General features: G+C 67.0%; 102 protein-coding genes, 1 tRNA gene and 1 pseudogene (2 of these 104 running past the window's edge). 62 read left to right on the top strand and 42 right to left on the bottom strand.

Annotation, left to right across the window (positions count from 1 at the left end; all coding sequences use genetic code 11):
- From HZA32_21335 to HZA32_21270, 14 genes and pseudogenes are all read left to right on the top strand, one after another.
- Window positions 1-361 carry the final stretch of an aldo/keto reductase gene (locus tag HZA32_21335; GenBank protein ID MBI5426627.1) on the top strand. It extends 686 nt beyond the left edge of the window, so only the last 361 of its 1047 coding nucleotides appear in the window; the start codon falls outside the window, past its left edge; it ends in the stop codon at window positions 359-361.
- A gap of 6 nt (window positions 362-367) precedes the next feature.
- Window positions 368-1387, top strand: coding sequence for a zinc-binding alcohol dehydrogenase family protein (locus HZA32_21330; protein MBI5426626.1), 1020 nt, complete (start codon window positions 368-370; stop codon window positions 1385-1387).
- 44 nt (window positions 1388-1431) lie between these two features.
- Window positions 1432-1821, top strand: coding sequence for a D-ribose pyranase (rbsD, locus tag HZA32_21325; protein MBI5426625.1), 390 nt, complete (start codon window positions 1432-1434; stop codon window positions 1819-1821).
- A 23-nt stretch (window positions 1822-1844) separates the two neighbouring features.
- Window positions 1845-3188, top strand: a complete 1344-nt coding sequence (locus tag HZA32_21320; protein MBI5426624.1) for a sugar MFS transporter — start codon at window positions 1845-1847, stop codon at window positions 3186-3188.
- A gap of 64 nt (window positions 3189-3252) precedes the next feature.
- Window positions 3253-3335: transfer RNA gene (locus HZA32_21315), tRNA-Leu, on the top strand.
- 67 nt (window positions 3336-3402) lie between these two features.
- A pseudogene (gene nadD / locus HZA32_21310) lies at window positions 3403-3970 on the top strand (nicotinate (nicotinamide) nucleotide adenylyltransferase).
- Window positions 3971-3988: 18 nt separating this feature from the next.
- On the top strand, window positions 3989-4456 hold the full coding sequence (gene rsfS / locus HZA32_21305) for a ribosome silencing factor (protein ID MBI5426623.1): 468 nt from the start codon (window positions 3989-3991) through the stop codon (window positions 4454-4456).
- Between the two features lie 110 nt (window positions 4457-4566).
- Window positions 4567-4926: a prepilin-type N-terminal cleavage/methylation domain-containing protein gene (locus tag HZA32_21300; protein MBI5426622.1), complete on the top strand. Its 360-nt coding sequence runs from the start codon at window positions 4567-4569 to the stop codon at window positions 4924-4926.
- A 167-nt stretch (window positions 4927-5093) separates the two neighbouring features.
- Window positions 5094-5453: a prepilin-type N-terminal cleavage/methylation domain-containing protein gene (locus HZA32_21295; protein ID MBI5426621.1), complete on the top strand. Its 360-nt coding sequence runs from the start codon at window positions 5094-5096 to the stop codon at window positions 5451-5453.
- A 58-nt stretch (window positions 5454-5511) separates the two neighbouring features.
- Complete coding sequence (locus tag HZA32_21290) at window positions 5512-7392, top strand: glycosyltransferase family 39 protein (protein ID MBI5426620.1); 1881 nt, start codon at window positions 5512-5514, stop codon at window positions 7390-7392.
- Complete coding sequence (locus HZA32_21285) at window positions 7371-9227, top strand: glycosyltransferase family 39 protein (protein ID MBI5426619.1); 1857 nt, start codon at window positions 7371-7373, stop codon at window positions 9225-9227. Before HZA32_21290 ends, HZA32_21285 begins: the two co-directional genes overlap by 22 nt.
- Complete coding sequence (locus HZA32_21280; protein ID MBI5426618.1) at window positions 9224-10693, top strand: glycosyltransferase; 1470 nt, start codon at window positions 9224-9226, stop codon at window positions 10691-10693. Before HZA32_21285 ends, HZA32_21280 begins: the two co-directional genes overlap by 4 nt.
- A 50-nt stretch (window positions 10694-10743) precedes the next feature.
- Window positions 10744-11934 (top strand): DUF2029 domain-containing protein, encoded by a 1191-nt coding sequence (locus tag HZA32_21275; GenBank protein ID MBI5426617.1) that lies wholly within the window; start codon window positions 10744-10746, stop codon window positions 11932-11934.
- Complete coding sequence (locus tag HZA32_21270; GenBank protein MBI5426616.1) at window positions 11906-14248, top strand: hypothetical protein; 2343 nt, start codon at window positions 11906-11908, stop codon at window positions 14246-14248. The genes HZA32_21275 and HZA32_21270 overlap by 29 nt, the downstream gene beginning before the upstream one ends.
- Here HZA32_21270 and HZA32_21265 read toward each other — a convergent pair.
- Window positions 14193-16247, bottom strand: coding sequence for a glycosyltransferase family 39 protein (locus HZA32_21265; protein ID MBI5426615.1), 2055 nt, complete (start codon window positions 16245-16247; stop codon window positions 14193-14195). The two genes, HZA32_21270 and HZA32_21265, sit on opposite strands and share 56 nt — an antisense overlap.
- A gap of 47 nt (window positions 16248-16294) precedes the next feature.
- Between HZA32_21265 and HZA32_21260 the strand changes: the two genes are divergently transcribed.
- Entirely contained in the window at window positions 16295-17035 is a 741-nt protein-coding gene (locus HZA32_21260; protein ID MBI5426614.1) for a class I SAM-dependent methyltransferase, read from the top strand.
- A 40-nt stretch (window positions 17036-17075) separates the two neighbouring features.
- On the opposite strand, the gene HZA32_21255 is transcribed toward HZA32_21260, so the two are convergent.
- The 4 genes from HZA32_21255 to HZA32_21240 all read right to left on the bottom strand — a co-directional run bounded on the left by HZA32_21255 (window position 17076) and on the right by HZA32_21240 (window position 22945).
- A complete protein-coding gene (locus HZA32_21255) occupies window positions 17076-19256 on the bottom strand; it encodes a glycosyltransferase family 39 protein (GenBank protein ID MBI5426613.1) in 2181 nt (726 codons plus the stop codon).
- Window positions 19253-20200 carry a glycosyltransferase family 2 protein gene (locus HZA32_21250; GenBank protein MBI5426612.1) on the bottom strand — a complete coding sequence of 316 codons (948 nt, stop codon included), beginning with the start codon at window positions 20198-20200 and terminating at the stop codon, window positions 19253-19255. The genes HZA32_21255 and HZA32_21250 overlap by 4 nt, the downstream gene beginning before the upstream one ends.
- A 101-nt stretch (window positions 20201-20301) precedes the next feature.
- Entirely contained in the window at window positions 20302-22182 is a 1881-nt protein-coding gene (locus tag HZA32_21245) for a glycosyltransferase family 39 protein (GenBank protein MBI5426611.1), read from the bottom strand.
- 70 nt (window positions 22183-22252) lie between these two features.
- Window positions 22253-22945, bottom strand: a complete 693-nt coding sequence (locus HZA32_21240) for a glycosyltransferase family 2 protein (GenBank protein ID MBI5426610.1) — start codon at window positions 22943-22945, stop codon at window positions 22253-22255.
- A 97-nt stretch (window positions 22946-23042) separates the two neighbouring features.
- On the opposite strand from HZA32_21240, the gene HZA32_21235 reads away from it, so the two are divergent.
- The 3 genes from HZA32_21235 to msrB all read left to right on the top strand — a co-directional run bounded on the left by HZA32_21235 (window position 23043) and on the right by msrB (window position 25722).
- Window positions 23043-23726, top strand: a complete 684-nt coding sequence (locus tag HZA32_21235) for a TVP38/TMEM64 family protein (GenBank protein MBI5426609.1) — start codon at window positions 23043-23045, stop codon at window positions 23724-23726.
- Window positions 23723-25006, top strand: a complete 1284-nt coding sequence (xseA, locus tag HZA32_21230; GenBank protein MBI5426608.1) for an exodeoxyribonuclease VII large subunit — start codon at window positions 23723-23725, stop codon at window positions 25004-25006. The genes HZA32_21235 and xseA overlap by 4 nt, the downstream gene beginning before the upstream one ends.
- A gap of 164 nt (window positions 25007-25170) precedes the next feature.
- Window positions 25171-25722, top strand: a complete 552-nt coding sequence (msrB, locus tag HZA32_21225) for a peptide-methionine (R)-S-oxide reductase MsrB (GenBank protein ID MBI5426607.1) — start codon at window positions 25171-25173, stop codon at window positions 25720-25722.
- Between the two features lie 200 nt (window positions 25723-25922).
- Here msrB and HZA32_21220 read toward each other — a convergent pair whose 3' ends face one another.
- The 3 genes from HZA32_21220 to HZA32_21210 all read right to left on the bottom strand — a co-directional run bounded on the left by HZA32_21220 (window position 25923) and on the right by HZA32_21210 (window position 29488).
- A complete protein-coding gene (locus HZA32_21220; protein ID MBI5426606.1) occupies window positions 25923-27212 on the bottom strand; it encodes a M48 family metallopeptidase in 1290 nt (429 codons plus the stop codon).
- Between the two features lie 48 nt (window positions 27213-27260).
- The gene (locus tag HZA32_21215; protein MBI5426605.1) at window positions 27261-28214 is read right to left on the bottom strand and encodes a hypothetical protein; all 954 of its coding nucleotides are present in this window, start codon (window positions 28212-28214) and stop codon (window positions 27261-27263) included.
- Window positions 28215-28294: 80 nt separating this feature from the next.
- On the bottom strand, window positions 28295-29488 hold the full coding sequence (locus HZA32_21210) for a DUF1343 domain-containing protein (GenBank protein ID MBI5426604.1): 1194 nt from the start codon (window positions 29486-29488) through the stop codon (window positions 28295-28297).
- A 441-nt stretch (window positions 29489-29929) separates the two neighbouring features.
- Between HZA32_21210 and HZA32_21205 the strand changes: the two genes are divergently transcribed.
- Window positions 29930-30370, top strand: coding sequence for a hypothetical protein (locus HZA32_21205; GenBank protein MBI5426603.1), 441 nt, complete (start codon window positions 29930-29932; stop codon window positions 30368-30370).
- Between the two features lie 43 nt (window positions 30371-30413).
- Here the strand turns inward: HZA32_21205 and HZA32_21200 are convergent, their stop codons facing one another.
- Window positions 30414-31478, bottom strand: a complete 1065-nt coding sequence (locus tag HZA32_21200; protein MBI5426602.1) for a 3-deoxy-7-phosphoheptulonate synthase — start codon at window positions 31476-31478, stop codon at window positions 30414-30416.
- Between the two features lie 80 nt (window positions 31479-31558).
- Here HZA32_21200 and HZA32_21195 point away from each other — a divergent pair, with 80 nt between their 5' ends.
- Entirely contained in the window at window positions 31559-32584 is a 1026-nt protein-coding gene (locus tag HZA32_21195; GenBank protein ID MBI5426601.1) for an rRNA methyltransferase, read from the top strand.
- On the opposite strand, the gene HZA32_21190 is transcribed toward HZA32_21195, so the two are convergent.
- The gene (locus tag HZA32_21190; protein ID MBI5426600.1) at window positions 32581-32868 is read right to left on the bottom strand and encodes a PEP-CTERM sorting domain-containing protein; all 288 of its coding nucleotides are present in this window, start codon (window positions 32866-32868) and stop codon (window positions 32581-32583) included. The genes HZA32_21195 and HZA32_21190 overlap by 4 nt on opposite strands.
- Before the next feature lie 790 nt (window positions 32869-33658).
- Here HZA32_21190 and HZA32_21185 point away from each other — a divergent pair.
- Window positions 33659-34621, top strand: a complete 963-nt coding sequence (locus HZA32_21185) for a hypothetical protein (protein ID MBI5426599.1) — start codon at window positions 33659-33661, stop codon at window positions 34619-34621.
- 111 nt (window positions 34622-34732) lie between these two features.
- Here HZA32_21185 and HZA32_21180 read toward each other — a convergent pair whose 3' ends face one another.
- From HZA32_21180 to HZA32_21140, 9 genes are all read right to left on the bottom strand, one after another.
- Window positions 34733-36181, bottom strand: a complete 1449-nt coding sequence (locus HZA32_21180; protein MBI5426598.1) for a hypothetical protein — start codon at window positions 36179-36181, stop codon at window positions 34733-34735.
- Between the two features lie 29 nt (window positions 36182-36210).
- Window positions 36211-38079, bottom strand: coding sequence for a hypothetical protein (locus HZA32_21175; GenBank protein MBI5426597.1), 1869 nt, complete (start codon window positions 38077-38079; stop codon window positions 36211-36213).
- Window positions 38080-38229: 150 nt separating this feature from the next.
- Window positions 38230-38508 (bottom strand): immunity protein 31, encoded by a 279-nt coding sequence (locus HZA32_21170; protein MBI5426596.1) that lies wholly within the window; start codon window positions 38506-38508, stop codon window positions 38230-38232.
- On the bottom strand, window positions 38505-39257 hold the full coding sequence (locus HZA32_21165; GenBank protein MBI5426595.1) for a hypothetical protein: 753 nt from the start codon (window positions 39255-39257) through the stop codon (window positions 38505-38507). Before HZA32_21165 ends, HZA32_21170 begins: the two co-directional genes overlap by 4 nt.
- Before the next feature lie 98 nt (window positions 39258-39355).
- Window positions 39356-40774 (bottom strand): hypothetical protein, encoded by a 1419-nt coding sequence (locus HZA32_21160; protein ID MBI5426594.1) that lies wholly within the window; start codon window positions 40772-40774, stop codon window positions 39356-39358.
- A gap of 63 nt (window positions 40775-40837) precedes the next feature.
- Complete coding sequence (locus tag HZA32_21155) at window positions 40838-43738, bottom strand: hypothetical protein (protein ID MBI5426593.1); 2901 nt, start codon at window positions 43736-43738, stop codon at window positions 40838-40840.
- Window positions 43739-43750: 12 nt separating this feature from the next.
- Window positions 43751-44395: a hypothetical protein gene (locus tag HZA32_21150; protein ID MBI5426592.1), complete on the bottom strand. Its 645-nt coding sequence runs from the start codon at window positions 44393-44395 to the stop codon at window positions 43751-43753.
- Window positions 44396-44423: 28 nt separating this feature from the next.
- Window positions 44424-44774 carry a hypothetical protein gene (locus HZA32_21145; GenBank protein ID MBI5426591.1) on the bottom strand — a complete coding sequence of 117 codons (351 nt, stop codon included), beginning with the start codon at window positions 44772-44774 and terminating at the stop codon, window positions 44424-44426.
- Window positions 44775-44790: 16 nt separating this feature from the next.
- Window positions 44791-45348, bottom strand: coding sequence for a hypothetical protein (locus HZA32_21140; GenBank protein ID MBI5426590.1), 558 nt, complete (start codon window positions 45346-45348; stop codon window positions 44791-44793).
- A gap of 95 nt (window positions 45349-45443) precedes the next feature.
- On the opposite strand from HZA32_21140, the gene HZA32_21135 reads away from it, so the two are divergent.
- Window positions 45444-46244, top strand: a complete 801-nt coding sequence (locus tag HZA32_21135) for an RNA methyltransferase (protein MBI5426589.1) — start codon at window positions 45444-45446, stop codon at window positions 46242-46244.
- A 42-nt stretch (window positions 46245-46286) separates the two neighbouring features.
- Here HZA32_21135 and HZA32_21130 read toward each other — a convergent pair whose 3' ends face one another.
- Both HZA32_21130 and kynU read right to left on the bottom strand, forming a co-directional pair.
- A complete protein-coding gene (locus HZA32_21130) occupies window positions 46287-46907 on the bottom strand; it encodes a cyclase family protein (protein MBI5426588.1) in 621 nt (206 codons plus the stop codon).
- A complete protein-coding gene (kynU, locus tag HZA32_21125) occupies window positions 46904-48184 on the bottom strand; it encodes a kynureninase (GenBank protein ID MBI5426587.1) in 1281 nt (426 codons plus the stop codon). The genes HZA32_21130 and kynU overlap by 4 nt, the downstream gene beginning before the upstream one ends.
- Window positions 48185-48312: 128 nt before the next feature.
- Between kynU and HZA32_21120 the strand changes: the two genes are divergently transcribed.
- From HZA32_21120 to HZA32_21090, 7 genes are all read left to right on the top strand, one after another.
- The gene (locus tag HZA32_21120; GenBank protein MBI5426586.1) at window positions 48313-48627 is read left to right on the top strand and encodes a hypothetical protein; all 315 of its coding nucleotides are present in this window, start codon (window positions 48313-48315) and stop codon (window positions 48625-48627) included.
- A gap of 64 nt (window positions 48628-48691) precedes the next feature.
- Window positions 48692-49825, top strand: a complete 1134-nt coding sequence (locus HZA32_21115; GenBank protein ID MBI5426585.1) for an FAD-binding oxidoreductase — start codon at window positions 48692-48694, stop codon at window positions 49823-49825.
- A 127-nt stretch (window positions 49826-49952) separates the two neighbouring features.
- Window positions 49953-51425 (top strand): glycogen synthase GlgA, encoded by a 1473-nt coding sequence (glgA, locus tag HZA32_21110; protein MBI5426584.1) that lies wholly within the window; start codon window positions 49953-49955, stop codon window positions 51423-51425.
- Window positions 51426-51431: 6 nt separating this feature from the next.
- Complete coding sequence (locus tag HZA32_21105) at window positions 51432-51842, top strand: hypothetical protein (GenBank protein ID MBI5426583.1); 411 nt, start codon at window positions 51432-51434, stop codon at window positions 51840-51842.
- Window positions 51843-52107: 265 nt separating this feature from the next.
- Entirely contained in the window at window positions 52108-53160 is a 1053-nt protein-coding gene (locus tag HZA32_21100) for a 3-deoxy-D-arabino-heptulosonate 7-phosphate synthase (GenBank protein ID MBI5426582.1), read from the top strand.
- Window positions 53157-54239, top strand: coding sequence for a prephenate dehydratase (gene pheA, locus HZA32_21095; protein ID MBI5426581.1), 1083 nt, complete (start codon window positions 53157-53159; stop codon window positions 54237-54239). The genes HZA32_21100 and pheA overlap by 4 nt, the downstream gene beginning before the upstream one ends.
- Before the next feature lie 8 nt (window positions 54240-54247).
- Window positions 54248-54901 (top strand): hypothetical protein, encoded by a 654-nt coding sequence (locus tag HZA32_21090; GenBank protein ID MBI5426580.1) that lies wholly within the window; start codon window positions 54248-54250, stop codon window positions 54899-54901.
- Between the two features lie 36 nt (window positions 54902-54937).
- On the opposite strand, the gene HZA32_21085 is transcribed toward HZA32_21090, so the two are convergent.
- Complete coding sequence (locus HZA32_21085; GenBank protein ID MBI5426579.1) at window positions 54938-55321, bottom strand: hypothetical protein; 384 nt, start codon at window positions 55319-55321, stop codon at window positions 54938-54940.
- Window positions 55322-55487: 166 nt separating this feature from the next.
- Between HZA32_21085 and gltB the strand changes: the two genes are divergently transcribed.
- The 15 genes from gltB (at window position 55488) to HZA32_21010 (ending at window position 73170) form a co-directional block, all read left to right on the top strand.
- Complete coding sequence (gltB, locus tag HZA32_21080) at window positions 55488-60095, top strand: glutamate synthase large subunit (GenBank protein MBI5426578.1); 4608 nt, start codon at window positions 55488-55490, stop codon at window positions 60093-60095.
- 213 nt (window positions 60096-60308) lie between these two features.
- Complete coding sequence (locus HZA32_21075) at window positions 60309-61040, top strand: hypothetical protein (protein ID MBI5426577.1); 732 nt, start codon at window positions 60309-60311, stop codon at window positions 61038-61040.
- A 219-nt stretch (window positions 61041-61259) separates the two neighbouring features.
- Window positions 61260-62486 carry a pyrophosphate--fructose-6-phosphate 1-phosphotransferase gene (locus HZA32_21070; protein MBI5426576.1) on the top strand — a complete coding sequence of 409 codons (1227 nt, stop codon included), beginning with the start codon at window positions 61260-61262 and terminating at the stop codon, window positions 62484-62486.
- A gap of 137 nt (window positions 62487-62623) precedes the next feature.
- On the top strand, window positions 62624-63613 hold the full coding sequence (locus HZA32_21065; protein ID MBI5426575.1) for a DUF481 domain-containing protein: 990 nt from the start codon (window positions 62624-62626) through the stop codon (window positions 63611-63613).
- A 228-nt stretch (window positions 63614-63841) separates the two neighbouring features.
- A complete protein-coding gene (locus HZA32_21060; protein ID MBI5426574.1) occupies window positions 63842-64408 on the top strand; it encodes a hypothetical protein in 567 nt (188 codons plus the stop codon).
- 7 nt (window positions 64409-64415) lie between these two features.
- Complete coding sequence (gene gspG, locus HZA32_21055) at window positions 64416-64844, top strand: type II secretion system major pseudopilin GspG (GenBank protein MBI5426573.1); 429 nt, start codon at window positions 64416-64418, stop codon at window positions 64842-64844.
- Between the two features lie 47 nt (window positions 64845-64891).
- Window positions 64892-65392, top strand: a complete 501-nt coding sequence (locus HZA32_21050; protein MBI5426572.1) for a prepilin-type N-terminal cleavage/methylation domain-containing protein — start codon at window positions 64892-64894, stop codon at window positions 65390-65392.
- A 1-nt stretch (window position 65393) separates the two neighbouring features.
- Window positions 65394-65843 carry a prepilin-type N-terminal cleavage/methylation domain-containing protein gene (locus HZA32_21045; GenBank protein ID MBI5426571.1) on the top strand — a complete coding sequence of 150 codons (450 nt, stop codon included), beginning with the start codon at window positions 65394-65396 and terminating at the stop codon, window positions 65841-65843.
- Window positions 65840-66568 (top strand): hypothetical protein, encoded by a 729-nt coding sequence (locus HZA32_21040; protein ID MBI5426570.1) that lies wholly within the window; start codon window positions 65840-65842, stop codon window positions 66566-66568. The genes HZA32_21045 and HZA32_21040 overlap by 4 nt, the downstream gene beginning before the upstream one ends.
- A gap of 94 nt (window positions 66569-66662) precedes the next feature.
- Window positions 66663-67748, top strand: a complete 1086-nt coding sequence (locus HZA32_21035) for a general secretion pathway protein GspK (protein MBI5426569.1) — start codon at window positions 66663-66665, stop codon at window positions 67746-67748.
- 1 nt (window position 67749) lies between these two features.
- Window positions 67750-68892 carry a hypothetical protein gene (locus HZA32_21030; GenBank protein ID MBI5426568.1) on the top strand — a complete coding sequence of 381 codons (1143 nt, stop codon included), beginning with the start codon at window positions 67750-67752 and terminating at the stop codon, window positions 68890-68892.
- Window positions 68889-69410 (top strand): general secretion pathway protein GspM, encoded by a 522-nt coding sequence (locus HZA32_21025; protein ID MBI5426567.1) that lies wholly within the window; start codon window positions 68889-68891, stop codon window positions 69408-69410. The genes HZA32_21030 and HZA32_21025 overlap by 4 nt, the downstream gene beginning before the upstream one ends.
- A gap of 90 nt (window positions 69411-69500) precedes the next feature.
- Window positions 69501-71183 (top strand): DUF1800 domain-containing protein, encoded by a 1683-nt coding sequence (locus HZA32_21020; protein ID MBI5426566.1) that lies wholly within the window; start codon window positions 69501-69503, stop codon window positions 71181-71183.
- Window positions 71180-72796 (top strand): DUF1501 domain-containing protein, encoded by a 1617-nt coding sequence (locus tag HZA32_21015; protein ID MBI5426565.1) that lies wholly within the window; start codon window positions 71180-71182, stop codon window positions 72794-72796. Before HZA32_21020 ends, HZA32_21015 begins: the two co-directional genes overlap by 4 nt.
- Before the next feature lie 107 nt (window positions 72797-72903).
- Window positions 72904-73170, top strand: coding sequence for a PLDc N-terminal domain-containing protein (locus HZA32_21010; protein ID MBI5426564.1), 267 nt, complete (start codon window positions 72904-72906; stop codon window positions 73168-73170).
- Window positions 73171-73222: 52 nt separating this feature from the next.
- Here the strand turns inward: HZA32_21010 and HZA32_21005 are convergent, their stop codons facing one another.
- The 5 genes from HZA32_21005 to HZA32_20985 form a co-directional block, all read right to left on the bottom strand.
- Window positions 73223-73654, bottom strand: a complete 432-nt coding sequence (locus HZA32_21005; GenBank protein MBI5426563.1) for a hypothetical protein — start codon at window positions 73652-73654, stop codon at window positions 73223-73225.
- Window positions 73655-73792: 138 nt separating this feature from the next.
- On the bottom strand, window positions 73793-74269 hold the full coding sequence (locus HZA32_21000; protein MBI5426562.1) for a VOC family protein: 477 nt from the start codon (window positions 74267-74269) through the stop codon (window positions 73793-73795).
- A 71-nt stretch (window positions 74270-74340) separates the two neighbouring features.
- The gene (locus HZA32_20995) at window positions 74341-75600 is read right to left on the bottom strand and encodes a type II secretion system F family protein (GenBank protein MBI5426561.1); all 1260 of its coding nucleotides are present in this window, start codon (window positions 75598-75600) and stop codon (window positions 74341-74343) included.
- 110 nt (window positions 75601-75710) lie between these two features.
- The gene (locus HZA32_20990; protein ID MBI5426560.1) at window positions 75711-77408 is read right to left on the bottom strand and encodes a type II/IV secretion system protein; all 1698 of its coding nucleotides are present in this window, start codon (window positions 77406-77408) and stop codon (window positions 75711-75713) included.
- 121 nt (window positions 77409-77529) lie between these two features.
- The gene (locus tag HZA32_20985) at window positions 77530-79548 is read right to left on the bottom strand and encodes a type II secretory pathway, component PulD (protein MBI5426559.1); all 2019 of its coding nucleotides are present in this window, start codon (window positions 79546-79548) and stop codon (window positions 77530-77532) included.
- A gap of 312 nt (window positions 79549-79860) precedes the next feature.
- Here HZA32_20985 and HZA32_20980 point away from each other — a divergent pair, with 312 nt between their 5' ends.
- The 4 genes from HZA32_20980 to rrtA all read left to right on the top strand — a co-directional run bounded on the left by HZA32_20980 (window position 79861) and on the right by rrtA (window position 83350).
- Complete coding sequence (locus tag HZA32_20980; protein MBI5426558.1) at window positions 79861-80484, top strand: hypothetical protein; 624 nt, start codon at window positions 79861-79863, stop codon at window positions 80482-80484.
- Entirely contained in the window at window positions 80474-82213 is a 1740-nt protein-coding gene (locus tag HZA32_20975; protein ID MBI5426557.1) for an immunoglobulin domain-containing protein, read from the top strand. The genes HZA32_20980 and HZA32_20975 overlap by 11 nt, the downstream gene beginning before the upstream one ends.
- Before the next feature lie 78 nt (window positions 82214-82291).
- The gene (locus tag HZA32_20970; protein MBI5426556.1) at window positions 82292-82708 is read left to right on the top strand and encodes a hypothetical protein; all 417 of its coding nucleotides are present in this window, start codon (window positions 82292-82294) and stop codon (window positions 82706-82708) included.
- Window positions 82709-82747: 39 nt separating this feature from the next.
- Window positions 82748-83350, top strand: a complete 603-nt coding sequence (rrtA, locus tag HZA32_20965; protein ID MBI5426555.1) for a rhombosortase — start codon at window positions 82748-82750, stop codon at window positions 83348-83350.
- A 404-nt stretch (window positions 83351-83754) separates the two neighbouring features.
- Here the strand turns inward: rrtA and HZA32_20960 are convergent, their stop codons facing one another.
- Window positions 83755-84657, bottom strand: a complete 903-nt coding sequence (locus HZA32_20960) for a LysR family transcriptional regulator (protein MBI5426554.1) — start codon at window positions 84655-84657, stop codon at window positions 83755-83757.
- Here HZA32_20960 and HZA32_20955 point away from each other — a divergent pair.
- On the top strand, window positions 84596-86221 hold the full coding sequence (locus HZA32_20955; GenBank protein MBI5426553.1) for an MFS transporter: 1626 nt from the start codon (window positions 84596-84598) through the stop codon (window positions 86219-86221). The genes HZA32_20960 and HZA32_20955 overlap by 62 nt on opposite strands.
- Before the next feature lie 74 nt (window positions 86222-86295).
- Window positions 86296-87384 carry an alpha/beta hydrolase gene (locus HZA32_20950; GenBank protein MBI5426552.1) on the top strand — a complete coding sequence of 363 codons (1089 nt, stop codon included), beginning with the start codon at window positions 86296-86298 and terminating at the stop codon, window positions 87382-87384.
- A 133-nt stretch (window positions 87385-87517) separates the two neighbouring features.
- Here HZA32_20950 and HZA32_20945 read toward each other — a convergent pair whose 3' ends face one another.
- The 4 genes from HZA32_20945 to HZA32_20930 all read right to left on the bottom strand — a co-directional run bounded on the left by HZA32_20945 (window position 87518) and on the right by HZA32_20930 (window position 92743).
- The gene (locus tag HZA32_20945) at window positions 87518-89251 is read right to left on the bottom strand and encodes an Rne/Rng family ribonuclease (GenBank protein MBI5426551.1); all 1734 of its coding nucleotides are present in this window, start codon (window positions 89249-89251) and stop codon (window positions 87518-87520) included.
- A 129-nt stretch (window positions 89252-89380) separates the two neighbouring features.
- Window positions 89381-90532, bottom strand: coding sequence for a rod shape-determining protein RodA (locus HZA32_20940; GenBank protein MBI5426550.1), 1152 nt, complete (start codon window positions 90530-90532; stop codon window positions 89381-89383).
- A 154-nt stretch (window positions 90533-90686) separates the two neighbouring features.
- Window positions 90687-91253 (bottom strand): methyltransferase domain-containing protein, encoded by a 567-nt coding sequence (locus tag HZA32_20935; GenBank protein ID MBI5426549.1) that lies wholly within the window; start codon window positions 91251-91253, stop codon window positions 90687-90689.
- A 62-nt stretch (window positions 91254-91315) separates the two neighbouring features.
- Window positions 91316-92743: an O-antigen ligase family protein gene (locus HZA32_20930; protein MBI5426548.1), complete on the bottom strand. Its 1428-nt coding sequence runs from the start codon at window positions 92741-92743 to the stop codon at window positions 91316-91318.
- A 116-nt stretch (window positions 92744-92859) separates the two neighbouring features.
- On the opposite strand from HZA32_20930, the gene HZA32_20925 reads away from it, so the two are divergent.
- The gene (locus HZA32_20925) at window positions 92860-93834 is read left to right on the top strand and encodes a glycosyltransferase (protein ID MBI5426547.1); all 975 of its coding nucleotides are present in this window, start codon (window positions 92860-92862) and stop codon (window positions 93832-93834) included.
- On the opposite strand, the gene HZA32_20920 is transcribed toward HZA32_20925, so the two are convergent.
- Window positions 93794-95053: a hypothetical protein gene (locus HZA32_20920; GenBank protein MBI5426546.1), complete on the bottom strand. Its 1260-nt coding sequence runs from the start codon at window positions 95051-95053 to the stop codon at window positions 93794-93796. The genes HZA32_20925 and HZA32_20920 overlap by 41 nt on opposite strands.
- A 65-nt stretch (window positions 95054-95118) precedes the next feature.
- On the opposite strand from HZA32_20920, the gene HZA32_20915 reads away from it, so the two are divergent.
- Window positions 95119-96180 (top strand): glycosyltransferase family 4 protein, encoded by a 1062-nt coding sequence (locus tag HZA32_20915; protein MBI5426545.1) that lies wholly within the window; start codon window positions 95119-95121, stop codon window positions 96178-96180.
- On the opposite strand, the gene HZA32_20910 is transcribed toward HZA32_20915, so the two are convergent.
- The gene (locus tag HZA32_20910; GenBank protein ID MBI5426544.1) at window positions 96172-97224 is read right to left on the bottom strand and encodes a glycosyltransferase family 4 protein; all 1053 of its coding nucleotides are present in this window, start codon (window positions 97222-97224) and stop codon (window positions 96172-96174) included. The genes HZA32_20915 and HZA32_20910 overlap by 9 nt on opposite strands.
- 76 nt (window positions 97225-97300) lie before the next feature.
- Between HZA32_20910 and HZA32_20905 the strand changes: the two genes are divergently transcribed.
- Window positions 97301-98923, top strand: a complete 1623-nt coding sequence (locus HZA32_20905) for an exosortase/archaeosortase family protein (GenBank protein ID MBI5426543.1) — start codon at window positions 97301-97303, stop codon at window positions 98921-98923.
- A gap of 37 nt (window positions 98924-98960) precedes the next feature.
- Window positions 98961-99323 carry an NADPH-dependent 7-cyano-7-deazaguanine reductase QueF gene (gene queF, locus HZA32_20900; protein ID MBI5426542.1) on the top strand — a complete coding sequence of 121 codons (363 nt, stop codon included), beginning with the start codon at window positions 98961-98963 and terminating at the stop codon, window positions 99321-99323.
- A gap of 167 nt (window positions 99324-99490) precedes the next feature.
- Here queF and HZA32_20895 read toward each other — a convergent pair whose 3' ends face one another.
- Both HZA32_20895 and HZA32_20890 read right to left on the bottom strand, forming a co-directional pair.
- Window positions 99491-100171 (bottom strand): response regulator transcription factor, encoded by a 681-nt coding sequence (locus tag HZA32_20895; protein MBI5426541.1) that lies wholly within the window; start codon window positions 100169-100171, stop codon window positions 99491-99493.
- A gap of 12 nt (window positions 100172-100183) precedes the next feature.
- Complete coding sequence (locus HZA32_20890) at window positions 100184-101557, bottom strand: HAMP domain-containing histidine kinase (protein MBI5426540.1); 1374 nt, start codon at window positions 101555-101557, stop codon at window positions 100184-100186.
- A 196-nt stretch (window positions 101558-101753) separates the two neighbouring features.
- Between HZA32_20890 and HZA32_20885 the strand changes: the two genes are divergently transcribed.
- Together HZA32_20885 and HZA32_20880 are read left to right on the top strand one after the other, a co-directional pair.
- Complete coding sequence (locus HZA32_20885) at window positions 101754-102332, top strand: response regulator transcription factor (protein MBI5426539.1); 579 nt, start codon at window positions 101754-101756, stop codon at window positions 102330-102332.
- Window positions 102333-102423: 91 nt separating this feature from the next.
- The gene (locus tag HZA32_20880; protein ID MBI5426538.1) at window positions 102424-103194 is read left to right on the top strand and encodes a LamG domain-containing protein; all 771 of its coding nucleotides are present in this window, start codon (window positions 102424-102426) and stop codon (window positions 103192-103194) included.
- A 58-nt stretch (window positions 103195-103252) separates the two neighbouring features.
- Here the strand turns inward: HZA32_20880 and hisN are convergent, their stop codons facing one another.
- Complete coding sequence (gene hisN / locus HZA32_20875; protein MBI5426537.1) at window positions 103253-104020, bottom strand: histidinol-phosphatase; 768 nt, start codon at window positions 104018-104020, stop codon at window positions 103253-103255.
- 99 nt (window positions 104021-104119) lie between these two features.
- Here hisN and HZA32_20870 point away from each other — a divergent pair, with 99 nt between their 5' ends.
- Window positions 104120-104785: a 3'-5' exonuclease gene (locus HZA32_20870; protein MBI5426536.1), complete on the top strand. Its 666-nt coding sequence runs from the start codon at window positions 104120-104122 to the stop codon at window positions 104783-104785.
- On the opposite strand, the gene HZA32_20865 is transcribed toward HZA32_20870, so the two are convergent.
- The 4 genes from HZA32_20865 to corA all read right to left on the bottom strand — a co-directional run bounded on the left by HZA32_20865 (window position 104782) and on the right by corA (window position 109490).
- The gene (locus HZA32_20865) at window positions 104782-105564 is read right to left on the bottom strand and encodes a WecB/TagA/CpsF family glycosyltransferase (protein MBI5426535.1); all 783 of its coding nucleotides are present in this window, start codon (window positions 105562-105564) and stop codon (window positions 104782-104784) included. The genes HZA32_20870 and HZA32_20865 overlap by 4 nt on opposite strands.
- Before the next feature lie 48 nt (window positions 105565-105612).
- Complete coding sequence (locus HZA32_20860) at window positions 105613-106845, bottom strand: MFS transporter (GenBank protein ID MBI5426534.1); 1233 nt, start codon at window positions 106843-106845, stop codon at window positions 105613-105615.
- A gap of 134 nt (window positions 106846-106979) precedes the next feature.
- Window positions 106980-108380 (bottom strand): M20/M25/M40 family metallo-hydrolase, encoded by a 1401-nt coding sequence (locus tag HZA32_20855; GenBank protein MBI5426533.1) that lies wholly within the window; start codon window positions 108378-108380, stop codon window positions 106980-106982.
- 138 nt (window positions 108381-108518) lie between these two features.
- A complete protein-coding gene (corA, locus tag HZA32_20850) occupies window positions 108519-109490 on the bottom strand; it encodes a magnesium/cobalt transporter CorA (protein MBI5426532.1) in 972 nt (323 codons plus the stop codon).
- A gap of 148 nt (window positions 109491-109638) precedes the next feature.
- On the opposite strand from corA, the gene HZA32_20845 reads away from it, so the two are divergent.
- From HZA32_20845 to HZA32_20830, 4 genes are all read left to right on the top strand, one after another.
- On the top strand, window positions 109639-111708 hold the full coding sequence (locus tag HZA32_20845; protein ID MBI5426531.1) for a S46 family peptidase: 2070 nt from the start codon (window positions 109639-109641) through the stop codon (window positions 111706-111708).
- 175 nt (window positions 111709-111883) lie between these two features.
- A complete protein-coding gene (locus HZA32_20840) occupies window positions 111884-112324 on the top strand; it encodes a DUF2846 domain-containing protein (protein MBI5426530.1) in 441 nt (146 codons plus the stop codon).
- A 154-nt stretch (window positions 112325-112478) separates the two neighbouring features.
- A complete protein-coding gene (locus HZA32_20835; GenBank protein MBI5426529.1) occupies window positions 112479-113027 on the top strand; it encodes a PEGA domain-containing protein in 549 nt (182 codons plus the stop codon).
- A 116-nt stretch (window positions 113028-113143) separates the two neighbouring features.
- Complete coding sequence (locus tag HZA32_20830) at window positions 113144-114469, top strand: PDZ domain-containing protein (GenBank protein ID MBI5426528.1); 1326 nt, start codon at window positions 113144-113146, stop codon at window positions 114467-114469.
- A gap of 232 nt (window positions 114470-114701) precedes the next feature.
- Here HZA32_20830 and HZA32_20825 read toward each other — a convergent pair whose 3' ends face one another.
- Window positions 114702-115181, bottom strand: coding sequence for a PTS sugar transporter subunit IIA (locus HZA32_20825; GenBank protein ID MBI5426527.1), 480 nt, complete (start codon window positions 115179-115181; stop codon window positions 114702-114704).
- Window positions 115182-115305: 124 nt separating this feature from the next.
- On the opposite strand from HZA32_20825, the gene HZA32_20820 reads away from it, so the two are divergent.
- Window positions 115306-115343 carry the 5' portion of a hypothetical protein gene (locus tag HZA32_20820; GenBank protein MBI5426526.1) on the top strand. It continues 610 nt past the right edge of the window, so only the first 38 of its 648 coding nucleotides appear in the window; the start codon lies at window positions 115306-115308; the stop codon falls past the right edge of the window.

Genomic DNA, 115343 nt, shown 5'->3' with positions numbered 1-115343 from the left:
GATCGCGCAGCTGCATGCGCGTGGCGTCGGCATGGTGAACTCGGCGGTGTTTCACGCCGGCTTCCTCACGGGCGGACAGTGGTTCGACTACCGGCGCGTCGATCCGCAGCGCGACGCGGAGTTGTTCGCGTGGCGCGCGAAGTTCCAGGCGATTTGCCAGCGGTTCGGCGCGCGGCCGGCGGATGTGTGCGTGCAGTTCGGGCTGGCGGTGCCGGGCATCGCGGCGGTGGCGCTGAACACGGAGAAACCGGAACGCATCGCGGCGAACGTCGCGAGCGGCACGACGCCGATCCCGGCGGAGCTGTGGCGGGCGCTGAAGGCGGAGCGGTTGATTGCGCCGCATTTTCCCCTCGGAGACTGACGATTTATGAAAGCCTGGGTGATCACGGAAGCGGGCCGCATGGCCGTCACGGAAAAGCCGATGCCGCGGCCGGCGCGCGGCGAAGTGCTGCTGCAGGTGAAGCGCATCGGCTATTGCGGCAGCGACCTGAACACGTTCCGCGGCTACAATCCGCTCGTGACCTATCCGCGCGTGCCGGGACACGAGATCGCGGCGGTGATTGCCGAGGTGGCGGACGATGTGCCGGCGCAATTCAACGTCGGGCTCGAGACGACGGTGGTGCCTTACACGACGTGCGGCGTGTGTCCGTCGTGCCGGCGCGGGCGGGTGAACGCGTGCCGCAGCAACCAGACGCTCGGCGTGCAGCGCGACGGCGCGCTCGCGGAGTTCATCGCGGTGCCGTGGCAGAAGCTCGTGCGCTCGGAAAAACTCTCGTTGCGCGACCACGCGCTGGTGGAGCCGCTGAGCGTGGGCTTTCACGCGGTGCGGCGCGGTGAAGTCGCGGCGGGCGACACGGTGCTGGTGTTCGGCTGCGGCATGATCGGGCTCGGCGCGATCAGCGGCGCGGCGTTGCTGCGCGGAGCGCGCGTGATCGCGGTGGACGTCGACGACACGAAGCTCGCGTTGGCCCGGAAGGCCGGCGCGGCGGAGACGATCAATTCGCGCACGGAAAACCTGCACGAGCGCCTGCAAGCGCTCACCAACGGCGACGGGCCGGACGTGGCGATCGAGGCGGTCGGTTTGCCGGCGACGTTCCGCGCGGCGGTGGACGAAGTGGCGTTCGCCGGGCGCGTGGTCTACATCGGCTATGCGAAGGAAGCGGTGAGCTACGAGACGAAGTTTTTCGTGATGAAGGAGCTCGATATTCGCGGCTCGCGCAACGCGACGGCGGAGGATTTCGCCGACGTGGTGCGCGTGCTGGAGTCGGAACGTTATCCGGTGGCGGAGACGATCACGCAGACAGTGCCCTTCGCGCAGGCGGGCGACGCGCTCGGTGCGTGGTCGGCCGACCCGTCGCGCGTGACCAAGATTCACGTCGAACTCTGACGCGCGCGCCGTTTCTCTCCCGTCGTCTTCATCGCGTTTACCCCATGCTGAAAACCGGAATCCTCAATCCCGCGCTCAACTCGCTGCTGAGTCGCGTGCGGCACACGAACACGTTGGTCATCGCGGATCGCGGCTTTCCGTTTTGGCCGATGATCGAGACGGTCGACCTCGCGCTGGTCGACGACTTGCCGACGGTGTTGCAGGTGCTCGCGGCGCTGCGGCCGAATTTTCAGATCGGGCGGGCGTGGATGGCACGCGAGTTTGCTCAGCACAACAGCCTGGCGACGCGCGCGAAGTTCGAGCGCGCGCTGGCGGGCGTCGAGCTGCGGCACGAACCGCATGTGGCGTTCAAGCGCCGCGTGCCGCGTGCGATCGGTCTGATCCGCACCGGCGACACGACGCAGTATGCGAACGTGATTCTCGAGAGCGCGTGAGGCGCGCACCCCCCTTTCCCCAAATGACAAACCCCGTCACCCCCACCGCTGCTTCCCCGAAGAAGCCCGGTCTCTTCGTCATGCCGGACGGCCGCAATCGCGCCGTCACGTTCGCGTTGGTCAGCTCGCTGTTCCTGTTGTGGGGCTTCTGCAACGGGATGATCGACGTCATGGACAAGCATTTCCAGGAGGAGCTGCACCTGACGCTCGCGCAGTCGGCTTGGGTGCAGTTCGCGCACTACCTCGGCTACTTTCTCATGGCGCTGCCGGCGGGCTGGATCGCGACGCGGCTCGGCTACAAGGGCGGCATCATCTTCGGCCTGCTGCTCGTGGCGCTCGGCGGCTTTTGGTTCATCCCGGCGACGAAGATCGCGATGTTCTGGGCGTTCCTGCTCGGCGTTTGCTTGATCGCGGCGGGCCTGACGTTCCTCGAGACGGTGGCGAATCCCTACACGACGGTGCTCGGGCCGCCGGAGTTCGCCGCAGCGCGCATCAATCTCGCGCAGTCGTGCAACGGCATCGGTTGGATCCTCGGGCCGATCGCGGGGGGCATGTTTTTCTACGGCACGGACGCGGCGGGGAAGAGCACCGGTTCGCAAACGCTGTGGATTCCTTACGTGGCGGTGGCGGTGCTCGTGCTGGTGCTCGTTGCGGTGTTCAAGGCGGCGGATCTGCCGGACGTGCAATCGGAGGACGTCTATCACTTGGATGACGGTCGCGGGGAAGGGAAGGCGTCGATCTGGACGCACCCGCACTTCGTTTTCGCGGTGGTGGCGCAGTTCGCCTACGTCGCGGCGCAGTCGGGCATCTTCAGCTTTTTCATCAACTACATGACGTCCCAGACGCCGGCGATTCCGGCGGATTGGCAGACTGGCGTGATGGCGAAGTGGATTCAGGTCGGCGCGGATGGACGGGCGATCCTGAGCAATCAGGGCGCGGCGTTCCTGGCCTCCGTGGGCTTCTTTTGCTTCCTCGCTGGACGTTTCAGCGGTGCGGCGATCCTGAAGAAATTCTCCGCACCGACCGTCCTCGGACTCTACGGACTGATCAACGTCGTGGCGTGCGGCCTCGTGGCGTTGAAGCTCGGCTGGCTCTCGGTGGTGTGCGTGTTCGCGAGCTATTTCTTCATGTCGATCATGTTCCCGACGATCTTCGCGCTCGGCATTCACGGGCTCGGGTCGCGGGCGAAGCAGGCCTCGGCGTTCATCGTCATGGCGATCATGGGTGGCGCGATCGTCCCGAAGCTCATGGGCGCGGTCGGTGATCACTACGGGATGTCGATCGCGTTTCTCGTCCCGTTGGCGTGCTTCGCGGTCGTCATGGCCTACGGCTTCGGCTGGAAACGCCTCAGCCGGCAAACGGCCTGAGCGCGCGGCGGGCCAGAAGAGGCTCGCCGCCGCCCCGGCGCTTTGCCACGAAAGCCGCTGCTGCGCCCGGGTGGCGGAATGGTAGACGCAGGGGACTTAAAATCCCCTTTCCGCAAGGAAGTGCGGGTTCGAGTCCCGCCCCGGGCACTCTGTTTTCGCGCCGGGAAAGGCCTTGCGCCCTGCGTTGGGCGTCGGCACACGTGGCATCCCACGAATGAAAATCGGCTTCCTCGGTGGCTCCTTCGACCCCGTCCATTTCGGCCACTTGATCGCCGCGCAGGACGTGTTGGAGCAATTTCATCTCGACCGGCTGCTGCTCGTCCCGGCGGCGCAGGCGCCGTTGAAGCCGAGCGACGTGCAGTCCACTGCCGACGACCGCCTGGAGATGCTGCGGGCCGCGACGGAGTGGGATCATCGCGTGGAGATTTCCGACTACGAACTGCGCAAGGGCGGCATCAGCTACACGATCGACTCGGTGCGGCACTTCCGGGCGATGTTCCCCAACGACCAGCTCTACTGGATCATCGGCGGCGACCAGCTGCCGTTGCTGCACAAGTGGAAGGACATCGGCGAACTGGCCAAGATGATCGAATTCATCTTCCTCGAGCGCCCGAAGCATCCGGCGAAGCCGCACCCGGAGATTCCCGGCCTGGTCTTGCACCGCTGCGACGGCCACTTGATCGAGATCAGCTCGAGCGAGCTGCGGGCGCGGGTTTCGCGCGGACTGTCGCTGCACTATTTTTGCCCACAAAAAGTCATCGCCTACATCGAGGCGAACCGGCTTTATCGCTGACGCCGCAATGACCACCCGCAAGCCGACGAAGAAAAAAACCGCCGCCAAGAAACCGGCGGCCCCGCGCAAACCGAAGACGAAGAGCCCCACGCCGCGCGCGCCCAAAGCCGCCGCGCCGAAGCCGGCTTCCTACCCGCGCCTCCTGTCGCTCGTGGTCCAGGCGCTCGACGCCAAGAAGACCGAGAACCTGCAGGTCCTGCACGTGGGCGAACTTTCCAGCATCACCGACTACCTCGTCGTCGGCACCGCGACCTCCGATCCGCACCTGCGCGCCCTGCGCGTCGAGCTCGAGAAGGTCATCGACGGCGAAGGCGCGAAGATCCTCGGCATCGACACGGGCCGCGGCAGCGGCTGGACGGTCGTCGACGCGTTCGACGTGATGGTGCACCTTTTCACGCCCGAGAATCGCGAGAAGTATCGCCTCGAGCTGTTGTGGCGCGACGCGCAACCGGTGCCGGTGGAAGCGCTGCTTTAACGCGCGCGGAAGTTTACAGTTCCATTGCAGGGTTTGCCCTTGAGAGCCCTGTGTGCGGGCAGTTTGCTCGGCGGCCTCGCAAGAGCCGCTAATCATAGCCCCACACAACAATGAAAACCCCGAATCGCTCGAACCAGGGTTTCACCCTCGTCGAAATCATGATCGTCGTCGTCATCATCGGCCTTCTGGCTGCGATGGCGATCCCGGCGTTCCAGAAAGTCCGCGCTTCGTCCCAGGACAAGGCCGTCACGAACAATCTCCGCCAGCTCTCGGCCGCGGCTGATCAATACTTCCTCGAGAAGGGCTACAGCACGGTTCTGTCCGACGACCTCGTCGGCACGAACAGCACCCAATACATCAAGGCGGTCGCCCCGGCGGCCAACGAAAGCTACCCGGGTGGGCTCACGCAGGGCGTGGCGCTCACCGCGACGGGTATCGCCGGGCAGCGCACCGTCACCTACAGCAACTGAGCACGCCGCTCGTTCACTCCCTACCAGACCGCTCCTTTCCGGGGCGGTCTTTTTTACGTCCGCGTTATAACCCTCATTAGGTTTGCCCTTGTTTCAGGGGCTGCTTTTCGGCCTAATCGCGGCGTCTCTCGCTCTGCGGGAGGCGAATAATAATCCAAACCATACCCATGAATACCCAGAATCGCTCCACCAAGGGCTTCACCCTCGTCGAAATCATGATCGTCGTCGTCATCATCGGCCTCCTGGCCGCGATGGCCATCCCGGCGTTCCAGAAGGTCCGCGCTTCGTCCCAAGACAAGGCCGTGACGAACAATCTCCGCCAGCTCTCCGCGGCGGCCGACCAATACTTCCTGGAAAAGGGCTATAGCACCGTCTCGTCGGCTGACCTCGTCGGCACGAACAGCACGCAATACATCAAGAACATCGCTGCGGCGGCCAACGAAACCTATCCGACCGGTGTCACGCAGGGCGTGGCGCTCACCGCGACGGGCATCGCCGGCCAGCGCACGGTCACCTACAGCAACTAAACCGCTGTTTTAAGGTTCCTGAATTGCAAGCCGTCCATTTTTCGTGGACGGCTTTTTCATGCCCGTGCTAAAGCTCGCGTTGCGCAACAAGCTCGTCTGGCTGCTGCTCGGTTTGGGTGTCGCCGCGCTCGTCGTCGGGCGCTTCGCGCTCACGGAGCTGCAGGCCATCACCCTCGTCGCCAAGGGCGGCTACTGGGTGATGCTCGCCGCGTTCCTGCTGTTCGCCGCGGCGGTCTGGCGCCTTGTTCGCCGCGGCTGGGCCGATTGGCGGCCGGGCCGCGCCGACGCCGGCGCCCTCGCGCTCGTGCTCGGTTGCAGCGTGCTTTGGTCGGCGCACGAAAAACACGGCTTCAAGATCCTTGCCGACGAGGTGCTGCTCCTCGGCACGTCGATGGGCATCCACTACGACCGCGAGATCGGCTATCCCGCCCGCGCCAGCGACGCGACCGGTCCGCTGCTGCTCAGCCTCAAGGTCGTCGACAAACGCCCGTTCTTCTTCCCGTTCGTCGTCGCGCTCGTCCACGACTTGACCGGTTACCGGCCGACGAATCCGTTCTGGGTCAACACCGTGCTCGGCGCGGTTTTCCTCGGACTCGTCTACGTGCTCGGCTGGCAACTCGCGCGCACGCGTTGGGCGGGCGCGTTGCTCGTGCTCCTGTTCGCCGGCCTGCCGTTGGCCGCGCAACAATCCGCCGGCGGCGGCTTCGAGCTGCTCAATCTCGTGATGATCGCCACCGTGCTGCTCGCCGCGCGACGTTACGCGCGCGAGCCTGACACGGACTCGCTGGAACTGCTCTGCCTTTCCGCCGTGCTGCTCGCGCTCACGCGCTACGAGTCGGTGATCTTCATTTTTCCCGTCGCCGCACTCGTGCTCTGGGGTTGGTGGCGCGCCGGACGCGTGATCCTCAGCTGGCCCGTCGTCGCCACACCGGTCTTCCTGCTGCCCTACGTGCTCCAGAACCGCGTGTTCGCCGCGAATCCGGCCACGTGGGAACTCGGCAGCATCAAGGGCGCCGACGCCGTCTTCGCGCTCCACTACGTGCCGGACAATCTCGGCCACGCGCTCGCTTTCTTCTTCGATCGCTCCGGCTATCAGGCCAACTCGATCACCTTCGCGGCGCTCGGCCTCGTCGCGCTGCCGTTCCTGCTGCTGCTCGTCGCCCGCACGCTGCGCCAATCGCCCGATGCCGCGACCGACGCGGCGGATGTCGGCAGCGCGTTCGTCGTGCTCGGCTTGTTCGGGATCACGGCGCTGTTGATGACTTATTTCTGGGGTCAGTTCGATCATCCGGTCATCCGCCGCCTGAGCTTGCCCGTGCACCTCCTGTTCGGGATCGCCATCGTCGTGGTCGGGGCGAGCTTCCTGCGTTCGGTTCGAGGCTGGCAACTCGCGGTCGCGGGCGCCGTCGCCGCGCTCGTCCTGCAGGGCCTGCCGATGATGGCGCAACGCGCCTACGAATGGGACTACACGCCGGGCATCGAGATGGCGTGGCGCGAGGAGTTCCTCAAAAAATTCCCGGCGCGCGACTACCTGTTCATCGATCAGGACTCCACTTTCTGGATCACGCAGCGCATGCCCTCCACGCCCATCAAGCAGGCCGGTGAGCGCAAGGAGGGCCTCGCGTTCCATCTCCACAATCACAGCTTCTCCGCGATGTATGTGTTCCAGCGCTTCACGGTGAATGCGGACACCGGCGCGCTCACGATCGACGCGGCCGACGACCTCGGCCCCGACTTCGAACTCGAGCCGGTCGTCGAGAAGCGCATCGCCACGCTCCACCTTGCGCGCATCAGCCGCATCGTCGCGATCAGGGACAAGGGCGCCGTCGTCGCCCGCGCCGGCCTCGCGCCCGTCGCGCCGGGTCCCGCGCGCACCGCCGAGGAACTCGAAAAGGCCAAGGCGCAATACCTCGAAAAGTGGATCAAGCAACTGCCGTGAACCCCGCGCGCGCGTCCGGCTGGCGTGAACGCTTGCCGCGCCTCGGCGGCGACGAGGGCGGCCGCTTGCCGGTGCGCCTGCTGTTGTTCGGCGCCGTGGCGGTCGCGGCGGTCTACGTCGGCTTCGTCGCTCCGAGCGTCGCCGAGGCCGGCCGACTCGTGCAGCGCTATGGCTACTACACGATGGCGGCGACGTTCGCGTGGGCCGTGCTCGCGTGGGCGCGCGTCGTGCCGGCGTGGTGGACCTCCCGCCCGCAGCTCACGCGCCGGGAATTGCTCACGCTGGTCGGCGCGATCGCTGGGCTGACGCTGATCGCCGCCCTCACGACGCCCTACACCTACAAGGTCCTCTACGACGAGTTCGTGCTCCAAGCCACCGCGCGCAACCTCCACGAGATCCGCGAAGTCGGCGCGATCACGCGCGGCTACGAGATCGAGGGCGTGTTTCGCGGCGTCAGCTCCTACCTCGATAAGCGTCCGATCTTCTTCACGTTCCTCGTCTCGCTGCTGCACGACCTCACCGGCTACCGCGAGGGCAACGCCTTCGCCCTGAACACCGCGTTGATGCCGGCGATCCTCGCGCTGGTTTATCTCCTGGCCCGCCGCTTCGTCGCGCATGCGGCGGCGTGCGTCGCGGTCGTGAGCTTCGGGGCGTTCTCGCTGCTCGCCTACAACGCGACCGGCGCCGGCATGGAGATGGTCAACCTTGCGATGCTGCTCCTCGCCGTGTTGCTCGGCGCGCTCTATCTCGACGCGCCCGACGAGCCGCGGCTCGCTGCGCTGCTCCTCAGCGTGATCCTGCTCGCGCAATCGCGCTACGAGTCCGCGCTCTACATCGCGCCGACCGCGCTGATCGTGCTCGAAGGCTGGCGCCGTGCCGGGCGTCTCATCCTGCCGCCCGCGGCCATCCTCGCGCCGGCCCTGCTCGTGCCCTACGCGCTGCACAACGTTTTCCTCTCCGGCACGCCGTCGCTGTGGGAATTGCGTGAAGGCGAGGAGCACCGCTTCGCGCTGCACTACGCGAAGAACAATTTCCCGCACGCGTTCGGTTTCCTGTTCAACTTCTCCGGCTTGATGCTGAATTCCTGGTGGCTCGCCGTGGCTGGAATTCCGGCGCTGCTGTGGGCAGCGTTCCGTCTGGTGCGCGGGTGGCGTGGCTGGGCGGTCGCGCCGGCGCCGACGGTTTCCCTCGTGATTTTCGGCGGCGCCATCTGCGGCGGGCTCACGCTGCTCATGTTCTATTACTGGGGCGAGCTGGACGATCCGATCGTCTCGCGCCTCAGCCTGCCGTTCTGCGCGCTGCTCGCGCTGGCGCTCGCTTGGGCCGCCGGCAACCTGCCCGTGCGTTGGCGCGGTGTCGGCGTCACGGTCGGCGTGCTTGGCGCGCTCGTGGCGTATGCGGGCACCGGATTGCGCGCGAACGCGATGCACTGGCAGCTCAATGTGCTGATGCGCGAGATCGAATGGGAGGCGGAGACGATCGACGCGCTGCCGCCCGCGCGCCGCCTCATCATCACCAACAAGTCATCGCTCCTCTGGGTCGCGCGCGAGACGGCGGCGGTGCAGATCCCGCGTGCGCGCTGGCGCGACGCGCAGGTGAAATTCCACCTCGATCACCACACCTTCGACGAAGTGATCGTCTGCCAGGGCTTCCGGGCGGTCGGGCCCGACGGCGGTTTCCAGATCGATCCGCTGGATCGCCTGCCGGAGTCCTTCGTGCTCGAACCGGTCGTCGAGCGCCGCTGGGGCGGGCGTATCGCGCGGCTGAGCCGCGTCGTGCAAATTCGGCTCGCACCACCCGCGCCGCGCCTTGAGATGGGGCCCGTTTTGCCATGACGCCATCCGCTCCCTCCACCGGTTCGCTGCAGTCGCATTTCGACTGGGTTGCCACCCACGACGCGACGGCGCGTTCCGTGCAAAGCGGTTTCCACGCGCAACTTCGCGGCCATTTCCAGCACCACATAGCCGAGGGTGAGAGCGTGCTCGAACTCGGCTGCGGCGCGGGCGACCTGCTCGCGGCTCTGCGCCCGGCGCGGGGTCTCGGTGTGGATTTCAGCGCCGCGATGATCGAAAAGGCCAAGGCCCGGCATGGCGATCAACCGGGTCTCGAATTTCGCGTGCTGGATGTCAGTGCGGCGGAGTGGACGGAGAAATTCGACCACATCGTGCTCGATTACCTCACGGGCTATCTTCCGGATATCCAGCAGGTGCTCGAAAAGCTCCGCGCCGCCGCGCACGCGCGCACGCGCCTGCACCTCACCTCGCTGAATACCCCGTGGCTGGCGCCCCTCCGGGTCGCCACCGCCGTGGGCACGGTCATGCCGCAGCCGCCCAGCGCCTGGCTCGCGCACGGCGACCTCATCAACCTGCTCGAACTCGCCGGGTGGGAAGTCGTCCGCTTCGAACGGCTGCAACTGCTCCCGTTCAACGTCCCGTTGCTCTCCGGTTTCTTCAACCGCACGGTCGTGCGCCTGCCGTTCTTCCGGCATTTCGGCATCACGCTCGCGCTCACGGCGCGGCCGCGCGTCGCCCCGCGGATCGAGGGCGAGATTTCCTGTTCCGTCATCGTGCCGGCGCGCAACGAGTCGGGCAACATTCGCGCGGCGCTCGAGCGCATCCCGACGCTCGGCGCACGCACGGAGGTCATCTTCGTCGAGGGCCATAGCAAGGAGGGCACCTGGGCCGCGATCCAACGCGAGTGCGCCGCCTACCGCGGCCCGCACGCGGTCCGCTTCATCCAGCAACCGGGCAAGGGCAAGTGGGACGCGGTGCACGCGGGTTTCGCGATCGCGCGGGGCGACGTGCTCGTGATCCAGGACGCCGATCTGACGGCGCCGCCGGAGGAGTTGCCGAAGTTCTACGCCGCCATCGCAAGCGGCGCCGCGGAGTTCGCGAATGGCAGCCGACTGGTGTATCCGATGGAGGACCACGCGATGCGTTTTCTGAATTTCCTCGGCAACAAATTCTTCGCCCTGTCGCTCTCGTTCGTGCTCGGTCAGCCGGTGAAGGACAGCCTGTGCGGCACCAAGATGCTGCTCCGTTCCGACTACGAGCGCGTGTTGCGCCGCATCGCGCCGTTCGGCGATTTCGATCCGTTCGGTGATTTCAATCTCCTGTTCGGCTCGTCGCTGCTCGACTTGCGCATTCGCGACGTGCCGGTGCGCTACAAGGACCGCACCTACGGCGAGACGAACATCTCGCGTTTCCGCCACGGCGCGCTGCTGTTCCGCATGACGTGGTTCGGGCTGTGGAAACTGCGCTGTCATCCGTCCGTCGCGACGGCGCGCCCGCCGCGCGCATGAGCGTCGATCGTCAACGCTGGCGCTGGAGCGTCGCGAGTGCGCTGACGCTCGTGACTGTTTTCCTGCTCCTCGTGCTGAATGAGTCGTGGTGGGAGCGCATAGGCGTTTTTCACATGCGCCCGTATTTTGCCGACACGGTCGCGATCCTCGCCGCCGGCGAGGCGCAGCGCGCGGGACTCGACGTCTATCAACCCAATCCGTTCGACCCGTTGGGGCGTCCGCACGTCTATGGTCCGGCCTGGCTTGCCATCGCAGGGCTCGGCCTCATGACTGAAGACGCGTGGTGGTTGGGCGCGCTGCTCGCGCTGACGACGGTCGGGGTGGCGCTGTGGCTGTTGGCGCCGCGCAATCTCGCGGATGCGCTTGGCGTATGCCTGCTGATTCTCTCGCCGCCGGTGCTGCTCGGCCTCGAACGCGGCAACAACGACCTTGTGGTCTTCCTGCTGCTCGCGCTGGCCGCGGTGTGCCTTGCGCGGCCGTCGACGCTGGGCGGCTTTGCGGGCACGGGGGTGCTCGTTCTCGCCGGTGTGCTGAAGTTTTATCCTTTGGCGGCCCTTGCCACCGTGTTGGCGCGACGCGAGCGTGTGGTGCGGCTGGTCTGGATCGTCGCCGGTGCGCTCGCGCTCTTCGGTGCTCTGTGGTGGGTGCAGCGCGTGGAGTTCTTTCGCGTGCTGGCGATCACACCGCGGCCGGACTCGATCTACGCGTATGGCATACGCATTCTATCCGTCGCGTGGGCGCACGAAGGAGAGGGGCGGCTTTGGTTCGTTGCTGGGGTGGCGCTCGGCGGTCTGGGGGCGGCGGCAGCGTTGTGGCGCGGACGCGCTGCGATCGCCCGCTCGATTCCAGACGAGGGTCTGCTGGCCGCAGCGGCCGTCGCGGGCGGGACGAGCTGGTTGTTCTGCTTCCTGGCGAACAACAATTACTCCTACCGCGCCATCCTTTGGCTGCTCGTGGTGCCCGCGTGGCTCGCGTTGGCGCGCAGTGCCGAGGCGGCACCCCGCGCACTCGGTCGCGGTCTCTGCCGGTTGCTGCTGGTGGCGCTGTGGGCGTTCATGCCGAAATCCTTCACGATCGAGCTCCTTCGCGCCGACGGCGGCGTCTCGCTCGAACGTTGGCGTTGGGTGTTGCTCTCCTCGGGGATCGAGCAGGCGCTGATCCTCGTGTTAAGCACCGTGCTCATGGTCGCGCTCGTGGCCTGGGCTTGGCGACGTGGACGGACCCTCCTTCAGCTTGGTTGATTTGTCGCAATTCTGGGGACTGCTTCCGGCACTTGTGTTTGCCGCGTTGGCGCGCGAGCGCGCGGCGAGAGGTCGTGTCGCTGCGGAAGCGTTGCTCGAAGCCGCCGCATTGTTTGCGGGAGGAGTGTGGGTGATCACGAACTGCCTCGGTGCGTTCGGCCTCGTGCGTCCTGATGCGTTGCGCCTCGTCTGGCTGCTCGCAGGTGTCGGCGCGCTAGTGTCGCTCTGGCGTATGCGCGCTCCGCGGGTGGCGTGGCCGCGGCCGCGCGGAGCGACGGAAGGGCTGGTTGCGCTCGCGGCGGGCGGGCTGCTGGCGTTGACGCTGGCGCGCGCGCTGCTCGCGCCGCCAAACACGGTCGATGTGCTGAATTACCACCTGCCGCGCCAGTTGATGTGGCTGCAGCAGGGCAGTCTCGAACCGTTCCTCACCCTCAACGATCGGCAGAACATGATGCCGCCGCTGGCGGAGGTGCTCGGTCTGCAATTTCTCGCCCTCACCGGTGGCGATCGCTGGGCGAACCTGCCGCAATGGAGCGCCTACGGCGGGGTGGCCATCGGTCTTGCGTTACTGGTGCGCCGGCTCGGCGGCTCGCGCGGCGCGGCGACGGTGGCGGCTCTGCTCGGTCTGTTGTTGCCGATGGCGTATCACGAGGCGAGCAACGCCAAGAACGACCTGCTGGCGGCATTTTGGACGGTCGTCGGTGCGGTCGAGCTCGCACGGTGGCGGACGGTGGAGTTCGTTGCGACGCGCCGCGCGGCACTGCGGCTGGCACTGCCCTTCGTGCTCGCCTGGCTCACGAAGAGCACGGCGATGCTGTTCGTGCCGCCGCTGTTGATCGCAGGCTTGTGGCCGTGGTTGCGTCGCGCGGTGTGGTCGGAGCGCGCACGTGTGTTGCTGCCGGCCGCGTTGTTCACCCTGATGATGATCGCCCCATTTCACGCGCGCAATCTCGCGTGGTATGGCTCTGCGCTCGGATCGCGCAGAGCGGATGGCGGTGGACGCGAGGCCACAGAGGCGTTCGGTCCGCGGTTGTTCGCTTCGAACGTGCTGCGCCAAGCTTCGCTGCATGTCGTGCTGCCGGTGCCGGCGTGGAACGAGCGCTGGCTGGCGGGCGTGCGGACGGTCCATCGGTGGCTCGGTGTCGACACTAACGACCCGCGCACGACGTTGTGGATTCTGACTTTCGACGCGCCCTATTCACCAAGCGACGAGACGATTGCGGGCGCGCCGGTGCACTTCGTGCTCGGACTACCGATCCTCCTCGTCGTCGCGGCCGGCTGGCGCGCGGGTGGCGCGCGCGATCGCGTGCGGTGGCTGGCGACGGCGGTGCTGGCGGGCGCGGCGTTGTTTTGCGTGAGTCTGAAATGGCAGCCCTGGGCGACACGGCTGGAGCAGCCGCTCTTTCTTCTTGGCACCGCTGTCGCCGTGGTGGCGGTCGAGATGGGGATGCGCCGTTGGGCGCGACCGGTCGCGTGCGGAACCGTCGTCCTGGCGGGCGTGGCGTGGTGGCCCGGCGCCGATACGGTTGGGCGCACGTTGTGGCGATCGCCGCGGATCACCGAAATGCCGCGCGACGTGAATTACTACCGCATGCTGCCGCGGCTCGCGTTTCGCGATCGGGCGTTCGTCGACTTGATCGCGCGCAGCGGTGCGCGGCGGATTTGGCTGCAGAACGTGCACGATCTCGCGTATCCGCTGATGCGCCGATTGCAGGCGCGCATGCCGGACCTGACATTCGTCGGCGCGACAGCTGATGCGTTCGGACGCGTGGAGGCGATCGTGACGCTCTCGCTGGGCGTTGCGATGCCGCTCTACGGAGAATTCGCGGGCCGCAGCGACTGGCGCCTAGTAGGCGCGGGTCCTGGTGACGGGATCTATTTGCCCGCAACGCGAGTTTGGGAACTCGGATGGGAGCGAAACATGCCGGACTTCGCCGGCTGGACCAAGCACATCGGGTTGACGCCAGCGGAGCACGACCTACCGGGTGGCGGTCGCCTGTCGGTGCGCACAATTCCAAGTGGTCACGCGCAGCTGTTCTACGAATCGCGCGGACAGCCGATGCGCCTGCGCGTCACTGCGCGACGCCTTGCTGCGGTGTCGGATCGCTGGTCGTTTTCGGTCGATGCGCTGGGAGCAGACGTCGTCGTCGATTGTGAAGGTTCCGGGGTGAAGGAAATCGAACTACCGTTGCCGAGTGAGCCAGGCGCCCATGTGATCGGTCTGCGTCTGTCCCCCGGTGTGGCGCAGGACACCGTTTTCACTCGCGTGCAAGTGATCGATCTGCCGCAGCCGTCTCTCGGTCGTCGATTGTAAGCTGCGAGGATCCGGGCGCGGCCAACGCGGCCTGAATTTCGGAAGCAGATAGGCGGTAGATCAGGACGGTGTTCGCCACGATCGCGTCGGGCGCGCGACGCTCCAGGTAGCGACACAGCCGGCCGAAGCGGAGTTGCTCGAGGCGCGCGAGTTCCAGTTTCCGCTCGAGGTCGCCGAGCGGGCGGGCGTCGGGGCCCTGCCATTCGGCGCCGGGCTTGGTCTGCTGCTCGACCAGCCAGCGCGTGAGGCGGCGATACTCGGTTTCGTAGCCGTCGGACCACGGCCCGCGCACTGACGTGTAGACGCGGTGCAGCATCGTCGCGCTGATGCAGTAGAGCCCGGGCTCCAGCGCGGGCAGGACCGGCCGCGACGGCGCGTGATCGAAATAGCCGTCGCCGATCCGCGTGGCGTGGATGCCGAGACGAGCCGGCTCGTCCGAACCGAAATAAGAGAGATACACGCGCGCGTCGCCGGCGTTGGCCGCCAGCCAGCGGCGCAGATCAGGCAGGTTTTGGCCCCAATCGAGCGAGCTATCGACGAGGAAACGATGCCCGCCACTCGGCCCGCCCGCGAGTGCGTTGAAGAACGTCAGGTAGTGCGGCCGCACCGCCACCGAGTCGGCGATCTGCCACGCGAGCAGCACCAGCGCCACGGCGCCCCAGCGCTGAACGGCGAGCCCGGCGACCGCGCCGCAAAAAACATAAAGCAGCGGATAGAGCGGCAACAGGTGTCGATGGCCGATGTTCAGATGGCTGAAAATCGCAGCGACCCAGTAGACGACCGCCAGCACGGCGAGCGGAGCGAGCCGATACGCGACGCGCCGGCGCCGGCCGTGCCGGACCCACGCGAGCCATGCCAGAACGACGAGCACGAGCGCCGGCAGCGTCGTTTTCAGTAGGAACGCGGCCGGAAAAAACTCCACCCAGCCGCGCTCTCGAAATTCCCCGGAAAAATAGGCTAGCCGGTGCCGCGAGAAGCGATCGACGAAGGCGAGCCCGTAGAGATACGCCTCGGGCAGCACACGGTGATCGCGCCCCCAGTGCACGGCGTGTTGCACGATTCCCGCTCGCAATTGCACCTCGTCGCGCGCGGTCGCGCCGTCGGCCATCACGGAGCCGCTGCGCCGCGCTTGCTCGATCAGCACTTCCGACCACGGCATCGCGAAGTGCGCTTCACTGCCGTCCGGCGCGGCCGAGTAGCGGAATCCGTAGCCCGCCCAAATCCCCAGCCACGTAACGAGGGCGACCACGACGATGGCGCCACCCAGCGCTGCCGCGCGCGTGGCGCCGCGAAAATGCCAGCCGCGCGAGCCGATAGCCGCGGGCAGATCCGCGCGTTGCGCTAACCGCAGCGCGGCGAGCGCAACGACGATGGGCGCGAGCAACACGGCGGAGTATTTCGAGAGCGACAGGAAAGTCGTCGCAAGCGCGGCGGCAGCGAGCCGAGCCGGTGTCACGCGATGCAAAAGCCGCCACCACGCGAGCAGCGCCGCGGTGAAGCCGAGCGCGGCCGCGAGGTCCGACGTGGCGAGCGAGCCGTGCGCGAGGAGGTGCGGACAAAACGCGCCGAGCACGAGCGTCACCAGTCCGCCGCGTTCGCCCCAGAGCGAGGCCGACCATCGCCACATGAGCGCCAGCAGGAGGACGCCGAGACCGACTGTCACCAGCCGGGCCGGAAACACGATCCGGTTGGCGTCCACGCCCGCGTCAAAAAGGTATTCGCGAGCGATGCCCCATACGTCGGCCCTCTCCAACGTCGGGCCACTCGGCGCGGGAAACGGCATGCCGGCCAGTTGCGCGGGCAGGCCTTCGAGTCGTTGCGGAAGCAGTCCGTTCTCCGGTTGGAGGCGATAGTCGCCGGTCAGCCAGTAGGCGCGCCCGGCGGCAACGTGCGCCGGTTCGTCGAACGTGATGCCTATCCGCCGCGCGGCGTCGCCCGCCATCACCGCGAAGGCCGCGAGTGCGAGCATGGCGGGCAGGAGGGACCGGCGAAACGTCATGCGTCTCGGAGCTTGGAGCGGGGCAGGCATTCGTCAACCTAGCGGCCGTGAACTCCTCCGAATACGAGAACCTCGCGCGCGTCGAAGCGGAGCATTGGTATTACGCCGGCAAGCGCGAGCTGGTGCGGCGCTGGATCGCGCAGGCGAGGCCGATGCGGCCGGACGATACGCTGCTCGATTGCGGCGCGGGCACGGGGCGTTTCGCGAAGGAGATGGAAGCGCACTGCCGCGTGCTCGTGCTCGACGATCACGAGGAGGCGCTGCGGCTCCTGCGCGCGCAGTTCCGCGCCGAACAGGTGTTGAGCCTCGCCGGCGACCGCGTGCCATTGCCGGACGCGTCGCTCGAATACGTCACGGCACTCGACGTGCTGGAGCACGTGCCGGACGATCAGGCGGTCGTCGACGGTTTCGCGCGACTGCTGAAACCCGGCGGCCTCGCCGTCATCACTGTGCCGGCGAGCATGGCGCTGTGGAGCGATTGGGACGAGGTGTTGCATCACTTCCGGCGCTACGCGCGACCGCAGTTGCGCGGGCTGTTCCGCGAGCGCGATTGGGAGCTCGTCTACGTGAACTACACGAACGTCTTCGCGTATCCGGCGGTGTGGCTGTTGCGGCGCTGGCGGAAGTGGTTTCCGGCGGCGAAGGACGCGCCGCGGGCCGAGGACCACGTGCCGTCGGCGTTCGCAAACAAGGTGCTGCGCGCGCTCTTCGTCGCGCCGGCGACGTGGCGGCTACCGTTTCCGTTCGGTGTGAGCTTAATCTTGGTGGCGCGTCGGCGGGCTCCGTAGGGGCGCAGTCTTGCTGCGCCCCTACATTGGAAACGGCGCTTTAGCGGCGGAATGGCACGCGTTCGAGCGTGCGGCCCTCGGCGTCGAGCACGCGCAGCTCGAGATCGTCGACCGAGGGGAGCTTCAGCGGCGGGATCGAAAATGACATCCGGCACAACCGTCCGGGCAACGTCGCGTCCGCGAACGGTCGCGACGGCGCGGCGGCGGTGCCGTCATCATTGAGAAGCTCCACACTCGCTCGCGCGCCATCGATTTCGCCGCGACCGACCAGCCGCGGTTCGCCATTTGTCCAAAGTTCCCACGTGGCAGCGCGGCCGGCACGATCGGTAATGAGTTCGATCTGCCAGCCGCAACCGCTTGATTCGGCGTCGCGGTGTGCGGTGCCCACGGGCGCGATCGTTCGCCCTCGGCGCACCCAGAACACGTAGGTGTCGATCCGGAACGCCGGCGTGAAATTCCTCACGAGGAAACGGTTCAGTTCCCCCTGTGGTGCGAAGCCTTGAGCAATGAGGTGGTTGAGCACGTATTCCTGACCGATGACCACCGCGCGCGGATCGGCGGCGAGGCGCATTTGAATTTCCTTCTGCTGCTCCTCACTCAGAAGCGTCGACCACAGTGTGACGTTCGCAGCCGTCGGAGTGGGGTGCCCGGTCCAAAGATTAAAGCTGAACATCCCGGGGTGGCTGAAAAGCAGATCGCCGTGCAGAACGACATTACGGCTCATCGCCTGCAGCGCTTGCGCGATGTTCGGCGGTAGGGCGAGTCGCTCTGCGCCGGGCAGATCGAGCGGCGCGGAGACTTTTTTGTAGAACCATCCGGTCCGGGCCAGCACGACGCACGGAACAAGCGTCACGCCGCATACAACGAGAGCGACCGCACGGGCGCGCACGGGTGCATTCGGGAACAAAATCGAGATCGCTTCATGGGCACCGATCACGAGCAACGGTGCGCCGAGCAGCGAGCCCCAGGCGACCTGGCTGCCGGCCACGGGGAACGCGTGCAGCGTTTGCCACACAAACAGCCAGCCGAGCCACAAGCGCGCTCTCGCTGTCGGGGTCTTTTCGCCCTGGAGCGGCCACGCGAACAACCAGGCGAGCGCGGTGCCGCAGTAGAATAGATAACGGCTCACCGACTGGTGCATGACGTCGATGCCCACGCCGGCGATGGCAACGACCATGATCAGTCGAACCCACGCGATCGCGAGGACTGTGCGCCGCGGTAATACGGGCTGCGAGGCCAGCCAGGCCGCCACCGCCAGTCCAACGAGGCCGACGCACGCCGCCGGCAGAGCGGCACGCGGTGCGAACGAGTAGGCGCCGGTCTGCTTGAAAGGGGCGATTGCCACGCCATGCACGAGATCGGCGAGAGCCGTGCCTCGCGCAAGCACCGCCGCGCCGACGGTGAGTGCGACTGCCACCGCCGAAGCGACGAACACGCCCCAATCGCGCACCGACGTGTCAGAGCGTGTGTCGCGCCGCAGCAGAAGCGCGACTGCGGCCGATCCGCTGGCGAACATCAGCGCGAACCCCGCATAGTGGCTGTCGGACAGCTTCTCGCGCATCAATAACAGCGGCGATATCACGCAGCCGAGCAGCACGACTGAGCCGAGCTGCCGGCGTGTCTTTTCGGTCCAAGGACCGTGCAACACGAGCCAACTGCCGCTCGCGATGAACAGGAAGACTCCGACATTCACTTTGGTCAGCAGCATCGCCGCGCCGATGGCACCGCAAGCGATCGCAAGCCGACGGGGGCGTTGGCGCAGGAGCGCGTCGCAACCGCACCACGCCGCGACGGCCGAAAGAAAGGCCAGCGGGCCGCCGGGGTGGATCGGCTCGCTGCTCATTGCGAATAGCGCGGCGAACGCCAGCGCCGTCGCCGCGAGGCGTGCGATGGTGCTGCGCGTGAGCATCGCCGCCATCGAGCCGGCGAGGAATGCGGTGCCGCACCACAGCGCGAGCGTGATCCAGCGGGCATTTTCGTTGGTGAACGCGAGGCCGGTCAGGCGGTGCGCGGCGTCGTAGGCGGCGAAGAAGGCCGGACCGTATTGGCTGTAGACGCGCGTGTAGAGACCGCCGAGTTCGACGTAGTTTTTCAGCGACCAGAGCACGTAGCCCTCGTCGTCGTAGACCATGAACTGCGTGAAGAGCAGCCAGCACGCGGGCACCGCGAGCAACGCGGTCAGGAGCGCGCCGAGGGGCCAGCTCAGGTGTTGTCGGTTCAAGTGCGGTCGCGGCGTTTGACGATGTAGTTCGGCCGGCGCTTCACCTCGTCGTAGACGCGGCCGAGATACTCGCCGAGGATGCCGATGCCGATCAGTTGCACGCCGCCGATGAAAAGCACGAGCGTCACGAGCGTCGTGAAACCGGTTTGCGCGATTTCGATGCCAAGCAGGCGCCGTGCGACGAAGAAGAGGCCGACGGCGAAGCCGATGCCGGCGATGAAGACGCCCGCGTAGGTGAGCAGGCGCAGCGGCAGGTAGGAAAAGCTGAAGACGCCATCGAATGCGTAGCGCGCGAGACGGCGGAAGGTTTGTTGCGGCTGGCCGGCCGCGCGGTCTTGCCGGTCATAGACGATGTCCGCGGTCGTGAAGCCGACCCACGAACGCAGGCCCGGAAAGAAACGGTGCCGCTCGGGCAAGTTAAGCAAGGCGTCGACCGCCGCCCGGTCGAGCAGACTGAACGTGCCGGTGTTGGGCTCGATCGGGAAATCGGCGATGCGGTTGAAGACGGAATGAAACACGTCCATGCCCACGCGCCGCAGGCCGGTTTCCTGGCGGGAGCGGCGGACGGCGCGGACGACCTCGGCGCCTTTGCGCCAGCGGGCGAGCATCTCGTGCACGAGTTCGGGCGGGTCTTGGAGGTCGGCGTCCATCGTGACGATGACGTCGCCCTGTGCGGACGAGAGGCCGGCGGCGAGTGCGGCTTGGAAGCCGAAGTTGCGGCTGAGGCGGATCAGCACGAAGCGCGAATCGCGCGTCGCTTGGGCCTCGATGAGCGCGGCGGAGTCGTCGCGACTGCCGTCATCGACGAGCACGGCCTGCCAGCGCACGGACGGGTCAGCGGCGAAGACGGCGGTGAGACGGGCGAACAACGTCGGGAGCACGGCCGATTCGTTGAAGATGGGCAGCACGACGCTGACGAGGGGCAATTCGACGGAATCGGGCATGGAGAGGAGATGCGGATGCGCGCGGGACACACTGGGCGGCGCGTCACTTCAGCGCAATACGTTGTGCTTCAAGATGGCGTAAATCCCGGGGTGGAAGGGTGTCATCGGGTTGGTGGGGTTTGCTCCGGTAGCGCCAGGTCGTAGATCCACAACCCCCGCGTCGTTACGGTTGGCTTGGTGGCGAGTAATCTCACTATGCCGGGTGCTGATTTGTAGAAATACATTTCCGCGTTTGTGCCTCCCGAGAGAACCACAAAGCGAATGTGTTGTTCGCGCAGCGTCTGCCGGAGGTCGGCAAGCCCCATCGGGGGACTGTAGCGCCACAGGACGGCGAGTTGTGGGCTGAAGGTTGAAACCATGTTTCCGCCGTTGCGACGCCCGAGCACGAAGAAATTGGGATGATCGACAACGATGCTTTCCCCTTGGGCCGCTGCGCTCAGGCTCTCCCACACGGCTGGATCACGATCCCAGCGGATGAAGCGAGCCCATTTTTCCCAGGGGTGCCATGTGTAGGGCAGGACCGGAGCCGTGGGAGTGATGACAAAGATCCACGAGCGGCGAGCGGCGTCCACGGTGAGCAGCGCGCACAAGATTGCGCCGGCGAATGCCCAGCGACCTTTCAACACCTGCACGCTCGCAGCCGCGACTATCGCCAGTAATGGGAGCGCCGATCCCAGCACGCGGAGACTGTAGGTCCAACCTCCGGCCGTAGAGGAGATGGAAGCCAACCACAAAGCAACTGTTGTCAGGATGAGGCCGGCCGGCACGATGCGCTCAAAGCGATCGGGTTTGAGACCCAGCAAAGCGGCGGGGATCAGCGCGCCCGCCCCCAACAGCACGGACTTCAGCAGACCGATGGGATTCCAATAGTTGGCGAACAGAGACCAGAAATCCTGAATCTCGCGCATGACCTGCTGATGCGCATGGTTGGAAGGAAGCAGCCCGCCCAGCGCGTGCGGAAAAAGTGGATTACCCGTGATCCATGCGTTCCGGAGATACCACGGCGCGACCGTCGCTGCCATTGTCGCTGCCGCGAGCCACCAGTGGGCTCGGTGTGGTCGAGCGAAGGCGAGCAGACCGAGCGTGACGGGAAGAAAGATCAGATTGTAGTCGCGACACAGTCCTCCGAACCCTGCGGCCAAGCCGATCCAGGCCGCGGTGGCGGCGCGCGGAGTTTCCCGATAATCGAGCAAGAGCGCTGTGAGCGTCAGCAAGGCGATGCCGCTCAAACCGGTTTCCTGCCCCATGGAGATCGAGCTCAGGAACAACGAACTGGTCGACAGAACGAGGATCGACACTCTGGCACCGGTCGCGCCCCAGAGTCGGCGGGAAATCTGCCACACCAACGCGACGGTCAATCCGAACTCCACCGCAGTTCGCACGCTTCCGACGAGTTCCGCCGAAGATCCGGTGGAGAGATAGAGCCAGAGGCTCATGATCGACACCAGCGGAGGTATGCCGTCGCACCAAGGATAGACGGCAAAATCTTCGGCTGTGACGGGCGGGTAATGCTGGAGCGATTGTTGACTCGCCATCACCCGCGCGAGATAGTCCCACCGGAAGAGAGTATCGAAACCAGACAGGGGTTCCAAAACCAAGTGAGCCAGCAGGGATGTTGTTGCGATCAGTCCGGGGACCAGCCACCACGCTTCGCGATACCATTGGCCAGGGCGAACCCACGCGACCGAAGCTCGTAGGCGGTCGTCAGTGCCCCGTTTGCATCGGGAAAGAAGCCAGCCCGCCAGCGCCGCTGCTCCGAGCATCACCGTTAGGTATTCGCGGGTCAGGGCGACCTGAAAGAAATCGCCGGCGAGCACCGCGAAAAAGAGGAGCAGTCCCGAGCCGACGAAACTCGTGGCCAGCTTTTGCGGCGAGGGCAGCCACCGAAACGCAAAATACCCGCTCAGAAAAAACCCGAAGCCTGCCGCCGGTCCGACCAGCAGCCACGCGCCGAGGCTCGCGGTCGCGTCAGGCGCGATCATCGCACTTGCTCCGGATGAACCGGACGAAAGTATGCAAGGCGAGCGTTGATGTTTTCACGCGCGCTGCGCCTCAGCGGAACAGGTTGTATTTCACGATCACGTAGATCGCGCGGAAGCCGTCGCGCCAGCCGATCTTTTTGCCCTCGGCGTAGGTGCGACCGTAGTAGCTGATGCCGACCTCGTAGATGCGGCAGCCTTCGAGGCTCGCGACCTTCGCGGTGATCTCCGGCTCGAAGCCGAAGCGGTTTTCCTCGATCGTGATCTTCTGGAGCACGTCGCGGCGGAACACCTTGTAGCACGTCTCCATGTCCGTGAGGTTGATGTTCGTGAACATGTTCGAGAGCAGCGTGAGGAAACGGTTGCCGACCATGTGCCAAAAGTAGACCACGCGGTGCGCCTCGGCGCCCATGAAACGCGAGCCGAAGACCACGTCGGCCTTGCCCTCGGCGATGGGCTTGAGGAGGCGCGGGTATTCCTGCGGATCGTATTCGAGGTCGGCGTCCTGCACGATGACGGCGTCGCCCGTCGCGGCGCCGAAACCCGTGCGCAGCGCAGCGCCCTTGCCGGCATTGACGGGGTGGTAGATCACCTTGCTGACCAGCGGCTCGATCTCAGCGCGCAGGATCTCGCGGGTGCCGTCCGTCGAGCAGTCGTCGACCACGATGATCTCCTTGTCGCGCACGGGTGCGGCGCGCACGGCTTCGACGATCGAGCGGATCGTGTGACGCTCGTTGTAGCAGGGGATCACGATGGACAGCTTCATGGTAGCGCGCGGCAACCTAGAGGACGCGCGCGGCGAGGGAAGAGCAAAGAAGGCTCCGGCCTTGACGGCGCGGAAGCGGCGCGCGCATCGTGGGCCGATGGTCGAGAATACGCCTCCCTCCCGAATCAACCGCGAACTCCTGCTCAAATTGGCGGCGGCGGTCGTAGTGCTCGGCATCGCTGCGGTGCTGGTTTTGCGCGGCATCGATGTGAAGGCGCTGATCGAGCGCGGTCTCGATTTGCTGCGCGCCGCAGGACCGGTGGCGTTCTTTGTCGGCATGGCGCTGGCGCCGCTCGCGGCCGTGCCCATGTTGGCGTTCTCGCTGCCGGCGGTCGCGCTCTACGGACCGCAATTCGGCACGGCCGGCGTCGTGGCGCTCGCGCTCGGCGCCGTGACGGTGAATTTCTGCCTCTCCTATGCGCTCGCGCGGCGCGCGCTGCGGCCGGTGCTCAGCGCGATCGTCACTCGTCTCGGCTACAGGCTTCCGGACGTCGAGGCGGGAGACGCGACCGATCTGGTCATCCTGTTGCGCGTGACGCCGGGCATCCCGTTCTTTGCGCAGAATTTTCTCGCGGGTCTCGCCGAGGTGCCGTTCGGCCGGTATTTCCTCGTGTCGGCGCTGACTGCGTGGCCGCTGAACGTGGCGTTTCTACTTTTCGGCGATGCGTTGCTGCACGGCAAGGGCAAGGTCGCACTCGTTTCGTTTTGCGCGTTGGCGGCGCTCGTGACCGCGACGCACCTCGTGCGCAAACACTACGAGCGGCGCAAAAAGGCGGCGTGAAACCGGACGAACTGGCGCTGAACGACGAGGCCGGCCGCGTGCAATCGGTCGGCGAGTTCACGCGGCGCGTGCGCGAGCTGCTCAAGGGCGGCCTGCCGGCCGGTTGGGTGCGCGGCGAGATCTCGAACCTCCGCGCGCAGTCGAGCGGGCACGTGTATTTCTCGCTGAAGGACGCGACGGCGCAACTGAGCTGCGTGCTGTTCCGCGGCGACGCCGCGCGGCAATCGGTCGCGTTGCGCGACGGCCTCCAGGTGCTCGTCTACGGCGAAATCGACGTCTACGAGGCGCGCGGCCAATACCAGCTCATCGTGCGTGCGGTGGTCGACCACGGCGTCGGCCGGCTGCAGCAGGAGTTCGAGAAACTGAAGCGCAAGCTCGCCGACGAAGGGCTTTTCGCCCCCGAGAAAAAGCGCCCGCTGCCGCTCGCGGCGAGCTGCGTGGGCTTCATCACCTCGCCGACGGGCGCGGCGGTGGCGGATTTCATCCGCATCCTGCGGCGGCGCGAGTGGGTCGGGCGGCTCGTCATTTTGCCCGCGAAGGTGCAGGGCGCCGGCGCTGCCGCCGAGATGGTCGAACAGCTGCGCGTCGCGGCCGAACTCGGCATCTTCGACCTGCTCGTGATCGGTCGCGGTGGCGGCAGTATCGAAGATCTCTGGGCGTTCAACGAGGAGCCGCTCGTGCGCGCCGTGGCGGCGTCGCCGGTGCCGATCATCTCGGCGGTGGGCCACGAGATCGACTACACGCTTTGTGATTTTGCGGCTGACGTGCGCGCGGAGACGCCGAGCGCGGCGGCGGAGTTGATCTCGAGCCGTCACCTCTCGTGCGTCGAACGCATGCTCAACGCCAGCGGGGCGATCGAAGACATCGCCGCGATGCGCCTCGAGCGCGCGCGCCAGCACCTCGACCACGCGCGCAGCCGGCTGCGACTGCTTTCGCCGACGGCGGTGATCGAGCAGCGGCAGCTGCGGCTCGACGACCTCGGCAACCGCCTCGGCGCGGCCCTGCGGCAGTCGACCCAGGAGCGGCGCGAGCAGCTCGCCCACGCCCGCGCGCGTCTCGCGGCGGCTTCGCCGGAGCGGCGCGTGCAACTTGAGTCGCATCGCCTGCTGGCGCTGTGGAAGCGTCTGGAGTCGGCGAGCCCGCAGTCGGTGTTGAAGCGTGGGTTCGCGCTTGTGCGCGGCGAGGATGGTCGGCCGATCTCGCGGGCCAAGGGTGTGGCGGCCGGCCAGCCGATCGTGACGGAGTTTGCGGACGGGAAGATTCGCAGCCGCGTGGAATAAACGGCGTCGCGCCCGCTCCCACGAGCGTGGCATCCGCCGCGTTTGCTTCCCCGTAGTCCCTGAGTAGCCTCCTCCCGCCGATGAAAAAATCCGTTCTCGCCGCTGTCGCCGCCGCCGTGCTTGCGGGCGCAGCTTCCCTCGTTTTCGCCGCCAATTCCCCGACCATGAAATCCACGAAACCCGACGCTCCCGCCTCCGAAGCCGCCTATTGCCCGCCCGGCGACGCGAAGTCCGCGTGCGGTCTGCCGTCGAAGGTCGTCATCGACATGAGCAAGGCGAAGGTGCAGCGCACAGACGCCGAGTGGCGCGCGCGACTCACCGCCGAGCAGTATCGCGTCGCGCGCCAGCAGGGCACCGAGCCGCCGTTCCGGAACGCGTATTGGGACAACCATGCGGACGGCGTCTATTTTTGCGTCGGCTGCGAAACGCCGCTCTTCGACTCGCGCCACAAGTTCGACTCCGGCACCGGTTGGCCGAGCTATTGGCAACCGCTGGAGAAGGCGTTCGTGGCCGAGGAGACGGACTCGAGTTGGGGCATGGTGCGCACCGAGACGCATTGCGCGGTGTGCGGTTCGCACCTCGGGCACGTGTTCGATGACGGCCCGAAGCCGACCGGCTTGCGCTACTGCATCAACAGCGCGTCGCTGAAATTCATGCCGCGCGCGGAGTATGATCTGTGGGCGGTGAAGAACAGCCCGGCGAAGACGGCGCAGTGAGCGGCAGTCGCGCGCGAGTGGTCGCGGCTCCGCCCAAAAAAATCTGGAGGGCGCGGCTACTGCCGCGCCGTTCGGAAGCTTGGCTAACGTGATGGGCACGGCGCGGCGGTAGCCGCGCCCGCCAGCGGAGGTTAGCATCCGAGGCACCCGCGCCCGGAGGACGCGGGCGACCGGGCGACGGCGAGTTGTTTCACGCCGGACTACTTCACGCTCGGCGCCGGCGCGGCGGACTCGCCCAGGTGCTCCGCTTTCCAGCGCATCGACATGAGGATACGGTTGTAGCCGCTCGGGTGATCGAAGAAGAGGATCTCCTCCCATTTGCCGGGGTGGAGCTTGCGGTATTCGGAGAGTTGCAGCGCGGTGAGGGCAAAGGCGTCGGGCTCGCGCGCGGTGTTGAGGCCGTAGATGTCGGCTTCGACCTCGTTCGAGCGGATGATGGAGTTTTTCACCGGCTCGGCGAACAGCATGAAGACCGAGAAGCACGCCATGATGATCGGCAGCCCGGCGTAGTCGGTGATGTCGCGCACGCCCCATTTCTCGCCCCAGCGTTGTTGCACCCACCAGAAGGCCGAGTTCACGAACCAGAAACCCGCGCCGACCAGCAGACTGAAATAGATGACGAGTTCGTAAACGTGATTGAGCACGTAGTGGCCGAGCTCGTGCCCCATCACCGCCTGCACCTGCGCGGGCGTGCAGCGGTTGAGGAGGTTGTCGTTGAGCGAGACGCGGATGGTGTTGAGCGCGCCGCTGACGTTCGCGCTGATGCGCTTGGACTGCTTCGAGGCGTCGAACTGGTAGACGTTGTCCACCGGCACGCCGTTGGCGCGCGCCATCGAGAGGATCGGGTCGCGGACCTTCGCGTCGGTGAGCGGCGTGTATTTGTTGAACAGCGGGCTGATGAAGACCGGCGCGAGCGCGAACAGGAAAATCATGAAGAACGGCGTGGCGATCGCGGCTCGGATCCACCAGCGGCCGGGCGAGCGGCGAATCGCGGCGTAGAGCAGCGAGCCGAGGAACACGGCGATGATCAGTCCGGGAATGAGCGCTTTCGCGCGCTCCGCGAGCCAGCCGCCGGCGCTGAGATTCGAGAGCCCGTAGTGATGCTCGCGGACGAAGCCCGTGTAGTAGTCCCAAGGCAGGTTCACGATCCAACCGATGAGCACGAGCAGCACGAGGAAGATGGCGCCGTGGACGACGCGCGATTTCGTCACGCGCTCGGCGATCGTGCGCAGCTTCGTGTAGACGCCGAGACGGTAGAGCAGGGCGGTGAGGCCGAGCGTGACGACGACGTCCCAGAGCAGGATCCAGTAGCCGCCTTCGAAATAGGCGTCGGACTTCGCGCGCGCGTCGGCCGGCAACTGCGCCATGATTTTCTCGGTTTCAGCGACGGGGTCGAAGTCCGGGGCGGCGGCGCGCAGCGCGAGAAAGGTGCCGGCGAACGCGAGCGCCAACGCGGCGCCGCGGAGGATCGAGCGGGGTAAGCGGAGCATGCGCGTTGAAAGCGCAACGACTCCGGCAGCGCAAACCCGGAAGCAGTCTCAGGCGGCCGCGCGGCGGCGGCACCACGCGAGCAGCAACGCCAGCGCGCCCGCCGCGATCGCGTAGCTGGCCGGTTCCGGCACGGCGGTGACGCTGTAGCCGAGGTCGGCGAGGATGCCGAGTTCGATGGCCGAAAGGGTGCGCGTGGCCAGGCCGGAGGAGACCGCATGCTCCATGAGGTAGGCGTTGGACGTGTAGAAATTCGTGTCGAGGTGGCTGAGGCTGCTGCCCTCCGCGTAGCTCGCCGGAGAGTAGATGTGCACGCGCTGGCCGCCGTTCGCGGCCATGGCGTTGGCGCCGGAGAAGTAGACGTCGCTGCCCACCCCATCGGTGAGAATGGAGCCGCCCTCGTAGGCTTTGGTGGTGGAGTTGATCAGCGCGTTACCCGCGGCGTCGGTGAGGAATTGGTCGAACGTGGACCAGGTGTTGCCGCCAAACTCGCTCGTGCCGGAAGCCGTGATGATCGACGCGAAGCCGAGAGCGTGGGTGAGCTCGTGCATGGCGACGGCTTTGAAATCGTAGGTGCCACCCGCCACGGTGTCGCCGTAGCTCCAGTTGTAGCCGAAATCCCACTGCACGGTGCCGAGGTAGGATTGGCCGAAGTTGGTGCCGTTTTGGATCATCGACGCCACCAAGCCGGGTTGGAAGGTGTTGTCCGTGCTGAAATACAGGCTGCCTGCGCTGGCGAGAAAACCGGTGCCGTCGGTCTGCGAGGCGTTGACGCGGATCGTCACGGTGCGCGCCGGGTAGCCGGTGAAATAACCGGCCAGCGTGCTGGCGGCGGATTCGAGCGCGGCCTTGCGCGCCGCGCCGAATGTGGCGTCGTTGAAGCCGGCGGAAGCGCTTTCCGACGTGGCGTAGTCGAACGAGAACGTGATTTGCGCCCACGCGGCGGCGGGCAGCAGGCACGCGAGCACAAGCGCGCGGACGGGGGCGGGCAGGGGCATTTTCATGAGGGGCCGCGCCGAAGCATGCGGTTGAGCGGTGGGTGCGCAATGCCGCAAATGGCCACGCTGCCGCACGCGTGCCCGCGTTACTGATAGAGCCAGTATTTGCGGCTCGTCTGCTGGAAGGTCGCGGCGCGCTCCGACCAGTTCTTGGTGAAGAGCGAGACGTCGACGCGGCCGCCTTGCGTGCGGATCGCGTTGAGCCAGGCGGCGGAGCCGACGTGGATGTTGAACGTCCGCGTCTCCGCGGCGGTGAGGCTCGCGTAGGGATTCAGCTTCGACCACAGCACGGCCTGCTTCTGCATGTAGAACGAGACTTCGGTCGGGCGCCATTTGTCCCAATCGACCACCTCGACGTAGACGCCGGGCACGACTTTGCCCTCGCGTGAGACGCCGTTCATTTTGAGGAATTTCACGCCGGGAATTTTGTAGGCTTCCATCGCCTTGATGATCTCGTCGGGCGTTTTCTTCGGAAAATGGATGCCGCGGAACGGATAGTCTTTGCCGATGCCGGACTTCCAGCCGCTGTCCTGCGTGCCGAGTCCGATCATGGCGTAGCCGACGGCCGCTTCGTAGGTCGGCACCATCGGCGAGGTCGGCACCCAGCGCAGGCCGGTCTCGGGCCAGCGCATCGCACGCGTCCAGCCGCGCATCGGGATGACGGTGAGCCGGCCCTTCTCGCGCGCGGCTTCGGGGGTGTCGATGACGTTCGGGATGTAGAGCATGCGCGGCAGGTCCTTGGCCATGCGCGCGAGTTCGCCGAGCGTTAGGCCGTGCACGTAGGGCGTGCGGAAGGCGCCGACGTAGCTCTTGAACTCGGCGTCGAGCGGCGGGCCGTCGACCTTCAGGCCGCCGAGCGGGTTCGGCCGGTCGAGCACGATGACTTCGATGTTGTTTTCGAAACACGCCGCCATCATCGCGAGCATCGCGCTGGCGAACGTGTAGGAGCGCGAGCCGATGTCCTGCAGGTCGATCACGACGGCGTCGAGGCCCTTGAGCATGGCCTTGGTCGGCTTGCGCGTCTTGCCGTGCGTGGAGTAGATCGGCACGCCAGTTGGGGCGTGGATCGAGTCGGCGAAGTTGACCGAGGCGGCGATGGTGCCGTCGAGGCCGTGCTCGGGGGCGAAGAGCGTGACGAGCTTCGATTGCGGCGCGCGACGCAGCACGCTCCACGTCGGCTCGCCGCGCCGGTTCAGGCCGGCGGCGTGGGTGAGCAGGCCGATTTTTTTGCCCGCGATGGCCTTGAAGCCGTCGGCCTCGAGCACGTCGATGCCGAGCATGACGGGCGGGAGTTTTTCGGGTGGCGCTTCGGGCCGCGGAGTGGGCGCCGGCGCGGCGGGCGCGGGTCGCGGCGCGGGTTTCTTGGCGGACTTCGAGGCGCAGCCGGGCGCGACGACGAGCGCGGCGAGCGCGAGGAAGAGGCCGAGAAAAAGCAACGCGGGTGACCGGCGGGACATGCGCCGTTTTTTGTGCGAGCGGCGCGAAACGCTGGCGAGGAGAAACGCCGGGGCGGCTCCATCCAGCAGGAGCCGGTTTACAGGCGACCCGAATGGGGCGAAGGCTCCGCGCGCGCCGGTCGCCTGCAAGCAGGCTCCTACTTCACGCTGCGATGACCGTGGAGTGAAAGGTTCTTCGCCCTTGAATCGATGCGTGCGGCGTGGCTGCATCGCGAGCGGGTCACCTGCGGCGAGGGTTTCGCCGGATCAGAACAATTAGCAACCATGAGAATCGCACTTCTAGCACTCATCTGTGCAGGTATCGTGAGCTTGTCGGCACAGCCTGAGAAAGCCGATCCACTGCCTGATCATTTATTCATTCTCCAGAATTTGCAGAAACTATCTCAGCAGAAAAGATACGGAGATATACTTGATTGCATGTCCGCTGACTACCGGAATGCCGTCTCACGCGAGCATTGGATAAAGCAATCAGAATCCTTGGGGTGGGTAATGACAAAGGCTCGGCTTGGGACTTTTACCGTTAACGGCAATTTCGCCGATGCGTCGGTGAGATGTGACACAGTCATCGGCACAAGAGTGATTCACATCGAAGCTGTTGCCTATTTTGTGCGCGAAGGAGGCGCATGGAAGTTTTGGAACTTTCCATTCGTGCCGATGGAGATCCCAGACAGGCTTAGCTGGCCTCCGCCGTTCACTCAGCCATAGCACGGCTGCATTCTGCGGCTCTTAGCGTGAGCCAATACTGCACTCACTTGTATTTGCGCCGCGCCACCACCGCGGCCGCCAGTTGCTCCAGCACGGGCACCGTTTCAGCGAAGCCGAGACACGCGTCGGTGATGCTCTGGCCGTAGATGAGGGGCTTGCCGGCTTCGTGCTTTTGTGCGCCGGCGGCGAGATTGCTTTCGATCATCACGCCGATGATCGCCCGGCTGCCGCCGGCGATTTGACCGGCGACGTCGGCGGCGACGGCGATCTGGCGGTCGTGCTGTTTGCCGCTGTTGCCGTGGCTTAGGTCCACGAGCACGACCGGCAGCGCGCTGGTCTTCTTCAGCAAGGCGACGGACTGCGCGATGTGCTCGGCGGAAAAATTCGGGCCGGTGCGGCTGCCGCCGCGGAGCACGAGGTGGCCTTCGGGATTGCCGGCGGTGGCGAGCACGGCGGGCGCGCCTTCGCGGGTGAGCGACGGGAAACAGTGCGGGTGGCTCGCCGAGACGATAGCGTCGACCGCGACTTGCAGATCGCCGTCGGTGCGGTTCTTGAAGCCGACGGGCATCGAGAGGCCGGACGCGAGCTCGCGGTGGATCTGGCTCTCGGTCGTGCGCGCGCCGATCGCGGCCCACGAGACGAGGTCCGCGTAGTATTGGCCGAGCGTGGTGTCGAGGAACTCGGTGCCGATGGGCAGGCCGGCGGCGTTCACGTCGAGGAGCAGCTTGCGCGCGAGGCGCAGGCCCTTGTTGACCATGAAGCTCCCGTCGAGGTCCGGATCGTTGATCAGGCCCTTCCAGCCGACGACCGTGCGGGGCTTCTCAAAGTAGACGCGCATCACCACGAGCAGGTCGCGCGCGAAACGGTCGGCGAGCGGCTTGAGTTGCTTCGCGTAGTCGAGCGCGGCGGCGGGGTCGTGGATCGAGCACGGGCCAACGACGACGACGAGACGGTCGTCGCGCCCGGCGAGGATGTCGCCGATCTCGCGTCGCGCGCGATGCACCAGCGCCGCGCCCGCCTCGCTCAACGGTAGATCCTCCTCGAGGATCGCGGGCGACAACAGCGGTCGCGCCGTGCGGATGCGGAGATCGGAGGTTTGCGGACGCATGGGAGGTCAAGTGAACGCGCGGCGGCGCGGAACGCGAGATTTTCGTCGCCTCGCTCCGGGTATGACGGAAACTCGGCGCGATGCTTTTCCTCGGCCAACACGGTTTCGAAGCGCTGCTCGCCCGCGAGTTGCAGGCGGACGGTTTGACCGTGGTGGAAACGGGTCCGGGCTGGGCGGGCGCGGAGCCGTTGCCCGGCGACGCCGTGCCGCAGTCGATCGACGAGCTGTGTTTCCCGCAGCTGACGCTGCTCGCACCGCGCGAGATTCGCGGCGAGTCGGTCAACGCGCTCGCGCAGCAGCTCTCGGACTATTTTCTCGAGAGCCTGCGGGGCGAGCGCATCGACGCGGCGTGGCCGTGCGTGTTCCGCGAGGCCGCGGAAATTCCGGGGCTCGGCCGGCGCGCGGCGGGCGTCGAGAAGGCGTTTCACGAGGCGCTGGAAAAGAAGCTGCGGCGGGTGGCGAAACTCGCGTCGTCTGAAATGCCCCGCGGCAGTGGCAAGGTCCGCGGGATGTTCGTGTTTTTCGCGGATTTCGGGCGCATCTTCGCCGGACGCGAGGCGTGGCGCGGCGGGCAGCAGCGTATGGCCGACGATCCGCTCGCGCCGTCGCGTTCGTATCTAAAGGTCGAGGAAGCCTACGCCGTGCTCGGCCGCGAGCCGACGGCGGGCGAGACGGTGTGCGATCTCGGCGCGGCGCCGGGAGGTTGGAGCTACAGCGCGGCGAAGCGCGGCGCGCGCGTCGTGGCGATCGACAACGGTCCGCTCAAGGGCGGCGCGCTGGACCATCCGCTGATCGAGCACCGGCGCGAGGATGCTTTCAAATACGCTCCGCCGGCCGGCGAGGTATTTGACTGGATGTTCTGCGACCTCGTCGAGGAACCGCACCACGTGTTGGAGAATCTCATCGCGCCGTGGCTGCAACGCGGCTGGTGCCGGCGCTTCGTGATCATCTTCAAGTTCGGCCGCACGGATCCGCTGGCGTTGCTGCGCACGGTGCGGGCGCCGGACGGCGTGTTTGCGCGTGGCGCGAAGAACCTCCGCATCCGCCATCTCTACCACGACCGCGAGGAGTTCACGCTCGTGGGCGAGGTTGGGGTGCGTGGCTAGGTGTTCCGCCGGCGCCAGGCGACGAGGCCAAGCACGAGCGCACCGGCGAGGGCGCCGTAGGTCGAGGGCTCGGGCACAGCGCTGACGTTGCCCGTGCTGACGCTGAGGTTGTCGAGCCAGTAGGTGCGAGCGTTTTGGGAGAAGATGGCGAATTCGTCGAATTCGGTCTCCGGCGTCGTGTGGTCGAGGCTGTAGACGAGCGTGGTGGGCCCGGTGCCGGTCGTGCCGCGGAACACTTCGAAAGTCGCGCCCGCCTCGGTGCGTGTCAGCTGGAGCTGGAACATCACCGGTGTCGTGACGCTGAGCTGGCGTTGCGCGGAGGTGCCGGGTGCCGTGGTGGAGGGATTGCCGAGGGAGAAATAATAGGCGGGGCCGCCGGTCGCATACCACGCCGCGCGCGAGCCGGTGGAGGCGCCGAAGTCGGCGTTGTAGCCGGTGTCGTCGCCGTTGGCGCTGCTCCAGACGGTGCCGCCGTTGTCGAAGAGCCCGAGCCGGAAATAGCCCTGCTCCACGGTTTCGGTGCGCAGCGTGACATTGAGACGGACGTAGTCGCCGGTGCTGGCGCCGAGCGTCACGGCGCTGGGGAAAAGCGCGAGCAGCACGCTGACGTTGCCGGCCTGCACGCGATACGCCTCGCCGAGCGTGGCGTCGGTGCCTGAGCCGTGGGCCGTGATGCTTGCCATGTTGGCGTAGGTGAGCGAGGTGGTCCCACTGGTGTAGTTTTCGGAGAACAGCGTGGTCTGTGCGCGCACGACGGATGCGAGACTGGCTAACAGGGCGGCGGTGGTCAGGAGGGAGCGGAGTCTGGGCATGGCCCGGATGGCATGGGCCACACCGTCTGCTGCGGGCAAATGGAAACCCGCCGCCTACGCAGGTATGCGTAGGCGCGAGCACCAGCAAGCGGCGACGCGGGGGGGCTTGCCTCTGGTGGGGAATTCGCCGGGTCCGTTTCATGCACCCTCGCTCGCGAGAGCGGCCGCAGGCAGTCGCTACGCAGGAACGCGTAGGGCGGGACGCGGGTTCTGGCTTTTCGGCGCGGGGAGCCGGCGCACGATGGAGCGCATGCGGATTCGCGTGAGTTTCGAGTTTGGCGCGGGCGTCTGCCTCTGGGCGGACGATGCGGAGGCGCGGGCGAAGTGGTGCTCGGCGGTGTTGTTCGAGAATGTCGCGCTGTCGCCCGATCTGGCCGCGGAAGGCGCGGCGTTGATGGCGGAGTTTGATGCGGCGTTCGATCCGGCGAATCCCGGCCGCGGGCCGCAGTGGAGCGAGGAAGCGGCGGCGGAGAGCGCGGATTTTCATGGGCGCGCAGCGACGTGGACGGTGCGGGTGACGGCGGCACTCGCGTCGAGTGGAGTGGCGGTTGCGCCCTACGAGGCGACGCCGCTGCGGTCTTCGGATGGGGCGCCGGCGCAGGACGGAGAGGAGTTCGCCGGTTGCGTGGTGGTGGTGTTTCGCGACGAGGCGACGCGCGCGGCGGTGGATCGGAAGGAGTCGGCCGGAAGCGGTTGGGACGAGGCGGCGGTGTGGAACGGCGATGCGCTCAAGCTCCGTGCGGCGGAACGCACGCCGGCGGAGTTGCTCGCGAAGTTGGAGGACGAATCGGGGTTCGTGTGCGGCTGGTGGCAGGCGCGCGAAGATCGTGGCGAGGACGAGATGCTCGCGGGCGATCCGGTGGCGCACGCGGTCGAATGCGTGCGGACGCGCAACGCGACGGGGCTGGCGAATTTCCTCTCGTGGATGAGCGTGGAGCGCGTGCATGTCGGCGCGGAGCTCGTCGCGCTCGATTGGGCGCCGGCGAAGTCGCACCGGCTCGCCGACGCGGGCGGATCGTGGTGGGAGTGGTTCAGTTTCGCGCGGAATGCGTCGAAGGCGTTGCGCGGGCAGGCGCCGAGTGCGAGCTACCGGCGGGCGGAGCGCGAGCGGCTGTTTTGGAAATGGACGCGCGGTGGCAGCCGCGACGGCTGGCCGGCGAATTTCGGCGAAGCGCTCGAGCGCGGCGGGTGGCGCCGCGAGAGTTTCACTCGCTGGGCAAAGTAAGCGGGGCGCGCCGGGGTGTCCGAATAAAAAAGGGATGCGACGGTGGTCGCATCCCTGAGGGAAGATATCCGCGCGGTCTGTCGGTCGGCCGGCGGACGCGGGCGTTGCGGATCAGTGGCTCGGCGCGGGCGCGGTGCTCGGTTTGCTGCCGGCGGGTGATTGGGCCTCGCCGAACAGGAACGAGTAGTCGGAGGCGAGGGTCGAGTTCTGCGGCAACGCGGTGGTGGCGCCGACGTGGCAGGTGAGGCAGGTGAGTTGTTGCTTGTAGGTTTCGAGCGTGGTGTTGGCGACCGGCTGCTGGGTGATCGGCGGGTTGGGGTTGCCGGCGGTGAGCGGGACTTGCGCGCCGGGGCCGCCGGTGGGCGAGTTGTTGGTTGGCCAGAGGACGTTCACGAGTTCGTAGTTGAGGAAGACCGACTGGGGATTCGCGGCGGCGATGGTGGTCCAGACGCTTTGGTTGAGCGCGGCGATGTTGTTGGCGGTGGAGGAGCTGATCGGGATCGAGCGCACGACCTGCACGGGCGTGGTGTAGTCGGGCGTCGGCGTCGCGGGCGGCGGCACGTTGGGGGGCGTGGTGACGGCGGGATTGTAGAACGTATACCACGCTTTGAGCGTTTGCTGCCGGATGTCGGCGACGCTGGGGGCGTTGTTGACGTGCTCGAAGGTGGTCCAGACGAACTGCTGGGCGTTCGCGGTCTTGTGGATGATGTGGAGGCCGACGAGGCCGACCGTCACCAGCTTGGGCGTGGTGGAGCCTTTGGCGCCGGCGGGGTAACTGACCCAGGCTTTCGAAATCTTGAAGAGCGGCCAGAGCTTCGGGTCGTCGAGCTGAATCCAGGCGGCCTTGATCTCGATCGCGCCGATCGTGCCGTAGGTGGCGAAGGCCTGCGTGCCGTCGGGGAGATTGATGCCGGTGGTTTGGGCGAAGGTCTCCTGGATCGTGGCGTCGTAGAGTTTGTTTTGGACGATGTAGTTGAACTCGTCCTCGTTGAGCCGCTTCTCGAAGAGCGCGAGGTAGCCGGATTGGGAGACGAGCCAGTGGCCGTCGGCTTCGTGAATGCCGTCGAGGCCGACGATCCGCTGAACGCCTGCGCCATCGAATTTGGAGAGGGCGAAGAGTCCTTTGACGCCGAGCGGGGAGGTCGCGCTCAGGGCGTTGACGGCCGCGGGGAATTTCGCGGGCAGCGCGCGTTTCGCGGTCCAAGGGCCCGGTGCCTGGCCGTTGGCCCGGAAGACCTCGGAGGATTCCTTGAACGATTCCCAGACCGTGGGCGACGTGTCGCCCGGCGTGCCGAATTTCGCGGGCGGGACGGAGAGGTCGGGCTGGCCCGGGTGTTTCGGATCCGCCGCCCAGTTGAGCGCGATGAACTGCTGCCACGCGAGATTGTTGAAATTCGCCTGGCTGACGGGCAGCTGCACGTCGGCGGGCAAGATCGGCTCGACGACGGGAGTGCCGTCCCAAGTCGGAGCGGCGGCGCGCAGCGTGAGGATGGGAGCGGCGACGAGGGCGAACGCGACCGCGAGTCGGCGCGCGCGAGAAAGGAAAGGATGGGAGTGCATGGACGAAAGGAGCGAAGGGGAACGGTGGATCACGAGATGGAGGCGACGACGTTGAGCAGCCCGGGCATGGCGGGTTGGACGGGATCGCCGGAGTTGGTGAGCGTGCAGCCGTGGAGGCCGAGGGCGGCGTCGGCGGCGACGGAGACGGTGACGAGCAGAGCCTGGCTGGTGCCGGGATAGGAGTTGCCCGGAATGGCGTAGCTCACGTCGCCGAGCGATTGCACGGCGTTCACGGTCACGCCGGTGCCGAACGAAACGTCGGGCAGCGGGTTGAGCGTGGCGGTGCAGACCAGCACCAGGGAGACGTTCTGCGCGCCGCGCGCGACGAGCGGCGCGATGAGCGTGGAGTTGCTGGCGAGCGGGATCGGGCTGTTCATCGGATTGGAGACCGAGGTGTTGTAGAGCGCCTGCCAGACGGTTTGGTGAAAGAGCTGGAGCGGCTGCGCGTAGTTCGGCGCGGCCGGGGCGTCGGGCGTGGTGCTCACGCCGGCGGGCGGCGGAATGACGCACGGGTTCGGCAGGGGCGCGACCTGCGCGGGGATGGCGCGGGCCCACAGACCCATGTCCATCTGCTGGGCGATCTGGCCGCCCCATTGGATCGGGTTGCCGAAGGGATCGCGGATGTCGCCGACGGTGAATTTCACGCCCGCCGCGATCCAGGCGGAGGGAATCTGAAACACGGCGTGCAGGACGAAGTTGCCGCCTTGGCCGACGAGCTGGCCGTTGGCGTTTTTGGTCAGGCCGTAGGGCAGGCCGGTGATCGGATCGATCAGCGTTTCGGCGCCGCGGACGATCTGCCAGCAGTCCTGGACCGATGCGCCTTTCGGCAGCTGGGGATCGGGCGGCAGGCTGAAGCCGGAGAGGTCGGGCACTTGAATGTAGAGGCCGGACGGGTTGGCGAGGGCGGCGACGGCGGAGGTGCTGATGGCTTGGTTGACGACTTGGCCGATGTGCGGGTCGCTGTTGCGGTAGGCTTGGCCGTATTGGGCGCAGCAGATGAGTTGCTGGGTGTTGCTGTTGCCGCACTGGCGCAGGACGGTGGCGCCGCCGGCGAGCTGCATCTCGGTCTGCAGGGTGTTGGGCGTGGAGGTGAGGTGCATCGCGCCGCCGGAGTAGGAGAGCGGGTTGGTGGCGGGATGAACGGGGCGCGTGGAGATCGGGCCCGAGTTGTATTTGTTCAGCGGGTTGTAGGCCGGGCGACCGGTGGAGGGGTCGGTGACGACCTGACCGGATTTGGGGTCCTTGAGGCAAAGGTCGTCGAGGGTGACCGTGATGCCGTAGCCCGGCGGGACGTCCCAGTTCAGCGTGGAGTTGTAGAGCTCCACGACGCGGTTCGGGTCGATCATCCAGAGCGTGTTCCAATACTCGGGATTCTCGCAGGTGAAATCGATGCGGCGGATCTTTCCGGTGGCGGGGTCGCGCGCGACACTCCACTCGCAATACTCATCGAGCCAGCCGCGCGGGCCGTAGGGGCCGTAGGTGTGTTGCGGGCCGGACCAGTCGGCCTGCGGGCAGAGATTCGTGGGAATCTGCTGGAACGCGGGCACCGGCACGGCGGACGAGCCGACTTGGTCGGCGAGCGCGAGGAGTTGCGGCTCGGTGTAGTTGTAGGGATTGGCGGGCGAGGACTGGGTGCCGAGGTATTGGGCGAGGCGGTTGGGGAAGACGTTCCAGTTGATGATCACCGCGGGTGTGCCGGGCGGAATGGTGACGGCGGCGGTGTCGAAGTAGGACGTCTGGTTGGCGGAGTAGAGCAGGTTCCACGGATCGCCGAGGATGGCTTGGGCGGTGAAGCCGGTGAGGTTGGTGTTCCACTGCGCGCGCAACGCGAGATCCTGCGGCGAACCGACGGGGAAGTCGTGGATGTCCGCGGGCGTGGTGTAGGTGAACTGGGACATGGCGGGGTAATCGCGCGTTGGCCGGAATTGGCTGAGGCGCTCCCCCTAATGCGCGAAACCGGGAACCAATCATGCCACGACGCGGAAAATTCTCTCCTCACCGAGCCGAGGAGTGGAAACGCCCGCCGCCGAGAATCGGCGCGCGATCAATCAGGCGAGGTGTCCGCGGCCGTCGCGGTCGACGCGGACGCGGAACTTCCGGCGGTCGTCGTAGAAATCCTCGCGGCGGAACTGGCGGCCGGTGGCTTCGAGTTCGGATTCCTCGCAGGTGACGATCTGGTCTTCGCCTTCGATCGTGAGGCCGTAGCAGACGGGTTGTCCGGGTTCGCGGCCGATGCCGAGGATGACGCCGGTGCGGCCGGCGAGGTGGGCGTTGTGCGGCTGCGGGCGGGCGAGACGCACCTCTTGGTAGAAGGCAAAAGGGTTCATCGGGCGCGCGTGAACGGGTGACGTCCGCGCCGCGCGATCAGGTAGCTGGCGACGTAGACGAGCGCGAGGGCGAGCGGGCCGGCGAGCCACTCGGCGGCGAAATCGCGCCAAGGATCGATGCGCGGAGAGACTTCGAGCCCGGCGGCGCCCGCGGCGAGCAAACCGGTGAGCGCGACGCACGCGAGGGCGGCGATGAAGCCGGTGTCGGCGAGTTGTTGCGCGCGGGTGCGCGCGGGCGGCAAGTCGGACGAAACGGTGCGGATCACCGCGGTGGGCTCGTGGCTGGCGGAGCGGAGGGCGGCGAGGAGCGGAGCACCGAGGTCCGTGGCGCTATAGAGCGAGTAAGTGAGAGAGTCGTGATACGGCATCGGGCCGCCGACGTTGCACCAAGTCTCCGTGTGCAGGAGGGCGACGAGGCGATTTCCGCTGCGCCATTCGGCGGCGGTGATCGGATCGTGGAGTTCGGGTGCGGTGTCGCGGTAGTGGGCTTCGAGAGCGGTGAGGTCGACGCGCTGGCGGCGACGGCCGGGGCGGTCCCAGAAGAGCGAGGCAGACGTCGCGAAATGCGTGTCGACCGCGCGGACGAGGGCGAGCACGACGCGGGAGTCGACGACCATGTCGGTCACGGCCGGCGCGTGCGTGGATTGCACGACGGCGAAACGATGCGTGAAGCCGTGGGCGCGCGCCGCGGCGGGCACGGGCGTGGCGTCGTGCGTGCCGAGGACGATTTGAAACGGAGTGCGGAGCATCGCGGCGGTGGAGAGTGCGGAAGATCGAAGGCGGAACGCGGAAGGCAGGACAGCGGAGGACGGAGGACTGAAAACGGAGGACGGGGGACTGAGGCGGGTTATTTTTTCTCGGCCTCGGGGAGCGGCTTGACGGGGTCGGCTTTGGCGCGGGCTTCCTTGACCCACTCGGCTTCGGCGAACATCGCGCCGGCAATGTCGGTGGCGGCGAGCGCGGCGGTGTTTTCGCGGAGGACGAGGAGGAGCGAGATCTGTTTGTGCCAGAAACCTTCGGTGACGCCTAAAATGCCGGCGTAGCGCTGATGGACGGCGAAGTGTTTGGCGCGGTCGTTGCCGGCGGCGGCGAGTTCGGCTTCGTATTGCTGACCGAGCTCGGGGCCGACGAACGGGAAGAGGAGCGGCGGCACGGGGTTGCCCTCGGCGATCAGCGGGAGGGCGCGGGCGCGCAGCTCGGGTTTGTTCATGAAGCTCGTGGCGTAGAGACGGCGGGCGCGGTTGCGGACGGCGGCGCGGGCGGTGCGTTCGAGGGCGGGGGCGAGCTCGGTGATGGGCAAGTCGCCCATCTGCGCCATGCGGTGCTGGCGCATGACTTCGGTGGCGGTGTCGGAGTCGACCCACTCCTGGCAAACGGCGGCGACGGAGACGGGTGTTTCCTTGAGGCGTTTGGTGAGCGCGTCGGCGCCGGGCACGTCGCGCTGGATGTTGACGGCGACGGTGAGGTCGAGCGTGGCGCCGGCGCGCCAGCCGAGCTGGGCGCGGGCGCGCGCGCGGGCGAGCCAGAACGTGGCGTTGGCGGGATCGGCGGCGATGAGAGCGGTGAGCGTGGCTTCGAGGGCGAGCGATTCGCCGGTGCGGTGGAAGAGCGCTTCGATCACGTCGAGCTCGGCGAATTTTTGCGTGAGATTCTGGTAGGCGTCGCCGGAGGACGGGAGCGCGCGGACTTGGGTGAGGATCTCACCGAGGGGCTGTTTGGCGGCGGCGGTGCGGGTGAGTTGGGCGACGAGATCGCGGAGGAGATTCGCGACTTCGGGGTGGGCGAGGGTTTCGCGGGCGAGTTGCTCGCGGATTTTTTTGAGCGTGGCGTGCGTGTCGGCGCGTTCGCGTTGGGCGTCGGTGGGGCGCTGGCCGGCGAGCTCGAGGTGGCGGGCGCGTTCGCCGGCGTCGGGCGAGTGGAACGTGGAGAGTCGCGCGATCTGCGCGACGGTGGCACCGAGGGAATCGGCGGCGGCTTTGCGGTCTTCGGGGGCGATGAAGGGATTGAGCGCGGCGAGGCTGAGGTCGGCGAGCTGGCAGCGGCGCGCGAAGAGTTCGGCGTCGTAACTTTCCCAGAGGCGGGCGCGGAGCTCGGCGGCTTTTTCCTTTTGGCCGGTGCTCTCCATCAGACCGATGGTGGCCTGCTGGCTCTGGCAGCTGAGTTGAAATTCGTCGAGGTCGGTGACCGTCGGTGTATCGGGTAGCGGAAGCGCGGCGCGGGCGGCGAGAGCGAACGAGACGAGGAGCGTGAGGACGAGGAGGCGCATGAAGGGGAAGTGCGGGAGGGGGGCGGTGTGGGCGGACGACACGGAGGTCGTCCCTTCAAGGACTCAGAGCGCCATGAGGCGGCGGAGCGCGGCATAGACGTCTTGGCTGACGGCGTCCTGGTGCTGGCGGACTTGGTTGCGCTCGGCGCGTTGGCGGGCTTCGGCGGCTTCGATCTGCGCGGTGACGGCATCGACGTCGCGGCAGAGCGCTTCGAGGTGGCGGAGTTGCGGGCTGGAGTAGCCGCTGTTGTAGGCCTCGGCGAGGGCGTCGAAGTTGGCGTCCTTGTAGTTGACGGAGATCTGGTGGAGGTTGCGGCGGCGCTCGAGGAGGGAGTCGATGCTTTCGTTGAAATCGAGGGCGGGCGGCTCGTCGGTCGCATTAAGCAGGCGGCTGAGCTGGCCGAGTTGCGCGGACACGGCGCGGACGCGGCCGTAGAGGCGCTGCAACATGGCGAGGTTGGAGCGGGCCTGCTGGTAATTGCGGCCGCGGTAGGGGGCGAGGACGGCGCCCATGCCGGCGGTGACCGAGCCGGCTTCGAAGGCGGGCTTGAATTGCTCGAGGGCGGTTCTGAGTTCGGCGGTGGAAATCGAGCCGGGTTCGAGCAGGCGGCGCCAGGCGGCGCGCGTGGGCTCGTCGGGCAGATCGTGGGTGAAGGCGAAGCCTTCGACGGCCGGTTGCGCGAGGGCGATGGCCTCGGGGACTTTCAGCGTTTCGAGCGTGCCGAGCAGATCCACGGCGTCGCGCAGGCGGATCTCGACGAGGCGGCACTGGATGTAGCCGGCGACGATGAAGGCGTAGGCGCGCACGGCGTCGGGCGGGAGCTTCTTCAATTCGAGGCGCTGGCCGCCGCAGTGGTAGGTCGCGAGATTGCGGAGGAGCGAGTCGAGGTCCTTGCGCACGGCGGCGGCTTTGGCGCGGCGCTCGGGCGCGGGAGTGTTTTTCAGCTCGGTGAGGTGGCGGCGGACGAAGGTCGCAGGGTCGTTGTTGGCGACGAGCGCGTCGAGGGTGGTGAGCGTGGCGCGATTGTGGCGGACGAGCTCCTTCGTGCGCGCGATGGCGGCGAGGGCGAGGTCGTTCTGGCCGAGGCGCCAGTGCGCGAGCGGCAGGAGCAAATGCGGCGACCAGCGGAGATCGTCGGTCGCGATGGCGGCGCGGAGCAGAACGGGAAACGAGGGATCGGCGCGGCCGGATTTGAGGGAGGTCCAGATGCGCTGCTCGTCGGCGGTGAGTTTTTCTTCCTGCGCGGGCGCGTCGGTGACGGCGGCGATGAGATCGGGCAACGGCGCGAAGGCGGGGTGTTTCTTGGGGTCGCACCAGAGTTGGAGGTCCGCAAGGGCGCGCTCGGCAGAGAGCACGTGGCCGGTGCTCAACGCGGTCACGATGCGGAGGTGGCAGAGGCGCTGCACGAGCGCGATGCTGTCGGCGGGGAGATCAGGATCGAAGAGGTAGGCTTCGCCGTGGCGCTCGGTGAGCTGATCGTCGATGTCATCGCTGGCGGCGAGGGCGGCTTCGAGGTGTTTCTCGGGGACGTCGGTCGGCGGGTAGCGGAGGATCTGCGCGTAGGCGGTGAGAAACGGTCCGCGTTCGAGCGCGACGATGCGCGCGCGGTAGGCGTCGAGCGAGATCGCGGGGGCGGTGTCGGGGAACTGCTCAAGCTTCGCCAGCTGCTCGCGGGCGGCGGCGAAGTCGTTCGCGAGGAGCGCGCGGCGGAAGCGGAGCTTGGCGACGGCGACAACGTAGTCGCGGTCGCGAGGCACGGCGTCGCGGCCGGCGGGAAGCGCTCGGTGGAGCTGGGCGAGGACGGCGTCCTCGGCGGCGACGAGATCGGCGTAGGCTTGGAGCGTGGCGAGTTGCGCAGGGGAGAAGGTCGCGTCGAGCGGCTCGTTCAGCAGCGCGGCGCCAGCGTGGGCTTCTAGGCGCGCGAGAGCTTGATGGACGCGCGAGGCGAAACGCAGGCGCGGGTCGGCGAGGAGCGGCTGGAGTTTCTCGCGCCAGGCGAGATCGAGGCCGGCTTCCTTCTCGGCGCGCGCGAGGTCGCCGTGGAGATCGTAGTGGGCGAAGTCGAAGGTCGGCTGGTGCGCGCGGACGTCGGCGAGGAGCGAGAAATAGTTTTCCCAATCGGCGCGCGCGGCGGGCGTGGCACAGACTTCGCGCGCGGTGGCGACGAGGAGGGCGGCGAGGCGCGCGGCGCCGGGCTCGCGCGCGGCGTCGCCGAGGAGGGCGCGGACGAGGTCGCGGAAACCGCGGCGCGCGCGCTGGAGATTGGCGGGCGGGAAATTTTTCTCGGCGCTGAACTGCTGCTGGAGGTTGTTGACCGCGCGGAAATACAGGCCGTCGGCGAGAGGGTAGGCGCGGGCGGTGGCGGCGAGTTCGGCGTAAGCGAGGAAGTCGGTGGAGTAGGGATCGTCGGGTTCCTTCGCGGCTTGGAACTTCGCGAGGGCGGGCGCGAATTTCGCGCGGTGCGCTTTCCACTCGGCGAGCGCCCACGCGGGCGCGCCGGTGGCGCGGGCGGCCTCGCGGTCGGCGCCGGCGAGATCGCCGGTGTGCCAGAGCATCCAGGCGCGGGCGAGGGCGACTTCGCCGCGCACGGTGGCGTTGGCGAGCGCTTCGTTGGCGAGTTCGGCGGCGAAGTTCACCGCGCTGAGGCGCGCGAGGATGAGCGCGCGACGAGCCTGCGATTGCGCGCGGAGATTGGCGTCGGTCGAGTCCTCGGTGCGGGCCGCCTCGGCGTAGGCGCGGACGAGTTGGCCCTTTTGCAGCGCGGAGGCTTCGGCGTCGGGCGGGCGCAGCGATTTGTCGGCAGCGAGGAGATCGGCGGCGTCGGCGGCGATGCCGTGGGCGAGCGGATACTCGGAGCCGATGGGTTCGCCGCTGAAGTGCAGCTCCGCCGGCGGCTCGTCGGCGTGGGCGACCACGGCGAGCCAGAATGAAGAAGCGATGGTCGCGGCCAGGAGACGATGCATCGGACGCTCGAATCAGAGGTGCAGCGAGAGGCGGACGCGGAAGCTGCCGGTGTCCATGTCGACGATCAGCGGCATCTTTTCGTTGTCGAAGAGGCGGATGAATTTCTCGCCGTCGGCCGACTTGAGCAGGATCGTGTTGATGCCGCCGATGGTGTCGTTACTGTCGGGGATGCAGCCGTAGTCGATGGAGAGCGGCATCACGCCGGCGCCTTCGGGGTCGAGCTTGAAGGTGATTTTGCCGTCTTGGCCGAGGTCGAGCTCGACGGGTTGGCCGGCTTTGGCGTCGGCGAAGACTTTTTGCGAAACCCAGACGGAAGTCTTGTCGGTGAGCGTGTGCTCGCCCGCTTCGAAGTAGTTGTGCAGCGCGGTGGCGGAGGCGACGGCGTCCTTCGACATCGTGATGAGACCGACGGGGCCGAGATCGGAAAAGACGTAGCGGAACTTGATCGGGCCGTCCGGAGTGGACGACGGATCGAAGGCGACGAGCAGCGTGCCGCCGGTGCTGAGTTTGTAGACGAGACGCGATTGCGGACCGAAGAGCTTGAACGCGGCGGCCGGCGATGGGGTGGCGGCCGGAGTGGCGGGAGTGTCTTCAGCGACGAGGCGAGCGGCGGCGGCAAGGAGGATGGCGAAGAGGGCGAGGAGGCGGAGTTTCATGGGCGAGGGAAGGAAAGGGGTGTGTGGATCAGTCGGTGTAGCCGTGGGCTTGGAGCCAGGAGTGGAGCGCGAGAAAAACGGCGCCGAGAACGACGGCGGCCGCGACGCCGGCCCAGCGCAGCGCGCGGCGATTTTGCTGCAGGGCGCGGACGGCGGTGTAGCCGGCGAGCCCGCGCAGCATCCAGAATGTGCCGAGCGCGAGGCCGAGGATGCCGAGCGCGATGGCGGCGTGGAAATACGTGACGGCGCGCTCCTCGGCGACGGCGGAGGCGATGGATCTCGCCTGCATCCACAGCAGGCCGGCGCCGCCGACGAAGAAGCCTAAGCCGAGAAGCCGCGCAGCGCGATCGCTGCGCGGTTGCCAGAGGGGTTCGCTCATGGAGGGAACGGCGCGGTCAGCGCGCGTAGAGGCCGCACGGCGCGGAGACGGCGGCCGGACCGCCGGTGATGCCGCCGGGCGGGATGAACAGCGGCACCTCACGGCCGTCGACCCAGAGTTGCGCGGACGCGGCGGCGCGTTCGACGCCTTGTTGCCAGAACGGCGTCATCGGCGCGGGGGCGCGGTGCACGAGCGTGGGCGCGGAAAGTTGCGCGAGGCGCGTGCGGAGTTCGTGGCCGCCGACGCGCACCAAGGCGCCGACGGAGTCGGCGGTGACGTCGATCGCGATCTCGGCGGCGAGCACCGGCGCGGCTTCGAATGGCGTGCCGGCGAAAATTTTCGGGCCGAAATAGGCGCCGACTTGCACGTCGGTGGAGACGAAGCCCATCACGGTGGGCGCGGTGGTCGGGTCGGGTTGGAAAAAAACCATGCCCGCAGCGGCGCTGCCCCGGGGCGTGTGGACGAGGCGGGCGACGTGAACGATGACGTTGGGTTGCGCGAGCGTGGGGGCGGTGCAGGCGACGAGGTCGACGCCGCTTTCCCAGCTCATCCAATCGGAGAGGGTGTTGTGCATGTGGGATCGGGATCCGCGCGAATCCTAGGGCAGCGCGGCCGGTTTGGGTATACGCGGTCCTGCGTAGCCGCTCGGGCGCCGGTCTCCGGGCTTGCATGGCGGGCGGCGGCGCGGTGCGCTGCGTCGTGCGCGCGCCACATTCCGCTCCTGCGAAACCCACCGAACTCAACGTCTGCGGCTGGCAGGCCGTGTCCGCGCTGTTCGCGCAACACCCGGCCGACGTGTTGCGGTTGTTCTTCGATGCCCAGACGGGCAAGCGCGCGGGCGAGATGTGCTCCTACCTCGCGCAGAACAAGCGCGTCTACCGCCAGGTGCCGCCCGAGGAACTCGAGAAGGTCGCCGGCACCGTGCATCATGGCGGCATCGTCGCGGTGATCGCGGCGCGGCCGTTGCGGCGCGTGACGCCCGATGTGCTCACCGCGTGGGCGAAGGCGAAGACGCCGCTCTTGCTCCTCGATCGCGTGAGCAACGCCAACAATCTCGGCGCGATCGTGCGCAGCGCGGCGTATTTCGGCGTGCGCGCGATCGTGATTCCCGATGCACCCGGCCAGGCGGTCCCGAGCGAGGCGGCGTATCGCGTGGCCGAGGGCGGCATGGAGTTCGTGGAGTTCTATCGCGTGCCGTCGCTGGCGGATTTTTGCGCGACGTTGAAGCGCAGCCACTACCTCATCGGCACGAGCTTGCGCGGCACGCAACTGTCGCCGCGCGAAGTGCGCGACCGCGGCTTGCCGCGTCCGCCGGCCATCGTGCTCGGCAACGAGGAAAAAGGCATCGCGCCGGGCGTCGCGGCGGCGTGCGATCGACTCGTGAAAATCCCCGGCGCCGAAACGGTCGAGTCGCTCAACGTGTCCGCGGCAGCGGCCGTGCTCTGCTGGGAATTTTTCGGCGCACGGTGAGCGGGACGCCGCCCGGCGGACGCTCGGGTGGTGGCGGGCGCGTCAATCGCGCCGCAGCACTGCGCGCACGGGCGAGCCGTCGCCGCCGCGCACTTTCAGCGGCAGCGCGATGAGTTCGTAGACGCCAGGCTCCGCTTCGCGCAGGTCGAGGTTTTCGAGGATGAGCACGCGGGCCGCTTCGAGCGCGTGGTGCGTGAGCAGGTCCTTGCTCGTGGGCTGATCGACGGACGGGAAATCCATGCCGATGAGCCGCACGCCATGCGCGCCGAGCCAGGCCGGCAACTCCGGCGCGTAGCGCGGCCAGCCGGGCGGAAACTCGGCGGGGTTTTGCCAGCAATCGGTGCGAATGAGCGCGCGGGGCGTCGCGGTCCAGTCGAACGGCGCGAAGAGTTCCGGCGTGAGCACGTCGCGCCCGCGGGCGTCGATCACGCGCGCCGGTCCGACGTAGGCGTCGAGCGCGACTTCGTCGATCTTCGCGCCGGCATCGGCGAAGTGATACGGTGCGTCGACGTGCGTGCCGGCGTGCATGCTCGTGACGAGGCGGCCGACGTTGGCCGAGTAGCCGCCGGCCTTGGTGGCGGCGAAGGAGAACTCGGTCGCGGTGTCGCCGGGCCAGACGACCATGCCGTTGTGGATCGGGCGGGAGATATCGATCAGTTTCATGTGACGCTGCCGCGGTGCGCGGGAAAGGTTTCGTAGCTGCGGGTGACGGCGATGTGGTGGAGCCGTTCGATGGTGGCAACGCAGTCGCTGTAGGAATTATAGAGCGCGGTCGGTGCGAGCCGGACGACGTCGGGCGGACGGAAATCCGGCACCACGCCGGCCGCCTTCAACGCCTGGCAAATGCGCCAGGCCTCCGGATGGGCGAGCGACACGTGGCCGCCGCGGTGCGCGGGATCGCGGGGTGTCACGACGGTGAAGCCGAGCGGCGCGAGGTGCGCATCGGCGAGTTCGATGAGCCACGAGGTGAGCGCGAGGGATTTTGCCCGCAGGGGAGCGATGCCGCCGGCGGCAGCGAAGAGTCCGAGCGCTCCCTGCAACGGCGCCACGCTCAGGATGGGCGGCGTGCCCACGTGCAGCGCCGCGGCGCCGAGGGCGGCCTCGTGCGTGTGCGACATGGCGAAGCGCCGGCCGAGCGCCACGCCCCACCAGCCGGCGAGGCCGGGCGCGCGCGTGTGGTGGCGGCGATGGAGGTAAAGGCCGCCGACCGCGCCGGGGCCGGCGTTGAGATACTTGTAGGAACACCAGAACGCGAAATCGACGCCGTCGGCATCGAACACGTGCGGCACGGCGCCGATCGAGTGCGAGCAGTCGAACCCGATCACGATGCCGCGCGCGTGTGCTTCGCGGGTGAGGCGCGCGAGATCGAGCCGTTGGCCGCTCGTGAACAGCACCGAGGGCAGCACCGCGATCTGCACGTCCGGGGCGAACGCGGCGATGATGTCGTCCTCGTTCAGCGTGCGCCCGTCGCGGCTGCGCACCTCGCGGTAGTGCGTCGCGGGATCGAGGCCGCGCAGGCGGAGGTGACTGGCGATCGCGTGCGCATCGGAAGGGAAATTCAGTTCGTCACCGAGGATGACGCGACGCGTGGCGGCGGGGTCGAAAAGCGTCGCGAGCAACTGATGGAGATTGCCGGTGGTTGAACTCGTCACGCAGAGCTCGTCCGGTGCCGCGCCGACGAGCGGGGCGAGCTGCGTCGCGATCGTCTCGCACAGTGAAACCCACGGCGGCGTGGCGTCCGTCCAGGCGCCGATGCCGAGCGTGCGCCACTCATCGAGCACGCGGCGCGCGGCGGCTTCCGCAGGACGCGAGAGCAGCCCGAGCGAATTGCCGTCGAGGTAGATTTGTCCCGCCGGCAGGTGAAACTCTGCCCGCAAGCGTGCGAGCGGATCGGCGCGATCCAACGCAGCGGCGTGGTCCCGGAGGGCGGCAAACGGCATCGCGCAAGCCTTGGAATCCATCCTTTCGGAGCAAACGCGAAAGCTCCCTTCGCGGCCAATGTTCCTATTAAGCAACTATGCTCTACTCTGGTCCCGCCCGCCTTCGCCACCTCGATCCGCTCCTTTCGTTGATCGAAATCGCCGCCGTCGAACTCGCGCGCGAGTTGCGACGCCATGCCGTGCCGCGGCGGCCGGCGCGGCGGAACGCCACGCTGCGGCCCGGCGTGGAAACGCCGCACTGGCTCGCGCTGGTCGAGATGGTGCGACCGCTCCTGCGGCGGCGGGGCGCGAAGGCGCTGCTCGCCTATGAGCTCGGCTTGCATCGCGGGCGCATCACCCAGTTTTTCACCCGTCGGAGCGCGATGCCGGATGCGGAGCGCACGTTGCTGCTGCTGTTCTGGTTGGTGCGGCAGGACCGGAAGCGTCGGAACAAAATTGCTTAATAGGAACATTGGCTCGATTGGCGCGGGGCTTGAAAACCGAGGCGAGGGCGGCAGCATGCGGCGCGTGAACAGGCCGATCTGGGACGATGCGCCGTGGGAACCGCTGCCGCAGCTTGCGGGCGTGGTGCGGGCGGATGTGTGCGTGGTCGGCCTCGGTGGCTCGGGGCTGGCGGCGCTGGAGGAGTTGCGCGCGCGGGGTGTGGATGCGGTCGGGATCGACGCGCGTGGCGCGGGCGCGGGTGCGGCGGGGCGCAACGGCGGCTTCGTGCTGGCGGGACTGGCGAAGTTTTATCACGACACCGTCGCGCAGTTCGGGCGCGAGGTTGCGGCGGGCATTTATCGCGCGACGGCGGAGGAAATCCAGCGGCAGGCGGCGGCGTTGCCCGGTGTGTTCAAATTGAACGGCTCGCTGCGGATCGCGGCGAGTCCGGCGGAAGGGGAGGATTGCCGCGCGCATCTGGCGGCGTTGCAGGCCGACGGGTTTCGAGTCGAGTGGTATCGCGGGCCGGAGGGCGAGGGGTTGTTGTTGCCGACGGACGGCGTGTTTCAGCCGCTCGCGCGGGTGCGGGCGGTTGCGCGGCGGTTGCGCGAGCAGGGCGTGCGTTTGTTCGAGCGCTCGCCGTTGAAGAAGCTCGTGCCGGGGCAGGTCGTGTCCGATGTGGGCGCGGTCGTGGCGGACACGGTGATCGTCGCCGTGGATGGGCGGCTGGAGCGGATTTTCCCGGAGCTGGCGTCGCGCGTGCGCACGGCTCGGCTGCAGATGCTGGCCACGGCGCCGACGCGCGAGGTGAGTTTTCCGCGGGCGGTCTACTGGCGTTACGGCTACGAGTATTGGCAGCAGCTCGCGGACGGTTCGATCGCGCTCGGCGGGTTTCGCGATCACGCGCTGGAGGAGGAATGGACGCAATCGGCGGATCCCACGGACTTCATTCAGGAAAAGATCGAGCGGTTCCTGCGCGGGCATCTCGGCGTGAATGCTCCCGTGACGCACCGCTGGGCGGCGTCGGTGGGTTACACGATCGATGGTTTGCCGCTGCTCGAGGAGGTGCGCCCGAAAGTCTGGGCGCTGGGCGGCTACAGCGGCACGGGCAACATCGTGGGTTCGCTTTGCGGTCGCGCGGCGGCGGCGCGGGCATGCGGCGAGCGTTCGCCGTGGGCGGAATTGCTGCGGCAGGCGCGTGCGCGCGCGAAGGTCTAGCGTGTGCGACGGGCGCGGACGCGAGGTTGCCGGGGAGGTGTTGGCCGGGCGCGCGTGTTTGGGCGAGGGGGAAGGCGTCTAATTTTGACTCGGCACGGGCCGGGCGTTGGGGCTGAGTGGCGTTCCTATGCGCCGGCTGAAAGTCCTGTTCGTCACCCCCGAGGTTGAACCTTTCGTCAAAGTGGGCGGTCTCGCCGACATGGTCGGCGCGCTGCCGAAAGACATCGCGGCGCTCGGCCACGATGCGCGGGTCATGTGCCCGCTCTACGCCACGACGAAACGCGTCGGTGAATGGACGACGCGCGAGGAGCCGCTCGGCGTCGATGTCGGTCCCGAGGCGCGTTGGGCGCGCACGTGGGAAACGACGCTGCCGGGGACCGCGGTGCCGGCCTATTTCATCGAGCACGATTGGTATTTCGGCCGCCCGGAGGTCTACAGCGAGTCGAGCGACAATCCGTTTCGCTTCGCGTTCTTCTGTCGCGCGGTGCTCGCGCTGTGCGAGCAGCTCGACTGGATCCCGGACGTGATCCATGCGCACGATTGGACGACGGGCCTGCTGCCCGTGATGCTGAACACGACGCTGCGCGACGGACCGCTCGGGAAAATCGCGACGGTTTTCACGGTGCACAACCTCGAGCATCAGGGCCTCGCGCCGCGCGGACTCGTGGAGTTTTCTCGGCTGCCAATGAGCGAGTATCGTGCCGACTCGCTCGAGAGCCACGGCCAGGTGAACATGATGAAGGGCGGGCTCTATCACTCGTCGAAGATCACGACGGTGAGTCCGACCTACGCGCAGGAAATCCGGACGCGCGAAGGTGGCTTCGGACTGGATAGCGTGCTGCGTTTCCGCTCGGCGGATGTGATTGGCATCCTCAACGGCATCGATGCCGCCGCGTGGGATCCTGCGACCGACAAGGCGCTGCCCGCGAATTTCTCCGCCGCCGATCTCGCCGGCAAAGCGGCGTGCAAGGCGGCGTTGCAGGAACGGCTCGGCCTCAATCCCGACGCGCATGTCGCCGTCTACGGCGTCGTCGCGCGTCTCGCGCATCAGAAGGGTCTCGACCTGCTCGCCGAATCGATCGGGCACATCGTCGAGCGCATGCACGTGCAGTTTGCCATCGTGGGCAGCGGCGACGAGCGGACCGAAGCGATGTTCCGTGCGGCGGCGGCGCGCTATCCGGGCAAGATCGGGGCGTTCATCGGCTTCGACCCGAAGCTCGCGCGTCTCGTGCAGGCGGGCAGCGATCTCTTTGTGATGCCGAGCCGTTCGGAGCCGTGCGGTCTCACCCAGATGTATGCGATGCGCTACGGCACGTTGCCGATCGTGCGCGCGACCGGCGGCCTCGTGGACACGGTGGTGAACTACGACGAAGGCTCGAATCGCGGCACGGGTTTCCTTTTCCGCGAAGCGAACTCGGCCGCGCTCTACCAGGCGATCGGCCGCGCGTGCGCGACTTACTACGACCGGCGCGAGGAGTTTCGCGCCATGCAGCTGCGTGCGATGGCGCAGGATTTTTCGTGGGCCGCGAGTGCGCCGAAATACGTGGAGTGTTACCGCTGGGCGATCGAGGCGCGGACGGGCGTGGCGCTGGAGGAGTGAGGCGAGATGAAAGCGCTGCGTCTTTCGATCGCTCTGTTGATGGTGATCTCCGCAGCCAGTCTTGGTTTGGCCGAGAGGCGAGGCATTGGCGAAGAGCGCCGCTTCGCTAGTCGTGTTGAGTTGGAGAAGTGGGCCGAAAAAGAAAGCTTCGGCGGATACAGCGTCCGCCTATTCTCGTGGCAAAAGCATGAACTACTTGTGGTGGAACGAGCCTTCACCTCCGGCGTGGAGAGCTGCATGCTCTCCTTCTATGTGAGGGATAGAGAAGAATGGGTGGAAGCCGTGCGATTGCGGCCCTGGTGGGGCGAGTCTCTGCGCGTGAAACAAGATGAAGACGTTGTTCGAGTTTTGGCGGGGGAATCGGAGAAGGAGGTCGGAATCGTTTCTATCAGCGGTCTTCAAGTGCGCACCCGATAGACCGCAAAGAGTGCGGTGCGGCCGATATATGACATCGCGCCGAAAACCCCGTCGTTGACACCTCGCGCGCCCGCCGCCACTCCTCTGCGCACATGCTTCAGTCGTTTGCCTATAGCTTTTTTGCGTTCGCCGGCTTTTTTGCCCCGCGAACCATGGGCGGCTGACTCCGAAGCATAAACTGACTCACCAGATTTAAGCACCAGAGCCGCCCAATCCCGGGCGGCTCTTTTGTTTTTCCACCACCGACTCCCTCACACTCGCTCCCATGATCCTCCCCAAAGCCAATCGCCTCACGCCCGAACAGCTCAACGAAGTCACGACCATCGTCGCCGAGTTCGGCTGCAAGATTCAGCCGATCATCGGCGCCGTGCGCTCCATCTACGCCATCGTCGGCGACGAGCGCGATGACCTCATGATCGCGCGCCTCGAGGGCCTCGACTACGTCGAGCGCATCGACCGCATCCAGTCGCCGTTCAAGCTCATGGACCGGCGCTCCGATCTCGCGAATCACCGCCTGAAAATCGGCAACGTTACGCTGGGCGAGGAACTGCTCATCATCGCCGGCCAGTGCACGATCGATCCGAAAAATCCCAACTACTACCTCGAGACTTCGCAGGCCGTGAAGGAGGCCGGCGCCGACGCGCTCCGCGGCGGTGTGTGGAAGCCGCGCACGAATCCCTACAGCTTCCAGGGCGACGCGCGCTCGCTTGAAATCCTCATGGACGCCTCGCGCCGCACCGGCCTACCCGTCGTCACCGAGGTAATGGAACTCGAGCACATCAATCTCGCCCTCGATGCCGGCGTGCACGTGCTCCAAATCGGCGCGCGCAACGCCCTCAACTACTCGCTCCTCCGCCAGGTCGGCCGCGCCATCGCCGGCCGCCAGACCGCCGTGATGCTCAAGCGCAGCATCCACAGCGGCCCGCTCGCGGAGTTCATTTCCGCTGCCGAATACATCGCGGCTTTCGGCAATCCGAACGTCATTCTCTGTCCGCGCGGCACGCAGCCGCAGCTCGAGGGTTACCGCAATCAGCCCGACGAATCGATCACACCGCTCCTCAAGGAAAAGACTTGGGCGCCGGTCGTCGTCGACCCGTCGCACTCGGTCGGCAAGGCCTCCTACGTCCCGGCCGCCGCGCTCGCCGCGGTCGCCTACGGCTGCGACGGCCTCTGCATCGAGGCTCACGTCAGCCCGTCGCACGGCATCGGCGACGACCCGAAGCAGGCCGTGACACCCTCGGCGCTTGCCGAGCTGGTCAAACGCTGCCGCGCTCTCCACGCTTCGCTGCGTCCCCAACCCGCCGCCGCCCGCGCATGAAAAAAGAACTCGCCGCCATCCGCACGCGCATTGACACCATCGACGAGCGTGTCGTGAAGCTCCTCAACGATCGCCTCCGTCTCGCCCAACGCATCGGCGAAGTGAAACGCGGCGCTCGCGGTCGCATCTATGTGGCCGAGCGCGAGGCCGACGTGCTCCGCCGCGTCGCCGCCACCAACAAGGGCGGCGTGCTCAAACCCGCCGCGCTCCAAGCCATCTACCGCGAGATCATGTCCGCCGCGCTCGCGTTGGAAAAGCCGCTCGTCATCGCCTACCTCGGACCCGAGGCGACCTACACCCACGCCGCGGCTTTGAAGAAATTCGGCCGCAGCGTCGACTACCGCCCGATGCCGTCGCTCGCCGACGTGTTCACCGCGGTGGAAAAGGGCGAGGCCGACTACGGCGTCGTGCCGATCGAGAATTCCACCGAGGGCACCGTGCGCGATTCGCTCGACCTGTTCGTCGAGACGCCGCTGAAGATCGTCGCGGAACTCCAGCTCGAGATCGAACACACGCTCCTCTCGCGCGAGCCGTTGGAGAAGATCACCCGCGTCTACTCGAAAGACCAAGCGCTCGCCCAATGTCGCCGCTGGCTCCAGCGGCACCTGCCGCACGCGCAGCTCGTCGATGTCGACAGCACCGCGCTCGGCGTGCAGCGCGCCGCGAAGGAGAAGGGCGCCGCCGCCGTCGGTCCGCGCCTCGCCGGCGAACGCTACGGCGTGCCCGCGGTCGCGCAGCGCATCCAGGATCAGAAGAACAACACCTCGCGCTTCGGCATCCTCGGTCGCGAGCCGTCGGGCGTGGTCGGCCACGGCCACGACAAGACGAGTCTCCTCGTTTCACTCCGGCATGAGCCCGGCGCGTTGCTGCGGGCGTTGACGCCGTTCCACAAGCGGAAGCTCAACCTCACGCGCATCGAGTCGCGCCCGAGCCGCCTGCGTCCGTGGGACTACATCTTCTTCCTCGACGTCTCCGGCCACTACGAAGAGCCCGCGATGCAAGCCGCGCTCGGCGATCTGCGGAAGCAGTGCCCGCTCGTCAAATGGCTCGGCAGCTACCCGGCGGCGAAAGCCGTCTAAGACCCGAAATGACGCGTTACGGCGCTTGGATTGTTTTCGCCGGGGCGCTGCTGCTCGCAGCGGCCTCTGCGCTGGCAGGCACCCGGCCGGCCCCGCTCGACGCGCTGGCGACGAGTTTCGGCGGCTGGGCGCCGTTGCGTGAAGTGCGGACGATGACCTATCGCCTGACCCGGTTCAGCGGTGGCACACGCGTCGGCGAGGTGCTGTATCGCCTCGATCTCGAGAGCGGCCATGTGTGGTCCCGCGATATGCTGACGAACGAGGAGTCCTGGTGGGACGGCGCGACAGGTTGGCGCCGGGCCGCGAAGGGAAACCCGGAGCGCGACGCTGGTGTGGCCGATCGGTTGCGTGAGCATGCCGCGTATCATTTCTTCCGTCTGCTCCGCGATCCCGCGACGCGGGCGGAGTGGATCAATCTCACGCGGATCCGGATTAAACCGGCCGGTCAGGAGGCGTTCGAGGTGGAACTCGATCCGAGCGACGGACGCATTCGCTCGAATCACTTCGGAGATGTGACTGTTCGCGAAGGTTTCTACGAACCGGTGGGCCAGTTGGTCTGGCCGATGAAGTTCATTGTCGAGCAGCCGCTGAAGCCGCCAGCGTCCGGGCACTTTTCCGCGGTGCGATTGCTGGCTGAACCGGCACTGCCGGTCCCCCCGTAATCGAGTGTTGTCGCGGACGAGGGTAGGGCCGCGGGCTCAGTAGTTGTCCATCAGCACCCACAGCACCCACGCGAGGGCGACGTTCACGAGGGCGAGCGCGGCGATGCCGTAGACGAAGAGGACGGCGTTTTGCGTGCGATAGCCCCAAATCGTGAGCGGGACGAGGACGCCGTTGAAGACGAGCGTGAGCAGCCAGTAGTCGCGCTTGCGGCGGCTGCGCACCGGGCGAGCGGGTGGGGCGAGTTCGTCGCCGCCCGCGGCGATCTCGCGTTCGCGCAACTCGCGTTGGATCGCGAACACGTCGTTCGCCGCCGGCGCATCGGGCTTTTCACCGGGCTCCGGCCGCGGCGCGTTCACGCGCTCGAATTCCTTCGGTTTGAAGCCGTAGTTTTTCCGCGGCGGGTCGGTGTCGTCGGGCACGCGGGCGAGGCTGCACGGCGATTCGCTTATGCACAACCCGCGTTCTCCTCGGGGGAATGTCCGTGCGCCTCCGCGCTCGCCGCCGAAATTTTCCGCGGCTAATAGTCCGGATATGCCACAACGTAGCGTTTGCAGGGGCATTAGAGGTGCTACCAAAAGGGTTGCCATGCATTCCTGCGGTATCCCTTCGCCCCTCTACGATCCGGCGTTTGAACACGACGCCTGCGGTGTCGGCTTCATTGCGCGCACCGACGGCCACCGGACTCACGACGTTCTGAAGCACGGGTTGACCGCACTCAAAGCCCTCGCGCACCGCGGCGCAATCGACGCCGACTCCTCCACCGGCGACGGCGCCGGCATCATGACGCAGCTGCCCTACGAACTCATCCGCGCGCACCTCGTCGCGCAGAAGGTCAGCGTGCTGCCGAAGGACAAGGATCTCGCCATCGCGCAGCTGTTTCTCCCGCGCGAAAACGACCTCGCGCAGGCGCAGATCAAAAAGATTTTCATCGAAGCGGTGAAGGAGGAGGGCCTCGGCTTCGTCGCGTGGCGCGATGTGCCCACCGACTACTCGATCCTCGGTCGCAAGGCCGCCGACACGCGCCCGATGGTGCTGCAGGCGATCATCGCGCGCCTCGACGATTCGAGCGACGACGATTTTGAGCGCCACCTTTACCTCGCGCAGAAGATGGCCGAACGCCGCTGCAACGAGGCGCGCCTCGACGGCTTCTACGTCTGCTCGTGCTCGTCGCGCACGATCGTCTACAAGGGCCTGCTCAACGCGCCCGAGGTCCGCCGCTTCTTCCCCGACCTGCGCGACACGCGCTACACGACGGCATTCACGATCTTCCACCAGCGCTACTCGACCAACACGTTCCCGACGTGGCACCTCGCGCAGCCGTTCCGCCTCATGGCGCACAACGGCGAGATCAACACCATCCGCGGCAACCGCGTGCGCATGCAGGCGCGCGAGAAGGCGATGGCCGGCGGCGTGTGGGGCGGGCGCTTCGCCGATCTGCACCCGATCGTGCAACCGGGCATGTCTGACTCCGCGTCGTTCGACAACGTCCTCCAAGTGCTCGCGCTCGGCGGACGCTCCGCGCTGCACTCGATGATGATGATGGCGCCGCTCGCGTGGGAACAGAACCCGCGCCTCAGCGAAGACGCCCGCGGCTTCTTCCAATACCACTCGCTCTTCATGGAGCCGTGGGACGGTCCCGCCGCGCTCGTGTTCTCCGACGGCAAGATCGTCGGCGCCACGCTCGACCGCAACGGCCTGCGCCCCGCGCGCTTCAAGCTCTACGACGACGGCCACATCCTCCTCGCCTCGGAAACCGGCCTCGTGCCGAACCTCCCCGGCCAGGTCGTCATGTCCGGTCGTCTCGGGCCCGGCCGCATGATCGCGGTCGACCTCGAGCGCCAGCGCCTGCTGATGGACGAGGACATCAAGAAGGAAGTCGCCGAGAAGCCCGTCTTCCGCGACTGGTGCTCGCGCCACCTGATCAATCTCCAGAAGTTCGCCGCGACCTCGCCGGAGAACGAAGTCATCACGCCGCCCGCCGCCTACACGGCCTCGGTGCTCCAGCAGCAACTCGCGTTCGGCTACGACACCGAGGAGCTCGAACTCGTGCTCGGCTCGCTCGCCGTCGGCGTCGAGCCCACCGGCTCGATGGGCGACGACACGCCGCTCGCCGTCCTCTCGCGCCGCCCGAAGCTCCTCTACAGCTACTTCAAGCAGCTCTTCGCGCAGGTCACGAATCCGCCCATCGATTCCATCCGCGAGAAGTCCGTCATGTCGCTCGGCGCCGCCCTCGGCCCGCGCCTGAGCTTGTTCGACACCGGCCTGTCGCCGACCGGCGTGCTCACGCTGGATTCACCGCTGATCTTCGATCACGAACTCGAAGCGCTCTACGCGGTGCCGCTGTTCCGCAACGCTGTTGTCCGTCTCTCCGTCCTCTTCGACGCCAACGCCGGACCCGACGCGCTGGCCAACGCGGTGCACGACCTCGCGCACCGCGCGTTCAACGCCGTGGAAAACCAAGGCGCGAAGATCATCATCCTGTCCGATAAGGGCCTCGCGCCCGACAAGGCCGCGATCCCGATGCTCCTCGCCGTCGGCGCCGTGCAGCACCGCCTCATCCGTGGCGGCCTGCGCCTGAAGTGCGACATCGTTGCCGAGACCGGCGAGGCGCGCGACGTCCACCACATCGCCTGCCTCAGCGGCTACGGCGCCAACGCCATCAATCCTTACCTCGCGCTCGCGACCGTCCGCGAACTCGCCACGCAAGGGAAGCTCGCGACGCCCGCGAAGCCGGCCGACGCCGAGAAGAACTACAAGAAGGCGCTCGAGGCCGGCCTCTTGAAGGTCCTCGCCCGCATGGGCATCAGCACGCTCGCCAGCTACCGCGGCGCGCAAATTTTCGAAGCCATCGGCATCGGCGGCAAAGTCATCGAGGAGTGCTTCGGCGGCACGCCCTCGCCGATCGGCGGCATCGGCTATCGCCAGATCGCCGACGAAGTGTTGCGCCGCCACGAGCGCGCCTTCCCGCGCATGAACAACGCCGCCTCCGAGGCGGAAGCCACGCCCGCGCCCGCGACCGAGTTGCCGAACGACGGCTACTACAAGGTCAACAAGAAGGGTGACGGCGAGTTCCACGGCTGGAATCCGAAGGTCGTCGCCGGCATGCACAAATTCCTCAAGGGCGCCGCGCCCGAGGACTACAAGGTCTTCTCGCAAACTTCCGACGAGCATCCGCCGGTCACGATCAAGGACCTGCTCAAGATCCGTTTCCCCGCCGGCGGCCTGCCGCTCGAGGAAGTCGAATCCATCGAGGACATCCGCCGCCGTTTCACCACGGCCGGCATGTCGCTCGGCGCGCTCTCGCCCGAAGCCCACGAGACGCTCGCCATCGCCATGAACCGCATCGGCGGCAAGTCGAACTCGGGCGAGGGCGGTGAGGACCCCGAGCGCTTCGGCCTCCGCGAAAACGGCGACAGCGCCAACAGCGCGATCAAGCAAGTCGCGTCCGGCCGCTTCGGCGTCACCGCCGAATACCTCGCCAACGCGCGCGAAATCGAAATCAAGATGGCGCAGGGCGCGAAGCCCGGCGAAGGCGGCCAGTTGCCCGGCCACAAGGTCTCGCCGCTCATCGCGAAGCTCCGCTTCTCCGTCCCCGGCGTCACGCTCATCTCGCCGCCGCCGCACCACGACATCTATTCCATCGAGGACCTCGCGCAGCTGATTCTCGACCTCAAGGAAGTGAATCCGCGCGCCAAGGTCTGCGTGAAGCTCGTCTCGTCCTCCGGCGTCGGCACGATCGCCGCCGGCGTCGCCAAGGCTTACGCGGACGTCGTCCTTATCTCCGGCCACGAAGGTGGCACGGGCGCCTCGCCGCTCGGCTCGATCAAGAACGCCGGCTCCGACTGGGTCCTCGGCCTCGCCGAGGCGCACCAGGTTCTGATGATGAACGGCCTTCGCAATCGCGTGACGCTGCGCACCGACGGCGGCATGAAGACCGGCCGCGATATCGTCATCGCCGCCATCCTCGGCGCTGAGGAGTTCAACTTCGGCACCGCCGCGCTCATCGCGGCCGGTTGCGCGATGTTCCGCGTCTGCCATCTCAACACGTGCCCGGTCGGCGTCGCCACGCAGCGCGACGACCTGCGCGCGAAGTTTCGCGGCAAGCCCGAGAACGTCATCGCCTACTTCAACGCCGTCGCCGAGGAAGTCCGCCACTACCTCGCCCGCCTCGGCGCGCACACGCTCAACGACGTCATCGGCCGCCCCGAGCTGCTCGAGCAGATCGACGACCCGGCGAACCCGAAGACGCGTTTCATCAATCTCTCCGGCGTGCTCCACAACGTCGACCCGACCGGCCAGCTCGATCGCTTCCACACGCGCGAGCGCAACGAGCGCTTCGGCTCCGAGGGTTCGCTCGACGAATTCATCATCCAGGAAGCGCGCCACGTCGTCGCCGGCCGCGCGGGCCGTTTCAGCGGCACCTACAAGGTCACCAACGAATCGCGCTGCCTCGGCACGCACCTCTCGGGCCAGATCGCCTACCTGCGCGGCAGCTCCAGCCCGCTCGCGCCGCGCACGATCGACTTGAAGTTCAACGGCACCGCCGGCCAGAGCTTCGGCACGTTCCTCGTCCCCGGCGTGCGCCTCACGCTCACCGGCGAGGGCAACGACTACGTCGGCAAGGGCATGAGCGGCGGCGAAATCGTCATCCGTCCGCGCAGCGACGAGATCTTCGCTTGGGAAACCAACGTCCTCATCGGCAACACCTGCCTCTACGGCGCGACGGGCGGCTTGCTCTTCGCGGCGGGGTGGGCGGGCGAGCGCTTCGCCGTCCGCAATTCCGGCGCGATCGCCGTCGTCGAGGGCGTGGGCGACCACGGCTGCGAATACATGACGCGCGGCACGGTTGTCGTGCTCGGCCGCACCGGCCTGAACTTCGGCGCCGGCATGAGCGGCGGTCTCGCCTTCGTCTACGACAAGCTCGATACGCTGCCCAAGCGCTACAACAACCAGATGGTCACGCTCGAACGCCTGACGAACGACGACGAGGCCGAATCGCTCCGCAAGCTCATCAGCGACCACGCTGCCTCGACCGGTTCGCCGCACGCGCAGCGCATCCTCGAGCAGTGGCGCGAGAGCGTGAAGCTATTCTGGAAAGTCGTGCCGAACGCGCCGACGCCCGACGCGCCCAAGCAGTTCTACCGCTACGAGCCCGTGCAAGTCTTCGCCGAGCACGAAGCCGCGCTCGGCTGAGCGCGCCTGGCACCCCGTTTTGCTTCCCAACCCGCGGCCCGCGCCGCGGGTTTTGTTTTGCGGGTGACTGGGCCGCGTCGGCCGCCCGCTTGCCTCCGTGTCATGTTTTTGTCATAGAGCAAAGTTGGCCGGAACGATGCTTAGGTCCCTGCGAGACGTCGCACACCCTATGCGCCGTCGACCACGCAAACCCAACACACCGCAAACACCATCATGAGAAAAACCCTGCTCGCCGCGCTCGCGCTCATTGCCGCTGCCGGCCTTTCCGCCGAGGAAGCCAAGTCCTCCTACTCGATCACGTCCGACGTGACCTACACGACGCGCTACTTCTTCCGCGGCGTGAAAAACCAGGACTCGGCCCTCCAGCCGTCCGTCACCTACACGCAAGGCGCTTTCTCCGGCGGCATCTGGTCCAGCCAGGCGCTCGGCGACAAGGCGGCCGCCTGGGCGCAGGGCAAGGAATACGACTTCTTCGGCGGCTACACGTTCTCCCTCGAGAACAACGCCTCCGTCACGCTCGGCGGCACCTATTATTACTACCCGTCCGCGCGTCCGAGCCTGAGCGAAGCCAAGAAGTCCTATGAGGGCTCCATCGCCTTCGCCGCGCCGGTCGGCCCGCTCAGCGGCAAGTTCACCGTCTTCCACGACTTCAAGTTCGACTCCAACACGCTGCAAGCCGACCTCGGCTACAGCGTGCCGATGAGCAAGGGCTCGTTCGATGTCGGCGCCTATTACGGCTACAACGACATCGGCGACGGCGACGCCGACCTCCCGGGCACCGCCGGCTACACTTACAAATACTACGGCCTCGACGCCGCGGTCAGCATCAAGCTCCAGGACAACGCGACCGCCAAACTCGGCGTCCACTGGACCGATACGACCGGCGACATCGCTTCGCCGTCCAAGAATGTTTGGGTCACGCTCGGCGTCACCGTCGTGTTCTGATCCAGAAACAGGAACGCATAGCAGAATGGGAACCGGCCGCGCGCAAGTGCGGCCGGTTTTGCATTTGGGCGCTATGACACTCTGCGGACGACGTTGCGTCGCCGCCGCATTGCCGGGCGGGCGGCGAGCCGTGAAATTATTCCCCTGCCACGCACGAAAATTCCACGAAATCTTTCTGGCGCCACCGCGCCCGAATGCTTTTGGGTAAACCTTTTCCCCATGAAGAAGCCACGCAAAGTCGCCATCCTCACTGCCGGTGGTCTCGCTCCCTGTTTGAGCGCCGCCGTCGGTGAACTCATCCTCCAATACACCGCCGCCGCGCCGGAGATTGAGATCATCTGCTACCGCTCCGGCTACAAGGGCCTCCTCTTGGGCGACTCCATCCTCGTCACCGACGACATGCGTGCGCAGGCCGGCATCCTCCGCCGCTACGGCGGCAGCCCCATCGGCAACTCCCGCGTGCGCCTCACCAACGTCGACGACTGCGTCAAACGCGGTCTCGTCAAACCCGGCCAGGACCCGCGCGCCGTCGCCGCCAAGCAGCTCAAGAAGGACAAGGTCGACATCCTCCACACCATCGGCGGCGACGACACCAACACCGCCGCCGCGGACCTCGCCGCCTACCTGAAGAAAAACGGTTACAAGCTCACTGTCGTCGGCCTGCCCAAGACGATCGACAACGACATCGTCCCCATCCGCCAATCCCTCGGCGCGCTCACCGCGGCGGAGCAGGGCGCCCGTTTCTTCCAGAATGTCGTCAGCGAGCACGGCGCCAGCTCGCGCATGCTCATCGTCCACGAAATCATGGGCCGCCACTCCGGCTGGCTCACGGCCGCGACCACGCGCGAATACCTCCGCTTTGTCGAGGGCGGCCGCTTCCTCCCCGGCCTCGGCCTGCACGAGGAGCGTTGGAGCGTCCACGGCGTTTACCTGCCCGAGATGGAGTTCGATCTCCACGCCGAGTCCGACCGCCTCCGCGCCGTCATGGACCGCCTCGGCAACGTGAACCTCTTCGTCTCCGAAGGCGCCTGCGTCGAGACCGTCATCGCCGAGATGACCGCGCGCGGCGAGTCGATCGAGCGTGACCCCTTCGGCCATGTGAAACTCGACAAGATCAACGTCGGCTCCTGGTTCGGCAAACGCTTCGCCACGATGATCGGCGCCGAGAAGGTGCTCGTGCAGAAGTCCGGCTATTTCGCCCGCTCCGCCGCCGCCAACGACGCCGACCTCGTGCTCATCGCCCGCTGCGTCGAGCACGCCGTCGAGTGCGCGCTCCGCGGCGAGTCCGGCCTCATCGGCGAGGACGAGGAAGCTAACGGCCACCTCCGTCCGATCGAGTTCAACCGCGTCAAGGGCGGCAAACACTTCGACCTGCGCACGCGCTGGTTTCAGGAACTGCTCGTGACGACCGGCCAGAAGTCCGGCCGTCGCCGCAAGATCGCCTGAATTTTCGGAAAGAGCGCGACGTCGTAGAAAACGTCGCGCTCGTCCTGCCGCGCCGCATCGTCGGCGATGAGCCCCAGAAAAATTCGAACGCCTTGGCCCGTGCGGGGTCCAACGCGCAGCTTTATCTTTTTCGCTGCATGACCGCCCGGGAAAATCTCCAACGCCTCGTCTCTCTCTTCCTGCTCACGTTCGTCCTCGTGCTTCCAGCCCGCGCGGCCAGCTGGGTGCTGGCCAACGGCGACCGCCTCACCGGCACGCTCGTGCGCGAGTCGGCCGACGAGCTCGAAATCCAGCACGCCCAGCTCGGCACGTTGAGGATCCCGCGCTCCGCACTCGCGCCCACGGCCAGCCCCGTCACCGCCGCCGCGATCGCCAAGGTGCCCACCGCGCCCGCCGGCACGCCGGCCGCGCGCAACGACAAGGTGATCCCGAAATGGACGCGCCAGATCGAACTCGGCTACTCGACACAGGACGGCGCCAAGACGAAGCGCGATCTCACCGCGCGCTTCCAGATCGAGGGCCACGACAACCGCTCCAACAGCTACCGCGCCACCGCGAGCGCCCTCCGCTCCGAGGCCAACGGCGTCGTCACCGCCGACCGCCAGCTCGCCGATTTCCGCTGGCGTCACGACTTCAGCAAGCGCCTCTTCACGCAGTCGCTCACCACCTATTCCTCCGACGATCTCAAGCAGATCAACTACAGCGTCGAGCAACAGCTCGGCGGCGGCTACAAGATCCTCGACGCACCGAAGCAGCAGGTGAACGTCGGCCTCGGCGCCGTGCTCCAACGCCTCTCGCGCGACGACTTCGAGGACTACACCGCGCTCCTCGGCTCGGCGTTCCAGGACTACACGCTCCAGTGGGACAAGCGCTTCAAGTTCACCCAGGAAGCCACCGTCTTCCTCGCCGACTCGCCCAACATGTCCGCGCGCGGCGGCCGTTCCACCTTCACCGGCGCGCCTTCCGATGGGAATTTCCGCGTGAAGTTCAACGCCGCCCTCCAGTCGCGCATGACCGAGCGCGTTTCGCTCAACCTCCGCTACGAAGTCGACTACGACCACTCGGTCCCCGATCCGAATTATCGCTCCGATTCCCGCCTGACCTCCTCGCTCGGCTACGCGTGGTGAGGGCCGCCTAGGCCGGTAGCCCGCGCCCTCCAAACGCGGGATGAAGCGCCACCGGCGGGGGATGAGCGCTCGATCGCGGAGTCGAGCCGCGCCCGCGCGACGAGCGCCGCGTATCCCGTGCAGCGACCAATCTCGGTCGCGCCCGCAACTTTTCTCCCGTTCCGCGCGTCACCGCTTCGGCATTGCCCCGGCACAAAACCCGCCCAACGTAGTCGAACGATTCCCCGCATGCGACCGCTCTTCCTCCTCGCGTTACTCGCTCTGCCCGCGCTGGCGCAGACACCGGCCGCGCCGTCGCTGCAGAACTTGGTGCAGAATTCGCCCTTCGGCACCGCCACGCCCGCCGGACAAGCGGCCGCGGCGGCGGGTCCGCTGGAGTTTCGCGGCACCTTCGTGGATCGCGGCGAGCGCTTCTTCAGCATCGCCGACACCGCCTCGCGCCGCGCCGAGTGGGTGTCCCTCAACGAGTCCGGTCGCCCGTTCGTCGTCAAAAATTACGATGCGGACAGCGAGACGGTGACGCTCGATTACCAAGGGCGCAGCATGAGCCTGAAGCTCCGCACCGCCCGGATCACGGCCATGGCCATGCCGCCGCCGCAGGTGGTGGCCCAGCCGCAACCCGGCCAGTCGCCGCAACCGATCGCGATGCCCGCCGCCGCCCCGACTGCTCCCGGCGCCACCGAGGCCCAGCGCCTCGCCCAGGTCGCCGAGGAAATCCGCCGCCGCCGCGCCTTGCGCCAGCAAGCCCAGCAGCAACCTCCTCCGACGCCTCAGCCCACTCAACCGCCCCGCTAATCTCCCCATGAATCTGCGAAAAGCTCGCGCCGCGTTCACGCTCGTCGAAATCCTCCTCGCCCTCGCCATCGTGGGCCTGCTCGTCGGCCTCGCGGTGACGAATGCCGACAAAATCCTCGGCGGCAGCCAGGAGTCCGTGGCCAAGATCTTCGTCCGCGACGCGCTCAAGACCTCGCTCACCCGCTACAAGATCGACGTCGGCGATTACCCCTCGACCACCGAAGGCCTCGCCGCGCTTCTCGCCGCCCCGGCCAACAAGGCCGATCGCTGGCGGGGCCCCTACGCCGACGCGCCGAACGGCAAGCTCCCGGCCGATCCGTGGGGCGAGCAATATCGCTACCGGTTTCCCGGCACCAAGAACAAGGGCAGCTTCGACCTCTATTCCGTCGGACCCGATCACGCCGACGGCACCGAGGACGACATCGGCAATTGGTGACCGCCCGCGCCTCAGGGCCGGGAGGCGCGCCGTTGCCAGTCCATCGCATGCCACGCGGTAACGCCCACGTTCGCGCCTTCACCCTCGTCGAGGTTCTGCTCGTCCTCGCGCTCATCGCGCTGTTCGCGGCGATCTTCATTCCCGGGGTGAACTCGATGCTCGCGCAGATGGACGAGCGCGGGCCCGACCAGATCGCCAGCGAAGCCGTCCTCGCCGCGCGCACCATCGCCCTCGAGTCCGGCCGCGCCACCGAGCTCGCCTACGACGCCGAGAAGCGCCAGCTCCTCTGGGGCGAGAGCGGCGCGCGCAGCGATGTCCTGCCGGTCGGCGTCGTCCTCGATCTCCTCCCCATGGAGGCTGGCGGCAGCATTCTCCTTGGCGGCGAACTCACCGAGAATCAGGAACCGTTGAAGCGCGTGCGCTTTTTCCCCGACGGCACCTGCCAGCCCTTCCGCCTGCGCCTCCGGGCCGGCGCCGACGCCAAGCCGCGCGTGCTCATCGTCGATCCGTGGACGTGCGCGCTGAGCCCGGCCCCGACCAAGACCTGAGATGCGCCGCGCCTTTACCCTCGTCGAAGTGCTGGTCGGCCTCGCCATCCTCGCGATCGCCGCGATCGTGCTCGGCGCCGCCTACGCCAACACCCTCGGCGCGCACGCCGCCATCGCCCAGCGCGCGTCCGGCGGCTCTTCGATGGATTTCCTGCGCGACACCGTGCTCAACGAGCCCGAACGCGAGAAAATCGAGAAGGGCGGGGACATGTCGTTGCCCGACGATCGCCGCCTGCGCTGGGAAGCCAAAGTCGAGGAGGTCGCCGTGCCCGATCTCTTCAAGGTCACGCTCACGACCCGCACGAGCGGTGGCACCATGAAGAGCGAGGAAGAGGCCACCGAGACCCTCATGGTTCTCCGGCCGACGTGGAGCGACCCGCAACGCCGCGAGCAACTCCGCTCCGACTGGCGCGCCGCCCGCGAGAAGGCCAAGGAGACGATCGCGCGATGAACGCAAGTCTCGGCCCGCGTCGCGAGGGTGGGCGCCGTCGTCCCGACGGCGCCGAGGATTGCCGTCGCCGGGACGGCGACGCCCACCTCACGCGTTCCCGCGCCTTCACTCTCATCGAGACGCTGCTCGCGGCCGCGTTGCTCGGCGGCCTGCTGCTCGCGCTGAACTTCTTCGTGTTCTCGATGGCGGAAATCTGGGGCGCCGGCGCCGAACGCCGCCTCTTCGATCAGCACGTGCGCGCCGTCACGCGCGAGGTCGAGACGATGCTCCGCACCGCCGCGCTGCCGCCGCTGCAGACCGACACGCCAATCTTCGGCCGCGAGGTGCGGCTCGACGACGGCCGGCGCATGACGCTCGTTTCCTACGAACTGGCCGAGGGCAGTCCGCGCCTGCCGTGGAAAACCGCGCCGCTGCCCGACGTTGTGTGCGGACTCGCGCAGCAGTCCAACAAGGGATTCGTGCTCTACTGGCAATCGCGCCTCGAAAAGGACTTCGACGACGCCGCGCCGCGCGCGTTCATCCTCTCGCCCTTCGGCGCCGAGCTGAAATACGAATACCTCGAGGGCGACGGCAATTTCTGGCGCGTCTACGATCAGCTACAGCGCGACAATCAGGGCCGTTGGCGCATGCCGCAACGCCTGCGCCTCGGCTTCGCGCACGGCACCATGAAAACGGAAACCACCGTCACCCTGCCGCCCGCGCCGGGGGCGTTGCCGCATTACTGAGGTGAAGTTCCAAATGCCAAGTATCAAGTGTCACGAAGCCCGCAGAAGTCCGGGCGCGGATCGCCGCGCCTCCGGCAATCTGTCCCTTGGCCACTTGGAACTTGGTCCCTCTGGCGCGCGTGCGCGCCAGCGCGGTGCCGTCATCGTGCTCGTGCTCGTCACCGTGCTGCTCGCGGCGTTTCTCCTTACGGCGTTCATCCGCCGGAGCGGCACCGAGCTGCTCGCCGATGCGCGCTCGGCGAACATGAAGAGCCTGCGCGCCGACGCTTATTCCGCGCTCGAGACCGCGCTCGCCGTGCTGGCCGATTTCCGCGCGGTCGACGGCGCCTTGCGCAGCCCCGCTGAAGGATGGGAGGATCCGCTCACCGACACCGGTTTCACGCCCGCTGCCGGTCGCGAGGTCGCGGTGTCGTTCGAGGACGAGTCGGCCAAGCTCTCGCTGCCCAACGCCGGCGAGACCGAGATCCAGACGATGCTCGAATTCGCCGGCGTGGAGCGCAACCAGGCGGAACGCCTCAGCCACGTGCTGCACGCGTGGGCGCATGACGCGCCGAAGGATGCCGCAGTCGATATGGACGTGCCCGACTACGGCGCCGCGACACCGGCCTACCAGCCCGCGCACCGCGCGCTCCGGTCTTGGGGCGAACTCGCCGCGGTTGAACTCAACGAACACGTCTTCTTCGACGAGGCCGGCCGGCCCACGCCGGTCTTCGACGCGTTTCGGCAGGAGGTGTCGTTGCTCTCGTTCCGCCGCGTGAACCTCAACGCCGCGCGCGCCGGCGTCCTCACCGCGCTCGGCCTCGGCAGCTCCGAGGTGCAGTCGTTGCAGGATTACCGCGCCCGCCCGAAACCGAAGGGCGAGACCGGCGTCTTCCGTTCCATCACCGAAGCCAACACCATCATGGGCGCGAGCGTCACCGGCGACCACTATGGCACCAACATCGAGGCGCTGCGCATCAACGTCGAGGTCCGGCAGGGCCAGGTGGTTTACCGGCTGAGCGCGGTGGTTTCCGCCGGAGCCAACGCCTCCGCTCCCCAGCGCCGCAACGAGGCGACCAAGCCGGGTGGCGTCGAAACCGCCCCGCCGCCTGAGCGTAAAGCCTTGAACTACCCCTTCACCGTGCTCGAAATTAAGGAGAACAGCGAACCAACCGCGCCCGAAGCGAGTCCCACGAGCTGACATGCCGACCCCCACCGAAACAACTGCGCCCGCCGCCGCGCTCGACGAGATCGTCGTGCTGCCGCCGGAGGCGTTCTTCGTGCGTCGCGTGCCGCTCGATGCCGCCTCGCCCGCCGCCGAGCAGGTGGAACTCGCGCTCGAGACCCACGCCCCCTTCGCCGTCGGCCAGCTTTACTACGGCTTTCTGCCCGCGGCAGACGGTGCCAGTGCGCTCGCGTTCGCGACCCATCGCCGGTTGTTCGCCGCCGAGGGTTGGGACGGTGCCACGGCGGTGCTGCCGGCCTTCATCGCGCTGCTCGGCGATGCGCCGACCGGCAAAGCGGTCCGCGCCTGGAGCGACGGCAATTCGCTGATCGTGGCGACGTGGGATGGCAACGGCTCGCTGCCCGCGCTTGTGCTCGCGCGCAAGGTCGAGCCCGCGACCGAGTCCGCGGAACGCGACCGCTTGCTCGACGAGGCCAAAGCCCGGCTCGGCGAACTCGGCGCGGTCGAGGAATTCGTTGGCCCGATCTCGGTCGTCCCGCGCAAGGACGCGTCGGAGTTCGCGGTCGCCCGGCGCAACGGCGGCACGCTGACCACGCGTTTCGAGGAATCCGCCGTGCAGGCGATGGACGTGCGCGACAAGGCGGTCCTTGCCGACCGCCGCGCCACGCAGCAGCGTGACCGGTTCCTCTGGCGCGTGTTGCAGGTGACCGTCGGGTGCATCGCCTTCGCGGCCGTGCTCGAACTCGGTGCTTTTCTCGGCGGCGTGCTGCTCAACCAGCAACGCGAGGCGCAACGCATCCTCGCGCCCGACGTGGAGAAAATCCAGACCGCCCAGACACTCGGCACGCGCATCGAGGAGATGGCGCAGCGCCGCCTCCGCGCGATGGAAATGCTGGCCGTGCTCAACACCGTCCGGCCCGGCGGCGTGGTGTTCTCCCGCTCGGTCACCAACGGCCGCGACACGATTGAGATCGAGGGCCAGTCGGCCAACGCCGACAACGTCGGCACGTTCGAGTCGTCCGCCCGCGCGCTGCCGCAGGTCGCGACGTTGGAGGTCTCGAATATCCGGCTGATCGAGGGCGTGACGACCTTCCGTGTCGTCGCGACGTTCAAGGATGGCTCGCTCGCGGCCGTCACCGGCACGGGAGGTGCGAAGTGAAACGCTTTTTCTTCACCCGAAATTTGCGCGAGAAGGCGCTGCTCGTGACGTTCGTTTCGCTCGTCGCCATCGCGTGGCTGCTCAGCGCCACCGGCCGCGCCCGCACGCGGGTCGCGGACTGGCGTTCGCTCCGCGCCTCGGGCGAGGAGCAACAGCTCTGGCTCAAGAACCGCGCCGACATCGAAGCGCGCGCCGCCAAGGCCACGGCGCAGCTCGACCCGGCAAAGACCCTCAACGGCACGCGCCTCGTTGCCGAGATGAGCGCGCTCGCGTCGCAGGCCGGCCTGACCCCGGAAGTGTCCGGCCAGCGCAGTGAGCGCACGACGCAGTTCGCCTTCCACACCGCGCAGGTGACCTTCCGCCGCGCCGAACTCGGCGCGTTGGTGAAGTTCTACGAAGCGCTCTCGGCGCGCTCGCCCTATGTCGGACTCGAACAGGTTTCGCTCCAAGCCGACCGCGCCGCGCCCGGCACGCTCAACGCCACCTTTCGCGTCACCGCGGCCGAATTGCAGCGCTGAGGCGGCCGCCGGACCGTCACGAGATGTTAAATTCTCACGTCGGCCGGTTCCGGGCTTGAGTCGGGAGTGCCGGCGCGAAAGATGCCGCGCGTGATTCGGGCCCCTCGTGCGCTGTGCGGCGTGCTGCTTCTGGTCGGCGTTTTCGCCGTCGGCCGCGCCGCCGTCTCGCCGGATACCGCGCTAAGCGCCGACGAACAGGCGGCGCGCTTCCTCGTCCAGGCGACCTTCGGCCCCACGAGCGACTCCATCGCCGAGCTCCGGCAGATGGGCTACAACTACTCGGCGTGGATCGACGCGCAGGCGGGCAAGCCGCAGACGAAGGCGATGGATATCCTCGCCGCCGCCCGCGCCGCCGGCTCGATCACCACGAGCGACAGAAACCACAACCGCCGCGCCCGCACGCAGGTGATGCTCACCGGCCAGGATCAGCTCCGCCAACGCATCGCCTACGCCCTCAGCCAGATCGTCGTCGTCTCCGATGCCGACACGAACATCGCCAACGCCAGCGACGGCTCGTCCGCGTGGTGGGACATGCTCGCGCGCAACGCGCTGGGCAATTTCAAGACGCTCCTCACCGACGTCACGCGCTCGCCCATGATGGGCCGTTACCTGAGCCACTACAAAAACCGCAAAGCCAACACCGCGAGCGGCACGCGCCCCGACGAGAACTACGCGCGCGAGGTCATGCAGCTTTTCAGCATCGGCCTCTATCAGCTCAACTCCAACGGCACCTACATCACCGACAGCACCGGCCGCCCCCTCGAAACCTACACCAACGACAACATCACGGAGTTCGCGCGCGTCTTCACCGGCTTCACCGACGAGAGCACGAACAACACCGGCACGGGCACCGGCCGCACGGATTTTCCGACCGCGACCGCCGACTACATCAGCCCGATGCGCATGTGGGAGGCGCAGCACGACACCGCCGCCAAGACGCTCCTCGCCTACGCCGGCGCCCGCAAACCCAACCTGCCCGCCAACCAGCCCGGCCTCACCGACGTCAGCGACGCCCTCGACAACCTGATCGAGCACCCGAGTTGCGCGCCGTTCATCTCGCGACTGCTGATCCAGCGGCTCGTGTCGGCGAATCCCAGCGACGGCTACGTTGCACGCGTCGCCTCCACTTTCGCCAACAACGGCTCCGGCGTCCGCGGCGACCTGCTCGCCGTCGTGAAAGCCATCCTGCTCGACAGCGAAGCGCGCAGCCTCTCGATGCTCACCGACGCCGAGCACGGCAAACTCCAGGAGCCATTCCTCCGCCTCACGCAGCTGCTCCGCGCCGGCAAGTTCACGATCAGCGCCGGCACGACCGTCATCCCCTACGACCTTGGCGCGTTTAGCGAGTCCTCGATGGGCCAGTTTCCCCTCGGCGCGCCTTCCGTGTTCAACTTCTACTCGCCCGACTACGAGCCGCCCGGCGTGATCCAGAACGCACGCCTCGTCGGCCCCGAGTTCCAAATCCTCAATGCCGTCACGGCGATCGCGTTCCCCAACGCCGTCTACACCCTCATCTATAGCGGCACGGGCAATATGCGCCTCGACCTCTCCGCGCAGGAGACGCTCGCCGCCACGCCGGGATCGCTGATCGACAACCTCGACCTGTTGCTCACGCGCGGCACGCTCAGCGCCGACAACCGCACGAAAATCCTCACTGCGGTGAACGGCATCACCGCCGGCATGGTTCCGAGTGGCAGCACCCTCAACCGCGAGCGCGCGCGGCTCGCTTACTACCTCATCGCGCTCTCGCCGGAGTTCGCCGTCCTCAAATGAGCGCTCCCTCGATCACCCGTCGCCAGTTCCTCGGCCAAGCCAGCTGCGCTGGCGTGAAGGGCACGGCCGTCCTCTCCACGCTGCTCTCGCTCCGCCTCGCCAATTCGCTCGCCGCACAGACCGCGCCGAGCGACTACAAGGCGCTCGTCTGCCTCTTCCTCGCCGGCGGCAACGACTCGTTCAACATGCTCGTGCCGACCACGGCGGCGGAATACGCCGCCTACTCCACGGTCCGCGGCAACCTCGCGCTCGCGAAGGACACGTTGCTCGAGATCACGCCGTCGAACCTCGGCGGCCGCACGCTCGGCATCCACCCGTCGATGACCGAGGTGCGCGACCTCTTCACGCAGGGCAAACTCTCCTTCGTCTCGAACGTCGGCTCGCTCGTCCGCCCCACGACGCTCGCCGACTACAAGGCCAACAAGTATCGCCCCATCTCGCTCTACTCGCACGCCGACCAGGTGAAGCAGTGGCAGACGTGCATGCCCGACCAGCGCACCGCCATCGGCTGGGGCGGCCGCGCCGGCGACATCATCAAGTCGCTCAATTCCGCGAGCCTCGTCTCGATGATGATCTCGCTCTCGGGGCAAAACACCTTCCTCACCGGCGAGCGCACCTTCGGCTACACCGTCAGCTCCGCCGGCGCCACGGCGCTCACCGGTTACAGTCCCACTGCGACGAACAGCCTGACCGCCCTGCGCACGGCCGCCGCGGACAGCCTGCTCGAAGCGCAATACAGCAGCCTGTTCGACCAGTCCTACGGCGGCAACTCGGCCGCTGCGATCGACGCTTACTACGAATTCTCCGGCGCGCTCACCGGCGTGACGCTCGCCACCGCCGTCCCGAGCGGCAACACGCTCGCCAACAATCTCGCGATGATCGCGAAGATCGCCTCCGTCGCCGGCAAGCTCGGCGCGAAGCGACAGGTGTTCTTCGTGCAGATCGGCGGCTGGGATCACCACGACGAGCTCATCAACAACCAGCTGACGCTCCTGCGCACCGTGAGCCAGGCGGTCGGCTTCTTCTACACCGCGCTCGGAGAGCTTGGTTTGCAAAACAAGGTCACGCTCTTCTCCGCGTCGGACTTCGCCCGCACGCTCACGTCGAACGGCAACGGCTCGGACCACGCGTGGGGCGGCAACCACTTCGTCATGGGCGGTTCGGTGGCGGGCGGCCGCGTCGCCGGCAATCCCGAGCAGGGCTACTATCCCGATTTGCAGCAACGCGCCTCCATCGACACCGGCCAAGGCCGGCTCATTCCCGGCGTCTCAGTCGACGAATACGCGCGCGACCTGCTGAGTTGGTTCGGCGTCGGCAACGGCGACATGGATTACGTGCTGCCGGCGTTCAGCAGCCGTTTCGGCAATCGCCTCTCGCTCGGCCTGATGACGAGCAGCGCGCAGACCGGCGGGACGGGCGGCACGGGTTCCAGCGGGTCAACCGGAGGCTCTGGCTCGTCGGGTGGTGGCGGCGGCGGTGGCGGTGGTTCGCCGACGGTCCTCGGCGCGGCGGCGATCGGTGGTGCGCTGTTGCTGAAGAAAATCGCGGACCGCAAAGCGCGCCTCACGGCCGAGCGCGCGGCGTCGGCGAAGATCGACGCGTCCGCAAAGTAGCGCCGCGACCTGGCGCGTGGCGCGCGTTTGCGCGGGCGAATTCGCCGTTGCGCGGAATTTCGGGTCCGATTGTCTAGCCGCAAGGGCCACGAAACTCCTCAAATCACATGAATGTTCTCGGCGGTATTTTCGGCATCGGTGCGTTGCTCGCGCTCTTTGCGCTCTGGCTCTATGCGCTGATCTCCGCGATCAAGAACGAGCGACTCGATCCGACGATGCGGATCGTGTGGGTGCTCGTGGTCATCTTGGTCAGCGGAATCGGCGCATTGATCTACCTGTTGGTCGCGCCGAATCGTCCGTCCCCGGAGGAACTCCGGATGGAGGCGGGCCGGCGCCGGCGCGACGAAATCCAGCGCGCGGCGCGGAGCAGCTGATCTCGCGCCGCGGTCGATGGGCGCCGCGCGCAGTCCGCGCGGGACCAGACACTCAGGCAGCGGCGGGTTTTGCCGTCAGCTTTTCGCCGAGCTTGATCGCCAGCCACGCCATCGGCAGGTAGGCGACAATCAGGTCGAGCGCGACGAACCACGCGGGGGCCGGAATCATGACCGCCGCCGCGATGCCGCCGCAGAGGGAAAGGCCGCCCATGGCCCACGCGAAGACGGCGCGCCGGCTCGCAGCGACGACGTAGGCGACGAGGCCGCCGACAAAAGCGTTCATGGCGTGCGCGAGGAACGGGAACACGAAATGCGCGGGCTGCAGTTCGTGGGCGTGGGCACGGATGCTTTCGACGTTGTTGACGTCCATGCCCGCGGGCGGCGGGAAGACGTGCGGACCGACGGTGATGAGGAGGGTGTTGGCCAGACCGCCGGCGACGAGGCCGGCGATCACGGCGAGGATGTTGCGGACCGTGGGGTTCATGGCGTGGGTGTCGTGTGAGCGACGTCCGTCGCGGCACGCGGGGGTCGCGTGCGTGGTGCGGCGACGGGCGGGGCGCCCGACAGTTAGGCGTCCAGGTCCGATCGGTCAATCTCCGGTGCCGCGGATGGCGGCCGCCCCTTACGGGCCGACCGCGCGTTCGAGCGCGGCGACGTCGATTTTCACCATTTCCATCATCGCAGCCATCGCGCGTTGGGCGCGCGCGGGGTCCGGGTCTTGCATGAGCTCGGTGAGGCGGCGCGGCACGATTTGCCACGCGAGGCCCCAGCGGTCGGTGATCCAGCTACAGCCCATCTCGCGGCCTCCGTTGGCGAGGATCGCGGCCCACAGGCGGTCAGTTTCGGCCTGGTCGGCGGTGTGAATCTGGAAGGAGACGGCGGGGGTGAACTTGAAGTTGTCACCGCCGTTCAGCGCGAGGTAAGGCTGGCCGCCGAGGGTGAACTCGACCGTGAGGACGTCGCCCGCCTTGCCGCTCGGCCAGTCGAGCGGCGAGCGAAACACGCGATCGATGCGCGAGCCGGGCAGGAGCGAGACGTAGAAGTTGGCGGCCGCTTCGGCGTCGCCGTTGAACCAGAGGCAGGGGGTGATTTTCGACATGGGCGTGGAGGATATAAAATCACGACGAACGAACCGGCTGGCCCCGGACACCGGATGGACAGGGAAGGCCCCTAGAACTTGAAGCTCGCGCTGACGGAGAAGACGGCGGAGACGATCGCGTAGGCGATGAAGGCGACGAAGGTGAACGCGACGAGCAGCACGCCGGTCGAGATCACTTGCGTCAACAGGTTCACTTGGCGCGAGAGATCGTCCTGATACGAGGCGGCGATGTTGCGCAGGCTGGGCGCGAGCTGGCCGGTGCTCTCACCGACGGCGAGGCGGTCGATCACGAGCGGCGGGAAGCACTGCGTCTTGGCCAGCGACTGGGAGAGGCTTTCGCCCTCGAGCACGCGGCTGGTGGCGTCGCGGAACGCGGCTTGGAGCGAGCGGTTGGCGATCGTGCGCTCGGTCATGCGCAGCGCCTCGGCGGTCGTGACGCCGTTCTCGAGCAGCACGGCGAGCGTGGAGGCGAAGTTGTGGATCGTCGCCGCCGAGACGAAGCGGCCGGCGAACGGCGCGCGCAGGACCCACGCGTCGGTGGCGGCACGGCCTTTGGCCGTTTTGCGCCAGCGCCAGAAAAACACGATGGTCAGCACGGCGCCGACAAGCGCGATGATGCCGTAGTGCAGCAGGAAGTCCGACATGCCGATGAGCAGGCGCGTGGCCCACGGCATTTTGCCGCCGAGCGAATTGAGCAGCGTCTGCAGGCGCGGCAGCAGGAAGAAGATGAAGAAAATGATGACGCCGACCGCGATCGTGCAGATGAACACGGGGTAGGCGAGGGCGGCGGTCAGGGTGCGGCGCATCTCGCGTTGTGCGGTGTAGTGCTGCACGAGGCGCTGGAGCACTTCGCGGAGATTGCCCGTCGCTTCGCCGGCGGCGATGAGGTTGACAGCGTGCGTGGTGAACGTGCCGGGGAGCGACTCCATCGCTTGCGAGAGCGGCAGGCCTTCGCTGAGGCGTTCCCACAACGCGGCGCAGAGCCCGCGGAGCTGCGGCTCCTGCAGGCGCTGGCTGAGCAGGCGCACGGCTTCGCCGGCGGGGAGGCCGCTGCCGATCAGGTCCGAGAGCGCCTGGAAAAACGGCAGCTGGAGATCCTCGCTGAACTGGCGATGCGCGCTGCGTTCGGCGAAGAGCTTGGGGAGGGCGTCCGAGACGGTCGGGGATTTTTTCGCCGCCGCCGTGGGGGCGCCGCCGAGTTCGTTCAGGCTGATCGGGCGCAGGCCGCGGGCTGCGAGGAGGCGCGCCGCGTCCTTGCGGCTGGGAGCGTCGAGTGTGGCCTCGACGGTCTGGCCGGTGCCGGAGCGGGCGGTGTAGGTGAAGCGGGGCATGGCGGCGGCGGCTTAGCTGAGAGCTGAGAGTCTAGAGCTGAGAGTAGCGGATATGGCGCTGAGAGATCGTCGGCTCGGGACTCTAGACTCTGGGCTCTGGACTTTGCTTCTCACTTTTCCGCCACCGTGATGACGCGGAGGACTTCCTCGAGTGTCGTGTGGCCGGCGAGGACCTTGGCCCAGCCGGATTGTTGCAGCGTGCGCATGCCGTGGTCGCGGGCGACTTTGGCGAGGGCGCGCGTCGATTCGCGGTGGACGATAAGGTCGTGGAGCGATTCGTCGGGCTTGAGAATCTCGAAGAGACCGATGCGGCCGCGGTAGCCGGTGTTGCGGCAGCGTTCGCAACCGCAGGGCTTGGGGACATGCGTGACGCCCTCGGCGAGCGAGGCTTCGAGGCCGAGAATCGCGAGGGTGTCGCGGAGCTTCATCTGGCTGATCGGCTCCTTGGTGGCGCAGTCGGGGCAGAGGCGCCGCACGAGGCGTTGGGCGATGACGAGTTCGATCGACGACGCGACGAGGAACGGCTCGATGCCCATGTCGATGAGGCGCGTGATGGCGCCGGGGGCGTCGTTCGTGTGCAACGTCGAGAAAACCAAGTGACCGGTGAGCGAGGCGCGGATGGCGATGTCGGCGGTTTCGCGGTCGCGAATTTCGCCGACCATGATGACGTCGGGGTCCTGGCGGAGCACGTGGCGCAGCGCGCTGGCGAAGGTGAGGCCGATTTCGGGGCGGACCTGCATCTGGTTTGAGCCGGGGACTTCGTATTCGATCGGGTCCTCGACGGTGACGATGCGGAGGTCGGTTGAGTTGATCTTGCGCAGAAACGCGTTGAGCGAAGTCGATTTGCCGGAGCCGGTCGGGCCGGTGACGAGGATGATGCCGTGCGGGTAATCGAGGACCTTGGTGATGATGGCCTGCTCGGACTCATCCATGCCGAGGCGGTCCATCGTGTAGGCTTCCTTCTTTTGGTTGAGGAGGCGGAGCGAGACGGACTCGGCGTAGATGGTCGGGATGGTCGAGACGCGGATATCGAGGACGTTGTCGCCGGCTTTGAAGTTGATGCGGCCGTCCTGCGGGAGGCGTTTCTCGGAGATGTTGAGACGCGCCATGATCTTCAGGCGCGAGATGATGGCGTCCTGGTAGCGCAGCAGGTTTTCCGGGACGGGCACGGGGACGAGGAGGCCGTCGACGCGGTAGCGGATGCGGAGCTGGCCTTCCTGCGGTTCGAAATGGATGTCGGTCGCGCCGTCCTCGATGGCTTGGGCGATGATGTCGCGGACGAAGCGCACGACGGCGGCATCGGCGTCGGCTTCGATGTTGAGTGCGGCGCCGGAGGCGAAGGTGTCGGGCTCGTCGGTGTCCTCGATGGAGCCGGCGCCGACGCCGTAGTTCTCGATGATGAGCTGACGGAGGCGGTCGGCGGCGGCGAGGTGCCATTGCACGCGGCGCGGCGTGAAGACGGCGACCCAGTCGCGGACGTCGTCGTCGGGTGGCCACGAGGTGGCGAGGTGGAGCGGGCCGTCGCCGTTCTTGGCCGGCGCGCCGACGCTGACGGGCAGGACTTGATAGTCGTGCACGAGGCGCGCGGGGAGAGTGGCGATGGCATCGGCGTCGGCCGCAAGGGTGGCGACGACGGGCAGGTTTGTCTGCTCGGCGATGAATGGGAGGACGGCGCCGGGCGAGAGGTTGCGGAAGACGGCGAGGAGCTCCTGGCGCTCGGCGCGGGGAGCTTCGCGGAGTTGGCGCAGCTGGTCCGCGTCGGGCCAGTCGCGCAGGAAATCGGGCGTGGAGAGAGTGGGCGCGGCCATGGTCAGGTGGAACGCGTTGACCCCAACGCGTTCGAGGACGGGCGAAGCGGGCGGGCGTTTGAGCGCATTGAGGTCAATGCGCTCCACCTCGAAGACGGCGAAACCGTGGTCGCGGACATGGTCAGCGGGATTTCTTCTTCGGGTCCGGCAGGGGCTGGCCGATGGCTTCGCGGATGGGGTCGCGATCCTTCTTGGGCAGCTTGTCGATCTGCTGGAGCGCCGGGGCGTTGTCGGACGCGGTGTTGTTGAGAACGGTGGGACGGAGGAAAAACACGAGGTCGGTGCGCGTGTCCTCGCGCTTCCGGGTCCCGAGCAGGTCACCGAGGAACGGAATGGGGCCGAGGCGCGAGGTGCTCTTGGATTTTGTCGTGCGCTGCAGGCCGCCGAGAACGACGATGTCGCCGCTCTTGACGGAGACGAAGGAATTGGTCGAGCGGCGGCCGATGCGGGGCTGCTGGTTGCCGTCGATGGTGATCTCGCCGAGGATGTCATTCACCTCCTGCTTGATCTCGAGCTGCACGGAACCGTCGGTGCCGATGAGCGGCTTCACGGTGAGTTCGATGCCGATGTCCTTGTAGGAAACGGTGGAGCGATAGCCGGAGTTGGATGTGTTCGTGCCCGTGGAGTCGTTGAGGTAGCTGCTGATGGTGGGTCGCTGTTCGCCGACGAAGATTTTGCCCTCCTTGTTGTGTGTCGTGATGATGTTCGGCACGGAGAGGATGGTGGCGTTGCTCTTGCGCGGCGTGGAGGTGAGCGCGATTTCGGCGGCGAGGTCGACGTCGCCGGTCGGCTGGCGCGTGCCCGTGACGGCGCTGCTGGACGCGCCGGCCATCGCGAAGGAGCCTCCAACGAGCTTGTCCTTGTCGATTTTCAGGCCGAGGGCGCTGATGCCGGAGGTGGCCTCGTCGCCGAGCGTGACTTCGGCGATGACGACCTCGATGCGGACTTGGGCGAGGAGGAGGTCGATCTTTGCAACGAGGTCGTTGATGAGGCGGATGTCATCGACGGTGCCGGAGACGACGATGGCGTTGGTGCGCTCTTCGGCGAGGATGGTGAGGAGCGCGCTGAACTGGTTGGACGGCTCGAGGAGATTGGGCGCGCCGGCGACGTTGACGATGGTCGCGGCGGGCGCAGGTGCGCCGCCGGGGGCGGGAACGGGCGCCGCGGTGACGACGTTGGGCCGGCCGGATTCCTGGGCGCGGGCGGCGTTGTTCTGGCCGGTGACGAGCTGCGAGAGAATTTGAGCGACGTCCTTGGCGGTGGCGTGCTTGAGGTAGATGACCTCGTTGCGGGTGTTCGGGTCGGATTTGACGTCGAGCTTGGCGATGAGGTCGTCGAAGAAGGCGACCTGGCGCGGGTCGGAGATGACGATGACCTGATTGGTGCGGTCGTCGGCGTTGTAACTGGTGGCGGTGCCGATTTGCGACTGGAGCGCGCCCGAGAGGATGGTGCGCATCTTGTTCACGACGTCGGAGGCCTTGGCGTATTGCAACGTGTAGAACTTCGGCGTGAGACCGGTGAGCGCGGGCTGATCGAGGCGGTTCAGGAGCGTTTCGATGCGCTGGAGGTTGCTGATCGAATCGGTGATGAGCGCGGCGTTGGCTTTTTCGAAGATGACGGGCGGGCTGCCGGTGTTGGGCGAGAGCAGGCCGGCGATCTGCGGCATGAACTCGGCGACGCGGAGGAAGGAGAGCTGGAAGATTTTCGCGGCGAGGCGGCCACTGGGCGGGAGGGCGAGGGTGGAGCCTTCGATCAGTTCCGGCGCCTCGGATTTGGCCATGTTGAGGGCTGTCACCTTGATGTAGTGGGCATCCATCGGGGTGAGGGCCACGCCGTTGAGGGCGAGCAGCGTTTCGAGCGCGCGGATGGCTTCTTCACGCGTGACGCTCTCTTTGAGATGCACCGTGATGGTGGCGGCTGGGAGTGCCTGCGGGCGCAGGACAGTCTTGCCGGTGAGCCGCTCGACGAGGGCGATGACTTGGTCGATGCTTTCCTCGCGGAGATCGATCGGCCCGACGTTGCCGGTGGCGGGGAGGTTCGCGGGCGCCGGGACGGTCGGGGCGGGTTGCGCCGGGAGCGACGAAAGGGCGACGCTCAGGGTGAGCGCGCCAGCGGCGAGGCGGGAGAGAAGTTGCTTCATGCGGGGTGCCGCGTGGCGGCGGAGATTAGTCGTGTGACGTGGCCCACGTCGAAAAGTTGCAGGCGAAGAGTTGAAACGGCGGTCGCGTCGAAGGCAAGGCCCGCGTCCATCCCGGAGAATGAGCGACTCGTCCCGACCGACGGCCAACGAGGAACAACCTGCGCTTGCGGCGGACAAAAACATGCGGTTATTTCGTCTTCGGGCCCGGCGACTCGACGCGCGAGTCACTTCCAAGTGAATACCTGTTACCCTGTCCTAAAAAACCCGGTCTGGAAGCGCGCAAGCGCACGCCGAGCCGGCTCCTTATTCCCCATGCGTTCCCTGCGAACCTTGCTCCTGTGCGCGGCCGTGTTGACGGTAGTCGGCGTGTCGCGTGCCACCACGGTCGTGCCGCCGGATTTCGCCGACCTCGCGGCCGACTCTGACTATGTCGTGCGTGGTCGCATCAAGAGTCTCCGAAATGAGATCGTCGTGCGCGAGGGCCGCGAAGTGCCGTTCACGCATGTAGAGGTCGAGGTGCGCGACGTGGTCGCCGGCACCCCTCCGGCGAAAGTAGTGCTCCGCGTGCTCGGCGGCCAGACTTCCGATGGACGCGAGCTTCGGGTGGAGGGCGTGCCGGCGTTCACGGTCGGCGATGAGCATATCCTCTTTGTGAAGGGCAACGGCACCAACTTCTACCCGCTCAAGGGAGTCATGCACGGCATCTACCCGGTGAAGTTCGACAAGAAGCTCGGACGCGAATACATCGCCCGCGCTAATAGCGTCCCGCTCTCATCGACTGCCGAAGTCGGGCTTCCCCTCGCGGGAGGCAAGACAGCCATGATGCTCAGCCGGCTCCGCACGGCTGATGACGCACTGACGCCGGCAGAGTTTATCCAGAGCGTGCGGGAAGCACGTGCGGCCGGGAAGGAAGGAGGGCTGAGCCGTGCAAAGTAATCTGCGTCTTCGCTTCTTCGTCCTGCTTGGGCTGCTTGCGTTCGCTGCGAGCGCGAGCGCTTACGTCCTCATCACCGACAACGGTCGCACGGTGAAGTGGACCCCGGGCACGGTGTTCTTCGACGTGAAAGTGGGCACGAGCCGAACCTTGCAGGACGGCACGAATTTCAGCACGAGCTTCCTGGAAGCGGAGAAATCATGGAATGCCGTGATCGGCAGCGTGCAGCTCTCCGGCAACATCGAGGCCGAAGGCGCTCCGACCCAAAAGGGCGACGGCTACAATCAAAGCTTCTTCGCTGCGGACGTCTACGGTGAGGCGTTCGGAACTGATACCATCGCGATCACGACCTCCTATCGGTCCACCGCGGTGCAGGGCGATGGCACGTATCGCCGGTTGGAATCCGATATCGTGTTCAACAATGCCCGCACTTGGGATTCTTATAGGGGCAACCGTCAGGGCACGACCATCGATTTCCGGCGCGTTGCGATCCACGAACTCGGCCACGTCCTCGGTCTCGACCACCCCGACGAGGCGAGTCCGGTGCAGACCGTTTCGGCGGTCATGAACAGCCACGTTAGCAACATCGACACGCAGCAAAGCGACGACGTCGCCGGCGCGCAGTCACTCTACGGCACGTCCACTTCAGTGAACCGCCCCGCCAACGACAACTTCGCCAATGCCCTCGCCCTCACGCTGACCAACAACGCCGTCACGGTCACGGGAGCCAACAATTACGCCACAAAGGAAACCGGCGAACCCAACCACGCGCCCAATGAGGCCGGTGGCTCCTCCGTCTGGTGGAAATGGAACGCCACCGCGTCCGGTTCGCTTACCGTCACGACCGCCGGCAGCAATTTCGACACGCTCCTCGGCGCCTACACTGGCACCTCCGTGAGCGCGCTGACGCAGCTTGCGAGCAATGACGACGTGCAGTCGGGCGTCATCCGCACCAGCACGATCACCTTCAACGTCGTCGGCGGCACGACCTACTACTTCGCGGCCGACGGCTGGAACGGCGAGTGGGGCAACGTGAGCCTGAACCTCACTTTCTCGCCATCCAACACCGCGGTTGCGCCCACCATCACCTCACAGCCGCAAGCCGTCACGGTCACTGCGGGCGGCAATGCCAGTTTCAGTGTCACCGCGACCGGCAATCCCGCGCCTACTTATCAATGGCTCAAAGGGAGCACTGCGATTAGCGGCGCGACGAGCGCCACTCTGAACCTCACCAACGTGCAATCGGGCGACGCCGGCAGCTACACCGTGACAGTCACGAACAGCGCTGGCTCCGTCACGAGCAATGCCGCCACGCTCACCGTGAATCCCGCGGCCACAGCACCGACGATCACCGCCCAACCGCAAAGCGCCACGGTCACCACCGGCGGCAGCGCGAGCTTCAGCGTCACGGCCACTGGCACGCCCGCCCCGACATATCAATGGTTGAAGAACAGCACCGCGATCAACGGCGCCACCAGCGCGACCTACACGATCTCGAGTGCCACCACGGCCGACGCCGGCAGCTACACTGTGACGGTCACCAATAGCGCCGGCTCGGTCACGAGCAGTGCCGCCACGCTCACCGTGAATACGCTTGCGCCCGCGCCCTCCTCGGGCGGCGGCGGTGGTGGCGGCGGTGCGCCGAGTGCTTGGTTTGGTGTTATCATCGCTTTGCTCCTCGTTACAAACGCGGTGCGAACAGTTGGTTTGCAGGCATCGAATAAGCCCTGATTGGGTGCAATTATGAAGACGCGAACTTGGGATTTGGGCCGGTGCGTTGCCCTATTTGTGGGATTTGGTTTGGCGCACATGGCGTTTGCCTCTGTCGGTCAGCAGCGTCATTATCTGTCGGTAAACACACGGCTGACAGCGCTGGATGCCGAGGGTGTAACGTTGAGCGACTGGCGTGTGATCGCTCTATCCGGCACTGCCTATGTGGACTCCATCGTTGCGCGAGAGATATTCTGGTGCCCTGGCCTCGAATGGGAACCGTGGGTGTTCACTGACGGTTGGGTGAAACTCTTGCCATCAACCTCTGTTACTTTAGCGAATCTTGGCGCGAACGGCGAGCGGACTTGGTGGTATCAGGTCATCGAGAGAAACGCCGACGGCAGCATTGCTCGCGATGATCTGTTCTACGATCCTGATTACGAAAATCCGCCTTCTCCGCCCAACGAACCTCCGCCCGACGAACCTCCTTTCGGTCCCCCGGAATCTGAAAGATAGGCCGCGGTGGCGAATTTGGCCGGTTCGGGACACGCACTTATGCTTCTGCGCCGCATCGGGACGCCGCCGTGGTTCTACACGGCGGCTTTTCTTTGCGCCCTCGTCGTGCAGCTCGTGCCGGCGTGGCGCGAGGTGCTGATCTACGACCGCACCGCGGTGGCGCACGGCGAATTGTGGCGCATCTGGACCGCGCAGATCGTGCACTTCGGCTGGCCCCACTTCGTGGCCGATGGCGGGTTGTTGTTGATCATCGGCTGGACGCTGGGCCGGGAATTTCCCCGCGACAGCTGGATCGGCCTGCTCGCGATGCCGCCGGTGATTTGCGCGGTGCTATACTGGTTCGATCCGACGATGGTTCGCTACGCCGGTTTGAGCGCGCTGAACCTCGGCTTGTTGCTGCTCCTGGCGGCGCGCGGCTGGAAAGGCGATCTCCGCGACTGGTTCTGGCCCGCGATCGTGCTCATCTACGTCGTCGAGCTGGGTTACGAAATTTGGAAAGGCGGCCGCGGTGGCGGCTTCATCGAATTCGACGACGCCAACGTCAAGGTCGCCACCAGCGCGCACCTGGCTGCGGTGGCGTATGCCCTCGTGGCGTGGATCGCTGCCGTGTGCGTGCAACGGTCGCGACGGCAGACGTCCTGAACATCCAGCCGGCGGCAAGCGGAGCCCGAGCGCGCTGCGGTGAACGGGTAAGATGATTCAGCGACGTGAACTACTCCCTGCTCTGCGAGCCTCCCGGAGACATGCGCGTCGATGGGAAAGGGTCGCTCTCCCTGCGACGCTGACGGTCGGCATTTGCGTCGATGCGCCGCTGAAGAACGAAGAACTCGCCTCTGTTTTTCACGGCTTTCGGACGGAACCAGCCCGCGAGGAAACGGCGAGTGTGCGGGCATCAGCCAATACGCGCCCCGAATCTACACGGGGCGGAGAGCAGCACCAATTTCCGCCTGAGTTCGGACAGCTCCGTGAACATTTCTTCGCCTGGTATCGTCGGCGGAGTGTTGTCGAAGCTGTCGCGTGTCGCATTGAGGCCGCGTGCGGTTGCGCTACTTCGCTGGAGCTGAAGCGCACACGTCGCGGATTTTCTCGCGCAGCCAGCGGTGCGCAGGATCTGCGTCCATGCGTGGATGCCAGAGTAGTGAGACAGTCAGCGGTCGGGTGCGGAATGGTAGCGCGAAGGTGTGCAGCCCGGCGCGCAGAGCGGCCGTGTGGCGCTCCGGCACTGTCGCGACGAGATCGGTGGATCGGGTGAGCGTGAGCGCGGCGGCGAAACCGGTGAGGATCGTTCCGATGCGGCGCTCCAGTCCGAGCGCAGCGAGATCCGCGTCGACCGGGCCCTTTTCCTTCTCGCCGCGCGAGACGAGGATGTGCCGGGCGGCAAGGTAGCGCGGAGTCGTGATCCTGCCCCGGGCAAGTGGGTGGTTCGCGCGCACGACGCCGACCAGTCGATCGCGAAAGAGCGCGACGGTCCGAATCTCGGGGCTGAGATCGGCGCCGACGACGCCCGTTTCGAAATCCACGGTGCCATCGCGGAGCAGCGCGCCGTCGCGGGTCACCTTCTGGACAAAATGAATCGTGATGCCCGGCGCTTCCGCTGCGATCGCCGCCAGCAGCGCCGCGCCGAAATTCTCCACGAAGCCGTCGCTGGTTCGAATCGTGAACGTCCGGCGCACGTCAGGGCGAACTGCACTCACCGCCGGGCTCAACATCCGGAGGGCCTGCTCGACCAGCGGTCCGGTTTGCGCGCGGAGCTCGAGCGCGCGAGGCGAGGGGACCAGTCCGCGCCCGGCGCGCACGAGCAACGGGTCGCCGGTCGTCGCACGCAGGCGCGCGAGCGTGCGACTCATGGCGGACGGACTCAGGCGCAGCCGTTTCGCGGCCCGCGCGATGTTTCCTTCGTCCAGCAACACATCCAATGCCACGAGCAGGTTGAGGTCGGGGTGGGTCATCGACGGCGGCGTGACTATCGGCCGGCCCGGCGTCGCGTGCACTCATAAAGTGCATCCGGCGCGCGTTCCGCCGGTGTGGCAATTCGGTTATGCTCGCGGAGTGAATTCCACGACCAAGTCGCCCGACCGCACGCGCATCGCCGCTCTCGCGGGACTCTCGTTGGCCGTGCTGCTGTCGACGTTCAACACCAGCATCGTCAACGTTGCGCTGCCGACGCTGAGCCGGGTTTTCGGCGCGTCGACACAAGCGGTGCAATGGACGGTCATTTCGTTCGTGTTGGCCATCACGACCCTGATCGTGAGCGTCGGCCGGCTGGCGGATATCGTGGGACGCAAGCGGCTGCTGCTTTCCGGCGTGGCGCTGTTCACGGTCGCGGCCGGCGCGTGCGCGTTCGCTTCCTCGCTGGGGTGGTTGATCGGTTTTCGGTTTTTCCAAGGGATCGGCGCCGCGGCGATGATGGCGCTCAGCGTGGCACTCATCGGTGAGCTCGCACCCACGGAAAAAGCCGGGCGCGTGATGGGATTGCTCGGTAGCATGTCGGCCATCGGCACGGCGCTGGGGCCGGCGCTCGGCGGCCTGTTGATCGCGGCGTTTGGCTGGCGGGCGATATTCCTGGCCAGCGTCCCGCTGGGGGCGGCGACGTGGATCCTGCTCGTGCGCTCGCTGCCGGCCGATCGTTTCGCGCGAGCGGCACGACGGGATGATTTCGATGCGTGGGGCACTTTGCTGCTGGCGGCGAGCCTTGCGGCTTACGCACTCGCCCTCACGCGGCAGCGCAGCGGTTTCGGCGCGGCCAATTTCGCCCTGCTCGCGCTCGCCGCGGTGGGCGCGGCGCTATTCGTGCGCACGCAGAGACGAAGCACGTCGCCATGGCTGACAATGGAGCTGCTCCGGGACGGCGCGTTGCGGGGAGGTCTGACGATGAGCCTGCTCGTTGGCGCGGTGATGATGTCCACACTGGTGGTTGGGCCGTTTTATCTCGCGCAGGCGCTCGAGGTTCGCGCCGGGACGATGGGCTTGGTGCTGGCGGTCGGTCCGGTGATGGCGGCGCTTGTTGCCGGACCGGCGGGCCGCTGGGTGGATCGGATCGGCACGCGGCAGACGACGATCGGAGGACTCGGCGTCGCGGCTACCGGATGCCTCGCGCTCGCGCTTTTGCCCGAAAGGTCTGGCGTGATTGGTTACGTGATACCTGTCGCCGTGATGACGGCGGGATACGCGGTATTTCAGACGGCTAACAATACGGCGGTGATGCGCGCGGCGGGACGGGAGCAGCGCGGATTGATCGCGGGCGTGTTGAACCTCTCGCGCAACCTCGGTCTCCTGACCGGCGCCTCGTTTCTGGGCGGCGTGTTCGCGTTCGCCGCGGAGCGCGCGGCGTCGCCGGGCCCGGAGTCCGTGGGCTTCGCCACTCGCGCGACATTCGCGGCCGCGACCGCCTTCATCGTCGCGGCGCTCGCGCTGAGTCTGCGCGCATCCGGCGTCCCCAACCTCTCGGCGAATACAAACCCGGCTGCGGAGCCGCTCGCTCCGTTGTCGCCAATAGCACCGAAATCGTCCTAGTAGCTCCGCCCCTCCACGCTCCACGGCGCACCGCGTTCGCGGAGACCCACGCCATCCCCGACCCCAACTGTTCCATGCGTCGTCTCCTCAAATTCGCCAAATTCGCCCTCATCGCCGTCGTGGCGATCCTCGTTCTCGGTCTTACGGCCTTGTTCACTCTGCGCACCATTCGTCAGCGCGCAAACGAGAAGGCGTTCGCCATTACGACTGCTCGCGGCATCGACGAAGCTGGCTACGTCGAGATCGGCGGCATCAAGCAATGGCTCCAGATTCGCGGGCAGGATCGAGACAACCCCGTGTTGCTCTGCGTGCACGGCGGGCCGGGCGGCACGTGGATTCCGGTGACGCGCCTGTTCGCGAGTTGGGAAAAGGATTTCACGGTCGTGCTCTGGGACGAGCGTGGCGCGGGCAAGACACTCGGCGCCACCGGTCCCGGCATCGCGCCGACGATGACGATCGAACGCATGACCCAAGACGGCATCGAGGTTACGGAGCATCTTCGCCGCCGGCTCGGGAAGGAGAAGATCGTGCTGCTCGGGCATTCGTTCGGCTCAATCCTCGGGGTGAACATGGTGAAGCGCCGCCCGGAGCTGTTCTCTGTTTTCGTCGGCACGGGTCAGGCCGCCGATTTGCCGCGCAGCCTCGCGATGGAATACCAGCGCCTGCTCGCTTCCGCGAAGGCGGCGCAGGATGTTCGAACGCTCCGCGAGTTGACCGCGATTGGCCAGCCGCCTTTCTCGAACCTGAAACAGGCGGGCGCTTTCTTCCAATGCGCCGAACGCTATCAGGCAGCCGCTGACTCCGCAGCGATGATCGAGCTGCAGCGCAGCCTGCTCTCGCCGGTGCCGAACTACTCGCTCGGCGACGAATGGAATCGCATGCGCGGGTTCGCGGTCGTGCCGACCTGGGAATTGTATCGCGACATCCTCAGCACGAACCTCGCGACGCTCGGCGTGGAGTTCGCGGTGCCGGTGGTGCTGCTTCAAGGAACGGAAGATCACGTGACGCCGCTGGCGCTGGCGGAGGAGTATTTCCAAACGATTCAGGCGCCGCGGAAGGAACTCGTGCGAATCGAGCACGGCGGACATTTCGCGGTTTGGAGCCACGCCGGGAAGTTCGGCGAGGAACTGGCGCGGCAGGTGCGCCCGCTGACGGTCAAGTAGGTGCGCCCAGCGCGATGGGGTTCGGCTCGGGCGCGGCGCAGCGATTCGTGCTGCGTGCAATCCGAGCAAAAGAAAAGCGCCGGCTCGCAAGGAGCCGGCGCCGGAAAGGGGACGCGATTTTCGCGGGAACTGCTCAGCGATACTCTTCGTTCGTGAGCGCGTTGATGATTTTGAAGTTCTCGACGTGGTAGTTCGGGTCGGCGCGGAAGGCCAGTTTCACTCCGAACAATTTCTCCATGCGCACGAGCAGGTCGGCGTCTTCGGCGCGGAGGCGTTCGAGGATCGACGGGTGGACGTGCACGCGGAGCGAATACTCCTTGTTGTCCTTGCGATTCTGCAGACGGCGCGCGACGGACGAGAGGCGGCGCTGGAGTTCGACGGACATAGTAGTCGCGCTCTTCACGATGCCGCGGCCGTGGCAATACGGGCAGCCGGTGTAGATATTGGCCGAGAGCGACTCCTGCTGGCGCTGGCGCGTCATCTGCATGATGCCGAGCTGCGAGATGGGCAGGATGTGGGTCTTGGCTTTGTCTTCCGACATGAGCTCCACCATCTTGTCGTAGACCGATTGGCGGTGGCGGCGCTCCTTCATGTCGATGAAGTCCATGATGATCAGGCCGCCGATGTTGCGGAGCCGGATCTGGCGCGCCATTTCGGCGGCCGCTTCCATGTTCACCTGGAAGATCGTGTTCTTCTCGTCGCCGCTGCGGCTCTTGTGGGAGCCGGTGTTGACGTCGATGGCGATGAGGGCCTCGGTCTCGTCGATGACGATTTCGCCGCCGGAGGGCAGCGTGACGCGGCGCTGGAAGGTCTGCTCGATCTGGCGCTCGATGTTGTAGCGTTCGAAGACCGGGATGCTGTCCTTGTAGTAAGCGATCTTGCCGCGTGAGCGCGACGAGATGAGCGAGACGAGGTCCTGCGTGCGTTTGAAGTCGGCCTCGTTGTCGATGAGCACGCGGTCGATGTCCTCGGTGAGGAAGTCGCGGACGGTGCGCTCGACGATGTCGGGCTCCTGGTAGAGGCACGCGGGGGCGCGGTCGTTCTCCATCTTGCGCTGAATCTCTTCCCACTTCTTGAGGAGCAGGTGGAGATCGCGGACGAAGTAGCGGGCTTTCTTGCCCTCGCCGGCGGTGCGGACGATGACGCCCATGCCTTCGGGGATCGTGAGCTCGTTGATGAGCGTCTTGAGGCGCTTACGCTCGGCCTGGTCCTCGATTTTGCGGGAGATGCCGCAGCCGTCGGAGAACGGCGTGAGGATCAGGTAGCGGCCGGGGATGGAGAGGTTGGTCGTCGTGCGCGGGCCCTTGGTGCCGATGGGGCCCTTGGTGACCTGGATGACGATCTCGCTGCCCGGAGGATAGAGGTTCGGGATGTCTTTGACCGTCGGCTCGGTTTTGCGCGGCTCGGCGTTCTTCTTCTTGTTCACGCGCACGACTTCGACCGACGAGTCGGCGGCGGCGGGGAGCATGTCCCAGTAGTGGAGGAAGGCGTTCTTCGAGTAACCGATGTCGACGAACGCGGCCTTGAGGCCGGGGTCGAGGTTCTTGATGCGGCCCTTGTAGATGCCGCCGACCATGCGGTTGTCGGACTCGCGCTCGATTTCGAAGCGATCGAGGACGCCGTTCACGAGGAGCGCGACGCGCTTCTCGAGGGGTTCGGAGTTGATGACGAGTTCGCGGAAGGTCGCTTTTTCCTTTTGGAAGATGCTGAGGATCTTTTGGAGGAGCGGGCGCTGCGTGGAGCGTTCCTTGGCTTCGGCGTTAAGTTGGGCGGACGTGACCGGTTCGCTGTTTTTCAGAGGCGGAGGCTGCTGGAGCTCCTCTTCATGGCGAGCGGCGGCGTCCCGGGTATCTTCCGGGGCGCCCATTGGTGTGGGCTGATCGTTCATGGTGTGGCGTGTGCCGTGGGGTGTGGTTGACGTCGGCGGACGCCTCGGTGGGGGACGGCTGCGCGCAGGAGATTCCGGCAAAGCGGTCAATATCGGGGGAGGCTGACATCAAAAGTCCCTCCGGAATCGATAGACGCTTTGGACCAGTCCTTGCAGCAAGCAGCAGCTGAGCACAAAGGTGCCGCCGTAGCTGATGAAGGGAAGCGGGATGCCTTTCACCGGCACGAGGCCGACGGTCATGGCGATGTTCACAAAGATGTGCACGCACAGCAGCGCGGTAACGCCGATGACGAGCAGCATCCCGAAGCGGTCGCGGGCGAGGCCGGCAATGCGGACCCCGTTCCACAACAACACTCCGAACAAGCCGATGACGGCAATGCTTCCCAGGAAACCTTTCTCCTCCGCGATGACGGAGAAGATAAAATCGTTATGCGCGACCGCGCGCGGCAGATAGCCGAGCTTCGCCTGCGTGCCCTCGGTCCAGCCTTTGCCGACCAAGCCGCCGGAGCCGACCGAGATGCGTGACTGCACCTGGTTCCAGCCGATGCCGGTGCGGTCGAATTGATCGGGATTCCAGAACGCCAGCACGCGGTTGCGCTGGTAGTCCTTCAGCGGCAGGCGCGCCCAAGTGGATTTCTCGTAGGCGCCGCGGTCGTTGTTAAAATCCAACCCATTTTCGTCCATGTAGTTCGCGTATTTCGCCACATCCAGCGCGACGGCGCCGATGAGCAACGCGAACACGGCCAACGCCCCGGCAAAAAAACGCAGCGAGAGGTTGGAGACGAAAAGCATAGCGAAGACCATGGGCGCGATCGCGAGAGCGCTGCCGAGGTCGGGTTCCGCGACTATGAACAACATGGGTATACCCACCGCAAGGGCTAACTTGATCAGCACCTGCAGCGAGTCGCGCACCGTGCCCAAACGGTTGCCGGTCAGGATGGAAGCCGTGACGAACAGCACCGCGATCTTGCCCACTTCCGACGGCTGAAACGACCAGCCCGGCAACTCGATCCAGCGCCGCGCGCCCATGCCGTGCGTTGTGCCGATGCCCGGGATGAGCACGAGCGCCAGCGCGACCAATGCCGCGAAGTAGACCCAATGCGCGTATTTCAGCCACAGCCGGTAATCCAGCAGCGACGTGCCGACATAAATGATCCCGCCCAACAGCAGGTAGAACAGCTGCTTCATCCACTGGTCGCCGTCGTTCGCGACCTGCGCACTATAGATGAAGAACACGCCGAACGTCGACAGCAGCCCCATGCAGGTGGGGTTGATCCAGTCCGACCGCTCACGCGTGGTGAGCTTGAAGAACTGGGCGAGGTCGGTGACGCGGGCGATTCTCACGAGGAAGAGCCGCGATTAAACGCGCCGCCCTCGCGCGCGCAATGGCGCAATCGATCTTCCGCGCGCCGCGTCAGCGGCGGCGCACCGCGATGTAGCTTTTCGGCAGCCCGAGAAAGCGTTCGGTCAAGATTTCGCAGTCGGGAAACAGCTCCCGCATCTCCGCGCGCGTGAGCAGTCGCACTTCGGCGAGAAACGCATCCACGTCGGCCGGCGTCGGCCGCGTCAGCCAGCCCCACGGCGTGAACCAGCGCAGCAAGCCGCGCTGCATCCGGCGCGGCAGCCAGTGCACGAACGGCGCGAGCAGGTGCGGCTCCACGAAGAACTCGCGTGCCGGCGTCTGCACCCACAACCGCCGGCCCACGCGCCGCGCCTCGCGGGCGAAGGCCTGTTGGCGCTCCCACGTGCCGACGTGCTCGATGACGCTGTTGGAGAAAACCGCGTCAAACTCGCCATCGCCGAACGGCAGCGCGCAGCCATCCCCCGTCATGTAGGTGAAGCCCTGCGCTGCCGTGCCGTCCGGAAATGCGCGGTTCAGCAACGTGACCCGCGCCGCCGTCGCGCCGGGCGGCCAACACCAGGGATACCCGCCGACATCGAGCAGGCGCGCGCCATCCCGCAGCGCGAGCTCTCGTTGCATCCAACGCAATCGCCGCCGCCGGAAAAGCGGCGAAACCGCGCCGTAGATGCGATGGATGAGCTTCACGGCTTTCCGCTCGCCGTTTCCGGCGTCTCCGGCTCGGGCTCGTCGCTGGCCAACCCCAGCAACACCCAGAACGGCACGGCGCCCATTGGCCCTTCAAGCACCACACCGAAGAGCGAACTGACCAGGATCATGGTGGCCGCCGTCCACAACGCCGCGCGCATTTCGTTGTCGGCGCGGAGCGCCCGCCACGTGCGCCTGATGATCAGGAGAAAAATGCCCGCCCAGATCGCCGCGCCCACCAATCCCATGCGCCCGAAAGCGGTCATGAACATATTGTGCGGACTGCGCGTGCTGAACTCGTCGGCGAGATCCGGCGCATACTCGCGCACGAATCCGCCCGCCAGATCGTAGCCGAAGCCGAGCCCGAAGACCGGGTTCGCCGCCACCGTCTCGCGCGCCACCGTTTGCCACCAGACTAGCCGGAAGCGGTTGTTGTCGCCTTTGTTTCCGCTCTCCTCGCTGCGATACGCGCGCACGCCGCCCGGATCGATCACCGAGGCCACACGGTCGCCGACCCCGGCGAGCTTGCGCTGCGCCCAGTCGTTGTCGGTGAACAGCGCAGCACCGATCACCAGCACACCGGCGAGCGCCGCCGCGCCGAAATGCCAGACGGGAAATTGCCACCGGCGCGCCGCGGCGAACAGCCCCGCCGCCGCCAGCAGCGCCAGTGCCGAGGCGCGATTGTTGCCGAACAACACATACGCGAAAACCGCGGCCGTGACCGGCAGCACGTATTTCCGGCCGGCGCGCGGCGTCGCCACAAAAACCAGCAGCGCCGCGACGCCGAGGAACGTGTTCAGCAGGTCGCCCTTGAAGTAGATGAGCGGCGCTCCGCCGACGCTCACCAGCGACCAGAAAACCCCCGGAAACGCCTCGTAGGCCGGACCGATCGGCACCAGCAAGGCGAGCGCCACCACCAGCGCGCCGATCAGATAGCGCCGCGCCTTCGCGTCCTCCGCCATTTGCTGCGCGATGAAGAAGAACGCCGCGTAGTAAACCATCGCGTAGTCGCGCACGGCGAGAAAACGGTATTCCGGCAGGTCGAAGAGCACGCGCGCCGTGCCCACCACCATCCACAGCAGCACCAGCCGGTTCAACCCGTCGCGCCGGACCGGCAACCGGCGTTCGAACGCGCACACCACGGCCCGCCACGCGCCGGCGACGAGCAACGCGGCTTCCGCGGGCAGCAGCGGAAAACTGCCGAGCACCGGGAGCTGGGCGAAACCGCGGTTGCCCACGATGTATCCGGCGACGACGACACCGAGGAAAACCACGTCGCCGCTCAGGCCGGTGAGCCGGTTGATCGCGGCGACACCGGCGACGATCGTGGCCAACGCCGGCCACAAGTGTTCGCCCTCCGCGAGCTTCCACCCGAGGAACATCGCGACGAGGCACGCCGCGAGCACGATCAGGAAGTTTTTCAACTGCGGGTTCATCGCCAGGGGCGCCGCCAGTGAAGAGCACGCCAAGTCCGCTGCAATCTCGGAGAAACTTGAACCCACTTGCCTCCGTCCTTCGGCCAACCGCACAATGCCGCCGCATGCCCGTTGTGTCCGTCGTGCTCGTTTTCCACCGCGTCTCGCCCCATCTGCCGTCGGCGATCGCGAGTGTGCTCGCGCAAACGTGGTCGGACTTCGAACTCGTGCTGGTCGACAACGGCGCGGGCGCGACGCCGGAACAGCTCGGCCCGGCCGGCCGCGATCCGCGCCTGGTGTGGGTGCGGCTCCCGCGCGACGAAGGCATCGGCGTGGCGACGAACGCCGGCGTCGCCGCGGCGCGCGGGGAGTTCATCGCGTTTCACGACTGGGACGATCTTTCCTATCCGACGCGATTCGAGCGACAGGTCGCCGCCCTGCGCCGCGATCCGTCGCTCGGGATCGTGTCCGCGCTGGCGGAGATGATCGACGAGGCCGGCCAACCGCTCGGCCGGCGGCTCTTCACGCTGCACGACAGCGCGGAATTCCTCCGCTATTCGCAATACGCCGCGCCCTTCATCAACCCGTTGGCCATGGGCCGGCGGGAGCTGTTTGTCGCGACGCCGTGGCGGCGGGAGTTTCGCTACGCGGGCGACCTCGATTTTCAGGCGCGGGTGTGCGAGCGCTGGCGCGCCGCCGTGCTGCCCGAGCCGCTGCTGCACTACCGTTGGCACGGGACGCAGACCACCCAGCGCTATGCGACGCTCATCGCGCAGAGCCGGCACGCGATCGCCTTGCTGGCCGCGCGCCGTCGCGCCGGGCGCAGCGAGGAAGGGCCGCTGCCGCCGCTCGCGGAGAACATCCCGCCCGCCGAACACGCGCGGGCGGTCGCGGCGCAGGCGCTCGCGGAGAATTTCGCCGCGCCGGCTGGTTATCTCGCGCGGCGCTCGCTCGCATCCGACCGAAGTCCGCGAGCGGTCGCGGCCGCGCTGCGGCTCGCGTTCCAGGCGTGGCGCAACGCGCCCGCCGCCGAGCGAAGCACGGTCGCCGCGCTATTCTTCAAAGGCCCGGTGCGGGCGCTGCGGGTGCATCCGGCTTGAGCAACGCGCGTCGCGCGAGCGTGCGGTAGCACAGCCACGGCCACGCCGGCGCGGCGATCAGCCACGCGCGAAACCACGCCTCGCCGGCCCAGCCCGCGACGGCGCCGGCCGCCAGCAGGCCGATCGAGAAGGCCACTTCGATCCCGCCGATTCGATCCTCGCGTCGCACGGCCAGCAGCAGCGATTGATAAAACGCGGCGGTGGCGGTCGCGACCGCGAAGCAGCCGGCGGGAAACAGGTAGCCGATCGCCGGCCGGAATTTCTCATGAATGAGCGGGCCGACGAGCCAGGGCGCGACGAGATGAAGCGCGCCGAGAGCGATCAACGTCACGATCACGAACTTCGCGGCCATGCGATCGACTTGGCGCAGGAGCGCGCGTCGCTCGTCCATCGTCGCATGCGGTTGGGCGAACCAGCCCGGTTGGGCGTATTGGATGGCGATGGCGACGAAGACGCCCGGCAGGATTGCGCCGACGTTGTTCGCGAGAGTGAAATAGCCCGCTGTCTCCGACGCCAGAAAACCGGCCGCCACCCAGCGCGTCACACCGGTCAGCGCCCATCCCGACAGCGCGAGCAACGGAAACAGCGCTCCCACGTATGCCGGCGGCAGTGCGAGCATCGGTCCGCTCCGGCGCGGCATCACCCCGAGCACGAGCGCGGCCACCGCGGCGAAACTCAAGGCGCTCAACAGCAGTCCGGCAGGCAGCGCGACCGCCACGCCGGTGGCGGCGAAAAGCAGCAACGGCAGGAAAGTGCGCGTGACGCCGAGCGCGGTGTTCGCCGCCAAATCGCGCCAGTGAGAGCGATCGGCCTGCAGCGCCGCTTGTGCGAATGCACCGAAACTCAGGAACGCGGCGGTGCCGAACAGCAGGGCTGTGGCGGTGCCCCAGCTCCACGCGTCGAGCGAGAGCGCGGCGATCCCGCAGGCGAGCAGCAGCCACGGCAACCGCCGCACGGCCAGCGCGACGAGCGCGGCGGCGCCGGACGAGCGCTCCGGCATCGCGGCCCAGTGACGATTCACATACCGCACCAAACCGGCGTGCACGACCCATTGCCCAAGGGGGGCGAACGAGAGCAGGACGCCATATTGGCCGTAGAGCGCGGGCGGCACGAGCTGCGTGGCAACCCGAACGCCAATGACGCCGCACAACACGCCGACACCCTGCGAAAGCGCGATCGGAAGCAGACGTTGGCGGAAATCTTCCGGAAGGCGCGGCATGAGGGAGTCGGTCGGGCGAATATGCGCATTGCGCCGTGGGGCTGAAGCCAGAATATCGCCCGGCGTTGATCGCTCGCGCTGGCCAGTCTCCGGAGGTGCTTCATTACGTCGGCTACGATGACGATGCGGGCGGCATCGTGTCCGTCGTCCGCGCCTTGGCGGAGGAAGCGCAGTTCCACAGCGTGCTGGGTCTGAACCGTGAGGCGCGGCAGTCGCGCACGCCGGCGCTGCCGCAGGCGGAGTTCGCTCCACTCGCCGGCGAGAAGATTTCGCCGCTGAATCTCTGGCGTGCGCGTCGTGCGGCGCGCGAGGTGCAGGCGTGGCTGCGCGCGGAGCCGGGGCGGATTTTTCACGGGCATTCGCGCGCGGGGTTGCTCGTCGCCTTGTGGCTGCACGCGTGGGGCGAGCGGCGCGTCGTGGCGAGCGTCCATTGCTACGGGCGGCACCGTTGGTTCTATCGCTGGGCGGCGCAGCGCTTGGGCGCGCGGCTGTGGTGGCTGAGTCCCGCGATGCGGCGCTATTATGGCGTCTCGGGTGAAGGTTGGGGGCAATGCCTGCCGGGCGGCGTGACGCGTCGATGGTTCGATCTCGCGCCTGCTGCGCCGGTGCCGGGCGTGCTGCGTCTCGGCGGTGCGGGCGCGCGGGTGCGGTGGAAGCGTTGGGAGTTGGTGCCGGAAGCGCTCCGCGAACTCGGTGATCGCGCTGTTGTGTTCGAACACATCGGCGCGGAGCCCGATGGCGGTTACGCGGGCGAGTTGCGCGCCCTGAGCGGTCCGGTCGTGCATTGGCGGCCGGCGGAGACGGACACAGCGCGGTTGCTGCGGTCGATCGACGTGCTCGTGTGCGCTTCGGATCAGGAGCCTTTTTCGATGGCCGTGCAGGAAGCGCTGGCGGCGGGCGTGCCCGTGCTCGCGGCGGCGGGCGGCGGTTCCCTCGATCTCATCCGCCCCGGCGTCAACGGCTGGCTCTTTGAGTCCGGCAACGCGTCGGCTCTGGCGGCACGCCTTCGCGATATCGCGGAAACTCGGGCGTGGGAGCGCCTCGATCGTGCGGCGATCCGCGCTTCGGCTTGGCGAGCCGAGGAGGTCGGGGTGCGCTGGAAGACCGCCTATGCCGCGCTAGCTTAGCGCCGCCGCGAGGGCGGCGAGGTGGTGCTCTCGCGTGTAGCGCGCGTCGAAAAACTCGCGTTGCGCTCCGGCGAGGGGCGGCGTCGCCAGCGTTGCCGCGAGGGCGGCGGCGAGACCGATGATGTCGCCGGGCGCGACGAGGCTGACCGTGGGCGGCAACGTTTCGGGAAGTCCGCGCCAGCGCGTCGCGACGATCGGGGCGTCGGCGGCCAGGGCCTCGAGGGCGACGAGCGGCTGGGCCTCGTGCGGATAATGCGTGGGCAGACAAACGACGCCGCAGCGCGCCAGCAGATCGGTTTTCGTCTTGCCGTGGACGATGCCCGCTTCGCGGCAGATGCCGGGATCGTCGACGCGCGCGCGCTGGAGGGCGGCGTGGACCGCCGGCTCGACTGGGCCGGCGAAGACGACGTGCGCGGAGCCACCTCGAGCCCTCAGCAGGCGCACGGCAGCGAGAAGATCGAGCGCGCCCTTTTCGACGGAGACGGCACCGAGGAAGAGGACGAAGTTCTCGCGTGGAACGGCCGCGACGGTCGGCAGCGCGAGACCGTTCGGCACGACCGCGATGTGGCGCGCGTGCAAGGCCGCGGCGTCCGCCCGCAATGAGGGCGTCAGCACGATCGCGCGATCGGCGCGGCCCAGCAGAATGCGGGTCATCGCGCGCTCGAAGCCGGTGACGTCCTGCGCGAGCCAGGCGCCGAGGCCGCCGTTGTGGAAATGAAGCACGAGTCGCGGGAAGAACGGCCGGCAGAGCAGCATCACGAGCCAGTCGCGGTAGAGCGCGCCGCGCTTGGCCGGAGCGGGCACGTAGTAGAGCGTGTCGCAGTTTTCCGTGAAGCGCGCGACGATGGCGTGGAAGCAGGCGTCGAGGATCGCGAGGACTTTGCCGAGGCGCCAGCCGCCGATGTCGGCGTGGCCGCGCGAGAGCCGGAGGTTGACGTGGAAGAGCGCGACGCCGTGGCGTGGCAGGCCTTGGACGGCGGTCTCGACCATCAAACTCTGGCCGTGCAGCGGCGGGGGAGTCTGGGCGAGAACGAGGAGCTTCATCTTCGGCTTGGAATCGGGGCGCGAGCGCGGATGATGCGGTCTCCGAGTGACCAAGCCAGCCGCAAAATTCCCCGCTGTGCCGCCGTCGTGGCTCGCGGCGGCGGTGTGCGCGCTGGCGGGCGCGGCGGTGTTTCATTTTTTCGGCAACAGCACGCGCGGCTACATCGACACGGCGTCGCTGCTCGTCTGGTGGGTGAAGCAGTGGACGGACCCGAACGCCGAGACGGAGCACGGCTGGCTGATCCTCGGCGTGAGCGCATGGCTGCTGTGGCGGAATCTGCGGCAGCGATCAGCGGTCAGCGAGCGGCCGTCAGCCATGATTGCTCCGGCCGTGGCCGCGCTGCTCGGCGGACTCGCGTTGCACATGCTCGGCTATGCGATGCAGCAGGCGCGGCTGTCGATCGTGGGGTTGTTGCTGTTCACGTGGGGTGTCGTGGCGCTCGGTGGCGGACGTCGTTGGTCGGCGGCGGCGGTTTTCCCTCTCGGGTTCATGTTATTTGCTCTGCCGCTGAACGTGCTGGATACGGTCGGCTTTTTCCTGCGCGTGGGCGTGACAGACGTCTCGTATCACGTCTCAAGGGCGTTCGGTTGCGAAGTGATGCGCAACGGCACGCAGCTGCTCTCGCCGGACGGCAGCTATTCCTACGACGTGGCGGCGGCGTGCTCAGGCATCCGGTCGCTCACGGCGTTGACGGCGCTGTCGCTGTTGCTCGGCTACTTGAGTTTCGAGTCGTGGTGGCGGCGCGCGCTGATCGGCGCCTTGGCGCTGCCGTATGCGTTCGTCGGCAACGTCGTGCGCATCCTCGCCATCATCGTCGCGGCGGAGTGGAAGGGGCAGGAGGCGGGCGCCATCGTGCACGAGTGGTTTGGGTTTCTGGTGTTCGTGATCGTGCTGGGCCTCGTGCAGGCGACGGTTTGGCTGCTGGAACGGCGCGCGCCGGAGCAGACGCACGTTCCGTCCGTTGGCGCAGCGTCGACCGAGCCGGGTAACCTAATAGGTTACCGCAGCGCCTGGGTTGCCGTGGTGGTGGTGATGCTCGCGGCGATCGGCGTGGCGGGGGCGACGCGGGCGCTGGATCGCGTGCAGGTCGATCCGCGCACGGGCGTGAAGCTCGCGGCGGACGGCGTGAATCCGGTGGCGCTGCCAAACTTCATCGGACTCGACTGGGCCGGGCAAAACGCGCCGGTGAGCGCGGTGGAGCGCGAGGTGTTGCCGCCCGACACGGGCTACTCGCGGAAAAACTACGTGTCACTGCGCGACAAGCGCGACCAGGTATTCCTCTCGATCGTGCTGAGCGGGCGCGATCGCACGTCGATCCATCGGCCGGAAATTTGCCTCGTGGGGCAGGGGTGGACGATTCGCGGGCGGACGCTGCACGAGTTTTCCGTCGGGGGTCGCCAAGTGCCCGCGATGCTGCTGCACATCGAACGCGAGGTGACGAACGCGCGCGGCGAGAAGGTGCGCGTGCCGGCGTTGCTCGCCTACTGGTTTGTAGGCGCGGACCGCGTCGTGGCGTCGCATTGGGAACGCGTTTTCTATACCTCGCTCGACCGCGTGCGGCACCTGCAGGCGCATCGCTGGGCTTACGTGCTGATGCAGACGCATGCGGTGGACGGCGACGCGGCGGCGCTGAAGCGGATCGACGAGGTGCTGGCGGGGACGTTGCCTCGTTTTCAGGAACCGATTGGACAGCTTTAGGCTTTATGCCTGCCGCTTAACGCCTACTGCTTCCGCCATGGCCGATCCGAAAATCCTCGAGACCTTCCCGAATCCCGCGCCGCATCGCGATTTCCTCATCGAGCACACGCATCATGAGTTCACCTCGCTGTGTCCGATGACGGGCCACCCGGATTTCGCGCATATCACCGTGCGCTACGTGGCGGACAAGAAGTGCGTCGAGCTGAAGTCGCTGAAACTCTATTTCCACGCCTACCGCAACGAGGGCATCTTCTTCGAGGCGGCGACGAACCGCATCTGCGACGAACTCGGCGAAGCGCTCCGGCCGCGCAGCCTGACCATCATCGCCGACTGGAAGGCGCGCGGTGGCTTCAGCTCGCGCATCACGGCGGAGTGGAAGCCGGCGAAGAAGAAGCGCTGAACGATGCGCGGGATTCCGCCGCGCCGGATTTCAAGCGTCGCGCGCGCCGCGCAAAATTACGTAATTTGTAATTTTGCCGGAAGCGGCAGCCGGCATTTCGGCACCGCGGAAGCGGCGCAGCGCGGGACAACAGAGCGGCGCTGCACGAGAGAACGGCGCGCCGCGGATCACCGGCCGGCTTGCGTGAATTTGATCGCGGCCTCGGTGCGCGAGCGCACGCGCCACTTCGCGTAGATGTTGGCGAGGTGCTGCTTCACGGCGGAGACTGAGACGCCGAGCCGCGTGGCGGCCTCCTTGTCGGACGCTCCGGTGGCTACGAGGGAAAGCACGTCGTGTTCGCGCGGCGTGAGCGGTTGCAGCGGGCTGCCGCCGGCGCGTTGAGCGTTCATCTGGGCTGCGGGCGAGGGAGATTCTCGCATCAGGGCGAGCACGCGGCGTGCGATGGCGGGCGACATCGGCGCGCCGCCGGAGCAGGCGTCGTCGAGCGCGGTGAGGAGTTCGGCGGAGTGAGTGCCCTTGACGATGTAGCCGACGGCGCCGGCCTTGATGGCGTCGAGGATGGAGTCGTCGTCGGTGCGCGCCGTGAGCATGACGATCGTGAGTGTGGGGAATTTCTCCAGCAACCGCCGGACGGCCACGGTGCCGGGCGCGCCGGGGAGCGCGATGTCCACGAGCGCCACGTCGGGCCGGAGCTGCGGCGACCACGCGGCGGTGGCCTCGGCGGAGTCGGCTTGGGCAATGACTTCGTAGCGCAGCGACTCGTTCAACAGGCTGGCCACGAAACCCCGGAACGGGACGTCGTCCTCGATCAGGGCGACGCGGAGGCGGGAGTTCGGGGCGGCTGGCATGCGAGGGAATTTTTAGCCGTGGCGGGGCAGTTCAATCCAGAACGTGGCGCCGCGCCCGATTTCACTGTCACAGCCCACGCTGCCGCCCATGGCTTCGGCGAGGCGTTTGGCGACGGCGAGGCCGAGGCCGTGGGAGGATTCGCCGCCGGTGGGGCGCGTGCTGGCGCGGCCGAATTTGCGGAAGAGCTTCCCGTGCTCGTCGGCGGCGATGCCGGGACCTTGGTCGACGACGGCGAGGCGGGCGCGCGGGTGACCGGGGGCGGTTTGCACCTCGAGGCGCACGGTGGAGTCGGGCGGGCTGAACTTGAGGGCGTTGGTCACGAAGTTGTCGATCACTTGGGCGAGCAACGTGGCGTCGGCTTCGACGTGCACGCCGGCGTCGATGCCGCCGAGTTCGATGCGCTGGCGCTTCGCCGCGGCAGTGGCGGTGTGGCGTTGCGCGGAGTCGCGAGCGATTTGACCGAGTTCGAGTTGCGTGAGGCGCACCGGCAACTGACCGCTTTCGGCGGCGTGCGCGCCGAGGTAGTCGTTGACGAGGGCGAGCATGCGGCGCGATTGGTCGGCGATGAGCGCGAAGCCGCGGGCGAGGGCGGGATCGGCGGCGCGGGGGGCGAGATGCTCGGCGGTGCCGCCGACGCTGGCGAGCGGCGCGCGCAGGTCATGGGCGGCGATGGCCATGAATTCGTTCTTCTCGGCGTTGAGGCGCGCGAGCTCGGCGTTCATCGCGGCGAGCTGTTCCTGTTGGGCGAAGGAGAGGCGCTGCAGCCGCTCGCGCGCCCACGTGACCGCGATCAACACGAGGGAAATCAGGCCGACGGTCGCGACTTGTTGGATGATCGTCTGGTGCAGCAGAAAATCGCGAGCGGCGGAGGGATACGCCGCGCGGATGAAAAGGTAGCCGATCGCCGTGGTGATGAACAGGGTGACGCCGACCGCGCGCGTGCTCAGCGGCACCGCGACCGCGACGGCGACGAGGAACTGCCCGTTGAGCGAAAACAGGCTCACGGTAAGCGAGTAGGTGAGCCGCATCTGCGTCGCGACGGCGAAGCACTGGGTCAGGAAATAGAACGAGACGGCAGCGGTGCAGCAGAGCGCGCCGATGAGCTGCAGGTGCGGGCGTTGGCGACGCCAGAAGGTGAACGCGAACATGAGCGCGAACCAAGGCAGCACGAGGGCGAAGCGGCCGAAGCTCTCCACGCGGGCCGAGGCGGCGTTGTTGATTTGGTAGAAAAGCCCGATCGCGACGACCGCCGCCGCGCCCAGCCCGGCGGCGATGCGCCATTGGCGCAGCGAGCGTTCGTCGTGATCGGCTCGAAAGCGGGCTTCCTGGGCGGGGTCGTCGAAGCGCAGGCGGTTGGCCTGCCGGGAGAGAGCGGCGTCGGTCATTGCGGGGGCGACCGGGGCAGCGAAACGAAACGGAAGCCGAGTGCAACACCTGGTCGTCCGACCATGGTCGCCCGCGGTTTTGACCGTGCTAGCACGACGCGACTAGTTCGGGCGCATCGTGATCAGCGTTTCCTTCGTCCTTCATCAACCGGCGGCCCGTGTGGCTGCGGCGTCGGTTTTTGCGGCGAGCGACGACATGTTGGTCCTGGATTGCGGCACGGTGCGGGAAGCGCGCGAGTTCCTGCGCGCGCGCCCGCCTCGCGTGGCGTTCGTGGAGATGTCGCTGGGAGATGAGGACAGCCCGGCGCTGCTGGCGGAAGTGGCGGAGGAATTTCCGGCGACGTCGGTGATCGCGGTGGGAGCCGGCGCGACGGAAGCGATCCGGGCTTTGCGGTTCGGTGCGATCGGCTTTCTCGAGGGCGCGAGCGCGACGCCCGCGGAGTGGCTCGCGGCGGCGCGGGAGGCACACCTCGGCGGCGCGCCGTTGTCGCGCAGCGTGGGGCGCTTCGTGGTGCGGGCGCTCGCGCGCGAACGCGGCATGATCGTGGCGCGGCCGGTGCTCACGTCCCGCGAACGCGACGTGCTCTCGCAGCTCGCGACCGGCGCGACTTATCGCGGCATTGGCGGGCAGCTCGGAATTTCCGAGGACACGGTGCGGGCTCACATTCGCGGGATTTACCGCAAGCTGCGCGTGCGCACGCGCGACGAGGCGATCGCGCGCCGGATCGAGTTGGACGCCACCACGCCCGAGGTCCCGCGCGAAATGGCATGCTAGCATGCACAGCACTTTTCCGAGCCCGCCGCTTGCCGCTGATTTTCACCGAAATATCAACCCACCACTCACCACCTGAACCGCCCCGCTGACCATGAAATTTGTCCTCCGTCTCGCTCTCGTTGGCTCCTGTCTCGCCGCGACACTCTCCGCCCAGACCATCCTTGCGCAATGGCGCTTCGGCGAAGCCGACGCCGGCGCGGCCAACGGCGGTGCTGTCGGTGTTTCGACCACCGCGAGCGTTGGGAGCAATCTCTCGCTCGCCTCCGGCGCGGCGACCTACACGAATTCGACGCCCGGTAGCGGCTCGTCGTTGGCCGTCGACATGAACGCCTCCGCGCAGTTCAGCACGGCGGCCTACTCGGCGCTGACGAACGGCTCGTCGTTCATCATGGAAATGTGGTTCAAACCGACGAGCGTCACGGGCGACCAGTATTTGCTCTACAACGGCGACACGAGCAACAACGGCCTCGGCCTCTATCTGCACAACTCCAGCGTGCAGCTGCTCCAAGGCGGACACATCGACGAAGCGGCGAACGCCACGGTCACCGCCGGGCAATGGAACTACGCGGCGATCGTCTGGGACGCCGGCACCGCGCGCGTCTACGTGAACGACACGAGCGCCCCCACGTTCAACGCGGGACGCGCGATCAACGATCCGACGGGCACGTTTGTGCTGGGCATCAACTACGCGGGTGCGATCGACGAGGCGCGCATCTCCACGTTCACCTCGGGCACGTTCAGCACCTCGATGCTGAACTACTCTTCGGTTAGCGCCGTGCCCGAGCCGTCGACCTATGCGGCGCTCGCGGGTCTCGCGGCGCTCGGCGTGGTCGCGTGGCGCCGCCGGCAGGCCCGCGCCTGACGCGCGACGATACGGTGGATGAAATTTGAGCGGCGCCGTGCAGGCGCCGCTTTTGTTTTCACGGCTTCAATGCAGCCAGCATGGCGGCGTGCAACTCAGGCGTCGCGGCGGCGATCGTGGAGGTCGCGGGATAGGCCGCGCCGCCTTGCCAATCGGTGATGACGCCGCCGGCACCGCGAATGACCGGGACGAGCGCGGCGATATCCCACGGGTTCATGATCGGATCGACCACGAGGTCGGCCCAGCCGGTCGCGAGCAAGAGGTAGCCGTAGGCGTCGCCCCACGTGCGGGCGAGCTTCACAGAGCGCGAGAGGCGGTCGAAGGCGGGACCGTTTTGGTGAACCGCTGGCGTCGTCCAGTCGCAGGTGAGCAGGGTGGCGTCGGCGAGCGCGCGAGTGGCGCGGCAACGCACCGGCGTGCCGTTGAGCGTGGTGGTGGTGCCGTCGCCGACCACGAGTTGGCGAAGGATCGGTTGATGGATGCAACCGAGCACGGGCTGGCCGTGGTGCAGCAGGGCGATGAGCGTGCCGAAGAGCGGCACACCGGTGACGAAGGATTTCGTGCCGTCGACGGGATCGAGCACCCAGACGAACTCGGCATCGATGCGCTCCGGGCCGAACTCCTCGCCGAGGATGCCGTGCGCGGGGAAACGCGTGTTGATCATCCGGCGGAGCAATTCCTCCGCGCCGCGGTCGGCCGCGGTGACCGGCGTGAGGTCCCCTTTCAACTCGACCGCCACGTCGTGGCGGCCGAAAAGCGGGCGGATGAAGTCGCCGCTGGCGGTGGCGAGTTCGAGGAGGAAAGCGCGTTCGGCGGCGAGGTGCATCGGAGCTCTTTGAAACCACGAAACACACGAAATACACGAAAATTGCGACGAGCATGAATAGCCGTGATTTCGTGTGTTTCGTGTATTTCGTGGTAGGCAATGCATTGGGCCGACACGCCGATTCACTTCATCGACTTCGAGGGCAACCGCACGTCGGGCATCCTCGAGTTCGGCGTGGTCACGTTGCGGGGCGGATCGATTGCCGAGACGCGCACGCGCGCGTGCGCGGCGACTGGGCGCGTCGCGCTCGAAGACACCGCGGTTCACGGCCTGCGCGCCGAGAGCGTGCAAGGCGAGCTGCCGTTCGCGCACGAGTGGGAGTTTTTCGCGACGTTGCGCGAGACGGGGCCGCTCGCCGCGCATTTCGCGAACGCGGAGAATTCGCTCCTGAAGTCCGTCTGGGCGTATCCGCGCACGGCGCCGGATTTCGTGCATGCGGGTCGCGACGCGCACGAGTGGGGGCCGTGGATCGATACGGGACGGCTGTATCCGCAGATTTTCCCGCAGTTGCCGGAGGCGAAACTGGCAAACCTGATCGTCTCCGCGGGCTTGCAAACCCAACTTGACGAGCTGGCCGCGGCGCACTGTCCGCCGCACCGACGCCGCTATCACGCCGCGCTCTACGATGCACTGGCGGGGGCGTTGCTGCTGCTGGACCTGCTGCGCCGGCCGGAGTTTTCCGGGGCGACCATCCCGTGGCTGCTCCAAACGAGCACGCTCGACCCCGAGCGCCGCGGCGCGATGCAGCAGGGCGATTTGTTCTAGCGCGGTCGTTCGTCCAGCGGAAAGCGGCGGAGGCCGGTGAGCTGGGCGAAGGTTCTCAACAGGAACATGGGGTTGTGCACGAGGTAGCGGCGTGCGAGCCGCCTCGGCTCCATGCACAGGCGGAAGAACCATTCGAGTCCGGCGCGCATCATCCAGCGCGGCGCCTGCCGCACGCGGCCGGTGTGGAAATCGAATGCGGCGCCGACGGTGACGAGCGCGCCGACGTCGAGTCGCGACCATGCGGCGTCGGCGAATTTTTCCTGCTTCGGCGCGCCGAGGCTGACCCAGATGATGTCGGGCTGGCGCGCGGCGATGTCGGCCTGGAATGCCGCGAATTCCTCCGGCGTGAGCGGTCGGAAAGGCGGCGTGAAAGTGCCGACGACGGCGAGGCCGGGGAAGCGCGCGGTGAGTTTCTCACGCAACAGCTCGGCCACGCCTGCCGCGCCGCCGTAGAAGTAGTGCGTGAGTCCGACCGCGCGGCCGGCGTCGCAGACCGCGAGCATGAGGTCGGGGCCGTAGACGCGCGTGATGGCGCGGTGGCCGTGCCAGCGGCCGAGCCACACGAGCGGCATGCCGTCGGGGACGTTCAGCCATGCGCGGTTGTAGAGGGCGCGGAGCGCGGGATCGCTTTGCGCTTCGCTGATGCCGTGGACGCCGGTGGCGTAGACGCAGCCGCAGCGTTTTTGTCCGCGCGTGGCCAGCAGGTGATCGCGCGCTTCGGCGAGCGAGAGCGCGTGCACGCCGACGCCGAGGACGTTGAAGCACGGGGGCTGGTTCACGGGGCGGAGCGTGAGCGAGCGTGGGGCGCGTGGCAAACCGCGCGTGGCTCAGTGCGCCGGCGCGGCTTGGGCGGCTTCGGCGGCGGGGCGGGAGCGGAGCATGCCGATGAAGGCGGCGGCGGCGACGAGCAGCAGCAACGCGAAGCACAGCGGGGCGCCGTGGACGTCGACCAGCGCGGTCATGAGCAGGATGAGCACGGTGCGGAGCGAGCGTTCGGCGACGAGGAAGAAGACGTGGATGCGGCCCATGAGGGTGTTGGGCACGGCTTCGAGGACGATGACGTTGCGCGCGACGCGCACACCGGCGTTGCCGAGGCCGAGGAAGACCATCGCGGCGTAGAAGGGGAGGGTGCGCGGCCAGACGGCGAGGAGCAGGAGGCCGACGAGGAAGACGGCGGCGAGCGCGACCGTCGTGCGCGCGTGGTTGAAGCGCGCGGTGAGGAACGGCACGCACACGCCGGCCGCGATGGCGCCGACGGCGAAGATCATCTCGCCGCGGCCGTAGACGCCGGGCGTTTCGTGCAGCGTCGAGGCCACGTAGATCGGAAACAGGTAGTTGCTGACCATGATGCCGAGGAACGGGACGAAGGAACAGAGCAGGAAGGTGGAGAGCGCGGGGCGTTCGCGCAGCCAAGCCCACGCTTCGCCGACGGCGCGCCAGGCGTTGGGTGCGGGGGCGTTTTTCGTTTCGGCGGTTTGGTGCGTGGCTTCGTAGGGGATCGTCGATTGGAGCACGAAGCTCACGAAGTAAGTCGAGGCGTCGAGGAGGAGGATCGTGGTGAGGCTGACGTGGCCGATGAGCAGCGAGGCGAGGCCGCCGGCGAGCATCGAGGCGGTCTGGCCTTGGATTTCCATGACGCTGGTGAGCGATTGGTAGTGCGCGCGGCCGAAGATCTGCTGGATGAACGCGAACTTCGCCGGGAAGTGCAGCGTGTAGTAGAACATGCCGCAGAAGTAGACGGTGACGAGTTGCCACGTGGCGAATTCGCCGCGGATGAAGCCCGTGAGCGCCATGGCGAGTGTGGCGGTGGCGCCGAATATCTCGCTCAGGAGCAGCATCGTCTTCCGCGAGTGGCGGTCGACCCAGGCGCCGTAGTAGGGCGCGAAGGCGAAGATCGCGAGCGTGGTGAGCGCGGTGGCCCAGCCGTAGATTTGCGAACCGCCCGGGCGGTTCACCAGCAGCCACGGCACGGCGATGATCGTGACGCCGGAGCCGATCGACGAGGTGACGTTCGCCGCGATGAGGCGCTGGGCGCGAAGGTCGCGCAGGAGGGCGTTCATGGGGCGATCAGGGGCGAGTCACCATGGAACACACGAACCGGAAAGACGGGTAGGGCGCGACCGCTGGGCGCGCCGTGGAGCGTCATCGCGGCGGGCCCAGCGGTCCCGCCCTACCGCACGCGAGCGGTGTTCCTTCACAGGCCGTGCTGGTCGACGAGGTAGACGAGGGCGGCCATGGCGGCGGCGCCGAGCTCGAGTTCGCGCTTGTTCACCTTGTCGATCGTGTCCTCGCGCGTGTGGTGGATGTCGAAGTAGCGCTGCGCCTCGGGGATGAGGCCGGCGACGGTGTTGCCCTTGGCCATGAGCGGGCCGACGTCGGCGCCGCCGCGGCCGGCTTGGAAGATGAACACACCGTAGGGTTCGAAGAGCGGTTTGAAGCGCGCGGCTTTCAGATGGGCGTCGCCGGCAGCGTTGCCGATGTTGAAACCGCGGGCGGAGTAGCCGCCGCCGTCGGTTTCGAGGGCGAGGAGGTGGACTTCCTTCTTGTTGCCGGCGACTTCGGCGTAGGTGGTGGCGCCGCGGAGGCCGTTTTCCTCGTTGGCGAAGAGGACGGCGCGGATGGTGTGCTTCGGCGTGTAGCCGATGGCTTTCAAGATGCGGAGGACGTCGATGGATTGGACGATGCCGGCGCCATCGTCGTGCGCGCCGGGGGCGATGTCCCAGCTGTCGAGGTGGCCGCCGACGAGGATGATTTTTTCCGGGGACTCGGAGCCGCGGATTTCGCCGATGACGTTGGCGGCGGGCCAGTCGTCGTGCCACGAGGAGTTGATCTGCATGGCGATCTGGAGCGAGGCGTCGGTTTTCAGCGCGGCGCTGAGTTGCTCGGCGGCGATGGTGCTGAGGGCGGCGGCGGGGATGCGCGGGACGTCGGGCAGGTAGGTGGTGTTGCCGGTGTGCGGGACGTCGTCGAGGCGGTGCGTGAGCGAACGGACGAGGACGCCGACGGCGCCGTGCTTGGCGGCTTCGGCGGGGCCTTGGTTGCGCTGGCGGCCGGCTTCGCCGTAGGCTTGGCCGGGGATGACGTAGCGCGGGTTCATGGCGCCGTTGAAGAAGACGATTTTGCCCTTCACGTCGGTGGACTTCAGTTCGTCGAGCGAGCGGAGTTCGACGACGGGCGCGGTGAGTCCGCCGGCGGGCGTGGGGACGGAGCCGCCGAGCGCGACGGTGGAGAGCGCGGCGGATTGGCCGTTGGCGTGGGCGATGCGGACGGACTCCGCGGCGCCGCGTTCCCAGTGCGGGACCATCGTCGGCTGCAGCTCGGTGCGGTCGCAGCCGATTTTTTTGAGGACTTCCTCGCCCCACTGTTCGGCGCCGCGGCCGGCGGGGGTGCCGGCGAGGCGGCCGGGGAAGCGCGTGGTGAGTTCGCGGAGGTTTTCGTAGGCGGGGCTGTCGACGAGCGCGGCGTCGTAGATGCGGCGCAGCATCTGGGCGTCGGGGTCGGCGGGTGCGGTGGCGGCGTTGGGCGCGGCGGGTTTTTCCTGGGCGCAAAGCGCGGTGGCGAACGCGGCGGCGGCGAACAGCGGGAGTAGGCGCATCGCGGCAGACTTGCGCGGGCGCGCCGGCGTGCAAGCGGGGAGTGCAGCGCAGCGAAACAGTGGGGCGCGCGGGCGGGCGGCGCAGCGGGAAGATGGAATGGGAACGGGGTGACCCGCGCCCGGAGGTCGCGGGCTACCTTACATCCAGCGCTTTTTCTTCAGGTAGATCCACATCAGCACCGTCGAGACGAAGGTCAGGCACGCGGCCCAGAGGTAGCCGTGGGGCGACTTGAGCTCGGGCATGTGGTCGAAGTTCATGCCATACCAGCCGCCGACGAGCACGGCGGGTAGCGTGATGGCGGTGAGCGCGGTGAGGAATTTGATGCCTTCGTTGGCCTCGAACTGCGCTTTGTTGAGGTAGATGTCGAAGGCCATCATGAGGCGCTCGTGGTAGCTGTTGGCGGCGTCCTCGAAGCGCGCGAGGTTGTCGCGCAGGTCGCGGAAATAGGGCAGCAGCGTGCTGCGGATCATCTTGGTGTCGCCGCGGGCGAGGCGTTCGATGACGTCGCGTTGCGGGCGGACGATCTGGCGGAGTTTCGCGAAGTCCTTCCGCGCGTGGAGCATCTCCTGCATGAACGACTCGGTGGTGCTCTTGTGGAGCATGATTTCCTCGATCTCGTCGAGTTCGTTGCGCAACTCGTCGAGCACGGGCGCGAAGCCGTCGATCATGAGGTCGAGGCAGGTGTGGGCGAGGCGGTCGGGGCCGCGCGGCGCGAGCGTGGTGTTCTTCGCGGCGCGTTCCTTCATCAGGGTGATCGAGCGCAGTGGCTGGCGGTGGAAGGTGACGAAGTAGTCCTTGCCGAGAAACATATCTAGCTCGGTGGTGGCGAACTTGTCCTTGCGGTTGAAGTCGACCGCGTGCGTGACCATGAAGAGGTATTCCTCGTAGTCCTCGATTTTCGGGAGGTCGCTGGGCGCGACGCAGTCCTCGATGGCGAGCGGGTGGAACTGGAAGACGCCTTCGAGGATGGCTTTGATTTCCTCGTCGGTCGGGTTGTCGAGGTCGACCCAGAGGATCAGGCCCTTGTCGGCGCGGACGAGGCGGAGAGCCTCCAGTTCGAGGTCACGGCCGACCAGTTTGCCGTCGCTGAAGATGAACGAGTGAATCATGCGCTCGGCCGCATCGTGTGCGACGGGCGCGGAGTGGCAAGCCCGGGGGAGCGGCGTCGTCGCGCGCGCTGCGCCGTTGGCCGTAATTTTTGACCGTTCGCCAAATCCGGGTTGAGAGCCGCGCGAAGGCGGGTTTGTTCGAGGGCTTATGCGACTTCGTTACCCCCGATCCCTCCTTCTCCCGTTCGTCCTCGGCGCCGCGGCCCTCTTACGCGCCGATGACGGCATGTGGCTCCTCAACGCGCCGCCGGCCGAGCAACTGAAACAGCGCTACGGCTTCGAGCCGACGCCGGCGTGGCTCCAGCACGTGCAGCGCTCCGCGGTGCGCTTCAACAACGGCGGCTCGGGTTCGTTCGCCTCGGCGGACGGCCTGATCATCACGAACCACCACGTCGGCTTCGACGCGATCTTCAAGCTGAGCACGAAGGAGCACAATCTGCTCAAGGAGGGCTTCTACGCCAAGACGCGCGCCGATGAGCGCAAGTGCGTCGACCTCGAACTCAACGTCCTGCAGTCGATCGAGGACGTCACCGCGAAGGTTAACGCGAGCGTGCGCGACGGCATGTCGGCCGAAGAAGTTCTCGCCGCGCGCAACGCCGCCAAGGCTGCGATCGAGAAAGAATCGTTTGAAAAGACCGGCCTGCGCAGCGACATCGTCACGCTCTTCCAAGGCGCGCAATACCACCTCTACCGCTACAAGGTCTACACGGACGTGCGCCTCGTCTTCGCGCCGGAGGAGCAGGCGGCGTTCTTCGGCGGCGATCCGGACAACTTCGAATACCCCCGCTTCAACCTCGATATCTCGATCTTCCGCGCCTACGAAAACGGCCAGCCGGCGAAGGTGGAGCACTTCCTCAAATGGAATCCCGCCGGCACGAAGGAGGGCGATCTCGTGTTCCTCGCCGGACATCCCGGCACGACGCAACGCCTCATCACGATGGCGGAACTCGAATACGCGCGCGACGTCCAGTTGCCCGGCGTGCTCCGTTGGATGAAGAGCCGCGAAGTGCTGCTCAACGCCTACGCCAAACGCGGCCAGGAAAACGCCCGCCAGGTGCAGGACGAGATTCGCGGCATTGAAAACAGCCGCAAGGTCTACGACGGACGCATCGGCGGCCTGCTCGATCCGCAGCTCGTCGCCGCCAAGCAGGCGGAGGAGGACGCGCTGAAAAAGTTCGCCCAGGACAAGCCCGAACTCGGGGCCAGCGATGCGTGGGACAAGATCGCCGACGCGCAGCGCGTTATCGCCGCCAACATCACGCGCTACAACTACACCGAGTTCTACTATTTCAACTCGAGCCTCTACAAGATCGCCCGCGACCTCGTCCGCTCCGCCGCCGAGCGCACCAAGCCGAACGGCGATCGCCTCCCCGAATATCGCGACTCGGGCAAGACCACCTTCGAGCTCGCGCTCTTCTCCGCCAAACCGATCCACCCCGAAGTCGAGCAGGTGAAAATCGAGCACTACCTCACGCTCATGGCGATGGAACTCGGCGCCAACGACCCGGCGGTGAAAGCCGCGCTCGGCGGCAAGTCGCCCGCGGTGCGCGCTGCCGAACTCGTGAATGGCACACAGGTGCTCGACATCGCCGCCCGCAAGGCGCTCTACGCGCAATCCGCAGACGAACTCGCGAAGTCCGCCGACGCGATGGTGCAGCTCGCGCTCGCGATGGAGCCGTTTGCCCGCGGCGTGCGCAAGACGATCGACGCGCAGAGCGAAGCCAAGCAGCAGGCCCACGCGCGCATCGCCAAGGTCCGTTACGCGAAGGACGGCGACAAGGTTTCGCCCGACGCGACGTTCACGCTGCGCCTCTCCTACGGCGCGGTGAAGGGCATCGACGCCGGCGGCGCGAAGGTCGCGCCCTACACCACGCTCGGCGGGATCTTCGAGCGCGCAGCGGACCGCGGCAACGTGCCGCCCTATGACCTGCCCCCGAGCTGGGTGGAGGCGAAGGACAAGCTCGATGCAGCGGTGCCGTTCAACTTCATCGCGACCTGCTACAGCATCGGCGGCAACTCCGGCAGCCCGACCATCAATCGCAACGGCGAGTTCATCGGCATCATCTTCGACGGCAACATCGACACGCTGGTGTGGAACTACGCCTTCAGCGACACGCGCGCGCGCTCGGTGAGCGTGGACGTGCGCGGCATCCTCGAGACGATGCGCAAAGTCTACGGCGCCGACGCCCTGGTGAGCGAATTGCTGGGCGCGAAGTGATCCGCGTTTCCTGCGCGGAGTATTGATTCACACGGCGCGGTTCAGTCCGCGCCGTTTTCTTTTGGTCGATACGCCAGCGGAGCCGCCTCAGGGCGGCTTCGCGCTTGCCACTCCGAAACGCCGACAGATACAGGTCGACTGCGGGTTATTCCGCTTCACGGGCCAGACATAAGAAATGAAATACACCAAAGTGATCCTGTTCGCAGTTGCCGCCGCGGTGGCGCTGCTCGAAGTCGGTTGCGCCTCTGTCAATCGGCAGGCCGCCAATGCCTACGCCGAACCCAAGGCGGACCAAGGCGTCGTCTATTTCTTCCGTCCGAAGAAATTCATGGGCGCCGCGATTTCCTACGATGTGCGCGACCGGGCAAACAACACCGTGATCGGCGCCATCGCGAACGGAACGTATTTCTTCCACTACGCGTCGCCGGGCCAACACGTCTACGCGGCCGCGACCGAAACCGACACGCTGCAAAACGTGGAGGTCGAGGCCGGCAAAACCTACTACATCGAATGCGGTGTGCAGATGGGCGTTTTGGCCGGCCGGCCTTCGATGAAGGTCGTCACGGAGGCGGAAGCGAAGCCGGTGCTGCCCACGCTGCAATACGCCACGAAATGACGGGTTGAGTTCGTCGAGGCGCGGCTTCCCAGTCGCGCCTTTTTTGCGCAAGAACGCTTTTCGGTTGGCTCGCGGGAGGATTGCCCTTGCGGGCACGCGGAAAAATCGGATTTCTCGCCGGGCGAAAATTCGCATCACGGGCCAGGTTACCTCCATGAAGTTCCCCAGAACTCTACTCCTCGGGGCTGCCGCATTGGCATCCCTGCTTCAGATCGGTTGCGCCACCATTACGCGTGGGACCACGGAGCAATTCAAAGTCGAGTCGAACCCGTCGGCTGCCTCAGTGCGGCTCGATAGCGGTGAGACGGGCGTCACTCCGGTGACGTTCACGGTGCCGCGGAAACGCGATCTCATCGTGACCGTCTCCAAAGAGGGCTACGAAACCGTCACGCGCACCGTCGGCACGAAGATCGCCGGCAAGGGCGCGGCGGGGCTCGCCGGAAATGCGTTGATCGGTGGCGTCATCGGGATCGGCGTGGATGCCGTGTCCGGAGCTTCGCTGAATCACGAACCCAATCCGTTGGTCGTGAATCTTCAGCCCGCGACGAAGCCGGCGGTGGCGGAAGCTCCGAAACCCGCCGAGTCACCCGCTCCGGTCGCTCCATCAACGTCTGCCGCCGTGCCCGCGCCGGCGGAAGCGACCGATGCGAAGGCGGCTCCGGCCCCAGCTCCGACTGCGGCACCAAGCGAACCCGGCAAATAGACTTGGCCGGCAAGCGATCTTTCGAGGCGCGGTTTTGGCCGCGCCTTTTTTATGCGGGGACGGACTTGCGACGGCGCGGGGCGTTTGCCTGACTCGAAAATGTCCGCGGGCCACGGATGACTATGCTGAAACAATTTCTTGCAGCCATCGTGATCGCGTTGGCCGGTGCCGTGCAGGCGGCCGAGAATTCCGGCGGGCTCTCCGATTACCAACGCGAGGCGGGCCAGATCATGCTCAAGCAGGTGCGGCGCGACATCGCCGAGCATCACTACGATCCCGCGTTCAAGGGCGTGAAGCTCGACGCGGTGGTCGCCGAGGCGAGCGCGCGCATCGCGCAGGCACAGTCGAATGCCGAGGTGTTTCGCGCCATCGCAGGCGTCACGCGCGCGTTTGGGGATTCGCACACGTATTTCGTCCCGCCGCGTTGGGGCTTCGATTTCGACTACGGCTGGAGCGCGATGGCGTCGGGCAAGTCCTGCCTCATCCATCGGGTGAAGCCGGGCAGCGACGCGGCGAAAAAGGGGCTGAAGGTCGGCGACCAATTGCTCGCGATCGACGGGGCGCCCGTCGCGGCGGACACATTGCGCGCGTGGATGTATCTGTTGAACGCGATCGAGCCGCACCGGAGTCTGCGGCTCACCCTCGCGTCGCCGGGTGAGCCGGCGCGCGAGTTGGAGATCGCGACGAAGGTCACGGAGCGCGAGCGCAACCTGGATTTGCGGCGGGACTTCGATGTCCTGATGCGCCAGCAGGGCGACCGCGTGGAGCGGGGGCGGAATCGTTACGAGGAGTTCGACGGGGTGTTCGTGTGGCGCTTGAAGCGTTTCATGTCCGACGCGGAGATCACGGAGGGGCTGGCGAAAATCCGCGGCTATGACCGGCTCGTGCTCGATTTGCGCGGCAATCCGGGCGGGGCGGTCGGACAGGTGTTGCGCGTGATCGCGGTGCTGCTCGGGCGCGACACGAAGATCGGCGTCGAGCGCGAACGCGACCGGGTGAAGCCGGTGGTGGCCGAGTTGCGGCGCGAGAAGCCATGGACGGGCAAGCTGATGGTGCTCGTCGATCGCTTCAGCGGGTCCGGAGCGGAAATGGTCGCGGCGGCGGTGCAGCAGAACGGGCGCGGTTTGCTGCTCGGCGATCGCACGGCGGGCGCGGTGCAGAAGGGCTACGCGCAAACGAGCAAAGTCGGCGTCGATCGGATGGTGTTTTTCGGCACCGTGGTGGCGCAGTCCGAGTTCGAGTTGTTGGACGGGAAAAAGATCGAGGGCGTGGGCGTGACGCCGGATTTCATGATGCCGCTTACGGGTGCGGATCTGGTGGCGCGGCGCGATCCGGTCCTAGCGCGGGCGCTGAAACAGCTCGGCGTGGTGCGCACGCCGGAGCAGGTCGCGGGCGTTTGCTGGGTGTTCGAGAAGCCGGCGGACAGCGGCGAGGACGACTGAGGCGTAGCCTGCGATACGCAGAGCAACGTGCGCGTGCAAGCACGCGGCCTACGACGGGAAGCGCGCGTGTTCGCGCGCGGCCGGCGACAAAAAGGCTTGGCAGAGCGCGGCGGCGGAAGGGCACCGGCCTGCGTCTCTGTCGGCGATGATGCGGTCGTGCGGGTTTATTCGGTCGCCTGCAAGCAGGCTCCTACAGGGGCACGGGGCGCGTGGGCGGTGCGCCGACGCGATCTTATTTCTCCGGACCGAGGATCTTGTTTTCCAGCTCCTGCACCGTGGCGATAAACGCCTCGGGGGTGGGCGCGGCCATCAGGGCGTCGCGCGAGGCGGCGTCCTTGATCAGGCGGCAGAGCGCGCCGACGAGGATGAGATAGTCGGTGGGATTGTTCTTCGGCGTGCCGAGCACGAACATCAGCTTCACCGTCTGGTTGCTGTTCTCGAAGAGCACGCCCTCGGTGCTGCGGCCGACGGCGAGGACGATTTTCTTCACGTGCTCGGTGCGCGCGTGTGGGAGCGCGATTTCGTTGCCGAGGCAGGTGGTGTCGAGGCGCTCGCGCGCGAGCAGCTCGTTGTAGAAGCCCTGGAAATTTGCGACGTCGGGGTGAGACTCGAGGAGCTTGGCGACTTCGTTGATGGCGTTCGTGCGCTTCGTGCTTTGCAGGGCGAGCGTGATGCGCGCGGGGTCGAGGAGCTTGGACAGACGGGTCGCCATGAGCGTCGGGAAATCCAAAAGACTCGCGCGGACGCACCTTGGCAAGGCGAGAGTGCGCGCGACGCGCGCAGGACGGAATTTTTTCGACATTGCGGCGGAGCGCGCGGCGCGCAGAACGAGGCGCATGCACAAACTGATGACTTGGCTCGGCGCGCTGGTGCT

This window comes from Opitutia bacterium (assembly GCA_016217545.1).
GTDB lineage: Bacteria > Verrucomicrobiota > Verrucomicrobiia > Opitutales > Opitutaceae > Didemnitutus.
This window is presented reverse-complemented; position numbering and strand designations above follow the sequence as displayed.

Coding starts and splice junctions, on each gene's coding strand:
- HZA32_20995 (MBI5426561.1), bottom strand. CDS start 75,600: ATGCCCCGCTTCACCTACACCGCCCGCTCCGGCACCGGCCAGACCGTC.
- HZA32_20955 (MBI5426553.1), top strand. CDS start 84,596: ATGTTTCCTTCGTCCAGCAACACATCCAATGCCACGAGCAGGTTGAGG.
- HZA32_21165 (MBI5426595.1), bottom strand. CDS start 39,257: ATGCTCCGCACTCCGTTTCAAATCGTCCTCGGCACGCACGACGCCACG.
- HZA32_21015 (MBI5426565.1), top strand. CDS start 71,180: ATGAGCGCTCCCTCGATCACCCGTCGCCAGTTCCTCGGCCAAGCCAGC.
- HZA32_21220 (MBI5426606.1), bottom strand. CDS start 27,212: ATGCTCCGCTTACCCCGCTCGATCCTCCGCGGCGCCGCGTTGGCGCTC.
- HZA32_21280 (MBI5426618.1), top strand. CDS start 9,224: ATGACGCCATCCGCTCCCTCCACCGGTTCGCTGCAGTCGCATTTCGAC.
- glgA (MBI5426584.1), top strand. CDS start 49,953: ATGCGCCGGCTGAAAGTCCTGTTCGTCACCCCCGAGGTTGAACCTTTC.
- HZA32_21235 (MBI5426609.1), top strand. CDS start 23,043: ATGGTCGAGAATACGCCTCCCTCCCGAATCAACCGCGAACTCCTGCTC.
- HZA32_20945 (MBI5426551.1), bottom strand. CDS start 89,251: ATGGGCGCCCCGGAAGATACCCGGGACGCCGCCGCTCGCCATGAAGAG.
- HZA32_21170 (MBI5426596.1), bottom strand. CDS start 38,508: ATGAACCCTTTTGCCTTCTACCAAGAGGTGCGTCTCGCCCGCCCGCAG.
- queF (MBI5426542.1), top strand. CDS start 98,961: ATGGCCGATCCGAAAATCCTCGAGACCTTCCCGAATCCCGCGCCGCAT.
- kynU (MBI5426587.1), bottom strand. CDS start 48,184: ATGCCGTTTGCCGCCCTCCGGGACCACGCCGCTGCGTTGGATCGCGCC.
- HZA32_20925 (MBI5426547.1), top strand. CDS start 92,860: ATGCCCGTTGTGTCCGTCGTGCTCGTTTTCCACCGCGTCTCGCCCCAT.
- HZA32_21245 (MBI5426611.1), bottom strand. CDS start 22,182: ATGATCGCGCCTGACGCGACCGCGAGCCTCGGCGCGTGGCTGCTGGTC.
- HZA32_21180 (MBI5426598.1), bottom strand. CDS start 36,181: ATGCACTCCCATCCTTTCCTTTCTCGCGCGCGCCGACTCGCGGTCGCG.
- HZA32_21050 (MBI5426572.1), top strand. CDS start 64,892: ATGCCACGCGGTAACGCCCACGTTCGCGCCTTCACCCTCGTCGAGGTT.
- HZA32_20950 (MBI5426552.1), top strand. CDS start 86,296: ATGCGTCGTCTCCTCAAATTCGCCAAATTCGCCCTCATCGCCGTCGTG.
- HZA32_20830 (MBI5426528.1), top strand. CDS start 113,144: ATGACTATGCTGAAACAATTTCTTGCAGCCATCGTGATCGCGTTGGCC.
- pheA (MBI5426581.1), top strand. CDS start 53,157: ATGAAAAAAGAACTCGCCGCCATCCGCACGCGCATTGACACCATCGAC.
- HZA32_20855 (MBI5426533.1), bottom strand. CDS start 108,380: ATGCGCCTACTCCCGCTGTTCGCCGCCGCCGCGTTCGCCACCGCGCTT.
- HZA32_21240 (MBI5426610.1), bottom strand. CDS start 22,945: ATGAAGCTGTCCATCGTGATCCCCTGCTACAACGAGCGTCACACGATC.
- HZA32_21330 (MBI5426626.1), top strand. CDS start 368: ATGAAAGCCTGGGTGATCACGGAAGCGGGCCGCATGGCCGTCACGGAA.
- HZA32_21005 (MBI5426563.1), bottom strand. CDS start 73,654: ATGAACCCCACGGTCCGCAACATCCTCGCCGTGATCGCCGGCCTCGTC.
- HZA32_20845 (MBI5426531.1), top strand. CDS start 109,639: ATGCGACTTCGTTACCCCCGATCCCTCCTTCTCCCGTTCGTCCTCGGC.
- HZA32_20895 (MBI5426541.1), bottom strand. CDS start 100,171: ATGCCAGCCGCCCCGAACTCCCGCCTCCGCGTCGCCCTGATCGAGGAC.
- HZA32_21210 (MBI5426604.1), bottom strand. CDS start 29,488: ATGCTCGGCATCGACGTGCTCGAGGCCGACGGCTTCAAGGCCATCGCG.
- HZA32_21070 (MBI5426576.1), top strand. CDS start 61,260: ATGAAGAAGCCACGCAAAGTCGCCATCCTCACTGCCGGTGGTCTCGCT.
- HZA32_20940 (MBI5426550.1), bottom strand. CDS start 90,532: ATGGGGCTGCTGTCGACGTTCGGCGTGTTCTTCATCTATAGTGCGCAG.
- HZA32_21175 (MBI5426597.1), bottom strand. CDS start 38,079: ATGTCCCAGTTCACCTACACCACGCCCGCGGACATCCACGACTTCCCC.
- HZA32_20880 (MBI5426538.1), top strand. CDS start 102,424: ATGAAATTTGTCCTCCGTCTCGCTCTCGTTGGCTCCTGTCTCGCCGCG.
- HZA32_21205 (MBI5426603.1), top strand. CDS start 29,930: ATGAGAATCGCACTTCTAGCACTCATCTGTGCAGGTATCGTGAGCTTG.
- msrB (MBI5426607.1), top strand. CDS start 25,171: ATGAAATCCACGAAACCCGACGCTCCCGCCTCCGAAGCCGCCTATTGC.
- HZA32_21040 (MBI5426570.1), top strand. CDS start 65,840: ATGAACGCAAGTCTCGGCCCGCGTCGCGAGGGTGGGCGCCGTCGTCCC.
- HZA32_21195 (MBI5426601.1), top strand. CDS start 31,559: ATGCTTTTCCTCGGCCAACACGGTTTCGAAGCGCTGCTCGCCCGCGAG.
- HZA32_21065 (MBI5426575.1), top strand. CDS start 62,624: ATGACCGCCCGGGAAAATCTCCAACGCCTCGTCTCTCTCTTCCTGCTC.
- HZA32_20985 (MBI5426559.1), bottom strand. CDS start 79,548: ATGAAGCAACTTCTCTCCCGCCTCGCCGCTGGCGCGCTCACCCTGAGC.
- HZA32_21105 (MBI5426583.1), top strand. CDS start 51,432: ATGAAAGCGCTGCGTCTTTCGATCGCTCTGTTGATGGTGATCTCCGCA.
- HZA32_20860 (MBI5426534.1), bottom strand. CDS start 106,845: ATGAACGCCCTCCTGCGCGACCTTCGCGCCCAGCGCCTCATCGCGGCG.
- gltB (MBI5426578.1), top strand. CDS start 55,488: ATGCATTCCTGCGGTATCCCTTCGCCCCTCTACGATCCGGCGTTTGAA.
- HZA32_21155 (MBI5426593.1), bottom strand. CDS start 43,738: ATGCATCGTCTCCTGGCCGCGACCATCGCTTCTTCATTCTGGCTCGCC.
- HZA32_21320 (MBI5426624.1), top strand. CDS start 1,845: ATGACAAACCCCGTCACCCCCACCGCTGCTTCCCCGAAGAAGCCCGGT.
- HZA32_20935 (MBI5426549.1), bottom strand. CDS start 91,253: ATGCAACGAGAGCTCGCGCTGCGGGATGGCGCGCGCCTGCTCGATGTC.
- hisN (MBI5426537.1), bottom strand. CDS start 104,020: ATGCACCTCGCCGCCGAACGCGCTTTCCTCCTCGAACTCGCCACCGCC.
- HZA32_21160 (MBI5426594.1), bottom strand. CDS start 40,774: ATGCGCCTCCTCGTCCTCACGCTCCTCGTCTCGTTCGCTCTCGCCGCC.
- HZA32_21290 (MBI5426620.1), top strand. CDS start 5,512: ATGCCCGTGCTAAAGCTCGCGTTGCGCAACAAGCTCGTCTGGCTGCTG.
- HZA32_20990 (MBI5426560.1), bottom strand. CDS start 77,408: ATGGCCGCGCCCACTCTCTCCACGCCCGATTTCCTGCGCGACTGGCCC.
- gspG (MBI5426573.1), top strand. CDS start 64,416: ATGAATCTGCGAAAAGCTCGCGCCGCGTTCACGCTCGTCGAAATCCTC.
- HZA32_20890 (MBI5426540.1), bottom strand. CDS start 101,557: ATGACCGACGCCGCTCTCTCCCGGCAGGCCAACCGCCTGCGCTTCGAC.
- HZA32_21295 (MBI5426621.1), top strand. CDS start 5,094: ATGAATACCCAGAATCGCTCCACCAAGGGCTTCACCCTCGTCGAAATC.
- HZA32_21045 (MBI5426571.1), top strand. CDS start 65,394: ATGCGCCGCGCCTTTACCCTCGTCGAAGTGCTGGTCGGCCTCGCCATC.
- HZA32_20920 (MBI5426546.1), bottom strand. CDS start 95,053: ATGCCGCGCCTTCCGGAAGATTTCCGCCAACGTCTGCTTCCGATCGCG.
- HZA32_21060 (MBI5426574.1), top strand. CDS start 63,842: ATGCGACCGCTCTTCCTCCTCGCGTTACTCGCTCTGCCCGCGCTGGCG.
- rrtA (MBI5426555.1), top strand. CDS start 82,748: ATGCTTCTGCGCCGCATCGGGACGCCGCCGTGGTTCTACACGGCGGCT.
- HZA32_21200 (MBI5426602.1), bottom strand. CDS start 31,478: ATGCGTCCGCAAACCTCCGATCTCCGCATCCGCACGGCGCGACCGCTG.
- HZA32_21140 (MBI5426590.1), bottom strand. CDS start 45,348: ATGCACAACACCCTCTCCGATTGGATGAGCTGGGAAAGCGGCGTCGAC.
- HZA32_20840 (MBI5426530.1), top strand. CDS start 111,884: ATGAAATACACCAAAGTGATCCTGTTCGCAGTTGCCGCCGCGGTGGCG.
- HZA32_21250 (MBI5426612.1), bottom strand. CDS start 20,200: ATGCCCGATTCCGTCGAATTGCCCCTCGTCAGCGTCGTGCTGCCCATC.
- HZA32_21145 (MBI5426591.1), bottom strand. CDS start 44,774: ATGAGCGAACCCCTCTGGCAACCGCGCAGCGATCGCGCTGCGCGGCTT.
- HZA32_20970 (MBI5426556.1), top strand. CDS start 82,292: ATGGCGTTTGCCTCTGTCGGTCAGCAGCGTCATTATCTGTCGGTAAAC.
- HZA32_21215 (MBI5426605.1), bottom strand. CDS start 28,214: ATGAAAATGCCCCTGCCCGCCCCCGTCCGCGCGCTTGTGCTCGCGTGC.
- HZA32_20825 (MBI5426527.1), bottom strand. CDS start 115,181: ATGGCGACCCGTCTGTCCAAGCTCCTCGACCCCGCGCGCATCACGCTC.
- HZA32_21265 (MBI5426615.1), bottom strand. CDS start 16,247: ATGACGTTTCGCCGGTCCCTCCTGCCCGCCATGCTCGCACTCGCGGCC.
- rbsD (MBI5426625.1), top strand. CDS start 1,432: ATGCTGAAAACCGGAATCCTCAATCCCGCGCTCAACTCGCTGCTGAGT.
- HZA32_21100 (MBI5426582.1), top strand. CDS start 52,108: ATGATCCTCCCCAAAGCCAATCGCCTCACGCCCGAACAGCTCAACGAA.
- HZA32_20910 (MBI5426544.1), bottom strand. CDS start 97,224: ATGAAGCTCCTCGTTCTCGCCCAGACTCCCCCGCCGCTGCACGGCCAG.
- corA (MBI5426532.1), bottom strand. CDS start 109,490: ATGATTCACTCGTTCATCTTCAGCGACGGCAAACTGGTCGGCCGTGAC.
- HZA32_20870 (MBI5426536.1), top strand. CDS start 104,120: ATGCATTGGGCCGACACGCCGATTCACTTCATCGACTTCGAGGGCAAC.
- HZA32_21000 (MBI5426562.1), bottom strand. CDS start 74,269: ATGTCGAAAATCACCCCCTGCCTCTGGTTCAACGGCGACGCCGAAGCG.
- HZA32_20885 (MBI5426539.1), top strand. CDS start 101,754: ATGTTGGTCCTGGATTGCGGCACGGTGCGGGAAGCGCGCGAGTTCCTG.
- HZA32_20960 (MBI5426554.1), bottom strand. CDS start 84,657: ATGACCCACCCCGACCTCAACCTGCTCGTGGCATTGGATGTGTTGCTG.
- HZA32_20835 (MBI5426529.1), top strand. CDS start 112,479: ATGAAGTTCCCCAGAACTCTACTCCTCGGGGCTGCCGCATTGGCATCC.
- HZA32_21075 (MBI5426577.1), top strand. CDS start 60,309: ATGAGAAAAACCCTGCTCGCCGCGCTCGCGCTCATTGCCGCTGCCGGC.
- HZA32_21010 (MBI5426564.1), top strand. CDS start 72,904: ATGAATGTTCTCGGCGGTATTTTCGGCATCGGTGCGTTGCTCGCGCTC.
- HZA32_21135 (MBI5426589.1), top strand. CDS start 45,444: ATGGCGGGCGGCGGCGCGGTGCGCTGCGTCGTGCGCGCGCCACATTCC.
- HZA32_21090 (MBI5426580.1), top strand. CDS start 54,248: ATGACGCGTTACGGCGCTTGGATTGTTTTCGCCGGGGCGCTGCTGCTC.
- HZA32_20980 (MBI5426558.1), top strand. CDS start 79,861: ATGCGTTCCCTGCGAACCTTGCTCCTGTGCGCGGCCGTGTTGACGGTA.
- HZA32_21300 (MBI5426622.1), top strand. CDS start 4,567: ATGAAAACCCCGAATCGCTCGAACCAGGGTTTCACCCTCGTCGAAATC.
- HZA32_21030 (MBI5426568.1), top strand. CDS start 67,750: ATGCCGACCCCCACCGAAACAACTGCGCCCGCCGCCGCGCTCGACGAG.
- HZA32_21130 (MBI5426588.1), bottom strand. CDS start 46,907: ATGAAACTGATCGATATCTCCCGCCCGATCCACAACGGCATGGTCGTC.
- HZA32_21190 (MBI5426600.1), bottom strand. CDS start 32,868: ATGTTCCAGCTCCAGCTGACACGCACCGAGGCGGGCGCGACTTTCGAA.
- HZA32_21150 (MBI5426592.1), bottom strand. CDS start 44,395: ATGAAACTCCGCCTCCTCGCCCTCTTCGCCATCCTCCTTGCCGCCGCC.
- rsfS (MBI5426623.1), top strand. CDS start 3,989: ATGACCACCCGCAAGCCGACGAAGAAAAAAACCGCCGCCAAGAAACCG.